102 protein-coding genes and 2 riboswitches (2 of these 104 running past the window's edge) are annotated in these 115,343 nt (G+C 41.6%); of the genes, 41 read left to right on the plus strand and 61 right to left on the minus strand.

The genetic code is table 11. From position 1 onward, the window contains the following. The 4 genes from hutU to LX64_RS17170 form a co-directional block, all read right to left on the minus strand. Nucleotides 1–915: the 5' portion of a urocanate hydratase gene (gene hutU, locus LX64_RS17155; RefSeq protein ID WP_111598907.1), read on the minus strand. Its footprint begins 756 nt before the window's first position; the window shows 915 of its 1,671 coding nt (coding positions 1–915); it begins with the start codon at nt 913–915; its stop codon lies off the left edge, out of view. After that, nucleotides 893–2,461 (minus strand): histidine ammonia-lyase, encoded by a 1,569-nt coding sequence (gene hutH, locus LX64_RS17160; RefSeq protein WP_111598908.1) that lies wholly within the window; start codon nt 2,459–2,461, stop codon nt 893–895. The genes hutU and hutH overlap by 23 nt, the downstream gene beginning before the upstream one ends. A 43-nt stretch (nt 2,462–2,504) precedes the next feature. Next, a complete protein-coding gene (locus LX64_RS17165) occupies nt 2,505–2,999 on the minus strand; it encodes a MarR family winged helix-turn-helix transcriptional regulator (protein ID WP_111598909.1) in 495 nt (164 codons plus the stop codon). A 128-nt stretch (nt 3,000–3,127) separates the two neighbouring features. After that, nucleotides 3,128–3,526: an SET domain-containing protein gene (locus tag LX64_RS17170; protein WP_111598910.1), complete on the minus strand. Its 399-nt coding sequence runs from the start codon at nt 3,524–3,526 to the stop codon at nt 3,128–3,130. A gap of 127 nt (nt 3,527–3,653) precedes the next feature. Here LX64_RS17170 and LX64_RS17175 point away from each other — a divergent pair, with 127 nt between their 5' ends. The 3 genes from LX64_RS17175 (at nt 3,654) to LX64_RS26070 (ending at nt 6,477) form a co-directional block, all read left to right on the plus strand. Then, the gene (locus LX64_RS17175) at nt 3,654–4,532 is read left to right on the plus strand and encodes a bestrophin family protein (RefSeq protein WP_111598911.1); all 879 of its coding nucleotides are present in this window, start codon (nt 3,654–3,656) and stop codon (nt 4,530–4,532) included. 126 nt (nt 4,533–4,658) lie between these two features. Continuing rightward, the gene (gene mgtE / locus LX64_RS17180) at nt 4,659–6,035 is read left to right on the plus strand and encodes a magnesium transporter (RefSeq protein ID WP_111598912.1); all 1,377 of its coding nucleotides are present in this window, start codon (nt 4,659–4,661) and stop codon (nt 6,033–6,035) included. A 298-nt stretch (nt 6,036–6,333) separates the two neighbouring features. Then, nucleotides 6,334–6,477 carry a hypothetical protein gene (locus LX64_RS26070; RefSeq protein WP_158538659.1) on the plus strand — a complete coding sequence of 48 codons (144 nt, stop codon included), beginning with the start codon at nt 6,334–6,336 and terminating at the stop codon, nt 6,475–6,477. A 142-nt stretch (nt 6,478–6,619) separates the two neighbouring features. Here LX64_RS26070 and LX64_RS17185 read toward each other — a convergent pair whose 3' ends face one another. Beyond that, on the minus strand, nt 6,620–7,159 hold the full coding sequence (locus tag LX64_RS17185) for a histidine phosphatase family protein (RefSeq protein WP_111598913.1): 540 nt from the start codon (nt 7,157–7,159) through the stop codon (nt 6,620–6,622). Nucleotides 7,160–7,282: 123 nt separating this feature from the next. Here LX64_RS17185 and LX64_RS17190 point away from each other — a divergent pair, with 123 nt between their 5' ends. From LX64_RS17190 to LX64_RS17210, 5 genes are all read left to right on the plus strand, one after another. After that, nucleotides 7,283–9,655: a S9 family peptidase gene (locus tag LX64_RS17190; RefSeq protein WP_111599100.1), complete on the plus strand. Its 2,373-nt coding sequence runs from the start codon at nt 7,283–7,285 to the stop codon at nt 9,653–9,655. A gap of 120 nt (nt 9,656–9,775) precedes the next feature. Beyond that, nucleotides 9,776–13,408, plus strand: a complete 3,633-nt coding sequence (locus LX64_RS17195; RefSeq protein WP_111598914.1) for a TraB/GumN family protein — start codon at nt 9,776–9,778, stop codon at nt 13,406–13,408. 180 nt (nt 13,409–13,588) lie between these two features. Beyond that, on the plus strand, nt 13,589–15,427 hold the full coding sequence (gene glmS / locus LX64_RS17200; protein ID WP_111598915.1) for a glutamine--fructose-6-phosphate transaminase (isomerizing): 1,839 nt from the start codon (nt 13,589–13,591) through the stop codon (nt 15,425–15,427). Nucleotides 15,428–15,448: 21 nt separating this feature from the next. Next, nucleotides 15,449–17,668, plus strand: a complete 2,220-nt coding sequence (locus tag LX64_RS17205) for a DUF4954 family protein (RefSeq protein ID WP_111598916.1) — start codon at nt 15,449–15,451, stop codon at nt 17,666–17,668. A gap of 116 nt (nt 17,669–17,784) precedes the next feature. Beyond that, nucleotides 17,785–18,363: a DNA-3-methyladenine glycosylase I gene (locus tag LX64_RS17210; RefSeq protein ID WP_111598917.1), complete on the plus strand. Its 579-nt coding sequence runs from the start codon at nt 17,785–17,787 to the stop codon at nt 18,361–18,363. 135 nt (nt 18,364–18,498) lie between these two features. Here the strand turns inward: LX64_RS17210 and LX64_RS17215 are convergent, their stop codons facing one another. The 3 genes from LX64_RS17215 to LX64_RS17225 form a co-directional block, all read right to left on the minus strand. Beyond that, on the minus strand, nt 18,499–18,933 hold the full coding sequence (locus LX64_RS17215; protein WP_111598918.1) for a septal ring lytic transglycosylase RlpA family protein: 435 nt from the start codon (nt 18,931–18,933) through the stop codon (nt 18,499–18,501). A 127-nt stretch (nt 18,934–19,060) separates the two neighbouring features. Continuing rightward, nucleotides 19,061–20,113, minus strand: a complete 1,053-nt coding sequence (locus tag LX64_RS17220; RefSeq protein ID WP_111598919.1) for a cytochrome-c peroxidase — start codon at nt 20,111–20,113, stop codon at nt 19,061–19,063. Next, complete coding sequence (locus tag LX64_RS17225; protein WP_111598920.1) at nt 20,113–20,865, minus strand: MbnP family protein; 753 nt, start codon at nt 20,863–20,865, stop codon at nt 20,113–20,115. Before LX64_RS17225 ends, LX64_RS17220 begins: the two co-directional genes overlap by 1 nt. Nucleotides 20,866–20,966: 101 nt before the next feature. Here LX64_RS17225 and LX64_RS17230 point away from each other — a divergent pair, with 101 nt between their 5' ends. Further along, nucleotides 20,967–21,290 (plus strand): TfoX/Sxy family protein, encoded by a 324-nt coding sequence (locus tag LX64_RS17230; protein WP_111599101.1) that lies wholly within the window; start codon nt 20,967–20,969, stop codon nt 21,288–21,290. Between the two features lie 64 nt (nt 21,291–21,354). On the opposite strand, the gene LX64_RS17235 is transcribed toward LX64_RS17230, so the two are convergent. From LX64_RS17235 to LX64_RS17265, 7 genes are all read right to left on the minus strand, one after another. Further along, nucleotides 21,355–22,608, minus strand: coding sequence for a sugar MFS transporter (locus tag LX64_RS17235; RefSeq protein ID WP_111598921.1), 1,254 nt, complete (start codon nt 22,606–22,608; stop codon nt 21,355–21,357). A gap of 30 nt (nt 22,609–22,638) precedes the next feature. Further along, complete coding sequence (locus tag LX64_RS17240; RefSeq protein ID WP_111598922.1) at nt 22,639–23,424, minus strand: L-fucose dehydrogenase; 786 nt, start codon at nt 23,422–23,424, stop codon at nt 22,639–22,641. 21 nt (nt 23,425–23,445) lie between these two features. Next, nucleotides 23,446–24,279, minus strand: a complete 834-nt coding sequence (locus LX64_RS17245) for an amidohydrolase family protein (protein WP_245952716.1) — start codon at nt 24,277–24,279, stop codon at nt 23,446–23,448. Nucleotides 24,280–24,290: 11 nt separating this feature from the next. After that, nucleotides 24,291–24,629: an L-rhamnose mutarotase gene (locus tag LX64_RS17250; RefSeq protein WP_111598923.1), complete on the minus strand. Its 339-nt coding sequence runs from the start codon at nt 24,627–24,629 to the stop codon at nt 24,291–24,293. A gap of 86 nt (nt 24,630–24,715) precedes the next feature. Further along, complete coding sequence (locus tag LX64_RS17255; RefSeq protein ID WP_111598924.1) at nt 24,716–25,567, minus strand: fumarylacetoacetate hydrolase family protein; 852 nt, start codon at nt 25,565–25,567, stop codon at nt 24,716–24,718. Nucleotides 25,568–25,570: 3 nt separating this feature from the next. Then, complete coding sequence (locus LX64_RS17260) at nt 25,571–26,320, minus strand: hypothetical protein (protein ID WP_148707360.1); 750 nt, start codon at nt 26,318–26,320, stop codon at nt 25,571–25,573. A 28-nt stretch (nt 26,321–26,348) separates the two neighbouring features. Then, nucleotides 26,349–27,131 (minus strand): SDR family NAD(P)-dependent oxidoreductase, encoded by a 783-nt coding sequence (locus LX64_RS17265; protein ID WP_211324840.1) that lies wholly within the window; start codon nt 27,129–27,131, stop codon nt 26,349–26,351. A gap of 115 nt (nt 27,132–27,246) precedes the next feature. On the opposite strand from LX64_RS17265, the gene LX64_RS17270 reads away from it, so the two are divergent. From LX64_RS17270 to LX64_RS17280, 3 genes are all read left to right on the plus strand, one after another. Continuing rightward, entirely contained in the window at nt 27,247–27,933 is a 687-nt protein-coding gene (locus tag LX64_RS17270) for a M15 family metallopeptidase (protein ID WP_148707361.1), read from the plus strand. Between the two features lie 250 nt (nt 27,934–28,183). Continuing rightward, nucleotides 28,184–28,786: a TrmH family RNA methyltransferase gene (locus LX64_RS17275; RefSeq protein ID WP_111598927.1), complete on the plus strand. Its 603-nt coding sequence runs from the start codon at nt 28,184–28,186 to the stop codon at nt 28,784–28,786. 13 nt (nt 28,787–28,799) lie between these two features. After that, nucleotides 28,800–29,336: a TlpA family protein disulfide reductase gene (locus LX64_RS17280; RefSeq protein WP_111598928.1), complete on the plus strand. Its 537-nt coding sequence runs from the start codon at nt 28,800–28,802 to the stop codon at nt 29,334–29,336. Nucleotides 29,337–29,483: 147 nt separating this feature from the next. Here LX64_RS17280 and LX64_RS17285 read toward each other — a convergent pair whose 3' ends face one another. The 3 genes from LX64_RS17285 to LX64_RS17295 form a co-directional block, all read right to left on the minus strand. Continuing rightward, on the minus strand, nt 29,484–31,856 hold the full coding sequence (locus LX64_RS17285) for a ribonucleoside-diphosphate reductase subunit alpha (protein WP_111598929.1): 2,373 nt from the start codon (nt 31,854–31,856) through the stop codon (nt 29,484–29,486). A gap of 103 nt (nt 31,857–31,959) precedes the next feature. Then, nucleotides 31,960–32,934, minus strand: a complete 975-nt coding sequence (locus LX64_RS17290; RefSeq protein WP_111598930.1) for a ribonucleoside-diphosphate reductase small subunit — start codon at nt 32,932–32,934, stop codon at nt 31,960–31,962. Nucleotides 32,935–33,079: 145 nt separating this feature from the next. Further along, a riboswitch (cobalamin riboswitch) is annotated at nt 33,080–33,289 on the minus strand. A gap of 255 nt (nt 33,290–33,544) precedes the next feature. Beyond that, the gene (locus tag LX64_RS17295; protein ID WP_111598931.1) at nt 33,545–35,098 is read right to left on the minus strand and encodes a hypothetical protein; all 1,554 of its coding nucleotides are present in this window, start codon (nt 35,096–35,098) and stop codon (nt 33,545–33,547) included. 199 nt (nt 35,099–35,297) lie between these two features. Between LX64_RS17295 and leuC the strand changes: the two genes are divergently transcribed. The 5 genes from leuC to LX64_RS17320 are packed head-to-tail and all read left to right on the plus strand — an operon-like array spanning nt 35,298 to nt 40,781. Continuing rightward, complete coding sequence (gene leuC, locus LX64_RS17300) at nt 35,298–36,695, plus strand: 3-isopropylmalate dehydratase large subunit (RefSeq protein WP_111598932.1); 1,398 nt, start codon at nt 35,298–35,300, stop codon at nt 36,693–36,695. Between the two features lie 24 nt (nt 36,696–36,719). Next, complete coding sequence (locus LX64_RS17305) at nt 36,720–37,463, plus strand: class I SAM-dependent methyltransferase (RefSeq protein ID WP_111598933.1); 744 nt, start codon at nt 36,720–36,722, stop codon at nt 37,461–37,463. Between the two features lie 36 nt (nt 37,464–37,499). Then, nucleotides 37,500–38,099, plus strand: a complete 600-nt coding sequence (gene leuD / locus LX64_RS17310; RefSeq protein ID WP_111598934.1) for a 3-isopropylmalate dehydratase small subunit — start codon at nt 37,500–37,502, stop codon at nt 38,097–38,099. Next, nucleotides 38,071–39,219 (plus strand): 3-isopropylmalate dehydrogenase, encoded by a 1,149-nt coding sequence (leuB, locus tag LX64_RS17315; RefSeq protein ID WP_449384857.1) that lies wholly within the window; start codon nt 38,071–38,073, stop codon nt 39,217–39,219. The genes leuD and leuB overlap by 29 nt, the downstream gene beginning before the upstream one ends. Nucleotides 39,220–39,275: 56 nt before the next feature. After that, nucleotides 39,276–40,781: a 2-isopropylmalate synthase gene (locus LX64_RS17320; RefSeq protein WP_111598935.1), complete on the plus strand. Its 1,506-nt coding sequence runs from the start codon at nt 39,276–39,278 to the stop codon at nt 40,779–40,781. 616 nt (nt 40,782–41,397) lie between these two features. On the opposite strand, the gene LX64_RS17325 is transcribed toward LX64_RS17320, so the two are convergent. Further along, on the minus strand, nt 41,398–41,943 hold the full coding sequence (locus tag LX64_RS17325; RefSeq protein ID WP_111598936.1) for a hypothetical protein: 546 nt from the start codon (nt 41,941–41,943) through the stop codon (nt 41,398–41,400). A gap of 576 nt (nt 41,944–42,519) precedes the next feature. Between LX64_RS17325 and LX64_RS17335 the strand changes: the two genes are divergently transcribed. Then, on the plus strand, nt 42,520–45,231 hold the full coding sequence (locus LX64_RS17335; protein ID WP_111598938.1) for an AsmA family protein: 2,712 nt from the start codon (nt 42,520–42,522) through the stop codon (nt 45,229–45,231). 165 nt (nt 45,232–45,396) lie between these two features. Then, nucleotides 45,397–45,798: an SdpI family protein gene (locus tag LX64_RS17340; protein ID WP_111598939.1), complete on the plus strand. Its 402-nt coding sequence runs from the start codon at nt 45,397–45,399 to the stop codon at nt 45,796–45,798. 61 nt (nt 45,799–45,859) lie between these two features. Here LX64_RS17340 and lipA read toward each other — a convergent pair whose 3' ends face one another. Together lipA and LX64_RS17350 are read right to left on the minus strand one after the other, a co-directional pair. Beyond that, the gene (gene lipA / locus LX64_RS17345; RefSeq protein ID WP_111598940.1) at nt 45,860–46,759 is read right to left on the minus strand and encodes a lipoyl synthase; all 900 of its coding nucleotides are present in this window, start codon (nt 46,757–46,759) and stop codon (nt 45,860–45,862) included. Between the two features lie 30 nt (nt 46,760–46,789). After that, the gene (locus LX64_RS17350; RefSeq protein WP_148707362.1) at nt 46,790–47,617 is read right to left on the minus strand and encodes a hypothetical protein; all 828 of its coding nucleotides are present in this window, start codon (nt 47,615–47,617) and stop codon (nt 46,790–46,792) included. Nucleotides 47,618–47,802: 185 nt separating this feature from the next. Between LX64_RS17350 and LX64_RS17355 the strand changes: the two genes are divergently transcribed. Next, nucleotides 47,803–48,210 (plus strand): OsmC family protein, encoded by a 408-nt coding sequence (locus LX64_RS17355; RefSeq protein WP_111598942.1) that lies wholly within the window; start codon nt 47,803–47,805, stop codon nt 48,208–48,210. Nucleotides 48,211–48,247: 37 nt separating this feature from the next. Here LX64_RS17355 and LX64_RS17360 read toward each other — a convergent pair whose 3' ends face one another. Next, a complete protein-coding gene (locus LX64_RS17360; protein WP_111598943.1) occupies nt 48,248–49,531 on the minus strand; it encodes a DUF2851 family protein in 1,284 nt (427 codons plus the stop codon). 124 nt (nt 49,532–49,655) lie between these two features. Next, a riboswitch (SAM riboswitch) is annotated at nt 49,656–49,777 on the plus strand. Between the two features lie 152 nt (nt 49,778–49,929). On the opposite strand from LX64_RS17360, the gene LX64_RS17365 reads away from it, so the two are divergent. Both LX64_RS17365 and LX64_RS17370 read left to right on the plus strand, forming a co-directional pair. Further along, nucleotides 49,930–51,108, plus strand: a complete 1,179-nt coding sequence (locus LX64_RS17365) for a trans-sulfuration enzyme family protein (RefSeq protein ID WP_111598944.1) — start codon at nt 49,930–49,932, stop codon at nt 51,106–51,108. Between the two features lie 23 nt (nt 51,109–51,131). Next, entirely contained in the window at nt 51,132–52,313 is a 1,182-nt protein-coding gene (locus LX64_RS17370) for a homoserine dehydrogenase (protein WP_111598945.1), read from the plus strand. A 240-nt stretch (nt 52,314–52,553) separates the two neighbouring features. Here LX64_RS17370 and LX64_RS17375 read toward each other — a convergent pair whose 3' ends face one another. The 4 genes from LX64_RS17375 to LX64_RS17390 all read right to left on the minus strand — a co-directional run bounded on the left by LX64_RS17375 (nt 52,554) and on the right by LX64_RS17390 (nt 55,491). Continuing rightward, a complete protein-coding gene (locus tag LX64_RS17375; RefSeq protein ID WP_111598946.1) occupies nt 52,554–53,123 on the minus strand; it encodes a Maf family protein in 570 nt (189 codons plus the stop codon). Further along, nucleotides 53,123–54,064: a geranylgeranylglycerol-phosphate geranylgeranyltransferase gene (locus LX64_RS17380; protein ID WP_111598947.1), complete on the minus strand. Its 942-nt coding sequence runs from the start codon at nt 54,062–54,064 to the stop codon at nt 53,123–53,125. Before LX64_RS17380 ends, LX64_RS17375 begins: the two co-directional genes overlap by 1 nt. Before the next feature lie 14 nt (nt 54,065–54,078). Beyond that, nucleotides 54,079–54,600 carry a KdsC family phosphatase gene (locus LX64_RS17385; protein WP_111598948.1) on the minus strand — a complete coding sequence of 174 codons (522 nt, stop codon included), beginning with the start codon at nt 54,598–54,600 and terminating at the stop codon, nt 54,079–54,081. 114 nt (nt 54,601–54,714) lie between these two features. Continuing rightward, the gene (locus LX64_RS17390) at nt 54,715–55,491 is read right to left on the minus strand and encodes a Rossmann-like and DUF2520 domain-containing protein (protein ID WP_111598949.1); all 777 of its coding nucleotides are present in this window, start codon (nt 55,489–55,491) and stop codon (nt 54,715–54,717) included. A gap of 210 nt (nt 55,492–55,701) precedes the next feature. On the opposite strand from LX64_RS17390, the gene topA reads away from it, so the two are divergent. Then, the gene (topA, locus tag LX64_RS17395; protein WP_111598950.1) at nt 55,702–58,056 is read left to right on the plus strand and encodes a type I DNA topoisomerase; all 2,355 of its coding nucleotides are present in this window, start codon (nt 55,702–55,704) and stop codon (nt 58,054–58,056) included. Between the two features lie 57 nt (nt 58,057–58,113). Beyond that, entirely contained in the window at nt 58,114–58,983 is an 870-nt protein-coding gene (locus LX64_RS17400) for a transglutaminase-like domain-containing protein (protein ID WP_111598951.1), read from the plus strand. A gap of 315 nt (nt 58,984–59,298) precedes the next feature. On the opposite strand, the gene LX64_RS17405 is transcribed toward LX64_RS17400, so the two are convergent. From LX64_RS17405 to prmA, 3 genes are all read right to left on the minus strand, one after another. Beyond that, on the minus strand, nt 59,299–60,123 hold the full coding sequence (locus LX64_RS17405; protein WP_111598952.1) for a M48 family metallopeptidase: 825 nt from the start codon (nt 60,121–60,123) through the stop codon (nt 59,299–59,301). Nucleotides 60,124–60,254: 131 nt separating this feature from the next. Next, nucleotides 60,255–60,917, minus strand: a complete 663-nt coding sequence (gene plsY / locus LX64_RS17410; protein ID WP_111598953.1) for a glycerol-3-phosphate 1-O-acyltransferase PlsY — start codon at nt 60,915–60,917, stop codon at nt 60,255–60,257. A gap of 126 nt (nt 60,918–61,043) precedes the next feature. Then, nucleotides 61,044–61,856 (minus strand): 50S ribosomal protein L11 methyltransferase, encoded by an 813-nt coding sequence (prmA, locus tag LX64_RS17415; RefSeq protein ID WP_111598954.1) that lies wholly within the window; start codon nt 61,854–61,856, stop codon nt 61,044–61,046. 173 nt (nt 61,857–62,029) lie between these two features. Between prmA and LX64_RS17420 the strand changes: the two genes are divergently transcribed. Beyond that, nucleotides 62,030–62,605, plus strand: coding sequence for a hypothetical protein (locus LX64_RS17420; RefSeq protein WP_111598955.1), 576 nt, complete (start codon nt 62,030–62,032; stop codon nt 62,603–62,605). 228 nt (nt 62,606–62,833) lie between these two features. Here the strand turns inward: LX64_RS17420 and pnp are convergent, their stop codons facing one another. The 3 genes from pnp to LX64_RS17435 form a co-directional block, all read right to left on the minus strand. Further along, nucleotides 62,834–65,203 (minus strand): polyribonucleotide nucleotidyltransferase, encoded by a 2,370-nt coding sequence (gene pnp / locus LX64_RS17425; protein WP_111598956.1) that lies wholly within the window; start codon nt 65,201–65,203, stop codon nt 62,834–62,836. Nucleotides 65,204–65,289: 86 nt separating this feature from the next. Further along, nucleotides 65,290–65,562, minus strand: coding sequence for a 30S ribosomal protein S15 (rpsO, locus tag LX64_RS17430; RefSeq protein ID WP_111598957.1), 273 nt, complete (start codon nt 65,560–65,562; stop codon nt 65,290–65,292). A gap of 176 nt (nt 65,563–65,738) precedes the next feature. Next, a complete protein-coding gene (locus LX64_RS17435; RefSeq protein WP_111598958.1) occupies nt 65,739–66,434 on the minus strand; it encodes a cell division ATP-binding protein FtsE in 696 nt (231 codons plus the stop codon). Between the two features lie 224 nt (nt 66,435–66,658). Here LX64_RS17435 and LX64_RS17440 point away from each other — a divergent pair, with 224 nt between their 5' ends. The 4 genes from LX64_RS17440 to LX64_RS17455 all read left to right on the plus strand — a co-directional run bounded on the left by LX64_RS17440 (nt 66,659) and on the right by LX64_RS17455 (nt 70,017). Continuing rightward, the gene (locus LX64_RS17440; protein WP_111598959.1) at nt 66,659–67,030 is read left to right on the plus strand and encodes a BlaI/MecI/CopY family transcriptional regulator; all 372 of its coding nucleotides are present in this window, start codon (nt 66,659–66,661) and stop codon (nt 67,028–67,030) included. 10 nt (nt 67,031–67,040) lie between these two features. Continuing rightward, nucleotides 67,041–67,814, plus strand: a complete 774-nt coding sequence (locus LX64_RS17445; RefSeq protein WP_111598960.1) for an energy transducer TonB — start codon at nt 67,041–67,043, stop codon at nt 67,812–67,814. A 25-nt stretch (nt 67,815–67,839) separates the two neighbouring features. Then, on the plus strand, nt 67,840–69,117 hold the full coding sequence (locus LX64_RS17450; RefSeq protein ID WP_111598961.1) for a M56 family metallopeptidase: 1,278 nt from the start codon (nt 67,840–67,842) through the stop codon (nt 69,115–69,117). Nucleotides 69,118–69,507: 390 nt separating this feature from the next. Then, nucleotides 69,508–70,017, plus strand: coding sequence for an energy transducer TonB (locus LX64_RS17455; protein ID WP_111598962.1), 510 nt, complete (start codon nt 69,508–69,510; stop codon nt 70,015–70,017). Between the two features lie 477 nt (nt 70,018–70,494). Here the strand turns inward: LX64_RS17455 and LX64_RS17460 are convergent, their stop codons facing one another. After that, on the minus strand, nt 70,495–71,673 hold the full coding sequence (locus LX64_RS17460) for an AIR synthase related protein (protein WP_245952718.1): 1,179 nt from the start codon (nt 71,671–71,673) through the stop codon (nt 70,495–70,497). A 281-nt stretch (nt 71,674–71,954) separates the two neighbouring features. On the opposite strand from LX64_RS17460, the gene LX64_RS17465 reads away from it, so the two are divergent. Continuing rightward, on the plus strand, nt 71,955–72,893 hold the full coding sequence (locus LX64_RS17465) for a bifunctional riboflavin kinase/FAD synthetase (protein ID WP_111598963.1): 939 nt from the start codon (nt 71,955–71,957) through the stop codon (nt 72,891–72,893). A gap of 116 nt (nt 72,894–73,009) precedes the next feature. Here the strand turns inward: LX64_RS17465 and LX64_RS17470 are convergent, their stop codons facing one another. The 3 genes from LX64_RS17470 to LX64_RS17480 form a co-directional block, all read right to left on the minus strand. Continuing rightward, nucleotides 73,010–73,876, minus strand: a complete 867-nt coding sequence (locus tag LX64_RS17470; RefSeq protein ID WP_158538660.1) for an EamA family transporter — start codon at nt 73,874–73,876, stop codon at nt 73,010–73,012. 213 nt (nt 73,877–74,089) lie between these two features. Then, on the minus strand, nt 74,090–75,085 hold the full coding sequence (holA, locus tag LX64_RS17475; RefSeq protein WP_111598965.1) for a DNA polymerase III subunit delta: 996 nt from the start codon (nt 75,083–75,085) through the stop codon (nt 74,090–74,092). A gap of 53 nt (nt 75,086–75,138) precedes the next feature. Further along, nucleotides 75,139–75,867, minus strand: a complete 729-nt coding sequence (locus LX64_RS17480) for a ribonuclease H-like domain-containing protein (RefSeq protein WP_111598966.1) — start codon at nt 75,865–75,867, stop codon at nt 75,139–75,141. Nucleotides 75,868–75,970: 103 nt separating this feature from the next. Between LX64_RS17480 and LX64_RS17485 the strand changes: the two genes are divergently transcribed. Together LX64_RS17485 and LX64_RS17490 are read left to right on the plus strand one after the other, a co-directional pair. Further along, a complete protein-coding gene (locus LX64_RS17485; protein WP_111598967.1) occupies nt 75,971–76,942 on the plus strand; it encodes a hypothetical protein in 972 nt (323 codons plus the stop codon). Nucleotides 76,943–77,305: 363 nt separating this feature from the next. Further along, entirely contained in the window at nt 77,306–77,704 is a 399-nt protein-coding gene (locus tag LX64_RS17490; protein ID WP_111598968.1) for a response regulator, read from the plus strand. A 109-nt stretch (nt 77,705–77,813) separates the two neighbouring features. Here LX64_RS17490 and LX64_RS17495 read toward each other — a convergent pair whose 3' ends face one another. Continuing rightward, nucleotides 77,814–79,454 carry an ABC-F family ATP-binding cassette domain-containing protein gene (locus LX64_RS17495; RefSeq protein ID WP_111598969.1) on the minus strand — a complete coding sequence of 547 codons (1,641 nt, stop codon included), beginning with the start codon at nt 79,452–79,454 and terminating at the stop codon, nt 77,814–77,816. Between the two features lie 156 nt (nt 79,455–79,610). Between LX64_RS17495 and LX64_RS17500 the strand changes: the two genes are divergently transcribed. Next, nucleotides 79,611–80,165, plus strand: coding sequence for an HdeD family acid-resistance protein (locus LX64_RS17500; protein WP_111598970.1), 555 nt, complete (start codon nt 79,611–79,613; stop codon nt 80,163–80,165). A gap of 49 nt (nt 80,166–80,214) precedes the next feature. Here the strand turns inward: LX64_RS17500 and LX64_RS17505 are convergent, their stop codons facing one another. Beyond that, entirely contained in the window at nt 80,215–80,430 is a 216-nt protein-coding gene (locus tag LX64_RS17505; RefSeq protein ID WP_111598971.1) for a hypothetical protein, read from the minus strand. A gap of 289 nt (nt 80,431–80,719) precedes the next feature. Between LX64_RS17505 and LX64_RS17510 the strand changes: the two genes are divergently transcribed. Next, nucleotides 80,720–82,153 carry an amino acid permease gene (locus tag LX64_RS17510; protein WP_111598972.1) on the plus strand — a complete coding sequence of 478 codons (1,434 nt, stop codon included), beginning with the start codon at nt 80,720–80,722 and terminating at the stop codon, nt 82,151–82,153. 335 nt (nt 82,154–82,488) lie between these two features. Here LX64_RS17510 and LX64_RS17515 read toward each other — a convergent pair whose 3' ends face one another. The 9 genes from LX64_RS17515 to LX64_RS17555 form a co-directional block, all read right to left on the minus strand. After that, nucleotides 82,489–83,304, minus strand: coding sequence for a mechanosensitive ion channel family protein (locus tag LX64_RS17515; protein WP_111599106.1), 816 nt, complete (start codon nt 83,302–83,304; stop codon nt 82,489–82,491). A 118-nt stretch (nt 83,305–83,422) separates the two neighbouring features. After that, nucleotides 83,423–85,549, minus strand: a complete 2,127-nt coding sequence (locus LX64_RS17520; RefSeq protein ID WP_111598973.1) for a S9 family peptidase — start codon at nt 85,547–85,549, stop codon at nt 83,423–83,425. A 123-nt stretch (nt 85,550–85,672) separates the two neighbouring features. Continuing rightward, complete coding sequence (locus LX64_RS17525) at nt 85,673–87,061, minus strand: Gfo/Idh/MocA family protein (RefSeq protein WP_111598974.1); 1,389 nt, start codon at nt 87,059–87,061, stop codon at nt 85,673–85,675. 951 nt (nt 87,062–88,012) lie between these two features. Then, on the minus strand, nt 88,013–88,759 hold the full coding sequence (locus LX64_RS17530) for a succinate dehydrogenase/fumarate reductase iron-sulfur subunit (protein WP_170132821.1): 747 nt from the start codon (nt 88,757–88,759) through the stop codon (nt 88,013–88,015). Nucleotides 88,760–88,809: 50 nt separating this feature from the next. Further along, on the minus strand, nt 88,810–90,783 hold the full coding sequence (locus LX64_RS17535) for a fumarate reductase/succinate dehydrogenase flavoprotein subunit (protein ID WP_111598976.1): 1,974 nt from the start codon (nt 90,781–90,783) through the stop codon (nt 88,810–88,812). Nucleotides 90,784–90,814: 31 nt separating this feature from the next. Then, nucleotides 90,815–91,501, minus strand: a complete 687-nt coding sequence (locus LX64_RS17540) for a succinate dehydrogenase cytochrome b subunit (RefSeq protein ID WP_111598977.1) — start codon at nt 91,499–91,501, stop codon at nt 90,815–90,817. Between the two features lie 144 nt (nt 91,502–91,645). Beyond that, nucleotides 91,646–92,209, minus strand: coding sequence for a hypothetical protein (locus LX64_RS17545; protein ID WP_111598978.1), 564 nt, complete (start codon nt 92,207–92,209; stop codon nt 91,646–91,648). A gap of 126 nt (nt 92,210–92,335) precedes the next feature. Then, complete coding sequence (murQ, locus tag LX64_RS17550; protein WP_111598979.1) at nt 92,336–93,148, minus strand: N-acetylmuramic acid 6-phosphate etherase; 813 nt, start codon at nt 93,146–93,148, stop codon at nt 92,336–92,338. A gap of 27 nt (nt 93,149–93,175) precedes the next feature. After that, nucleotides 93,176–94,024, minus strand: coding sequence for an N-acetylglucosamine kinase (locus LX64_RS17555; RefSeq protein ID WP_111598980.1), 849 nt, complete (start codon nt 94,022–94,024; stop codon nt 93,176–93,178). Between the two features lie 153 nt (nt 94,025–94,177). Between LX64_RS17555 and LX64_RS17560 the strand changes: the two genes are divergently transcribed. Continuing rightward, nucleotides 94,178–95,785: a S41 family peptidase gene (locus tag LX64_RS17560; protein WP_170132822.1), complete on the plus strand. Its 1,608-nt coding sequence runs from the start codon at nt 94,178–94,180 to the stop codon at nt 95,783–95,785. Between the two features lie 60 nt (nt 95,786–95,845). Here LX64_RS17560 and LX64_RS17565 read toward each other — a convergent pair whose 3' ends face one another. From LX64_RS17565 to LX64_RS17625, 12 genes are all read right to left on the minus strand, one after another. Continuing rightward, nucleotides 95,846–96,256, minus strand: a complete 411-nt coding sequence (locus LX64_RS17565; protein WP_111598982.1) for a hypothetical protein — start codon at nt 96,254–96,256, stop codon at nt 95,846–95,848. A gap of 60 nt (nt 96,257–96,316) precedes the next feature. Then, entirely contained in the window at nt 96,317–96,727 is a 411-nt protein-coding gene (locus LX64_RS17570; RefSeq protein WP_111598983.1) for a hypothetical protein, read from the minus strand. Nucleotides 96,728–96,746: 19 nt separating this feature from the next. Further along, on the minus strand, nt 96,747–97,205 hold the full coding sequence (locus LX64_RS17575) for a hypothetical protein (protein ID WP_111598984.1): 459 nt from the start codon (nt 97,203–97,205) through the stop codon (nt 96,747–96,749). A 74-nt stretch (nt 97,206–97,279) separates the two neighbouring features. Then, the gene (locus LX64_RS17580) at nt 97,280–97,741 is read right to left on the minus strand and encodes a hypothetical protein (RefSeq protein WP_111598985.1); all 462 of its coding nucleotides are present in this window, start codon (nt 97,739–97,741) and stop codon (nt 97,280–97,282) included. 65 nt (nt 97,742–97,806) lie between these two features. Further along, the gene (locus LX64_RS17585; protein WP_148707363.1) at nt 97,807–98,256 is read right to left on the minus strand and encodes a hypothetical protein; all 450 of its coding nucleotides are present in this window, start codon (nt 98,254–98,256) and stop codon (nt 97,807–97,809) included. Between the two features lie 251 nt (nt 98,257–98,507). Then, nucleotides 98,508–98,957 carry a hypothetical protein gene (locus tag LX64_RS17590; RefSeq protein ID WP_148707364.1) on the minus strand — a complete coding sequence of 150 codons (450 nt, stop codon included), beginning with the start codon at nt 98,955–98,957 and terminating at the stop codon, nt 98,508–98,510. 732 nt (nt 98,958–99,689) lie between these two features. Then, nucleotides 99,690–99,863, minus strand: a complete 174-nt coding sequence (locus LX64_RS26075) for a hypothetical protein (RefSeq protein ID WP_158538661.1) — start codon at nt 99,861–99,863, stop codon at nt 99,690–99,692. Nucleotides 99,864–100,298: 435 nt separating this feature from the next. Further along, nucleotides 100,299–100,571: a hypothetical protein gene (locus LX64_RS17600; protein WP_111598989.1), complete on the minus strand. Its 273-nt coding sequence runs from the start codon at nt 100,569–100,571 to the stop codon at nt 100,299–100,301. Nucleotides 100,572–102,028: 1,457 nt separating this feature from the next. Next, nucleotides 102,029–102,493 carry a GNAT family N-acetyltransferase gene (locus LX64_RS17610; RefSeq protein ID WP_111598991.1) on the minus strand — a complete coding sequence of 155 codons (465 nt, stop codon included), beginning with the start codon at nt 102,491–102,493 and terminating at the stop codon, nt 102,029–102,031. 149 nt (nt 102,494–102,642) lie between these two features. Next, entirely contained in the window at nt 102,643–103,200 is a 558-nt protein-coding gene (locus tag LX64_RS17615) for a thioredoxin family protein (protein WP_111598992.1), read from the minus strand. An 88-nt stretch (nt 103,201–103,288) separates the two neighbouring features. Next, nucleotides 103,289–104,365: a phosphotransferase enzyme family protein gene (locus LX64_RS17620; RefSeq protein WP_111598993.1), complete on the minus strand. Its 1,077-nt coding sequence runs from the start codon at nt 104,363–104,365 to the stop codon at nt 103,289–103,291. After that, nucleotides 104,366–105,265, minus strand: coding sequence for a sugar phosphate nucleotidyltransferase (locus LX64_RS17625; protein ID WP_111598994.1), 900 nt, complete (start codon nt 105,263–105,265; stop codon nt 104,366–104,368). A 184-nt stretch (nt 105,266–105,449) separates the two neighbouring features. Between LX64_RS17625 and LX64_RS17630 the strand changes: the two genes are divergently transcribed. From LX64_RS17630 to LX64_RS17645, 4 genes are all read left to right on the plus strand, one after another. Next, nucleotides 105,450–106,784 (plus strand): alpha-L-fucosidase, encoded by a 1,335-nt coding sequence (locus LX64_RS17630; protein WP_111598995.1) that lies wholly within the window; start codon nt 105,450–105,452, stop codon nt 106,782–106,784. 114 nt (nt 106,785–106,898) lie between these two features. Beyond that, a complete protein-coding gene (locus LX64_RS17635) occupies nt 106,899–109,253 on the plus strand; it encodes a family 20 glycosylhydrolase (RefSeq protein WP_111598996.1) in 2,355 nt (784 codons plus the stop codon). A 13-nt stretch (nt 109,254–109,266) separates the two neighbouring features. Then, nucleotides 109,267–110,151: a 1-aminocyclopropane-1-carboxylate deaminase/D-cysteine desulfhydrase gene (locus tag LX64_RS17640; RefSeq protein ID WP_111598997.1), complete on the plus strand. Its 885-nt coding sequence runs from the start codon at nt 109,267–109,269 to the stop codon at nt 110,149–110,151. Nucleotides 110,152–110,222: 71 nt separating this feature from the next. Continuing rightward, nucleotides 110,223–111,002, plus strand: a complete 780-nt coding sequence (locus LX64_RS17645; protein WP_111598998.1) for a hypothetical protein — start codon at nt 110,223–110,225, stop codon at nt 111,000–111,002. A gap of 546 nt (nt 111,003–111,548) precedes the next feature. On the opposite strand, the gene lipB is transcribed toward LX64_RS17645, so the two are convergent. Next, entirely contained in the window at nt 111,549–112,280 is a 732-nt protein-coding gene (lipB, locus tag LX64_RS17650) for a lipoyl(octanoyl) transferase LipB (RefSeq protein WP_111598999.1), read from the minus strand. A gap of 91 nt (nt 112,281–112,371) precedes the next feature. Between lipB and LX64_RS17655 the strand changes: the two genes are divergently transcribed. Then, nucleotides 112,372–113,445 (plus strand): RluA family pseudouridine synthase, encoded by a 1,074-nt coding sequence (locus LX64_RS17655; RefSeq protein ID WP_111599000.1) that lies wholly within the window; start codon nt 112,372–112,374, stop codon nt 113,443–113,445. 151 nt (nt 113,446–113,596) lie between these two features. Beyond that, nucleotides 113,597–115,276: a T9SS type B sorting domain-containing protein gene (locus LX64_RS17660; RefSeq protein ID WP_111599001.1), complete on the plus strand. Its 1,680-nt coding sequence runs from the start codon at nt 113,597–113,599 to the stop codon at nt 115,274–115,276. Here the strand turns inward: LX64_RS17660 and LX64_RS17665 are convergent. Next, nucleotides 115,273–115,343 carry the 3' portion of a hypothetical protein gene (locus tag LX64_RS17665; RefSeq protein WP_111599002.1) on the minus strand. It continues 649 nt past the right edge of the window, so only the last 71 of its 720 coding nucleotides appear in the window; the start codon falls outside the window, past its right edge — the gene reads right to left on this strand; it ends in the stop codon at nt 115,273–115,275. The two genes, LX64_RS17660 and LX64_RS17665, sit on opposite strands and share 4 nt — an antisense overlap.

Consider the following 115,343-nt stretch of genomic DNA (forward strand, 5'->3'; position numbering starts at 1 on the left):
TTTTAATGATAATGCTTTGTATTGTGCAGGATCACTAACGCGTAATGCAGCAGCTTCTTCCAACGATAAACCATTCGGTACATAACCATTGATAGGATCGTGTGCAGACGTTTGATCGGTTAAGATATCTGGGGTAATACCATCGCGGATTAGTTTTTCCAACATATCGCCAGCATCACTTACTAAACCAACAGATAAAGCTTCGCCTTTGGCTTGTGCTTCTTTTACCCATTGGATCGCTTCTTCATAAGAGTGAGTCATGCGATCGATGTACTTAGAATCGATGCGTTTTTGGATACGGCTTGCATCTACATCGGCACCTAAGAAAGTAGCACCGGCCATAGCAGCAGCTAAAGGTTGTGCACCACCCATACCACCAATACCGGCAGTTACGAGTAATTTACCTGTTAAGTCGCCATTGAAATGTTGGCGACCACATTCTACAAACGTTTCGTAAGTACCTTGTAGAATTCCTTGTGTACCAATGTAAATCCAGCTACCGGCCGTCATTTGACCGTACATCATAAGGCCTTTTGCGCGGAGTTCGTTGAAGTGTTCCCATGTAGCCCATTTAGGTACGAGGTTACTATTGGCAATAAGTACGCGTGGCGCTTGCGGGTGCGTACGAACCACCCCTACAGGCTTGCCTGATTGTACAAGTAGCGAATGATTTTCATCGAGCGTTAATAACGTTTCGATGATTTTTTGTAAAGCTTCGCGGTTGCGGGCAGCTTGACCGATACCACCGTAAACAACGAGGTCGTCGGGATTTTCGGCTACTTGTGCATCGAGGTTATTGAGCAACATGCGCAAAGGCGCTTCTGTTTGCCAAGATTGTGCGTTTAATTCTGCACCTCTTGGCGCTGTATAATGCGGGTGTGCCGCGTATTTATTAAGAAAGTTTGAACTGTTCATCGAAAATTCCATTTAAGTTAACACCAAAAGAAGCAGCAGCTTCATTACCAACACGTACGAAAGATTGATCGGCAATGATCGCGTGCAACGCTTCGATATCGTAAGCGAAAATGCGGTCTTTATCAGCGAAAGCCACTTTTTCACGTGTATAATTATGTAAGGCTTCCAGCACCGGCGTTGTTTTCAACGGGCGACGGAAATCTACCGCTTGTGCAGCGTATAGTAATTCAATGGCAAGAATGTATTCCAAATTGCCAATTACCTGGTTCAATTTTCTACCACTAATCGAGCCCATCGATACGTGATCTTCTTGGCCCAGTGAAGTAGGAACAGAATCGGCGCTCGCAGGGAAACACAAGGTTTTATTCTCTGTTACCAAAGCGGCCGTTGTGTATTGTGGAATCATGAAACCAGAATTCAAGCCGGCATCATCCATCAATAACTTCGGTAAGCCGAAGCGACCTTCAATCATCATATAAGAACGACGATCGGAGATGTTACCCAACTCTGCCGCGGCAATTGTTGCATAATCTAAAGGAATGGCCATAGGTTGACCGTGGAAGTTACCGCCGCTGATAGTATCTTCTGCTGAGAAGATAATCGGGTTATCCGTTACCGCGTTCAACTCTATAGTGGTAAGTTCATTCAAATGCGCCCAAGCAGTGCGGGAAGCACCATGTACTTGTGGCATACAACGTAATGAATATGGATCTTGTACACGACCACAATCTACATGCGAATACATGATTTGTGAATCTTGCAGCAACGCATTCAAACGGTGTGCTACTAAACGGTTACCCGGGAAAGGACGAATTGCGTGTAAACGCGGATCGAATGGCTTGTTAGTACCCATTAAACCTTCTAAGGAAAGCGCGCCAATGTAATCGGCTGCTTCTAAAGCATTGTGTAAACGTTCAACACCTTTCACAGCAAATGCAAGAATGAATTGCGTACCGTTAATGAGTGCTAAACCTTCTTTAGGACCGAGCGCAATTGGCGCTAAACCTTCGGCTTGTAAAGCTTTTGCTGCGGGTACTTTTTCACCTTTATAGTAAACAAAACCCAATCCAATTAAAGGCAAAAACAAATGCGATAAAGGCGCTAAATCACCGGAAGCACCTACGGAACCTTTCTCAGGCACAAGTGGTGTAACGTTATGATCGATATGCCAGATAATGCGTTCTAATGTTTTCGGGTTAATCCCTGAATAACCTTGTGCAAGCGCTTGCACTTTCGTAATCAACATCAAGCGCGCTACATCTTCCGGGATGGGATTGCCCACGCCAACGCTATGACTTTGTAAGATGTTGTATTGTAACTTCTGCGTGTCTTCTTCCGAAATACTGGTATCGCATAGTGGTCCGAAGCCCGTGTTAATGCCGTATACGGTAGTATGATTTTTTACAATGGCTTGCACATGCGCGTAGCTCGCTGCCACACGGGCATGCGCATCCGCCACTAACTCGCCTTTCACCTCGCCGTTTGCAATCGCGATAGCTTTTGCAACCGTTAGGTGATCGATGCCGTATTTAAAAATCTTGTTCATTATGGTTGTTTTGAGATGTATATAGAAGATTGTTTTGGTGTTACTATTTACGAGTATGCATGGCAGTGAGTATACGTTCAGAAAGAGAAGTTTTTTCTACTGCCTGTTCAATCTCAGCCACAGCTTGCAGTACCAGCTTACTGTGTGCCCCTTCATCGCTTAAATTTTCCATCGCTTGGGCAATAGCATCCCAAATTGGCTGTACTGTAGCTAACATTTCTGTTCCTTTCTTAGTAAGTACAACCAATTGCCGGCGGCCATCATCTTTACACTTGCTTGTTTTCACCAAGCCCTTGCTTTTTAGATTGGTAACCAACTGGCTAACGGCCGAGTGCGACACTTCAAGTTGCGTGGCCATGTCCATTAATGTAGGTGGTTCGGGGTGATTTGCTACGAGGTAGAAGACCGGGAACCAACTGGCATCAAACGCAATACCCTGCTGTTCATATACCTTGTTCACCTCTGCCAAAAAATACTCGCTCAGGCGTCGTAAACGCGTGCCGAACACTAGGTAACCGAGAGTAGGATAAAAGCTCATGTTCAAAATTATATAAGTACTTATATATTTTACAATATTAGGGATTTTTCCGGAATAACAAGGGCACATAAAAAAAGCAAGCAGCCGGTACCGGCTGCTTGCTTTTAACTATTTTATAAGGGGGGAGATTATTTCTCCTCGCGCTTTTTCACATCAAACCAAACGGGCGAAGTATCGGTTACATCGCCATTATAGTTGATACACAACTCTTCCCCTTTCTTAATTTCTTTGCGGGTGATGATGCTCATCGTTTCCTGGTCGAAATCCATTTCGTATTCGCAATTTGGATCATAATCGTGGTTATAGATCGAACAGAATCCTAAGGCTATGCACGAACGTGTTTCGCGGGCACCCCAAAGAAAGATGTAGTTGTGCAACTTGGTAGTGTCTACCGTTTGGGTATCGTCGTACGACAATACCAATACCGGCGACGTTTCAATCCGAGTGCCTGCGGGGATGCGTTCACGGGTGAATACACCTCTACCTTTGCCTTTTGTTTTGGCAATATACAAATATGGCTTTATCATAAATGATCCTTAAAAGAGCCGTAAAATAACACTAAAGCAACCAGTTATCAAAAATTTGATACAACAATGTTGTATTTGCGCGTGATAATTTTTCTATTAACGATTATTTTTGCGCAAAACTAAATGCATGGTCAATTATAACCCGAAAGATTGGTTTACGTTCATTTTTAGAGTACATAAGGCCGACACGGTACAAAAACTGTGGCGCTTAATGGTTTGCCTCGCGGTGTACGCAGCCGTGGTGGCTTATTTCGAATTGGAATATTGGAAGCTCTCCGGCACGAAGAACGGGCTGAGTAATATTTCCATGATGCATGGCCTTTTGGGTTTTGTGATTTCCTTGCTTTTGGTATTCAGAACCAACACGGCCTACGACCGCTGGTGGGAAGGCCGCAAGTTATGGGGCAGCTTGGTAAACGATAGCCGTAATTTAGCGCTGAAGATACAAGCCATTCTACCACCTGGGGTAGCCATCCGTGACTATTTCCGTATTATGATCCCCAATTATGCCTATGCCTTAAAGAACCACCTCCGCAACAATCAATCGATAGAAGAACTTCAACATACCCACAACTTCGACCCCGCTACCCTTAAAATAGACCAGCACATCCCTAATCAAATCGCCGGCCATATGCTCCAAGAAGTACAAGCCTTGTACCGCCAAGGGTTAATTTCGGGCGATCAGCTGATTACGATTAACCAGGAACTGAGTACGTTTACAAATGTTTGTGGTGCGTGTGAAAGAATTCGTAATACCCCTATCCCATTCTCGTACAGCGCGTTCATTAAGAAATTTATCTTCTTCTACGTAATGACTTTACCATTTGGGTACGTTTTTAGTGTAGGATACTTTATTATACCCATGTCGGTATTTATATTTTACGTGTTAGCTAGCTTGGAATTGATTGCTGAAGAGATTGAAGACCCATTCGGTAAAGACGCCAATGACTTACCGCTAGATACGATGAGTGCCAACATCCGGAAGCATGTAGCCGAAATTTTATAACGATTTAAACTATGAAGCCTTCAAACATGTTACAATAATTTATCACGCGAATTGCGTTTAGCCTAGTACACGTAAAGTGCACGCTTATTGGATTTGTTCTTATTTTCGCCTCACAGGAGCTGGTTTATGGAAAATGAAGTTTTATTAGAAAAGTACCAGGAATTATCGCACCAACAGGATCATAAGGAGCTACGTGCATACCTGGATGACCAGTTGATTACCGATATTGTTGAGCTCATTAGCGATGAGCCTGAAGAGGGTGCAAATATTATCAATTTATTGACAATCAGCCGCGCAGCCGCGGCCTTCAGAATATTAGAGTTCCCTGAACAGGAGGAAATCATTAAAGAATTACCCGCTACCAAGATTGCGGAATTACTGAATGAATTGCCCCCGGATGACCGTACCTCCTTCCTTGGAGAATTACCCAGCACGGCCGTAAAGGAACTCATCAAACTCCTCGACCCGGAAGAACGTCGTATTACCCTATCGCTTCTCGGTTACCCGGAAACAAGCGTAGGTCGTATTATGACGCCGGATTATTTAGCCGTTAAACAGAAATGGACGGTAAGGCGCGTACTCGACCATATTCGTCAGAACGGTAAAGACTCAGAAACGATTGATGTTATTTACGTGATCGACGATAAGGGGATTTTATTGGATGACTTCAGAATCCGTGAGTTCTTACTCGTAGATCCTGAAACGGAAGTTAGTACATTAATGGACGACCGTTTTGTTTCGTTGAATGCCAATGAAGACCAAGAGGAAGCCATCCAAATATTCCGGATGGAGAACCGTGTAGCCTTGCCTGTTGTAGATGACTCCGGCGTTATGCTGGGCATTGTGACGATTGATGATATGTTATGGATTGCGAATGAAGAGCACACGGAAGATATCCAAAAGATTGGTGGTACCGAGGCATTGGATGAGCCCTACTTAGACATTTCGCTCCTAAAACTATTAAAGAAACGTGTTGGCTGGCTGGTGATCTTGTTCTTTGGTGAAATGCTTACTGCCACTGCCATGGGTTTCTTTGAAGGCGAGTTAGAAAGAGCCGTTGTATTGGCACTTTTCATCCCCTTAATTATATCCAGTGGTGGTAATAGTGGTTCCCAAGCATCTACCCTTATTATTCAAGCCATGGCCTTGGGTGAGATCAAGTTAAGTGATTGGTGGCGAGTAATGCGCCGGGAATTGGCGAGTGGTTTCTTATTGGGTACAGTATTGGGGATTATAGGCTTCATTAGGATTATCATATGGAGTATGATTTTCCATTCATATGGCCCACATTACATTCTAATTGGCACAACAGTAGGTGTAACTTTATTAGGTGTGGTGATGTGGGGAACGATTACGGGCTCCATGTTACCCATCATCTTAAAACGTGCCGGCGCCGATCCTGCAACCTCCTCCGCTCCTTTTGTGGCAACCTTAGTAGATGTAACCGGTTTGATCATTTATTTCTCGGTAGCGTACAGCTTGCTGAACGGCATTTTACTATAACATATTCATATACAACTAATTGATGCGCCTCCACCTAGGTCGAGGCGCTTTTTTATTTGTTCAAACTATTGATTTATAAACAGATAGATTGTTGGAGGATAGGGTGGAGATAGGCTTGGGATAGGGTAAGGATAGGCTTGAGATAGGCTTGAGATAGGGTAAGGATAGGCAAATAATAGGGTCTGATAGGGTAACGTTAGGTAAAACGTAAGGTGAACATCGATAGAACACCGATGTAAATACGATGTAGTAACGCATTAATTAGCTTAGAAACACGATGTAATTACACGGTGGTTACATGGAATTTACTTGGAAACTACATGGAAACTACATGGAAAGTACATGGAGCTTACTTGCTCGTTATTTAGAAGTCAGCTTAGACGACAAAGTAAGTATTATGAAGAAGAATTGGGTATGCAGGAAAAGATTAGTAATGATATAATACTCCAGCTAGCAATATAAGAATCAATTACTTATTCAAGCAGTGGCCAGCTTGATGATAAAAACTGGCTACTGCTTTATATATCGTGTAACATATTGAATACTCGGTATTTATCTTATGTGCGAATACCTCTTACTTAGGGTTAGAAGCGTTTACGCTTCACCGTGGCATCTGCTTTATATTGTTTATCAACGATAAATAGGTTGCCATAGTCGTTATCCGGGATGGAGTCCATACCGGGTTTTCCTTTGAAGTTTTTAATGATAGGAATAATGGTATTGCTATGAGCGACGATGAGGATTTTCTTCCCCCAATCTTCGTGTTTCGACAGTTTATACAATAAATCCTCCCCCGTGGTATCGGCATTGTAAATAACGGTATCCAAACCCGCTTGTATTCTCAATGAATCGGCTGTTTCAATACTGCGCAAGAAGGGTGTGCAATAAATCTTCACAATACCGCTATCCTTTACCAAGCGGTACAACTCCCCTGCCCTTGCACGACCAGCTTCTGTAAGTACAGTATCGTAACCGGGAAACTTCTCGGCATGTCGCACAATGAAGAACCTTCCCGTTAAAAACGTACTATCCTCAGCAACTGGGATCTGCGGCCGCTCCTTCGGTTGTTCTTGGCAAGCCAATAGGCTTATTAGGCAACCGACCATCAATAAGACGTATTTCATGGATGCTAAGTTATTATATTGCAAAACAAATTATACTTTTTTTATCTATTGGGTTACAACCAAACATTTTATCAACTACCGGTGAAGGCCAACTACACCGAGCTTTTACACAACATTTTTGCTATGAAATTTTCGAAAATTCTACTAACCCTAACCGCGCTCTGGCCAGCTAGTGCTGCCTTTGCCCAGTTAGCTCCTTTGTCTGTAGAGAAAATTATGCGCGACCAAAAATGGGTCGGCACATCGCCCGACGAAGTATTTTGGAGTTTAGACAGTAAGACCTTGTATTTCAATTGGAATCCTACCAAGCAATTATCCGACTCCATGTACTTCGTTTCCCTTGGCCAACTTACTCCCCGCAAAACCCAGGCCGCAGATCGTGCAGGGATTTACGTGAACAACAACGTTAACTATAACAACAATAAATCGGCTTATACTTTTGTTGAAAAGGGCGATATCTTCTTTCTGGATGTAAAAACCGGCAAAAAGAAACGTGTTACTCAAACACAAGCTTATGAAAATAGTCCGCAATTTGGCTTCAACGAACAAAAAATAGTATACCGTAGTGGCTCGGATTTCTTTGCATGGGACATTATTTCCGGCGAAACTATCCAGCTGACGAACTTCTCTGAAGAAAGTAAACCACAAGGCGGCGGTGCTGCCCCTGTTACGGCACAAGAAAAATGGTTGAAGAACCAACAACAACAGTTATTCGAGGTACTGCGCGCAGAAAAAGAGAAGAAAGATGCGGCAACAGCATATAACAACAGCCTACCGAAAGAGAAAGGTTTACGTACTCTATACTTAGAAGGAAAGCAATTATCCCGTGCGGGTATTAGTCCTGATGGTCGATTCATTACCTACACTTTAGTTAAAAATCCTAAGCCGGCCGGTACCATTGTTCCAGCATTTGTAACGGAAACAGGCTATACAACCGACATCCGTGCCGGTGCGAAAGTGGGCAACCCCCAAGCAACTTACGAAACTTATATATTCGATCGTGTAGCCGATACGGTGATCAGCATTCAAACGAATCAAATCCCCGGTATTAGTGATTTGCCCGATTATGTGAAGGATTATCCAGAAGATTCTACAAAGCCCAAACCCCGTGCAGTGGTTATTAACGGGCCTATTTATTCTACTAATGGTACCCATGCCATCGTGGATATCCGTTCACAGGATAATAAAGATCGTTGGATAATGTTGTTGCAATTAGCTACTGGCAAATTGGAATTATTGAACCGCCAACGTGATGAAGCATGGATTGCCGGGCCTGGTATTGGCTGGCGCTTTGGCGGCGGTGCTATTGGCTGGATAGATGATCATACTTGCTGGTACCAATCGGAGCAATCGGGGTATTCGCATTTGTACACGTACAATGTAGCGAACCGTAGTGAAACTGCTTTAACAAGTGGTAAATACGAAGTACAAACAGCGCAATTATCGAACGATAAAAAATCATTCTATATCACTACCAACGAAGTGCACCCGGGCGAAAAACAATTCTACCGTTTGAACATTGCTACCAAGCAAGCTACCCGTATTACTACGATGGAGGGTGCTAACGAGGTTACACTTTCGCCGGATGAAAAATGGATTGCTTTCCGTTATTCATATAGTACGAAGCCTTGGGAATTGTATTTGCAAGAAAACAAACCAGGTGCAAAAGCTACGCAAATCACGCACCTTGCACAATCTGAAGAGTTTAAGTCGTACAAATGGTATGATCCGAAAGTCATCACTTTCCAAGCGAAAGATGGTCAAACTGTTTATGCCCGCTTATATACACCTGGAGCCGGTAAGAAAAACGGCGCAGCCGTGATCTTCGTACATGGTGCCGGGTATTTACAAAATGCACACAAATGGTGGAGTTCTTACCAGCGTGAATATATGTTCCACAACCTGCTTGTAGAACGTGGTTTTACGGTAATGGACGTAGATTATAGAGGTAGCGCTGGTTACGGTAGGGATGTTAGAACAGGTATTTACCGCTTCATGGGTGGTAAAGATTTAGATGATCATGTAGATGCGGCCGATTACTTGATTGCCCAACAAGGCATCAATAAAGATAAAATAGGCATGTACGGTGGTAGCTATGGTGGATTCATGACCTTAATGGCTATGTTTACCAAGCCGGGCAAATTTGCTGCCGGGGCGGCCTTACGTTCTGTAACGGATTGGGCACATTACAACCATGGTTACACGTCAAACATCCTCAACGAACCTTATACCGATAGTATTGCGTTTTACCGCTCCTCGCCTATCAACTTTGCGAGTGGCCTACAAGGTACATTACTCATGTGCCACGGTATGGTGGATACGAACGTACATTTCCAAGATATCGTGCGTTTATCGCAACGCTTGATAGAATTAGGGAAAGATAACTGGGAACTGGCTGTTTACCCTGTAGAAGACCATGGGTTTACCACACCAAGCGGCTGGACAGATGAGTATAAGCGTATTCTCAAATTGTTTGAAACAACATTATTGAAATAGCTGCCAAGAAATTACAGCAACATGATGGCCCGGGTACACACCTGGGCCATTTGTTTTTCCTATATTTACTAAACAAAATATTATGCCGAAGAGAGCCTTACAATTTATTTAGACCCAATTATGAACAACGTCATTAAGTACCTACTATTACTGCTAGTTATCAACATCAACAGTGTCGAACTTTCTGCCCAAGGAAAGAAAGAAAAATACCAAGGCTTACTTTGGGAAATCAGTGGCAATGGCTTAAAGAAACCGAGTTATGTATTCGGTTCCATGCACGTAAGCGCCAAGCTGGCTTTTAACCTGAGTGATTCCTTTTACAATTGTATCAAGAATGTAGACGTGGTGGCCTTAGAGTCGAACCCGGAACAACTGCAAGAAGACTTTTCCAACTCCAAGATGCTAAAAATTACGGCCATGGGCGTAGATGTTAGCAATCCAAATTCTACCAAGCGGGGAGCCTTCACCATTAACAATTATAAAGACATTCTAAAAGCTGGGCTTGTATACCAACCGCAAATGATCAACCATTTGCTGTACCGTAGTTATGCTTCAAAAGAAGACTTTGAAGAGGATACTTTCCTCGATATGTATATTTACCAAGTAGGTAAAAAGCTAGGCAAACGCGCCACCGGCGTAGAAAACTTCTTTGAATCGGAGCAACTTATGCTCGATGCCTTTAAAGATGATGCCAATGAAAGAAAGAAGAATAAAAACCGAGAATATGCCAGCACAACGAACGTTGTGAACATGGAAGAACTAATGACTGATGCTTACCGAAAAGGCGATTTAGACATGTTAGACTCGTTACAAGCAAAACAATCGCGTTCTACCGCTTTCTTAGAAAAGTTCTTGTACAAGCGTAATGACAATATGTTCCATTCCATTGACTCGATCATCAAAACCAGCAGCTTGTTTGCCGGTGTGGGCGCTGCTCACTTACCTGGCGACAGGGGTTTGATTAAGTTATTACGCAAAGCGGGTTACACAGTTCGTCCTATTAAAATGACCAACCAATTAAGCAACGAGAAAGAGCGTTTGGAGAAAGTAAACGTACCGGTACATTACACCGATTACAACTCGGAAGATGGCTGGATTAGCATGCGTGTACCGGGCAAACTATTTAACTTCTCTTCCATAACAGTATTGAACCAATTACAGTATGCCGATTTAGCCAATGGCGCCTATTACTTGGTGAGCCGGGTAAAAACGAATGCTTTGGAATTGGGACAAAACGAGCAAGATGTGTATAAGCGAGTAGATAGTTTGTTGTATGAAAACATTGCCGGCAAAATATTAAGCAAGCAACAAATTACGAATAATGGCTACGTAGGATTTGATATCAAAAACAAAACACGCCGTGGCGATTTACAACGGCATCAAATCTTTATCACCCCGTTCGAGATCATTTTATTTAAAATGAGTGGTACAGGTGATTATTTGGATAGTGGTGCTGCGGATGAATTCTTTACCTCCATCAAACTAAAACCACTGGCCACCGGTGCATGGTCGACCTATACGCCCTTCTACAAAGATTATAGCATATCTATTCCGCCATCATATTTGCAGGGCAACTACAATAGTTTACGCAACATGGGTAAACGGATAGAGCTGAGCGCGGTAGATAAAAACACAAAAAATAGCTTCTTACTGGTTACTAAAACGTGGGAAACACCGAACCTCGATGAAGATAGCGTAGAATTAAGCTTTGCAGAAGAAGCCTTTTTAGAAAGTGAGTTTGTGAAGAACGTTACTAAGCGTAGCACCTTTAACTACAAAGGTTACCCATGCTTACAAGTACAAACAGCGAACCACGATCATTCTACTTCCATTACCCGTTTCATTTTGAAAGGTAATATGATGTACATGTTAAGTACACGTTTCACCGGTAATCCTCAACAAGCTAACAATTACTTGAATTCATTCGAATTTAAGAAGCCGCAATATGGAAAAGTGGAGAAATACGTGGATACAGCCTTGTATTACACCGTGCAAACTTCCGTTCAGCCTAATTCACTCGATGAAATCAACGAGTTAATTAATACCATGTATTCTCCGGATGAGGCACCCAATAATACTATAGCCAATGGTAAAAGCCGTGAATTCGCCAATGATAGTACCGGTGAAGCAGTGCATGTAGGCTTCTACCGCATAGGCGATTATACTAGTTATAAAGACAGCACCGCCTTTTGGAAGCAGGTTTTAGATGATTACAGTGGATATGTAATTATGCGCCAACAGAAATCAATGAAACCTTACGGCGAGGAATTGGTGGTGCATGTACGCGATACGAATAGCTTGCGCAACATAATGGCTAAAGTTATTATTCGTCAAGGTACACAGTACTATTTAACGAGCGTGTATGATAGTTTGAGTGGGCCATCGGAATTTGTGCAAACCTTCTTCAACACCTTTACACCGAAAGATACACTGATTGGTAAACCATTATATGCAAGTAAAAGCGCCCAGTTCTTCGAAGACTTTTATGCTACGGATAGCACTACGAAGGCGCGTGCACGTGCTTACGTGGGGAATTTTGTGTTTAGGGATGAAGATGCGCCTCAGATTATTAAAATGGTACAGGGTATGACAAGTTCGGAGAAGAATTACTTAGATGTAAAAACGAACTTAATGTACGGGCTAAAATCCATCAAGCATCCAGCCATACTCCCTTTCCTTGAAAAACAATACATTGATGCCAATGATACAACGCGTTTTCAATACGCGGTATTAAGCACATTGATTGCCCAACAAACGAAAGAATCGTTTGATATTACTAAGCGTTCCATGTTGAAAGAAACCCCGATTTTCAGCAACTTGGGTACGTTCGCGTATTTAACCGACGATATGAGCGATTCGCTACAGCTAGCGAAAACGCTTTTCCCGGAAATGTTGCAATTAACAACCATGAACGACTACAAAGTACCTATTTATACCTTGTTAGCGGAAATGGTAGATAGCAATATTGTTTCCACCGCCAGTTACCAGGACGATGTAAACCAAATTGCCTTCGATGCACGCATAGCCGTATTAAAAGCAGCAGCGCGGGAGCTGAATAACCAATCGAACGAAGAAGACGACCAAGATGATGAAGATGATGCCCCGGTAAGTGCGAGTAAATCGAAAGAAGAGGCAGATGAAGAATTGTCGACCTACGCCACCTTGTTATTCCCGTACAAGAACACGAATAAAAACGCGGCTAGGTTCTTTGAGAAATACGAGCAAATAAAAAACCCGGCGCAGCAAATTAGCTTGGCAGCCTTGTATTTAAAAAACAAGCAAACCTTCCCGGATAGTACATTACAAAAAATAGCCGATCAACCACTTTACCGCATGGAGTTATACCGTGCATTAAAAGGCATTGGCCGCGTGGATAAAATGCCTGCAAAATATACCAAGCAAGATGAAATTGCACTAGCAATATTATATGCAAATATTCGTTCGTATGACAATATTGATACAATTGTTTACCTCGGAAAGCAGCAAACAACGTACAAATTCAAACCGGCGATTGTCTATTTTTACAAGTACAAAAAGAACAAATTAGATGCCACTTGGTATTTGGCAACGAGCGGTATCCAACCTGTAAACACGAAAGAAATCAATGATAACGAGCAATTAACAAATTTCACAAACACGATGCTCGATGAGAAAAAACCGCTAGGAGAGCAGTTTTACAAGGCTTTACGCAAAGTAAAATACCGCTATAGATATATAGATAATGATAATGTGTTTTATTCATCCGTAGAATAAACGTAATTTAGTATAACCGAATAAGCGAACAGGCATCTCGTCATTGGGGTGCCTTTTTCGTTTTAACCCCATGCTTGCAATAGTAGTTTATTACCCCGATTCGGTGTTGAATTCGCATTTAAAGTGCATATTGCGGCATAACAGAGAATGTAAGTATTAATCAAAAGCCCTTAATATTTTATGTGTGGAATAGTAGCCTACATTGGAAAACGGGAGGCTTACCCCGTTGTATTGAAAGGATTGAAAAGACTAGAGTACCGTGGTTATGATAGCGCGGGTGTTGCCATTTGCAACGGCGAAGGTTTACAAGTTTATAAGAAAAAAGGTAAAGTATCGCAACTCGAAGAGTTTGTAACCGGTAAAAACATGCACAGCCATATTGCCATCGGCCATACCCGCTGGGCTACCCATGGAGAACCATCTGATCGTAACGCTCATCCCCATTATTCGAGCGATTCGAAACTAGCCCTTGTTCATAACGGTATTATCGAGAACTATGCGCAATTGAAACAAGAGCTGATCAAAAAGGGTCATGTTTTCAAGAGCGATACCGATACCGAAGTTTTGATTCATTTTATTGAAGATATTAAAAATAACAACCAATGCTCGCTTGAAGAAGCGGTACGTATTGCGTTGAAAAGAGTGATTGGTGCGTATGTAATTGTGATTGTGGATGAAGATCACCCCGACACACTTATTGCTGCAAGAAAAGGTAGCCCGCTCGTTATTGGCGTAGGTAAAGGTGAACATTTCTTAGCTTCTGATGCCTCTCCTATTGTAGAGTATACAAAAGAAGTTGTGTATGTAAACGATTACGAAATCGCGATCATCAAAGCAGATGAATTGATCTTGAAAAACATCTCGAACGAGATTCAAACACCATTTATTCAAAAGCTCGACATTGAATTGGCGGCGATTGAAAAAGGTGGTTATGATCATTTCATGTTGAAAGAGATCTTCGAACAACCGCAAACCATCTTCGATAGCTTGCGAGGTAGATTAGATGCAAAAAATGGTACTTTAACTTTAGGCGGTATTAGGGAATACGCAGAAGTGCTTTCGAATGCAAACCGCATTGTGATTGTAGCTTGTGGTACCTCTTGGCACGCCGGTTTGGTAGCGGAATATATTATTGAAGAAGTTTGCCGCATACCTGTTGAAGTGGAATACGCTTCTGAATTTAGGTATAGAAACCCCGTAATTGGTCAAGGCGATGTTATTATTGCCGTATCACAATCGGGCGAAACAGCCGATACATTGGTAGCTATTGAAGCTGCGAAGGAAAAAGGCGCCATTATTTTAGGTATTTGCAACGTTGTAGGTTCTTCTATTGCACGCGCTTCGCATGCCGGTGCATACACACACGCCGGTCCTGAAATTGGTGTAGCAAGTACTAAAGCTTTCACCGCGCAATTGGCAGTGTTGACTTTAGTGGCGCTGAAAGTGGCTACGGAAAAAGGCAGTATCAATGAACAACGTTTCCAATATTTATTGAACGAGTTGGAAGCAGTACCAGAGAAAGTAGCAACGGCATTACAACTGAACGATCAAATTAAAGCAATTGCTGAGAAGTATAAAGATGCACGCGACTTCTTATACCTTGGTCGTGGTTACAACTTCCCTGTTGCTTTAGAAGGTGCATTGAAATTGAAAGAGATTTCGTACATCCATGCCGAAGGCTATCCCGCAGCAGAAATGAAACATGGCCCTATTGCCTTGGTAGATGAAAATTTACCGGTAGTATTTGTAGCTACGAAAGATTCTTATTACGAGAAAATCGTTTCAAATATCCAAGAAATTAAGGCGAGAAAAGGTAAAGTCATTGCCATCGTAACAGAAGGTGATGAAACCATTCCAGCCATGGCCGACGACGTAATTGTAGTGCCAGAAGCTGATGAATTGGTAGCACCGATGATCTCCGTTATTCCATTACAATTACTTGCTTACTACATCGGTGTATTGAAAGGCTTCGACGTGGACAAACCGCGCAACCTGGCAAAATCCGTTACAGTAGAGTAATGAATCGTTAAAAGGAAGCGTATGAACCGTATTTTAAGAAAACCGTTGAAAGATTTAGGTTATCATTTTATTGATGACAAATATTTGCCAAGCGGTAAAAATGAGTATTACTTGCGCGATCAGCAACGTGGGAACGACAACGTGTATAGAAAGTTGACCGCCCAAGAAATTGAAGCCCTCGTTCGGAATGACAATACTTCCGACGATTGGAATAATATATTTGTAGCTAACGAGTTTAACCCGCAACTCGTGCAGCACTGTCACTTTTTCGGGATGGTGCGCATAGGCAAATTGGAACCTTACTTTTTGGAATTCCATAATTTACGTTTGCCTGTAGGTTTATATAATAGTACGATCTCATCTTGTGATTTTGGCGACAACATTGTTGTGCACAACGTCAATTTCCTATCACATTTCATCATAGGTAACGAAGTAATGATTGCCAATGTGAATGAAATGGCCACAACGGATTATGCAAAATTCGGGAATGGTATTACGAAAGAAGGGGAAGATGAATCGGTTAGAATTTGGATGGAATTGTGTAATGAAAATGGTGGTAGAAGCGTGATGCCATTCGACGGTATGTTACCGGGCGATGCATGGCTATGGACGCGCCACCGAGCCGATGATGTATTACAAAATCGATTCAAGCAATTCACCGAAAAACAATTCGATCGTAAGCGTGGCTATTATGGCATGGTAGGTGATCGTACGGTGATTAAACATTGTAACATCTTGAAGGATGTAATCATCGGAAGTGATGCTTACATTAAAGGTGCCAATAAAGTAAAAAATGTAACGGTTAATAGCAGTGCAGAAGCACCTTCGCAAATTGGGGAAGGCTGTGAAATTGTGAATGGTATTATCGGTTACGGTTGTAGGATTTTTTATGGTGTGAAAGCGGTACGTTTCGTAATGGCTTCACATTCGCAATTGAAATATGGTGCGCGTTTGATTAATTCTTACTTGGGTAACAACGCTACTATTTCTTGTTGCGAAGTATTGAATTCACTCATCTTTCCAGCGCACGAACAACACCACAATAACTCTTTCTTGTGCGCGGCAACGATTATGGGTCAGAGTAACATGGCGGCAGGTGCTACCATTGGCTCTAACCACAATTCGCGTGGCGCCGATGGTGAAATTGTAGCTGGTCGTGGTTTCTGGCCAGGGCTTTCTGTTACCTTGAAACACAATTCCCAATTTGCCTGCTTTACCTTGATCTCGAAAGGTAACTATATGCATGAACTGCGTATGCCTTTCCCATTCAGTTTGGTGTTGAATGATGATCATACGAATACATTGAAGATTATGCCAGGGTATTGGTTCATGTATAACATGTATGCATTAGCCCGCAATAGCTGGAAATATGTAGATCGTGATCGACGTACAGATAAAACCCAACACATCGAATACGACTACCTAGCACCAGATGCCATAGAAGAGTTACTACATGCTTTACCTGTGTATGAAACAGCCGTTGGTGAAGCTTACCAGTTACAGCATAATCTTTCATTAGAAGAAGATTTGCGCGCTATTGGTAAGAACTTATTGCTCACCAACCCGGCAGCAGTAGCAGGCTTGAAAGTATTTGTAAAAGGCATAGAGAATAGTAACCGACCTGTTGAATTGCTGAAACTGCACCGTTCGTATCCATTATTCCGCTCGTTGATTATACTGTACGGGGTACAAAATTTAGTGAATAATGCAGCTGCGTTTCAACTGAATGATCTACCCGCTTTACGTGCATGCTGTAAAGATGCGAAACGAGAAGACTGGAAGAATATTGGTGGACAGTTAATGCCGGCTTCGCATTTACAGCGTATTGTGAACGATATTAAATCGGGTGAGATTGCAAGTTGGAATGCTTTGCACGATCATTACCGAATCGAAAGCAATAACTACAAGAAGCATAAACTACAACACGCCCTTGCGAGCATGTTACAAATCGCCGGCCTTTCCGCCGACGAACTCGATGGCAACAACTTGCAAAGCCTATTCGACATTGCCATAGAAACACTTGAAACCATTACCCATAACATCCACCATTCCCGCGAAAAGGATTATAAAAACCCGTTCCGCCAAATGACGTATGAGAACATGGAAGAGATGGAAAAAGTATTAGGCAAATTTTCCAGCAACGGCTTCATTAACGAAACCAAGGAAATATTAGCCGGCTTTAAAGAAGCAGCAAAAAGTACCTTGCAAAATTTTCAACTTGTAATGGCTACTTCAAAATAAAAAATGCACACAAACACCAGCTAAAAGGTCGTTCCATTTTGGAGCGACCTTTTTGTTTACAAGCAAATACTTTTCGATAATTTTGTTATCCTAGGAACATTATAAAACAACAGCTTATGGAAAAGACACGATGCGCATGGTGTTTAAAAGATGATTTATATAAGGATTACCACGACCATGAGTGGGGAAAACCTCAACACAACGACACCCATTTATTTGAAATGATTAACCTCGAAGGTGCGCAGGCCGGTTTAAGTTGGTACACTGTTCTAACGAAACGAGAGAACTACCGTATAGCATTTGATTTTTGGGATGCAGCGAAAATCGCCCAATACGACACCCAAAAAATTGAAAGTTTGCTACTAAACCCCGGTATTATTCGTAATAAATTGAAAGTGAATGCTGTAGTATCGAATGCAAAAGCATTTTTAAAGGTAAAGGAAGAGTTTGGCAGCTTTGACAGGTATATCTGGTCGTTTGTGAACCACCAGCCTATTATGAATCATTTTACCTCGTTAAGCCAAGTACCTGCTAAAACTACGATTTCCGATGCCATGAGTAAAGATTTACTGAAGCGTGGGTTCAAATTCGTAGGCTCTACGATTTGTTATGCATTTATGCAGGCTACAGGCATGACAAATGATCATGTGACTACTTGTTTCACCCGCACCCAGAAAAGTGCTAAAAAGAAGTAAAAACGCATAAAAAAAGCATCGACTAGCTAGCTGGTCGATGCTTTTTTGTTTAAAGTTGAGAAATTCTTCGATTTGGAATGTGGACCTTTATCCCCTAAATAACAATTCTTTATAAATCCCGGTCCACGGTTGCCTTCAATTGATGGCCATTTGTTGCGAGTCTATTAGGCTGGTGGCATATTCTTTACTCACCACTTCTACCTTCACCCGGGCAAGGCCCCAATGAAAGAAACCCAATTTTTTTGCGGCCGCTTGGGTTAAATCGAGTACACGCTTATTAGCAGCATGTAAACGATCCGTGATCTTAACGATCGTCCATTTTTGGTTCCGCGTATTGGTCACTTTTACATAAGTGCCTAAAGGCAGCTTATTATGAGCAGCAGTGAAAGCCGAATTGTCGAACACTTCGCCGCTAGCTGTTTTACGACCATGAAATTTGTCGGCATAATAAGATGCCGTGCCCACTTCTTGTTTCACCTGGGCTTGTGTATGCATTACTGAAAAAGGCAACAACATCATTACCAACACACAACACTTTGTAAATAGCTTTAACACATTTCCTTTTTTCATAAGGCTAATAGTTTGCAAAAACCATGCTAGGTTGCTGGGTGAAGAATTATTGTAACAGCGCTTTCACATATACCCAAATAATGACCTATAAAGAAACAAAGATGTTTAAACAAGGGTTCAGCGAAGCTCAATCGGTGATCAATTCTTCTGCTAACGCTTTGTTATTAATGAAGTTAAGATCGGTGAGCGTGTTGAGGAATTGATATAAGTTTTGTTGATCTTGGGTTGACAATTGTAGGCCATTACGTACCAACGGATCTACTGTAGGCGATAATTCTATACCAGAATTGTAATGTTCGAACACCAAATAAATATTGTAGAAGCGCCCATCGTGCATATATGGCGGGCTTTTAATCACATTTCGAAGCGAGGGCACTTTAAACTTTAGATAGTCGTTGGTGCTATTTGTAATACGCATTCTTCCTACATCGTCTAAAAAAGTATTGTATGGCAACCCGTTATTCCTAAAAGTTTGGTCGGTAAAAAGCGGCTCTTTATGGCAGCTAGCGCATTTGGCCTTGAATATTGTGTACCCTGCTGCTTCACTCGTTGTAAACTGTACATTTCCAATCTTATTTACTACGCTGTCGTACTTAGTTTCAAAACTATTCATGGTGGCCATGAATTGTACTAAGGCTTTGAATAGTCGTTCTGTTGTAATTTCTTCCGTACCGAAGGCTGCTTTAAACATACCTCGGTACTTCGTATTATTACGCAGTTTGGAAAGCACATTCTCCAATGTTTCACCCATCTCGTTTTCGTCGGTAATAGGCGTTAAAGGTTGCACCTCTAAATGATTCACACCCCCATCCCACATAAAGCTAGTTTGCCAAATAAGGTTGAATAAGCTCGGTACGGTGCGAATACCAGTCCTGTTATCAATACCATGACTTAATGGATGATCAAAATGTGCAAATGCTGCGAATTGTTGGTGGCAGAACCCACAAGAAATAGTACCATCTCGTGAAAGGCGGGGATCGTAAAAAAGTCTTTTCCCTAAAGCAATGCCGTTTTTTGTTAATTTATTGTTGGCGAAGGAATAGGTAGGTGTTGGAAAATTAGGCGGTAATTTCAATACATAATCGCCTGTTACGGGTGCGACATCATCCTTTCCTGGTGAGCATTGGTAAAGCAACCAGCAAATGGCAAGAAAATAAATGATATAGATCTTTTTACCCATTAATTATGATTGATAAAACTGAACATTTTGGCATAGTGTTGCGCAATATTGTACGCTGGTTCGCCTGGCGTATGAATAGTAGCAATTGTTGTAAAACTGAGCGGAGTAGGCCCATCCATCCATTTGGCAACATCGGCATTTAAACGCAAGGAAGTAATTTTTCCGCCTTCTATATGAATATTGGAAGGAAAGCTAACTGTGATATACTGTTGTACTTTGAACGGCCCTTCATAGCCACCAATATGAAAAGTGAATGCTTTTGTGGGTTCTTTAGAAGCGGGGGACACACCTTCTAGTTTTGCCATAATATAACCGCTATTCCAGCTCCAGAACATACCATTTAAAGGATCTAAGGCACCACTTTGTATACCGCTATTATTCCGGGCAGAATCTACGCCCAGCATAAATTGAATAGCATTTACTTCGTATGACTTCGGAATAGTAAGTGTTATGTTTTTAGTAGCAGGGGCCGACTCATCTACAAGGAAATATTCAGCTGGTAAAGTAACGACGCCTAACGTGGTGATGAGTTTAAAATTGCTAAGATAATATTTGAAAGTTTTTACGGTGAAGTCTTCCCCGTAGGTGTTTTGATATGTAGTATTCTCCAAATTCAGCACTTTACTGCCTACGCTATGTTGCAGTTCGATTTGTACTTGAGCACTAGGCTGATCAACATCTGTTTTCTTGCTGGAACAAGCCACCAAGAAGAATAGAGCGTGTAATAGCGCGATTGGGTAACGTGTTTTCATAAAGGAACCGGGTGTATTTGAAGTTACAACAAATATTCGAGCTTTTAAGTTGTGCCATTGTGATGATTTTATGCGTTAAATTTAAGTTCAATTCCAACACTATGGCTTACAATATCGACTTAGCAACCCGCATGCGCAAAGCGCTTAGTAAACATGTTGATTTTGAAGAAAAGAAAATGTTTGGCAAACTGGCTTTTATGGTGAGAGATAAACTGTGTTTGTCTGTGGGGATGAATAAGATGATGTGCAGAGTTGATCCTGCGTTACACGATGAGTTGATTCAAGCACCGGGGTGCAAAACGGTGATCATGGGAGGAAAAGCTTACCCGGGGTATATTTACGTGGCTGTAGAGAATGTGCAATCGGCAAAGAGCTTGGATTATTACATTGGGCTAGCGTTACAATTTAATGCGCGCATTACGTAACTACTATATAAAAAGCGGGCAAACTGTAACAGTCTGCCCGCTCTAATTTTTATGCTAATAAACTTTACTTCACCGATTTCACCTTATACCCTGCAACACCAAAATATAGTACCACTACGAAACAAACCAAAGGCACAATAAAGCCCGTAGCCGTTGAAGTTGCAGCACCAATTTTTCCCATCACCAAAGGCAACAAAGCACCCCCTACAATCGACATTACCAAGTAAGAAGAACCTCTCTTCGTGTGCGAGCCAAGGTGCTTAATACCTAATGCAAAAATCGTTGGGAACATAATCGACATAAAGAAGAAAATACCCACTAGGGAATACACAGCAAATGCACCGTTATGCGCAAACATAACAATAGCAGAAAGTATAATATTGATTAACGCATACACACTTAATAATGTATGTGGCGCAATTGTTTTCATTAATGCAGCGCCTACGAATCGACCGATCATAAATAAGAACAAGCCAATCGACAAGTAGAAGGCAGCATCTTTATTACTTAATCCTTCCCAATATTCAGTGGCATAGTTAATAAACACAGCACCTACACAAACTTGTGCAGCTACGTAAAAGAATTGTGCTACTACGCTCCAAATGAAGTGTGTTTGTTTTGCTAATGGAATATCTTTTACTTCATGCGCTGCATTTTCTTCATTTGCTTCTTGGATTTCCGGGAGTTTAGTAAACATAAATAGTACAAGTAATGCTAATACTACGAAGCCCAATACTACGTACACCCATTGTACAGAGCTTAAATCGTTGTGCGCCGTTCCTTCTTCTGGGAAGAACACTTTTCCTCCTAAAATAATCGCACCAAATGAACCTAATCCATTGAAACATTGTGATAAATTCAAACGACGTTCGCTTGTAGCCGGATCCCCTAATACTGCTGCATACGGGTTCGCTCCTGTTTCGAGGAATGATAAGCCGGAAGCCAGTACAAATAAAGCGCCCAAAAACGCGTAGTAGTTCAATGATTGGGCCGCTGGATAAAACAAAAATGCGCCGATGGTAAATAGTAACAAGCCCAACAAAATGCCGCTCTTGTAACCAAATTTCTTCATGACGATACTAGCCGGGATGGCCCAAATAAAGTAGGCACCAAAATAGGCTAATTGTAAAAAGTAGCTTTCATCTTGTGGAATCTTCATGGCTTCTTGGAAGTGCTTGTTCAATATGTCTAATAAGCCATATGATGCGCCCCACATGAAGAATAAGCTGGTCACTAAAATAAATGCAAACCTGTAGTTGTTTGAACTGGTCTGCTTGCTTGTCGTGGAATAGGTGGAAGTAGTTGTGCCGCCAGCCATGTTGGTTGTTTTTAGGTTATGAAGAAAGGATTATTGCTTGATAGAACGATCGAGGTGCGTATAACCACCATCGACATACAAAATTTGTCCTGTTGTATGTGATGATCTTTCACTAAGTACAAACACGCTTGTATTCGCAATTTCTTCGCTGGTGGTCATTCTTTGTTCAAACGGGATATTGGCTGTAATACTTGCCAATTTCTCTGCTGGGTTTGGTAAAGAATTGATCCATGTTTCATATAATGGCGTCCACACTTCTGCAGGAATTACCGTGTTTACGCGGATACCATATTTCAACAACTCTACTGCCCATTCGCGGGTAAGTGCATTAATAGCACCTTTACTAGCCGCGTAACCGCTTGTGTTACCTTGGCCGGTGGTAGCTACCTTAGAACCAATATTTAAGATGCTGCCTTTTGTAATTTTTAAATAAGGTAAAGCATAGTGTGCCATGTTGTAGTAGTGTGATAAATTGTGTTGCAACGATTGCATAAATGCACCAGGCGCACCATTTTCTAAGCCAACACCATCATTAGCCCCGGCATTGTTCACAATACCATCTATTCTTCCGTAGGCTGTAACACATGCATCTACTACTTTCTTACAATCCTCTACCTTTCCCAATTCTGCTTGTACGGCCAATGCTTGGCCACCTTTCGCAATAATGCTTTGAACAGTGATATCGTTATCCTGTGCATTTCTACCAGCAATAACCACGATGCCCCCTTCTGCTGCGATTAATTGAGAAATGGCTTCGCCAATACCTTTAGCGCCGCCTGTTACGATGTAGACTTTATTTTTTAATCCTAAATCCATTTGGAATTATTTATACCCTGCTTACAAGTTGTAGAAACGACAGGCATTTTCGCCCATGATCTTAGCTTGTTCTGCTACGGGAAGATGTTGTATATATTGTTGAATGATATTTTTCACTTGTTTATAATCTGCCGCCAGTAATGATACCGGCCAATCGCTACCATATACTAAACGATCGGTACCGAAAGCATCGAATACCACGTCGAGGAATGGCACAAAGTGTGCTTGTTCCCAGTTTTGCCAATCTGCCTCCGTTACCATACCGCTCAATTTGCAATACACATTCGGGTGCTCGGCGATTGCGCGTATGTTTGTTTCCCATTCCCCTAACGACTGATCCACGATGTTAGGTTTTGCGAGGTGATCGATTATAAAAGGCTGCCGTGGAAACCTTTTTACAAATGCTGCTACTGCAGGTAATTGTGACGGGTACACCAAAATGTCGTATGTGAAATGATGTTTTGCTAAGGCAGCAATACCTCTACAAAAATCGTAACCCAGTAAAAAATCGGCATCCGGTTCGGCTTGTACAATATGCCTAAAACCTTTAATGACGGGGAACTGTGCGAAATGTTGTAATCTTTCTACGATGTTATCGGCGCGTAAATCTACCCAGCCAACAATGCCTTTTACAATATCGTGTTGCTCGGCGAGTTGGAGTAGAAAATTTGTTTCTTGTTCACTTTGATCGGCTTGTACGGCTACGCAACCATGTACTTCATTATCGGCCATGATAGGCGCAATATCTGCCGGTGTAAAATCGCGGCGAATAACTTCCATACTTGGCGTAATCCACGCATCTTTTACGGGGTGGTATTGCCAGAAATGTTGGTGCGCGTCTATACAAATTTGCATGTGCTTGTAGATTATGCCAGTTCGAAAATTTTATCCATCATCAACCATTTTTCACCTGGTTGTGCAGTAGGCAATGCTTGTTGGTATTTCCACATCAGCGTTTCCCACGCTTGTACGGTTGGATTAGCGGCATCCATTGCGCCTTTACGCTCGAATGAAAAAGTGTCGTTTACTTCTAAGATCATGAATAACCTGTTGGAAACCCTGTAAATTTCACATTTCTCTACCCCGCTGTTTTTAATGCTGGCTTGTATTTCGGGCCATACAGCCCTGTGGTGTGCTTCGTATTCCGCGATTAATGTTGGATCGTTCACTAAATCGAGTGCTAAACAATACCTGTTCGTAATCATCTGCGAGATTGTTTTGGAATGTACCGTAAAAAACTACAAACACGCTGCAATTTACCGCCGTAGCGGGTTGCAGCGTGTTGTAAATATTATTTGTGCGCTTTCGCTGTTTGTTTCGATGTACCTAAACCATCAATACCTAATTCGATCACATCACCAGGTTGAATGTATACTTGTGGATTCATACCCAAGCCTACACCTGCCGGCGTACCTGTAGAAATTACATCACCTGGTAATAAGGTCATGAATTCACTTAAGTAAGATACGATGAACGGTAGTTTGAAGATTAAGTTCGCGGTAGTACCATCTTGCATGGTTTTACCGTTTAATGTTAACCACAAACGCAATTTGTCTACGTCGGCGATTTCATCTTTCGTTACTAACCAAGGACCTAATGGAGCAAATGTATCGGCACTTTTACCTTTTACCCATTGGCCGCCTCTTTCTAACTGAAAAGCGCGTTCGCTATAATCATTGTGTAAGCAATAACCTGCCACATAATCCATCGCATCTTTTTCTTCTACATAGCTTGCTTTCTTACCGATTACGATCGCTAGTTCTACTTCCCAGTCGGTTTTAGTTGAGTTACGTGGAATGATTAAATCATCGTTTGGTCCTACTAAAGAAGACGTTGATTTAAAGAAAACGATAGGCTCAGCTGGGATTTGTGCGCCGGTTTCCTTGGCATGATCTGCATAGTTTAAACCAATGCAAATGATTTTAGATGGACGCTGAATAGGTGAACCTATTCTTGTATCTGCAGGCACTTTCGGGCAATTGCTTGCATTCAATGCCCACCATTTCGACAATCTTTCAATACCGTTCGTTTCAAAAAAACGTTCCCCGAAATCTTCACCGAATCCCGATACATCAAACGTTCCATTGCTTGTTACAATACCCGGTTTCTCTTCACCCGGTAATCCGAACCTCGTTAATTTCATATGTTATCTTTTAGTAAGTATGGCGATCTGTTTCGCGTGTAATTTTCCATTATCTACCCACACATCCATGATCTCACGGAAGTTTTCTCCATCCTTCACGCCAAACACCAAGTGGGTTTGACTATCGATGCGAATGACAGGTATATAATGACTACTTAATTGGAAGCCTTTAAATTGTTCAGCTCCTCCATATGAGTAAGCAAAAACAACAGAATCTGACTTCGCTGTTTTACGAATATCTGCAGTGAATTGGCTTATAATATTGCCCGACTTCAATTCTTTATCGTACGTATTTACAAAAGCTGCACGGGCATTCGATTTACCGAATCCTTTTTCTTCTTCCAAATAACGCCAAATAGGTTGTGGCGGTGAATTGTGATGAAGAATTTTCAAGTCACCCTTTTCTTCGTATACATGGTAATAGCGGGTATCGCGGTTCGCTTTTAATACGGCTACGTATGCGCTATTGGGTTGGTCCCACACCATGGAATACAATTCGTTTTCGGGTATACCGCCGGCTACTTTTAAATCGAATGATTTTTCTTTTGTTTGACCTTTATATGTGAAATTGATTCTCACAGTTTGCGTGTCAAATTCTAGCCCGGAAATCTTCACTTTTACCTCGCCTTCGCCTACTGCCGGCGTTAGCACGGAGTCTTTTTTATTGTCTTTTTTCCCTGTTGAATTACTGTTGTTACAAGCGATGAACAATGTTACCACTAGCAAGCAACATAGCGTTTGGATTAGTTTCATAGATATTTGTGCATTTTCTACGCACAAGTTAATTATTCAATCTAATAAAACCACCATCAATTGGGTAATCGCAACCGGTTACAAATCCTGCTTCATCGGAACACAAATAAAGCGCTTGGTAGGCCACTTCCACGGGTTTTGCCATGCGGCCGATCGGTTGTGTTTTAGATAATTTCTCGAACATTTCTTGCTCTTTGCCAGGATAGTTTTTCGCAATGAAACCGTCGACAAAAGGTGTGTGCACCCGTGCTGGCGACACGCAATTACAACGGATATTATGTGCGAGATAATCTTTGGCTACGGAGAGTGTCATGGTTAACACGGCACCTTTACTCATGCTGTAAGCGAAACGATCGGGAATACCCACGCTGCTAGCGATAGAGGCTACGTTTAAGATAACACCGCCGCCTTGGGTTTTCATTTGTTCAATTACACCGTACATACAGTTGTAAGTTCCTTTAACGTTTACATTGTAAATACGATCGAGATCTTCTACACCTGTATTTTCCAACTTACCCACATGTGCAATACCGGCACAATTCACCAAGATGTCGATTTTTTGGTGTTGTGCCACAATGGTTTGCATCACACGCACCACGGCAGCTTGGTCGGCAACGTTGCAAGCATGAACAACCGCTTCATGACCATCATCGATAATAGTCGTTAACGTGTTTTCCCCTGCTGCTTCCGTTAATTCAATGATATGAACAAAAGCACCTTGCGCTGCGAAGCAGGTAGCAATTGCTTGCCCGATACCACTTCCACCACCCGTTACTACCGCAACTTTTCCATCTAACCTAAACAAACTCATGTTGTGAAAATTTTAAGGGTTCTAAAATACCTAAAATGTTGTGTGATAAACTATTGTTTTTTACCCTTATATTGTACAATCTTGCCTAATTTAAGCGATTATTAAATAATTTGACGTGAAAAATCTACTCTTCCTATGCTTTTTATGCTGTGCCGGGGTGTTACGGGCACAGGAAATGCCTACCAACAAATACGGTTTAGCGGTGGTAGAAAAAGAGGCTGATTACATGCGCATGGTAAAAGCTGATACTAATATGTTGATGGTGAACCTTTCCCATTTCATACCTTCCATTGCCAAGGATATTCGGTATGCCACAAAACACAACTTCACGAAGCAGGTACTTTACCAACATACAGCCATTTACCTGAGGCTGCCTGCCGCTAAAGCACTACGTACTGTGCAACAGGAACTTGCCCAACACGGCTTAGGCTTATTGATATACGATGCTTACAGGCCCTATAGCGTTACAGAGAAAATGTGGGAGATTGTACCCGATGACCGTTATGCTGCCGACCCGAAGAAGGGTTCGGGGCACAACAGGGGTACTGCTGTAGACTTGACGTTGATTGATTTGAAGACGAAAAAACCTTTGCCTATGCCTACAGACTTTGATGATTTTTCGGAAAAAGCGCACCAAGACTACATTTTGCAGGATAGTACAATTGCAAAAAACAGGGCTTTATTGAGAAATGTGATGGAGAAAAACGGTTTCAAAGGCTTATCTACAGAATGGTGGCATTTTTATCTTCCCAACCAGGCTCAATTCCCCTTAATGAACATCGATTTCAGGCCTACAAAATAAAAGGGCCAGGGTGAGAACAACCCGGCCCACTAACTATATCATGAAGAAATAAAATAATGTTGAAGTGGGCATATAAAATAAAAGCCAAGACGTGAACATCTCGGCAAAATTTTGACCATTATGAAATACTCGAAAACTTACTAACAAGCCTACACGAAAATTGTTCATATCATTGTTGTATCAATGATTGATGCGCCAAACATTCACTCGCTCATATTTCCGTATTTTTGCAGAAATATAATAGCAAGGTATGACACCAGAACGTTCAGCAAGATTAATCGAAGCCCTTCGAAAGCGCCAGCCCGATTTAGCCGTGGTACTCGATAATGTATTCGACCCGCACAACGTGGCCGCCGTTTTACGTACAGCTGATGCCGTGGGGATACAAGAAGTGTACACCTTAACCAACACCGTACCTAAACATAAACGCTATGGCTTCAAAAGCAGCTCTAGCGCCCGCGATTGGATGACCGTGCATGATTTTACCGATCCCAATGAATTGGTACAAGTATTGCGCGGCAAATACCATAGGATTTTAACAACTCACCTGAGCACAGATGCTGTTTCGATGCATGATATTGACTTCACCAGTAGCAGTATTGCCCTCGTATTTGGGAATGAGCAATACGGTGTTAGCCAGGAGATATTGCATGCAGCAGACGGCAATTTCATTATTCCGCAGGTGGGTATTATTAAATCGTTGAACATTTCGGTGGCTTGTGCTGTAACTATTTACGAGGCTATGCGCCAGAAAGAGAAAGCGGGGCATTATGCTAATCGACGATTAGGAGATGAGCAGTATTATGCTTTACAGGCAGAATGGGGTTTTAAGCCCGGCGAAATTCAGGACTAAAAAATATTAATATATGAGACAGTGGTTAACCCGCTTAGCGAGTATCGGGGTATTTGTAGGGAGTTTACAGGAAGTTGCGCAAGCTCAGACTGTAACGGAGATTAAGCTGGATGGGTTAACAACTGTTCTTCAACCCCTGTCTGACAGTAGTTATATCATTAACTTCTGGGCCACCTGGTGTAAACCCTGTATCGAAGAAATCCCCCACTTCGAAACCCAATCCCAATTGCCCCAAAACCACAATATTCAATTCAAATACATCAGCGTCGATTTACCAGACGCATATCCGGATGACATCCTCGCCTTTGTAAAAAAGCTTGGCTTACAATCTCCTGTGTACTGGCTCAATGAATCCAATGCCAATAAGTTTGTTGGCCTAGTCGATAAATCGTGGAAAGGTGGTATTCCCTGTACCCTCTTCATCAACCCCAAAACCAAGTACCATAAATTCTTAGAAGGTAAGATTCCTCCAGAGAAACTCGCCCAAGAGATTACCCTTATGCAAACTTCCCAGGCAAACACAATACCCAGCAAATCCTCGCAGGAGTAATAACAGGCTTGTATATTCTCTTACATCAATCGATATGCTATTTCCATATAAAGTATTTTATACCAGGCTTTATATAAAAGCAAAACGGAACAACTTTCGTTGCTCCGTTTACACTACTATTATATTTTGCGATGGAATAGCCTATAATTAAGCGCTGCAAGTCACGCAACCTTCTTCCATGGTACAAACTGCACCTTCTGGAACTTCCAATACATCTCCACTTGCAACAGCCACCACAGGCTCCATATTCTGACCACCTTGTTTTTCAACTGTGAACTGAACAGCTTGCGCTGCCGCTTGTGTACGGAGATAATACATACCTGTTTTCAAACCTTGTTTCCAAGCGTAGAAGTGCATGGACGTCAATTTAGCAGCTGTTGGCGTATCAACGAAGAGGTTAAGTGATTGTGATTGGCAGATGTATGCACCACGATCAGCAGCCATATCGATGATAGTACGTTGCTTGATTTCCCAAACAGTTTTGTACAATTCTTTTACGTTACCAGGAATTTCTTGGATGTTTTGAATAGAACCGTTTGCAGCAATGATTTTGTTTTTCATATCATTATCCCACAAACCTAATTCTACTAAATCTTTCAACAAGTGTTTGTTCACCACCACGAATTCACCACTTAATACACGGCGTGTATAAATGTTAGAAGTATATGGTTCGAAACATTCGTTGTTACCCAAGATTTGAGAAGTAGAGGCTGTTGGCATTGGCGCTAACAACAAGCTGTTACGCACACCTACTTTTTTGATTTCACCTTTCAAAGCTTTCCAATCCCAACGTGCAGATGGTGTTACACCCCACATATCGAATTGCAAAATACCTTTTGATACCGGTGAACCTTGGTATGTTTCGTATGCACCGTCTTTTGCTGCTAAATCTTTAGAAGCAGTTAAGGCAGCGAAATAAATTGTTTCGAAGATTTCTTTGTTCAATTGTTTTGCTTCTGCACTTTCGAACGGCATACGCAATAAGATGAACGCATCTGCTAAACCTTGTACACCAAGTCCGATTGGGCGGTGACGCAAGTTACTGCGTTCAGCTTCTTCTACTGGGTAGTAGTTATTATCGATGATTTTGTTCAAGTTAAGAGCAGCTTGGTACGTTACTTCGTATAATTTTTGGTGATCGAATTGACCTTCATTAACGAAGCGAGGTAAAGCCAAAGAAGCTAAGTTACAAACAGCTACTTCATCAGCAGATGTGTACTCGATAATTTCTGTACACAAGTTTGAACTTTTGATGGTACCTAAGTTCTGTTGGTTTGATTTGCTGTTAGCAGCATCTTTATACAACAAGTAAGGTGTACCGGTTTCGATTTGTGCATCGAGGATGGCGAACCAGAGTTCTTGTGCTTTTATAGTTTTGCGAGCACGTCCTTCTTGTTCATATTGTGCATATAATTTCTCGAATTCAGGACCCCAAGTTTCGTGTAAACCTGGTGCTTCGTGCGGACAGAACAGGCTCCAATCACCGTTTTCTTCTACACGTTTCATGAATAAATCTGGCATCCACAAAGCGAAGAACAAATCACGCGCACGCATTTCTTCTTTACCGTGGTTTTTACGTAAGTCGAGGAACTCGAATACATCGGCATGCCATGGCTCTAAGTAGATAGCAAAAGCACCTTTACGTTTACCACCACCTTGATCTACGTAGCGAGCTGTATCGTTGAATACACGCAACATAGGGATGATACCATTAGAAGTACCATTGGTACCACTGATATAAGAACCCGTTGCGCGGATATTATGAATGCTTAAACCAATACCACCGGCACTTTGAGAAATCTTTGCTGTTTGTTTCAAAGTATCGTAGATACCTTCAATACTATCATCTTGCATGGTTAACAAGAAGCAAGAACTCATTTGCGGTTTCGGTGTACCGGCATTGAATAATGTAGGGGTTGCATGTGTGAACCAACGCTCACTCATCAAATTGTATGTAGCAATGGCGCTTTCGATATCTTCTTTGTGAATACCAACAGCAACACGCATGAACATATGTTGTGGACGTTCAGCCACTTTACCATCCACTTTCAGCAAATATGAACGTTCCAATGTTTTGAAACCGAAATAATCAAATGCGAAATCACGATCGTAGATAATAGTTGAATCTAAAATCTCTGCGTTTTTGCGGATGATTTCATATACCTCGTCGCTCAACAATGGTGCTGGCTTATCGGTTTTCGGATCAATGAATTCATACAGTTTCTTCATCGTTTTCGAGAACGATTTCACTGTATTTTTATGCAAGTTACTCACCGCGATACGAGATGCTAATAATGCATAATCGGGGTGTTTAGTAGTGAGGGAAGCTGCTGTTTCCGCGGCCAGGTTATCAAGTTCGGTAGTGGTTACACCATCGTACAAGCCCACAATTACTTTCTTAGATACATCAATAGCATCTACGTAATCAGGGTTTAAACCATAACACAGTTTTTCTACACGCGCTGTAATCTTGTCGAACTTTACAGACTCTTTTCGGCCATCTCTTTTAATAACAAACATATGCTTAAAATTTATGGGTGGTAGTAAGTAATATTGTAATCTAAAATATTCAAATCAAACGGTTCGCTTGTGTGCAACAATCGAACCGTTTTTTATTAATTCATTAAAAATCTTCGTCGAGGCTGAATGTTTGTGCTTCTTTGTTGCCACCCATCACACCGGCTTTTTGATAGTCGCCTACGCGTTTTTCGAAGAAGTTGGTTTTACCTTGCAAGGAAATCATTTCCATGAAGTCGAACGGATTTGCTGCATTGTATACTTTCTTGCAACCTAATTCACCTAACCAACGATCTGCAACGAATTCGATATATTGTTTCATCAAATCAGCATTCATACCAATCAATGCAACCGGTAATGCTTCTGTGATGAATTCTTTTTCAATTCTTACTGCATCGGTGATAATTTCTACGATTTGTTCTTCTTTCATTTTGCCTTGTAACATGCTGTACAATAAGCAAGCGAATTCACAGTGCATACCTTCATCGCGGCTGATCAACTCGTTAGAGAAGGTTAAACCTGGCATTAAACCACGTTTTTTCAACCAGAAGATAGAACAGAAAGAACCACTAAAGAAGATACCTTCTACAGCAGCAAATGCTACTAATCTTTCCGCGAACGTACCGTTTTCGATCCAACGTAAAGCCCATTCAGCTTTCTTTTTCACTGCAGGTACCGTTTCGATGGCGTGGAAAAGACGATCTTTTTCAATAGGGTCTTTTACGTATGTATCGATCAATAATGCATATGTTTCAGAGTGAATGTTTTCCATCATAATTTGGAACCCATAGAAGCAACGAGCTTCCGGGATTTGCACTTCACTCATAAAGTTTACAGCGAGATTTTCATTCACAATCCCATCACTCGCAGCAAAAAATGCTAATACGTGCGAAATGAAGTGACGTTCGCCATCATTCAAATTAGCCCAGTCTTTTAAATCACCACTTAAATCGATTTCTTCAGCCGTCCAAAAACTCGCTTCATGTCTTTTATACATTTCCCAAATAGCAGGGAAATTGATAGGTAATAACACGAAACGATCTTTGTTCTCTTTTAGCAAAATTTCATTCTCGTTGTTCATACTATAATATTTTTTTTGGCAACAATGTGTGAATATGTAATAAATATTAATCTAAAGCGCGGTAGGGTACTAACGGCGACAACAAACCTATTGTGAATACGTTTGGTTTCACTTACGCCAATACCTTGGAACGCGAAGGTTTCGACTAGTTGCATTGCCTATGGCAGGTCTCCTGGCTTTCCTAAAATGCCATTGCCTTCCCCGCATATCCTAAGCTGCGAGTGGCCCTGGGAGTAAAATGGCACTGATTAATAAAATTGCTAATCAAAGAATAACAGTAGCGCGTCTGCTCGTGATTTTCACACGATTCCCTTTTAATCTAATTCAGTTTAGCACCATAGCAACGAAGTCAAGAACTGATGCAAATGTAATAATCCAGGTCACCTTTAAGGGTATATAGTTACTAACAGATGTTGATAAACTTTTTAAACTTTTTGAGAAATGAGGCGGGGCTTAGGATTCGCAATTTCCACAGCTTTTTGGGAAATTTTTTGGCATGACAAATAAAAATAATCTATGTTTTTCGTTATAAAAAAGGTGATCATTTTCTATGTTGTTTTTCAAGACATTATAGAAATTGATCACCGTATTACAATAAATTGACATTTCCTTAAATCCGGGGAACTTTGTCTTTAAATTTCTGGGCAATGACCGTTTGTACAGGTATCCCGTCAATCTTACTTTCCAACCATGAGATAATATCTAAATATAAGAAAGACCTACGCTCGTAGGGGTTTTGGGAAAGTTCCACCAAGCGGTCCTTCAATTCTATGAAGGCAGCTCTTAAAGCCTTGGGATGTGCATAAATGTTCTTCCGCAAGAATTTCAATATTTCCTCCATTACCAAGCCCAAATCCTTGTTCTTTGCAATGAAGTGATATACACTTTTGATTAAATATTCTACCAAGCTGTAGTTCTCTAATTCATAGTGTGCAATTAGGTGTAAAATACGTGCGAAACACTGGATATCGGCCCGTAAATTCCCGATGCGCAAATGAATAATTTTATTTAAATATACAATGGCATTATTATTATCGCCACTACCGAAATACAAGCAAGCGATCTTGTAATAAAACACCAATACGCGGTGTTGATCAACCGTTAGCTGGTGGTCTACGATTTGTTGTTCCACTTCCGGCACCAGCTCCAAACCCTTGCTAAACGTACCTTCCATGAAATGTTGGTTGATCTTCGCCGTATAGATGTACACAAACGCAGAGGTTTGCGTATTCTCGTTGAAGTTCTCACGGTTACACGCTACGTAGCTCTCCATTTCCTCCAATACCCCTGCGAAACGCACACTATTCACATTATAAAAATGTGCTGTTAATAAGTTGTGCATCGCTTTGATATATAAATCTGGATCGTTCTTTTTGAGTGATGGGTAATCGTGGAAAAGGTCTACCCATTTTTGTGTATAACGGTAGTATAACAAGAAATCTTGCAAAATGTAATAATACCAACTGTAGGCTTGGTATAAATAAATCTTTTCATAAAAACTCAAGTTATGCGTTAGGGCTGCTTGTAAGCTAGAGTCGAAAAAGCTTTTCAACATTAATACGTCCTTTTCATCCCTCGCATGCCCCAATTTCAAATACAAACCGTACATCCGCAAACTAAGTGTGGATAACTTGCTTACGTTTGTCAAATGCACGTTCAAGGCCAAGGACTCTTCACTTAGCTCGTCGGCCCTGTTTTCTAAGCTGCGGGTAATATGCCTACTTTCAATCAATTTCTCGAACTCGATGATTTCGAAGATGAGCACTACTTCTTCCTGCTCCTTGGCACTGGCTTTTGCTTTGGCCAGTACTTTCAGGCTTTGGTTATATAATCCTTTGTTATATAATACACGGGCATAATCGATCTGCTCGCGGAGGTCGATCAATGGGTCTTTTTGTTTATATAGTAGGCGTAAACTTGTTAACAAATGTTTATACAAGTGGGCCTTTACATTCGATAATTGTTGCTTTTTAATGCCCGGGGTTTTCTTCAATAATTGCTCCTCATCATAGGTATTCATCCTATCAAGTACGTTGAAGAGCTGGATAAAAAGCACGTCCTCTTTCGTGTTATTCTTATTAAAAGCAAGCTGAAAATTGCGCTTCTCAGCTTTCGTTAAGGTTTTAATCAATATAAATAAAGCGTCGTTATGGCTGTTGGGCATCGTTGAAAGTCGTTTGTAAACTACTGTAAATTAACTACTTATATGCAATAAAGGGCGGTTGTATATCGTAATTCAATTGAAACTAACCATCAATCATAAGGTCAATGACCGTTAGATTTGAGAACGTAACCAATTTCTAGCAAGGTTACGAAAAAAGGAAACGGCTCAAAAAGCAAATAAAAGCAAATTACGATTACGAATGGGAAAAACATTATTCGACAAAATTTGGGAAAGCCACGTTGTAACCAGCCAACCTGGACACCCCGACGTTGTATACATTAACACGCATTTTATTCACGAAGTAACGAGCCCACAAGCTTTCGACGGTTTGCGCAAGCGCGGTATCCCGGTATTTCGTACAGATAAAACCCGTGCCACAGCCGATCATAACGTTCCAACTTTAGATCAACATTTACCGATTAAAGAAGCGTTGAGCCGTAAGCAAGTGGAGATGTTGACCCAAAACACGGCCGAATTTGGCGTAGAATTATACGGCCTCGGCCACCCTTACCAAGGTATTGTACACGTAATTGGTCCTGAATTAGGTATTACGTTGCCAGGTATGACCATCGTTTGTGGCGATAGCCATACAAGCACCCACGGTGCTTTCGGTGCGATTGCCTTCGGTATTGGTACCTCTGAAGTAGAGCAGGTATTGGCTACCCAATGCATTTTGCAATACAAGCCTAAACGCATGAAAATTGACATCAACGGCCAGTTAAAGCCGGGCGTTGTTTCTAAAGATATTATCCTATACATCATTGCGAAGATTTCTGCTTCCGGTGCAACGGGTTATTTCGTTGAGTATGCCGGTGAAGCGATTCGTAGCTTGAGTATGGAAGCGCGTATGACGATCTGTAACATGAGCATCGAAATGGGTGCACGTGGTGGTATGATCGCCCCAGACGACGTTACTTTCGATTACATTAAAGGCCGTGAGTTTGCACCGCAAGGCGCAGATTGGGATAAAGCCGTGGCTTACTGGAAAACGCTCTATAGCGATGCCGATGCCAACTTTGATACTGTCTTAACCTTCGATGCCAACGATATCGAGCCCCAAATTACCTACGGTACAAACCCGGGTATGGGTATGGGCGTAACAGAATCTATCCCAGCTTTAGAGTCATTAGAAGACAGTGAAAAACCATCTTTCTCTAAATCATTAGCCTACATGGATCTTCAGCCGGGCAGTCAATTGCTGGGTAAGAAGGTAGATTATGTATTTATCGGCTCCTGTACGAACTCACGCATCGAGGATTTACGCCAAGTAGCAGCTTTTGTACAAGGTAAGAAAAAGGCAGATGATGTGATCGTATGGATTGTACCTGGCTCTAAACAAGTAGAAGCACAGGCGATTGAAGAGGGAATTGATAAAGTATTTGAAGCAGCGGGCTTCCAACTTCGCCAACCGGGCTGTTCGGCTTGTTTGGGTATGAATGAAGATAAAATCCCAGCAGGCAAATACTGCATCTCTACTTCTAACCGCAACTTCGAAGGTCGCCAAGGTCCTAATGCCCGCACCTTCCTCGCCAGCCCATTAACAGCCGCCGCTGCTGCTATTACCGGCCGTGTAGCTGATGTACGCGAAATGTTATAATAAACTTCTAAAACGCACCTGGTTATGTGGGACGCAGCATTATATAAATCACAACACGCCTTCGTGTTCGAATATGGGAATGATCTTCTTTCGTGGTTAGCGCCGCAAGCAGGCGAGTCGATCCTCGACGTAGGGTGTGGCACCGGCGAGCTTACTGCTCAAATTGCCACTACCGGCGCAGCAGTAATCGGCATTGATAAATCGGCTGATATGATCGAGAGTGCACAAGCGCACTACCCCAACATTCAATTTGCTGTGGCCGATATCGTAACCGCCAATCTTCAGCAACAATTCGACGCCATTTTCTCCAATGCCACTTTGCATTGGGTGATGGAGAAAGAACAAGCCGCTGCGCAAATGCGTAGGCACTTAAAGCCGGGCGGACGCTTAGTATTGGAAATGGGAGGCTTGCATAATGTGAAAAGCATCACGGATACCTTGCAAAAAGTAATGGCCGAAAGAGGATTGAACTACCAGCCTTTTTGGTACTTCCCTTCAGCCGGCAGGTATGCTACGATTCTTGAACACCAAGGCTTCCGTGTGAACAGGGTACATTATTTCGACCGCGAAACACCGCTGGCCGATACTGAAAATGGTATTGTACAGTGGTTGGAAATGTTCGGTAAACAGTTCTTTGGAACCTTACCGGAAGCGGAAAAACTCAGCATCATGCACACCGTGCAAGATAGACTGCGTAATACCAACTTCAGAGATGGGAAATGGTACGCCGACTATAAAAGATTGCGCGTGAGTGCAGAAAGAATTTAATCGATTCCATTTACAAAATTTAGTATACACAATAACATGGATAAAACATTTAAAACACTGGTTTCATCAATCGTTCCAGTGCCCATTGAAAACATCGACACCGACCAAATTATTCCTGCTCGTTTCTTGAAAGCGACTACCCGTGATGGTTTTGGCGAGAATTTGTTTAGAGATTGGCGCTATAATGAAGATGGATCACCGAAGCAAGACTTTGTACTAAACAACCCTATTTATAGCGGTGAAGTGTTAGTAGCAGGTAAAAACTTCGGTTGTGGTTCTAGCCGCGAACACGCAGCTTGGGCCATTGGCGACGCAGGTTTTAAAGTAGTGGTGAGCAGTTTCTTTGCAGATATCTTCAAAAACAACGCGCTCAACAACTTCATCTTACCCGTTCAAGTATCTGAAAGCTTCTTACATAAGATTTTCGCGGCTGTAGAAAAAGACCCGAAAGCCACTGTAGAAGTGAACTTGGCCGATCAAAAAATTACCATCAGCAGCACCGGCGAACAAGAAGGATTCGACATCAACGCGTATAAAAAGACTTGCTTGTTGAATGGTTACGATGACATTGATTATTTATTGAGTTTACGCAGCGACATTGAAAAATATGAAGCTAGCCGACCTTTCAATTTCTAATATAACTACACACAAAACACACAACACGAATTATAGCACAATGGGTATCACGAAGAAAATATTGGTAATACCAGGAGACGGTATCGGGCAAGAAGTTACAACCTGGGGTAAAAAAGTTTTAGAAACCATCGCTGCCAACTACAAACACACGTTCACGTTTGATGAAGGCATGATGGGACACGTAGCTATTGAAGCAACAGGCAACCCACTACCGGATGAAACACTTGAAAAAGCTCGCAACTCCGACGCGATCTTATTCGGCGCGATTGGTCATGCTAAATATGATAACGATCCCACGCTAAAAGTTCGTCCTGAACAAGGCTTGTTGAAAATTCGTAAAGAATTGGGCTTATATGCCAACCTTCGCCCGATTAAATTATTCGACGATTTATTACAAGCATCTAGTATCAAACCTGAAATTTTACAAGGTGCTGATATCCTATTCTTCCGCGAGTTAACCGGTGATGTGTATTTCGGCGAGAAGAACAGGTCGGAAGACCGTAATACGGCGAGCGATTTAATGATCTACCACAAATACGAGGTAGAACGTATTGCCCGAAAAGCCTTCGAAGCAGCACGTACCCGTCGTAAAAAATTATGTTCTGTTGATAAAGCTAACGTACTGGAAGCATCTCGTTTGTGGAGAGAAGTGGTGCAAGAATTATCGAAAGAGTACCCGGATGTTGAAACAGAACATATGTTCATCGATAACGCTGCCATGCAGCTCATCAAAGATCCTAAGCGTTTTGATGTGGTAGTAACCGGTAACCTTTTCGGTGATATCTTAACCGACGAAGCATCGCAGATTGCAGGCTCTATGGGTATGCTCGCGAGTGCATCGGTTGGTGACAAGATTGGGTTCTACGAACCTATTCACGGATCGGCACACGACATTGCCGGTAAAGGTATTGCCAACCCATTAGCTTCTATTTTATCAGCTGCATTGCTTCTCGATATTTCATTTGGTTTACAAGACGAAGCACAACGTGTGATTAAAGCTGTAGACGCTACTTTACGTCAAGGTTTCCGCACGATGGATATTTCCAGCAAACACACTGAAAACAGGTTCTTACTCGGTACCGACGCCATGGGCGAAAAAGTATTAGAGAATTTGAACTAAATCAATCGACACAACAATCTTCTTAGCAGCTCTCAATCAACATAAAAAGCAGAACAATGGATAAAAACCGTGTATATATATTTGATACAACCTTGCGCGATGGCGAACAAGTGCCGGGTTGTCAATTAACTACCGTCGAAAAAATTATTATTGCCAAGGAATTAGAGGAACTGGGTGTAGATATTATCGAAGCGGGTTTCCCTATTTCGAGCCCGGGCGATTTCCAAAGTGTAGTAGAGATTTCTAAAGCGGTAACTGAGCCGGTAATTTGTGCCTTAACACGTGCCAACAATGCCGATATCGATGCAGCGGCTGAAGCACTTCGCTTTGCAAAGCGCGGCCGTATCCATACGGGTATTGGTGCTTCTGATATGCACATCAAGTATAAATTCAATAGCACCCGCGAAGCTATCTTGGAACGCGCCGTTGCTGCTGTTAAATATGCTCGCAAGTTTACTGATGATGTAGAATTCTATGCAGAAGATGCCGGTCGTGCCGATGTAGTGTACCTCGCGCAAATGATCGAAGCAGTTATTGCTGCCGGTGCTACCACTGTAAACATTCCAGATACAAATGGTTATTGCTTACCAGGTACATACGGCGAGAAAATCAAGTTCTTAGTAGATAACGTGAAGAACATTGATAAAGCTATTATTTCTGTACACTGTCATAACGACTTAGGTTTAGCCACCGCCAACTCTATTGCCGGTGTAATTAACGGTGCCCGCCAAGTAGAATGTACGATCAACGGTATTGGGGAACGTGCAGGTAATACTTCATTGGAAGAGGTAGCGATGATTTTGAAAACACACCATGGTTTAGGGTACAATACCAACATTAATTCTAAGCGTATTTCCAATATTTCGAGCTTGGTATCGAGCATGATGCGCATGCCTGTTCAACCTAACAAAGCAATTGTGGGTAGGAATGCATTTGCACATAGCTCTGGTATTCACCAAGATGGTGTATTGAAACACCGCGAGAACTACGAAATCATTGATCCTGAGGAAGTAGGTATCGAATCGAACTCTATCATTTTAACGGCACGCAGCGGTCGCCACGCTTTGAAGCACCACTTAGAGCGTTTGGGTTATAAAATCGATAAAATCAACCTCGATGAAGTGTACCAACGCTTCTTGGTGATGGCTGATAAAACGAAAGAAATTAACGACCACGATTTGCAAGTACTCATGGGCGATGGCGATTCTCATAACTATGACGATCAGGCCATTAAAGTATCCTTATTACAAGTAGTATGTGGTGATCCTTTACGCCCAATGGCCACAGTTAAATTGAGAATCAACGGGGAAGAGAAAGAAGCCAGCGCTACGGGTAATGGCCCAGTAAACGCTACAATTAACGCCATCCACGAAATCATCAAAGATGACATTGAATTGGACGAATTCAGTATCCAATCGATGCACGGTGGTAGCGACGACGTCAGCAAGGTAAACATGCACGTTCGTTGCCAAGGTAAATCGTACTACGGCTTCGGTTACTCAACCGACATTGTGAATGCCAGCGTAAATGCATACGTTGATGCATTGAATAAGATATACTAGTTTTAGTAGCAAAAGTTAGCTTTAAAAAGGTCGTCTCTTACGCATAGAGACGGCCTTTTTTGTGTTTATTTAGGTATATGTAGGCATACCCTTATATGGGTAGCTATTAAGTACCAATCGACTTAATACCGGGGTAATCCCGGCATGCAATAAAAGAAAGATGAGGTGAAAGCTAGGGAACTATAAGGAAACAATAAGGGAAAGTAAAGGAAGCATAAGGTGAATACCGATGTAAATACGATGTAGATACGATGAAACTACATGGAATTACATGGGAATTACATGGAATTTACATGAAAACCACATGGAAAGCACATGAAAGTCACATGTCCCGTACTTGGGAACTACTTTGTCACAATTATGAGGCTACTTAGTACGCAAAGGGAACGATATATAATACAACTACTTGATACACTGCAATATACAATTTCAAATGGGAAACAAAAGGGGAATTCGTACGTAAGAAGCTCAAAGTTAGCTGTATTACCATGGAATGAGAGGCTTTTATAGTGGAGCAACGCTAATCATCATTCCTTCGCCCCTTAATAATACGTATAAAAGATAACAAAAAAGGATGCCATGTACAGGCATCCTTTCAAACATATAGCATGACAAATTAGTCTTCTTTTCCTCCTTTCTCCCCTACAAACCAATGTTCTTTTTCCTTGAATAAAACGTTAAACGTTGTTAAAGAACCATATATGCGGGTAATGTATTGTTGGAGATTGATTTTATCTTCATCGTTGAGGCCTTTATGTGCATTCACTTGTTGTTCGAGTACGCGGAGGCGATCTCTTACCATAACGATTTTATGGAAAAATACTTCGATGGGCACTTCTTTGGGTTTCATACTGGCGTCTTTCGGCTTGAGAATCAAGGTACCACCTTCCCATTTATCGCCGAGGGGTACTACTTCCGAGAAACCATTCCAAAGGCGCAGAATCTTCAAGATAGAGGTTTCCACTTGTGATAAGGTTTCCACCTCTTTTGTTTGATTTTCAATGTTCAAGATCTCGAACTTTGGATCATCTTTATCCACTTCCAAAGTACCTTCATTCATGAATGTAACAATATACTGTGCATATTTTACACCAATAATTACACCCGGCCCGAAACGTGCATGTTGTACACGCGAACCGATACCTGCTGTTAATTCTTCCATAGAGCGATTACAAGTTTTGGTGCTGTAATATAAACTATTCTTTTGAAGGCAGTTATATACAAACGACTCAAAAAATTTCAACGATTAAAACCGCGCATAGAATCAATAATACCAAGTTACAGCATATGTGAAACACCACAAGTGCTGTACTATAAGAACGTAAAATAAAGTACAAAGCCACCGTTATGGCAATAAATAATACAGCGTACCAAAATGGGTGTACACTTGCATAAGTTAATACAAGTAAAATCATACTCAGCCCAATCCATTCCAACAGCAGTAATAACTTAGCCATCGACTTCACCGGGGTGAACGTCTTTTTGGGGGCATCTTCCATAAAAGCAATTTAAGGGTGTGTCTTTTTAAATACTGGTCATGTTAATATACGTAATAACCTTGCGTAGGGTTGACTGATTCTCGTCATAATTATTGTCGAAAATCCTACTTACTTGGTTATGAAACACCTGCTAGGAAAGTTTTCAATAATTTTCATTTTGCTGCGCCGCATCTTCACCGCGCTTTTATTATTTATTGGGTTTTACTTTCTATCTTACACCCAGTTTTATATTGAAACCTATGAAATTTAAAAAAATACTGAAGCGAACGCTTATTGTTTTCGTTGTATTGATTGCTATTTTGATTGCAATCCCGTTCTTATTTAAAGGCAAGATTATGTCGAAAGTAAAAGCGGAACTCAACAAGAGCTTGAATGCCAAGGTAGATTTCAAAGATGTTGATATCTCCTTGATTCGTCGCTTCCCCCGTCTTGCAGTAGCGATTGAAGATTTATCGATCGTTGGCGTTCAACCTTTTGAAGGCGACACGCTATTATCTGTTCACCGTATCGACTTGGCGTTGAACCTTATGAGCGCCATTAAAGGCGAGCAAATTGATGTGTATAACGTAACAATTAACCAGCCTCGTGTGCGTGCGATTGTACATAAAGATGGTCGCCCTAACTGGGACATTATGAAGCCCGATACTGTTGCTACACCGGAACAACCGGCAGATACAAGCAGCAGTACTTTCAAGATGAACTTACAAAAATACAGCATTGAAGATGCGTATGTATTGTATAGCGATCAACAAGGCGATATGAGCTTAATCATCAACGATTTAGATCATAGTGGTGCGGGTGATTTTACCTTGGATGAATTCATTTTGAAAACAAAAACCTCTGTTGGCGGTATTACTTTCAACATGGGCCTCATTCCCTACCTCGTGAATACGAAAGCTGTAATGGATGCGGATATCAAGATTGATAATAAAACATCAACTTACTCTTTCAAAACGGATAACATTGCGCTGAATAACTTGAAAATTAGCGCGGGAGGATTTGTACAAATATTAGAAGAATCTATGAAAATGGATCTTCAATTCAAATCAGCTTCTACCGATTTCAAAGACATTTTATCGATGGTACCGGCCGTTTTCATGCAGGATTTTTCAAACTTAAAAACAAGTGGTAGTGCTACTTTTGGCGGTTTTGTAAAAGGTACTTTCAGCGACACACAAATGCCTGCTTTTGGTATTGATTTGGGTGTGAAGGATGGTTTCTTCCAATACCCTAATTTGCCCAAACCGGTAAAAAATATCCAACTTGCTGTACATGTTAACAACCCCGATGGTGTACCTGATCACACGGTGATTGATATGCCACAAGCGCACTTGGAATTCGATAACTCGCCAGTAGATATTCGCTTGCTTGTGAAAACACCGATCTCCGATGCTTACATTGATGCGGCAGCTAAAACAAACCTCGATTTATCGAAAATCATGCAATTCGTACCCCTTGAAAAAGGCACGCAATTGAAAGGTTTCGTGAATGCCGACTTACAAGCAAAAGGTAATATGAGTGCCATTGAAAAGCAAGCCTATGATAAGTTCTATGCTGCGGGTGATGTGAAAGTGAACGACTTATTATACGCAAGCAAAGATTACCCCGATGGTGTGAAAGTGAATAATCTTCACATGATCTTCAACCCGAAAACGGTGAATGTTCCTGTATTTGACGGTGCATATTTAGGTACCAACTTTACAGCAAACGGTGAGGTAAATAACATGTTGGCTTATGTATTGAAAAACCAGCCATTGAATGGTAAGCTAAATGTGAAAGCCGATGCTATTAATTTAGATAAATTCATGGCAACCGGTAGCGAGCCGGCCGCGAATGCACCTGCTGAAGCAGCAGCTGAAGGACCGTTCGTAGTGCCGAATAATTTGGATTTCACCTTAAACGCGCAAGCGGGTAAAGTGCATTACGACAAAGTAGATCTCACGAACCTTAGTGGTACATTGTTATTGAAAGATGAAACGGTGTACATGACGAATATAAAAGGCAATGCTTTACAAGGCACCATGAATATCAACGGTTCTTATTCAACGAAAGAAAGTCATAAAAACCCTGCTATCCACTTAAAATACGATGTGCAGGATGTTGATATTCAACAGTCATTCCTGGCCTTCAATACCGTGCAAAAGTTGATGCCGATTGCACAATTCTTGTCTGGTAAAATCTCTTCTTCTTTAAACCTAGAAGGTAAGTTAGGAGAAGATATGTCGCCGGTTTTGAACACTTTAACGGGTGATGGTAACTTGTTATTGATTCAAGGTGTGTTGAAGAAGTTTGAGCCATTGGATCAATTAGCTAGCCAATTGAATATCGCGCAATTAAAAGATATTTCGGTGCGTGATATTAAGAACTACATCGCGTTCCAAAATGGTCGTGTTACAGTGAACCCATTCAAGATTAAAACCAATGGTTTAGACATCTTGGTAGGTGGTTCACATGGCTTCGACCAGTCGTTAGATTACACTTTGCAATTGAATGTACCTCGTAGCGTAATTGGTAAACAAGGTGATGCATTGATCAACAACTTGGTGAACCAAGCAACGAGCAAAGGCATCCCTGTAAAAGTGAGCGATAGTGTTCACTTACAAATTGCTTTAGGTGGTAACATCCTGAAACCATCCTTCAAAACAGATCTCCGCGAAACCAGCAATAAAATGGTGGATAACTTGAAAGATCAAGCAGCAAACTTGGTAAAAAACAAGGTAGATTCAGCAAAAGCAACTATCAAGGATTCTATAGCGCAAGTGAAGAAAGATGTGAGTAATGCTATTAAGGATGAAGTAACGAAGCAATTGTTAGGCGGTGGTAGCAAGGAAGGCGAAAGCGGTCAGCCTGCCCAAGATGCCGGGAAAAAAGTAACAAATACTTTAAATAATACTTTGAATGGTTTATTGAAGAAGAAGAAAGCTGCTCCAGCAGACTCTACGCATCAATAATCATTGAAAATCAGCTTTATACATTTTGGGAAATCCCGGCCAATGGCTGGGATTTTTCTTTTATACAGGTAAATCAAATGCGGTAGAAACACTGAACTTTACAATTCGTGCCTGTTCAATCAAACTGGCGCTGTTTTTGTTTGTTATAGATTCAAATGTACCGTTATGACTGCATTTTTCCATAGCCCCTTTTTCAATGCTAGTTTAATAGCCGGTCCCCTTATTTTCTTAATGGCTTGGGTATTCCAGAAATTCCCTCCCCGTACAATGAATGCTTGGTATGGATATAGATCGTACTTAAGTATGCATAGCCCAGAAATGTGGAAGGAAGCCAATCGTTACATCGCTGTGTTGGCGAAGTACTTATCTTGGATCTTAACGCCATGGGGATTATTAGCGGCCCTATTATTTTCTACGCAAACTGATCTATTTTATTATTTCACCATTGCCCCGGTAGTTATTGGCATATTATATATCTGCGGATCTACGGAGTACCATATTCACCAGATGTTAAAACCTGGTGAGGATGAGTTAAAAGGTGGTGCAAGTACCGATTTTCCTAACTAAAAGCACAAAGGCCCGGTTTCTATGAAGAACCGGGCCTTTGTTTTATAAGGTATAATTGATATTAACGGTTGTTTCTACCGCTGAAGATATGTTTTTCAGCATGGTAAGAAGAGCGTACCAACGGACCTGCCTCTACGTAATCTAAGCCCATATTGTATCCAATTTCGCGCAATTCTGCGAACTCGTCGGGATGTACGAAGCGTACTACCGGTAAGTGCTTTGGTGTTGGTTGAAGGTATTGACCTAAGGTTACAACATCACAGCCATTATCGCGTAGATCTTGCATAGCTTGGATAGTTTCTTCTTTCGTTTCACCTAAGCCGAGCATGATACCGCTTTTTGTGCGCATTCCGCCATCTTTCAAACGGCGAATTACTTCTAAGCTTCTGTGGTATTTAGCTTGGATACGTACTTGTTTGGTTAAACGTTCTACGGTTTCCAAGTTATGCGACACAACTTCTGGTGCTACATCGATAATACGTTGTAAGTTTTCCCATTGGCCTCTAAAATCTGGGATAAGGGTTTCCATTGTAGTTCCTGGGTTTAGGTTGCGCACCGCGTTTACGGTGTTAGCCCAGATAATGGAACCGCCATCTTTTAGTTCGTCGCGATCAACGGATGTGATAACGGCGTGTTTGGCTTTCATGAGGAAAATGGATTCTGCGACTCTTTGGGGTTCATCCCAATCAACCGGTAATGGTCTACCAGTTGCTACGGCACAGAAACCACAGCTACGCGTACAAATGTTACCGAGGATCATGAAGGTGGCTGTACCGGCCCCCCAACACTCACCCATATTCGGACAATTGCCGCTCTCGCAGATGGTGTGTAATTTATGTGTGTCTACTAAGCTTCGAACATGTCTATAATTCTCGCCGATAGGGAGCTTAACGCGCAACCAATCCGGCTTTTTAACTCTTTGAACAGCTGGTTCAGCTGCTATTACTGGTAGTTCTTGCATCGCAATTCCTTTCTTTAAAGTACAAAGTTACTACTTATTCCAGCGTTTACCGAACTGTAACCCAACGTAGGCATTTAACAAGAATTGCTTATTATCCTCTAACACCATGATGGGCACTTTTTTCGTATAAAACGCCCCGTTTACACCTACTTCTAAGGCACTTACCACGTGATTGAACCTTGCCCAATCGAAGCGAATACCCAATTTTCCATGCAAACCTGGGATCAAAGTTAATTCATCCCAACCTTTTCCGAAACCCGCGCCGCCAGAAATTAAAGATTCGTCGAGGAATTTATCTGCCGTTGCAGGCGTGTAGCGGATATCACCACGTTGACCATTCCCCATATCTCTTACCTCTATATAATAAGGTTTCAACAAGCCCAAAGAGATACCACCGTAGTAAATCCCTTGAACCTCAACACCTTGTTTATTAGCTTTACCACCAATAAGCTTACGATTACCATAACCTAAGTTCACAGGGTAAAAGTTATTTTGCTTACCATAAAAGAAAGGGCGCGTAGAATATAAGAAGTAACCATCGCTTTCGATGGTCGTCATCTTCTCTTGCTTCGCATGTTTTACCTCGGAAAATTCCAATTGGAAGTAACGCACATTATTGCGGTTCTTACGGTAGGCCATCTCTACAAAGCCGGTCCAACCGTTGGTATTCAACCTTCCTCCCATTGAAAATTCTCGCTGGTAGAGGTTCTCACCTTCTTCCAATTCCTTAAATAGAGAAATCCGCTGAAGCTTTTTCTTCTCTTTGTCGTCTTTCTTACTTTGACGGGTAGTAGATTGGGCATAAACAGACGTTCCGGTCAAAACGAGTAATAATAGGAGTAGATTTATTTTTCTCACGGTAATGTGTAATTATATTTATATAAACGTTGGATTACGTTTTATGTTTTATCACTATACAAACGTACACGAAATTAACCGTTTTTCCACTGCACTTCCCTCATTTTCAATAACAAATCATAGGCAAGGCAAAGGGCACGTATTTCCTAAAAATACGTTTATTTTACATTAAAATTATTATCACGATGAACACCGCCGAAATAGTATACAATGGTGAATTAAGAACCACCTCTACCCATGTTAGATCAGGTACCGTTATTGAAACAGATGCACCTGTAGACAACCAAGGTAAAGGCGAACGCTTCTCTCCTACCGACCTCGTTGCCAGCGCTTTAGGTTCTTGCATGATCTCCATTATGGGCATCAAAGCAAGAGATAACAATTGGAAAATTGAAGGCACCAAGGTAGCTATCGTTAAACACATGGGTACCGAACCTCGCAGGATTGTGCAGATTGATGTAACGATCGATTTCCCTGCCGGTCATGATTTAGACGATAAGGCAAAAACCATTCTCGAGCGTGCAGCTTTAACTTGCCCAGTGGCAAAAAGCTTGCATCCCGATTTAGTGCAAAATGTAACCTTTAACTGGTAATACATGAAAATGGTCTCTATGCATAGAGACCATTTTTTTACCCTTTCATGATTTTAGCCCCTACTTCACATTGCAGGCATTTCTTCTGCAAACAAAATCTTTCTCTTAATTCCAATAGCGCTTGTGAATCTAGCGCTGTTTGCGCTGCTTGTCCTATTTGCGCCCATTGTGCCATATAGCTGTTCTTTTCGGGTGGTAAAAGCAATGCAAACTGTAGTGCCCTCTCTTGTAACACTGCATCGGCATGGGTTTGGCCATACAAGAAAATGAGCGGCAATACCGTGTTGATCAAAACATTCTGCACCATGGTTTTACCTACGTGGTGATGTGGCTTCTTCGCCTTTATATTGAAGCGATAATGGGAGGTCCAATACTCGCTCACTTCCATTTCAAACAACGTTTCCAGCTCTCTAATATCTTGGATAGCGATGACTTGCGAAAATACCCGCGGGTGTTTATGCACAAACATGGCCAAGGCTGCAATACGTTGCGTGGGGAAGGAATGCGGGCGCATACGAAGCCACTTCCAAATGTGCACGGGCATGCTGTGTTGTAGCTGGTGTTTATGTTGTAAGTAACGAAAAGTAAGCTGTAAGCTACGGCCGTATTCATCTTCCATTGGGGCATGTAGCATACCAGCCTGCCCGAATAACAATGCTTCTACTTCATGTAGGTTATGACTGTAACGGTGCAAGAGCTTGTAATCGGCAAGTTGTGCCAGCTGCTCGAATGCTATGCTGTTAACGGGTACCCCGGCTGCTTGTGCGATAGCGCGGTAGCAAACAGCATCCCAGTCGTACTGTGATTGCTGTAACCAACGCTGCATGGTAGCTGTTTTCCTTTGCCAACGTTCCAGTAGCAATCGTTCTTTCCAATGTTGCCAAATAATACTGGGCACTTGCCGACACACCTTTTCACAGGGAATAAATACCTGTTCTTGTTGGAGCAATTGGTAACGTTGTAGTAATAAATTGGCGATGCGGCCATCTAGTTGTATACAAGGAACAGCCGGCATTACACTGGGATCGTCGTGTATTACCACAACATGCAGGATAATATTGTGATAACGAGGATCGCGCTGGTGCCGATGTTTATGCCAGTCGGAACTGCGCAAATGTATTTCAACATTCCCGGCCCAAAGGATACCGCCTATTTTTATCTTGGCAGCAGAAAAATCTGGGCCTGCATGCGGGTTTAATAGTCCCGGCGAAATAATCTCTAGGCTGTCGCCTGCTGTGGAAGCGAGATTGCGTTGATCGAACATGCCGTGTTGCCATATATATTGCAACAGGGCTTCGTTGAGTAATGGGTTAACTTTCATGGTAATATAGTATAACAATGGGTTAATAATTTACCATTAATTTCTCATTGAAATGAACTTTTTAAAAATAAGATTTGGAAATTTGGAGCGAGTGCTATTAAATTTGCACCCAGTTCTTAAACATTACTTATCCAGAAAGGCGGAGGGACTGGCCCTTTGATGCCTTAGCAACCATTTTGGTATTTCAGTGATACTAAAAAAAGGTGCTAATTCCGGCTCAGGTATACAACCTGGGATAGATAAGTTGGCAGACAAAAGTATTTTAGTTGCACCGCATCATAAATTATTAAAGCTCTTCCAACGTGGAAGAGCTTTTTTTTTGCTCTCCACTCCCCGTGCTTCATGGATAATTGGTTTAATAACCTATTTGAAACAAAAACAATTATCTAATCTAGAGCATGAAACCATCCACCCAATTGATTCATAGCATACCAGTAGATGAGTTGACAGGCGCCATTTCAGTGCCTATCTACCAAACGTCTACGTTTGTGCAAGAATCGCCCGGCATTAACAAAGGGTTCGAGTTTTCTCGTGCCAACAATCCCACCCGCAAGGTGTTGGAAGATATCATCTGCAACCTCGAAGAAGGCCACAGCGGCTTCGCGTTTGCAAGTGGTATGGCTGCGATCGACGCCGTGTTGAAGTTGTTGAAATCGGGTGATGAAATTATGGCTGTAGAAGATACTTACGGTGGTATTTTCCAGATTTTTAACCACATGTTCGAGCGCTTCGGGATTAAAGTGAATTTCGTAGATATGAGCGATACGGATAAGGTGTTGGAGAAAATTAATACCCGTACACGCATCATTTGGTTGGAATCGCCTACGAATCCTACCATGAAAATAGCCGATATTAAATCTATCGGGAAGATTGCAAAGCAACATAATATTTTGCTGGTGGTAGATAACACTTTCTCTACCCCGCTGCTCCAAAAACCTATTCCATTAGGCGCTGATATCGTTATTCATTCAGCTTCTAAATTCTTATCCGGTCATAGCGATGTATTGGCGGGTTTGGTAGTAGTGAATAGCAAAGCGCTTTCCGATCAACTCAAATTCAACCAGAATATTTCTGGCAGTATATTAAGTCCTTTCGAAGCCTGGTTAACCATCCGTGGCATCGAAACATTATCACTCCGTTTAGAAAAACAATGCGCGAATGCTTTGGCGATTGCGAATTGGTTATCGGAACATCCTGCGATTGATAAAGTATTTTACCCAGGCTTAGCTTCTCACAAAAACCACCACATCGCGCGTAAACAACAAAAGGGATATGGCGCTGTCATTAGCTTCAGCTTGAAAGCCGATCAAATTAAAAACGCGATCAGGATTGTCAATAGTACCAAGCTGTTCAAATTGGCAGAAAGCTTTGGCGGTGTAAAAAGTATGCTGAACCATCCTGTTACGATGACACACCGTAATATTCCGGAGGAGTTTAGGCGTAAAGCAGGTTTACAAGATTCTTGTATTCGTTTGTCGGTAGGTATTGAAGATGCGGAAGACTTGATCAACGATCTTAAACAAGCATTAGACAAACTCAACCAACCAATAGGAAAACAAATAACAGTTCTACAATAAATATTAGCGATCTATCAAAAACCATGGAAAAGAAGATTATTAACTTAGGTATTTTCGGTTTTGGCGTTGTAGGCCAAGGCTTATATGAAGTATTGAACAGGACAAAAGGTATCAACGCGCGTATCAAAAAAATCTGTATTAAAGATCCCAATAAAACGCGCCCGATCGACCAAAGCTATTTCACGACCGATCCCAATGATATTTTGAATGATCCTACTATTGATGTAGTTGTAGAATTAATCAACGACACGCAAGCAGCATTCGAAATCGTGAGCACTGCACTTAAAAACGGTAAAGCTGTAGTAAGTGCCAGCAAAAGAATGATCGCGGAAAACTTACCTGCTTTGTATCAATTGCAAGTAGAAAATAAAGTGCCTTTCTTATATGAAGCTTCTAGCTGTGCAAGTATTCCGATTATCCGTAACCTTGAAGAGTATTACGATAACGATTTGCTGAATGCAGTAGAAGGTATCTGTAACGGTTCTACCAACTATATTCTTACCAAAATTTTCGAAGAAAACCTCAGCTTCGACGTGGCTTTGCAACAAGCCCAGGATAAAGGTTTCGCAGAAACTGATCCTACCCTCGATATTGAAGGTTATGATCCGAAGTTTAAAGTAGTGATCCTATTATTACACGCGTTCGGTACGTTTGTTAAACCAGAGCAAGTGTACAATTTTGGTATCAGTCATTTGAACGATTTCGATATTCAATTCGCGAAACAGCGTAATTGTACGATTAAGTTAATTGGTCATATTCGTCGTTCTAATGGTAATGTGCATGCATTTGTATTGCCACATTTAGTAAAAGAACACAACTTGTTGTTCGATGTATACAACGAGTATAACGGTATTTTATTAGAAAGTGCTTTCACGGATAAACAATTCTTCGTGGGTAAAGGTGCTGGTGGTACGGCAACAGGTTCTGCTGTATTATCTGATATCTCGGCATTGTTATACAACTACCGTTACGAGTACAAGAAAATCAAGCAACAAAACCAACCTACATTCACCAATGATGTACAGTTGAAAGTATATGTACGTTATAAATCACCAGAGCATGTTGATTTAGCTTCGTTCTACAATATCACGGAGAAATACGAATCGCCGGAATGCCGTTATGTTGTAGGTACTATCAACTTGCAAAAGTTAGTCGATTCTGCGTGGTTGCAGAATAAAGACGTAAATCTTTTAGTGTTAGAATAAAATCAACTATTAAATAATGCAAGATGAACGCCGTGGGTTTCTATGCCTACGGCGTTGTTATTTTAATACTATTTGGTTGTTCTTCGATTATAATGATCCTATTCGCTCCTTTGGGAAGAAGCATATAAAGGGAGTATAGGAAGTGGATGGAAAATTGAGTTTCTATGGAATGCGCATACATGAAAAAAAAGCTCGCTATAAAGTGCGAGCTTAAGATATTATATGATGTATAAGATGTAATTATAGTGCTAATAGTAGCTTCGATACGTTGCTAATGGGTAGGCCCATCACATTGTAGAAGCAGCCATTTATTTTGTCGATGCCAATAGCTCCAATCCATTCTTGGATGGCGTAGGCACCGGCTTTGTCGTAGGGTTTATAATTGTCTACGTAGAATTCTATTTGTTCGTGCGTTAGGGGCATGAAGTGCACTTCTGTTGTTTTTTGGAAGGCAGTTTCTTGGCCGTTGGCGCGGATAATAACACCGGTGATAACGTGGTGTGTTTGACCGCTGAGGCGAGTGAGAATGTTGATAGCATCCTGGCGGTCTTTGGGTTTGCCAATAATGGTATTGTTTAGTACCACAACGGTATCGGCGGCCAGTACGATAGCATTTTCATCTACTTCGTTGGCTACGGCTAGGGCCTTGTTACGGGCGATGTGGATGGGAATTTCCGGGATGGGCATATCACGGGGAAATGACTCATCGGTTTCCACCACTTTTATATCGAAGCTAAACCCGGCTTGTTCCAATAACTGCTTTCTGCGCGGTGATTGGGAGGCTAGAATTAGTGGTTGTTTTAATTGCATTACAGGTAAAATTTAAAGAACAACATGGACAAGATACCGGTAAGCATAATTACTTTGATGAGTGAGCTTACTTTATGGTATTCGGCAGGTAGGTTGGCTTTGCGTAGTAAGAAGTATGCATACAGGCTTGGGATGTGTACGCACAAAACTAAGTATACGACAGAGAAATACCATCCCAAAGAGATCACTTTAAAGTCAATAGCTAATATCAACACCTGGAGTGTTAGCAAGAGAATATAGCATAATTGCTTGGCGGGTAATACACCCCAAACAATCGGAATTGTTCGGCAACCATCTTTACTATCACCAATTACATCCTCCAAATCTTTTATCACCTCGCGCACCATCGAAATAATAAAGGCAAACAATGCATATACGCCAATAATCTTAATCAACGATCTGCCTTCAGGCGACATAATCGCTTCAAAACTCTCGTAAATCTTCTTCTCATAAAAACCCACTACCACTACCGATAGTGCAGTTAATACCGAAATCACAACGTTGCCTATTAAAACCTGGCGCTTGAAAGAAGTACTATAAAACCACAACAAAAGCGAACAAATCACTTGGGTGAAGCCTAAATAGATTTTTCCAATTTGCCAAGCCACAATAAAACCGATGGATACACCGGCCATGTTTAATATGGTATGCCATGCCATGGCCCAACGGCGACTGATAATTTTCTCTACCACCATCTTATCCGGCTTATTTACCAAATCGATGTTGATATCGAAGTAATCATTAATTATATATCCTGCTGCAGCAATCAAGATAGTTGACAAGCAGAGTAATACAAATTGTGGTACGCCTAATGATGGCGACACTCCTTCCCTCGTTAATACAGGTGCAACCACGCAATATTGTAGTAAGAATTGCGTGAGAACGATATAAATGAGGTTAGGATAGCGAACTAATCGCAAGTATGCTCCTAGTAATTTCATTACTTTTTCAGCAGTTATTTTGAGGCGATGGTATCATCCATCATCCAATGACCATTTAATTTCAACACTTTTTCAATCACATCACGCACACATCCGGCACCGCCATTCAGTGGTGATATGTAACGGCTAATGCTCTTAATTTCAGGTACGGCATCGGCTGGGCAAGCTGCCAAACCTACCATTTGCATGGCCCAATAATCGGGAATATCATCGCCCATGAACAACATTTCGTCCCACTTCAAATCGTTCATCAGTGCGTAATCACCCAATTTTTCCTTCTTATCGTGTATACCTGTGTAAATATCTGTAATGCCTAAACCTTGTAAGCGAGAAACAACACTTTCCGATTTTCCACCGGAAATAATCACGATACGGTACCCCTTTTTTACAGCCAACTGTAAAGCATAACCGTCTTTGATGTTCATACGGCGACACATTTCGCCGTTAGGAAACAATTGCACGGTACCATCGGTTAACACGCCATCGACGTCAAATACAAAAGTTCGGATAGGTTTAAATAATTCGAGAACGTTCATAATGTTACTATATAAATAATGGTGTGCATTATTTACCCTTGTGATATATATAATATAACGCCTAAAAAGGCAGCAAGCAAAAGTACCTGGAAATTGCCATTATAAAAAGCCCGCTTAGTCCTTTTTATGCAACTGTTGAAATTGGTAAATACTCTCCGACAATACAGGGTAAATAATTTCCATAATAGGGTGCTTTGTTAATAAGTCCATATGCATGGCCATCGTTCTTTGATCGTTTCGTATAGCCGGGCCTGTTTGTACCTGTTCGGGCGAATATTTTTCTAGGCGGGTGAACGTTTCTTTAATGATAGGGTGAAGAACGTTGAAGTCTAGCCCTTCTGTTTCGCAATAATCTTTAGCTAAAGCCATAAGGTGATTCGTGAAATTGTTGCAAAACACCGCCGAAAGGTGGTATTTGAGTCTTTCTTCCGACGACACCAAATTTATATTGGAAGAAATACTTTGTCCAAGTGCCTGTAGCCTTTTGGTCACTTCATCATTATTACCTTCCAGCATCAGGGGTATATCGGGGTAGTTCTTAATTTCTTTCCGGATGGATTGAAGGGGGTACATGACCCCGGTATTGATCGACACCTTGTTGATGGCACTTAATGGCACAGCTCCGGCCGTGTGAGCCACCATGCGTCGGCCAAGGCGTAGTTCGTCGTTAAGTACAGGTATATAGCTGTCGCTCACGGCCAAGAGGTACACATCGGCTTCCAGGTCGATATCTAATAGGTCGGTCGTTGCCCTTGCGTGTAATAGTTCGGCTAGTTCCTCGGCATTTTGGGGGTTTCTGCTGATTACCTGCCTGATTTGATGACCGTGGAGCTTCATCAAGTGGCCAAAACAGTGAGCTACGTTACCCGCGCCGATAATAACAATGTCCATTTCTTTTTATTTTTAAATAATATTAAGCCTAACTTTAATCCCTTAAAATAAGGACTGTAGCTAAATTTCTACTGCACAAACAAAAAAATAAAAGGATATGTTAAATTCCTGCTATTTTTAATTTCACAGTAGATTCCATATAATTGCAAAAATCAAAATCGTAACTTTTTCAAAAATTTTGCGTATTTATAGTAAACAAAGCAGGCGTTCATGGCAAAAAATCTCGTAATAGTTGAGTCCCCAGCCAAGGCTAAGACCATCGGAAAAATACTAGGTAACGACTTTGAAGTTCAATCTTGCTACGGTCATATTCGTGACCTAGAGAAAGATGATATGGGTATTGATATCCAGGATAATTTCAAGCCTAAATATATAATACCGGAAGATAAAGAAAAGGTTGTAAAGGAGTTAAAAAAGATGGCGAAAGATACCGAGGAGGTATGGTTGGCAACGGATGAGGACCGTGAGGGGGAAGCGATTTCGTGGCACTTATGCGAGGTGTTGGGGTTAGATCCTGCCAGCACTAAACGCATCGTGTTCCATGAGATTACTAAGCCTGCCATCGAAAAAGCCGTGAAACATCCTAGGTTATTAGACATGAACCTAGTAAATGCGCAACAAGCCCGCCGAATCCTCGATCGTATCGTAGGTTTCGAGCTGTCGCCTGTGCTTTGGCGCAAAATGAGTATGCGCAATTCCCTTTCTGCGGGTCGTGTACAAAGCGTTGCTGTGCGTTTGATTGTAGAAAGAGAAAGGGAGATCAACCATTTTACTGCCACTAGCAGCTTTAAAGTAGAAGCATTTTTTACCGCGAAGGATATTAATAATAAGAGTATCAGCTTCAAGGCGGAAGGACCGAACAAGTTCAAAACCGTTGAAGATGCTGAGAAGTTCTTGCAAAATTGTGTAGGTGCTGCTTACACGGTGAAGGATATTACAGTGAAGCCGGGCAAAAAGTCGCCGGCTGCGCCGTTTACTACTTCAACGCTTCAGCAGGAGGCTTCAAGAAAATTGGGGTATAGCGTGTCCAAAACGATGTTGCTCGCCCAAAAGCTTTACGAAAGTGGTAAAATTACCTATATGCGTACCGACTCCGTAAACCTTTCGGAAACGGCGATGACAGATGCCCAAGCTGCGATTGTAAAGAATTACGGCGATAAGTACCACCAAGCCCGCAAGTTCAAAAACAAAAACGAATCGGCACAAGAAGCCCACGAAGCCATCCGTCCAACTTACATGGAGAACACCTCAGTAGACGATAGCGATACTAAACGCCTGTACGATTTGATCTGGAAACGCACTATTGCCTCTCAAATGGCTGATGCGGAACTAGAGAAAACAACAGCGAAAATCGATATTTCAACTAACCACGAAGAGTTAACAGCTTCAGGTGAAGTGCTGAAATTTGACGGCTTCCTAAAAGTGTACCTTGAAGGTAAGGATGAAGACGAAGAAGAAGATGGCGACGAAAAAGAAGGCACATTGCCAACTTTAGCCGTAAAGCAATCACTCGACTTGAAGGAAATGAAGGCAACGGAAAGGTTTACCCGTCCTGCGCCACGTTACACGGAAGCGAGCTTGGTGAAGAAATTGGAGGAATTGGGTATTGGCCGACCTTCAACTTACGCACCAACCATTACTACCATTCAAAAACGTAATTATGTTGAGAAGAGAGATAAAGAAGGCGTAAAACGCGACTTCCGCATCTTGACCCTTAAAAGCGATAAGATTTCAAAAGATACGGATGCAGAAAACACCGGGGCAGAAAAGGCAAAATTGTTCCCAACAGATTTGGGTATGATTGTAACCGACTTCCTTAACCAGTACTTCAACAACGTGATGGATTACGGTTTCACCGCTAAGATTGAAACTGAGTTCGATGAGATCGCCCACGGTAAGAAAGTGTGGAATAAGATGTTGAACGACTTCTACAACCCGTTCCACGAAAACATCCAGAACACGCTTGAAAACGCGGAACGCGTAAAAGGTGAACACTTCCTTGGCGACGACCCAGATTCTGGTAAACCAGTAGTAGCAAGAATGGGTAGATATGGCCCAATGGTGCAGATAGGCAAAGCAGAAGATGAGGAGAAACCACGCTTTGCAAAGTTGAAACAAACCCAAAGCATCGAAACAATTACGTTAGCGGAAGCACTCGAACTCTTTAAACTACCACGCGTATTGGGTATGTTCGAAGACTCCGAAGTGTCTGTGAACATTGGTCGATTCGGTCCTTATGCCCAACATGATAAGAAGTTCTATTCCCTCAAAAAAGAAATGGACCCTTATACGGTTGAGTTAGATGAAGTAGCGCCTCTTATTGTAGAGAAACGCACTGCAAAAGACGAAAGAACAATTAAAGTATTTGAAAAAGAAAAGATCCAGATTTTAAAAGGTCCTTACGGCCCATATATCAAACAAGGCTTAAGGAACTTCAAAATTCCGAAAGAAAAAATTGACAGCGCTGCCGACTTAACTGTGGAAGAAGCCAAAGCGATCATAGAAGACGTGAAAGCGAACCCGCCTAAGAAGAAAGCGCCGGCCAGGAAGAAAAAGGCAGAATAGCCCGGTAACTGCAATTACCAGGCTGTATTTGCAGTTAACCACCTGTAAATCATTCACATGCACGAAACTAAAGAAATAAACGCCTTGTTTCATTTGCTGGATGATCCAGACCAGGAAGTATTTGATACCGTTGCCAACAAGATCTTATTGTTCGGTAAAGAGATCATCCCTAACTTGGAACACCTCTGGGAAACAACGCTAGACGAACAGATCCAGGAGCGTATTGAGCTGTTGATTCACCGTGTTCATTATGCCGATTTACAAACGTCCATGCAAGACTGGGCTGCCGAAACTACGCCGGACCTGTTACAAGGCGCTATTATTGCCGCTAAGTACCAATACCCGGAAATGGCTACAGCACCCATCGCCGCTGAAATTGACCGGATTAAACGCAATATTTGGTTGGAGCTGAATAATTACCTTACGCCACTAGAGCAAGTAAATGTGCTCAACAGCATGGTGTATAATTACTTCGGCCTTAAAGGAGAAGAAATCTCTTACCAACGCAAAAACCAGTTCTTTATTAACCAAGTAGTAGAAGCCAAAAAAGGAAATCCCATCACCAATGGAATTCTCTATCAAAGCCTCTGTAATATGCTCGATTTGCCCGTGTATGCGGTCAATATACCACGACAATACATTTTGGCCTATTTTGACACCTTCTACGACTTCCAAGAGCCACCTGAACTAAACGATACACGCATCTTGTTCTTTATCGACCCTATCCAAGGCCAGATTTACTCCCAACAAGACGTAGAAGTTTACTTTAAACGCGTAAACGTAACACCCTTGGACGCTTATTTTCGACCACAATCCAATAAGCAAATTATCCAACTGTTACTCGAAGAACTAGCCAAATGCTACAAACAAGAAAAAGACGAAGTAAAGCAAGACGAAGTCCAAAACCTCTCCCGCTTACTCGACTAACCTCATTCCGATAAACAGAAAAGGCTATCTCCAACGAGTAGCCTTTTCTGTTTTATTATATTAAACCCATCAATTCGCTATTTCTGCATGTCTTGTATTTCTACTCTTTTAGCACCACCACTACCCCTAAAACATTCAGCATCAACACCAACCCCAATGACATTAGAGACACTGCCCCCATCTTCTTTCAAAAGCTAAGAACCTAACAAATAAGATGGATGCAAACCAAGGATTACCACCGCCAAACAGGAAAAATAAAAAAGGGTTTCCACCTTGCCGGTAGAAACCCTTTAATAAAAACTTATATCAATAAAACTACTTCTTCGTTGAAGTGGTCGTAGTTTGTGGCTTATAATACTTCATTGCTTCAGGCATTAAACCTTGCAATTGAGCAATACGACGTTCATCGCTTGGGTGCGTACTCATGAACTCTGGAGGTTTGTTACCGCCGGAAGCAGCCGCCATACGTTGCCAGAATGGAATCGCTTCTTGAGGGTTGTAACCCGCCATTGCCATGAAAATTACACCGAGGTGATCTGCTTCCAACTCGTTTTTACGAGAGTATGCATTCAAACCTAAAGGACCGCCGATGTTATATGCTTGTAAGAAGATGTTTTGTGCTTGGGTATTTTTGTTCAATGCTACAGCACCAGCTACTTGGATACCTTGTGCAATTAAGCCTTGGCTCATACGTTCGTTACCATGACGAGCAATAGCGTGGGCAATTTCGTGGCCCATTACTACCGCTAATGCTGTTTCATTCTGCGTAACTGGGAGTAAACCTGTATATACTACCACTTTACCACCTGGCATACACCATGCATTCACTTGGTTATCGGTAACCAGGTTGAATTCCCATTGGTAACCGGCGATTTGGTCGCCTGCACCGTTTTGATTCATGTAAGTGGTTACAGCCGCTGCAATGCGTTGACCCACTCTTTTAACCATTTCAGCGTCTTTATTGCCTGCCGCGGTAACGGTTTTGTTTGTTGATAAGAAAGATTTGTACTCCGTTAAAGCCATTTCTTGCATAGTGCTTTCAGGAATAAGATTGAGCTGGCTTCTACCGGTGATAGGAACCCGCGAACATGCCGCCAAGGTAACCGCGCCGGCAAACAGTAATAAGGACACTTTTTTCATTGTGAAGGAATTTTGAAGTCGAACAACAGGCAGAAATAAAAAAATTGCTCCAAACAGTGCTCGTTCCAACTATACTTGTTGTTTAAAAACTGTTAAAGCAATTGATATGCCAATTTGGTTGGAGATATGCGCTATTCGTCGTCATCCTTGCGGCGACGGAATACTCTTTTATTCTTAAATAAAGGCACTTTACTCTCGTTACCATTAATTAAACGAGCAATGTTCTTCTGGTGTGTTAATACCACCATCAAAGCCACTGCTATCGCGAATATACGGTAGTAAAGTTCTCTTTCATTGAAGATAAATAATACTAAAATAGGAAGTGCGATACTAGCTACAATCGAACTGAGGGAAACGTATCTCGTTAAAAATAAAATCATTAAGAAAACCCCCACGCAGCACAATGCTACAACCGGTTGGATGGCTAACACCATTCCAAAAACCGTAGCAATACCTTTACCACCTCTAAATCCAGCGAAAATAGGGAAAATGTGACCGATTACTGCCGCTAAACCAAGCCCAATTTGCAAGTTTACCAACTTAACAATATTCTCCGGATCTTGATAAAACGGAACTAAAAGCGCTAATCTCACTGCTAAAATACCTTTCACCATGTCGATCAACATTACGAAAGTTCCGGCTTTCGGTCCTAATACACGGAAGGTATTGGTAGCACCGGCATTGCCGCTACCATGTTCGCGTATATCGATCCCGAATACACCTTTACTTACCCAAACGGCAGTGGCGATGGAACCTATTAAATAGGCGCAGATTAATAGCAATATTTCTGTCATCACAATAAGTTAGATTGCTAAGATAATAAATACTTTGTTAAAAGTAATAGAAAATTAAGTTACCCAGATTCACAAGGAATAGAAAATCAATTCATTTCATATGAATAATGAATAAATATTGATTTGTTATGCTACAAACTGCATTGCTAACCAATTATCTTTCACTACTTTATTCTCGAACTGTAGACCTTGCTCCCCGGCTGCTGCTAAGATAATGGTTTCATCTTCAACCAAAATACCACTTAATAGTAATATTCCGCCTTTTTTTAATAATCGCTTCATTTCTGGCATAAACTGCACTAAAATGTGGCGGTTGATGTTGGCTAGTATAATATCGTAAGCTTGCTCAATGCCTGTTAAACTATCGGCCTGCCAAGCTTTTACGTTGTTGGCTTTGTTCTCTGATACATTCTCAATGGTGTTCTCGATCGACCATTCATCGATGTCAATCGCATCTACTTGTGCTGCCCCTAACTTGTCGGCTAGGATGGCCAAAATGCCTGTACCGGTGCCAAAATCGAAGACTTGCTTGCCTTCAAAAGCCAAATTACGCATCAACCTAATCATAGAACTGGTAGTGGCATGGTGACCTGTACCAAATGACATTTTCGGGGTAATGACAATCTCTTGTTCAACGCCGGTTAATGGTTCGTGAAAATGAGCACGGATACCACAAAAATCATCCACTATCACCGGGTCGAAGTTACTTTCCCACACAGCATTCCAGTTCGTAGGTTCTATAGTAGCTTTCTCATACAGGATGCCTGTTGGTGCAATAATCTCCTGTAAAGCTGCCTCGTCAAAATCCTTCTCCAAGATATAAGCCGTCATATCTGCCCCCTCTTCCCAAAAACCTTCATAACCAATTTGGTCTAACTGGGCAATTAGTAAATCGGCGGAATCGCCAACTGCTTTGAATTTTATTGAAATACTATTCATATCTGTACTTATATCGTATCTAGGTAATCTTTACTTTTAATTGGTTACTTAACGAATTGTAAAACTCGCAAGTTCAATGAAAGGGCCACAAATATAAAGAAACCATGGGCACCAGCTTGTTAGTCTTATCCACATCATTTATATTTGTTTTTTAAATAATATAACCTTATCCAATGAAAAAGCTCTATTTCTTAGCGCTCGCCCTATGCTGCACTTCGTTTTTAAAGGCGCAAGACATCGTGAAAATCCAGCCGCTCGAGATCCAAGACTCTATTATCTATCAAACGAAAAATGCCATTATCAGTATCGATAAAGTCGACCTGGATGCGTATCTCACTTCGCTTGATACGGTGTTAAAGCAGCGGAAATACGACCCGAAAACGTTTAAAAACATCCAGTTTCACAAATGCACGCCGCAAGACATCGAACTTCATTACAAGAAAACGATGGCAATCTGGCAAGATGTGAAAAACAACCCGCTCACCTATTCGAACGATGTGATGATGCTCTTCTGGATGGAAAATGAACGTATCGTGGTACCGTACTTAGACGAAATCTTGCCCGATCTTTTAGCCGAAGGCCGCGTACGTGTATGGGAAAAATTGCCGCGCTCCCAAGCTCCTTTTATTCAAATTGTTATCGAAGTAGTGCAAAACAAAGCCTACCGCGTATTTAAGTTGAAAAATGGGAAAGACATTCTCCGCGAAACCGACGTATTCATGGAACATTTTATGCACTCGAAATCGTAAATATTATACCGCATAGTTAACGGTCGCTACACATGTAGTGGCCGTTTTTTTATGCTCATAAGCGAGGTTGTGTATGGTGGAACGAACGGCTGTACTCATATTTTGCTGTAGTGGCGTCGCACATTTGAACGGTGGCAGCGTCAATCATCTTCTTCCCAATAACTATAAAAACAAAAACCGCCCTGGTTACCCAAGGCGGCTTTCTCTATAAAGAAAATCAATGTACAATTATTCTTCGTCGAACATTGGTGGTAATGGTTCCATTGGTTCGTCTTTTGGCTCGCGTGATTCACGGCTATCACGGTATCCACCGCGATCTCCACGATCACCACCACCACGACGGTCGTCGTAACGACCACCTCTGTCACCACCGCCACGACGGTCACGATCGCCACCGCCACGACGGTCGCCACGGTCACCACCGCGATCACCTCTATCGCCACGGCTTTCTCTGTCACCTTCAGGGCGTTCAACGTAACCTTCTGGTTTCGGCATTAACACCTTGCGGCTTAATTTGAACTTACCAGTTTTAGGATCAGTGCCTACTAATTTCACTTTCACTGTTTCACCTTCTGTTAATACGCCTTCCATTGTATCGAGGCGTTTCCAGGAGATTTCAGAGATGTGTAATAAGCCTTGTTTACCAGGTAAGAATTCAACGAAAGCACCGTATGGCATTACAGATTTAACTGTAGATTCGTATACTTCGCCTACTTCTGGAACAGCAACGATACCTTTTACCCATGCTAAAGCTTTTTCCAAGCTTTCTTTCTGAGAAGAGAAGATGCTAACCTCACCGGTTTGACCAACTTCTTCGATATTGATGGTAGTACCAGTTTCGCGTTGGATTTCTTGGATGATCTTACCGCCGGGTCCGATTACGGCACCGATAAATTCGCGGTCGATGATCAATTTCTCCATTCTTGGAGCGTGTGGTTTAGGTTCTGGGCGAGCTGCCGGCATTGTTTCATACATGGCATCCAAGATGTGCATACGACCACGGTTAGCTTGTGCTAACGCTTGGCGCATTACATCCATGCTCAAACCATCTACTTTAATATCCATTTGGATACCGCAGATACCATCACGCGTACCAGTTACTTTAAAGTCCATATCACCCAAGTGATCTTCATCACCCAAGATGTCGGTCAATACAGCCCATTTACCATCTGTAGAACGAGAGATTAAGCCCATTGCTACACCGGAAACGTGCTTAGGAACTGGAACACCCGCATCCATCAAAGCCAATGAACCTGCGCAAACAGTAGCCATGGAAGATGAACCGTTAGATTCCAAAATATCAGATACCACCCTTACAGTGTAAGCATAGTCGGAACCAGGCATCATTTGTTTCAAAGAACGCATTGCCAAGTTACCGTGACCAACCTCGCGACGGCCAGGGCCACGCATTGGTTTCACTTCACCTGTAGAGAATGGAGGGAAATTATAATGTAAAATGAACTTCACGTAGTTAGAAGTAGCAGCACTTTCGATCAACAATTCGTCGTCTGGCGTACCCAAAGTAACGGTTGTTAAAGATTGTGTTTCACCACGTGTGAAGAGAGCAGAACCGTGTGGAGAAGGTAACAAATCTACTTCCATTACTAATGGACGTACTTGATCCAATTGGCGACCGTCTAAACGAACGCTTTGGTCTAAGATCATGTTACGGATCACTTCTTTCTCGATGCTGTGTAAGTATTTACCGGCGATTTTTTTGTCTTCGTCGGGTAATTCTTCACCTAAGAAAGTGGTTAATTCTTCAGCAATTTTATCGAAAGCATCCGATCTATCGTGTTTAGACAAAGCAGATTTAGCAACCGCTAAGATTTTTTCGCTAGCGAAGTCAGCGATTTTCGCTTTCAATTCTTCGTTTGCGTAAGGCTTAGTGTAATCGCGTTTGCCGGTAACACCTACTAAAGCACGCAATTCTTCTTGTGCTTTAACTTGGATACGGATAGCGTTATGAGCAGTTTCAATAGCTTGGATCATATCCTCTTCGCTACACTCTTTACTTTCACCTTCCACCATCATAATGTTCTTTTCAGTAGCACCGATGATGAAATCCATATCAGCTTTTGCAAGCTCTGAGCGAGAAGGGTTGATTACATACTTTCCTTCGATACGTGCAACACGTACTTCGGAAATAATTTCTTGTACCGGAATATCAGAAACAGCCAAAGCAGCAGAGGCAGCTAAACAAGCCAATGCATCTGGAACAACTTCTGGATCGGAGGAGATGAGGGTAACTAAAACTTGAACATCGCACAAATAATCGTCGGGGAACAAGGGGCGTAATGCGCGGTCGATTAAGCGGGAAATCAAAACTTCATAATCGGATAGTTTGCCTTCACGTTTAAAGAAAGAGCCAGGAATGCGGCCAGCAGAAGCAAATTTCTCTTGATAGTCCACCGTAAGCGGGAAGAACGATTGACCTTCTTTAGGTTCTTTGTTGGCAACTACTGTAGCTAGTAGTATACAGTTGCCCAATCGAACTGTCACAGCGCCATCGGCTTGCCGGGCCATTTTACCCGTTTCGATGGTTACCTCGCGTCCATCGCCTATATCAAATTTAACCGAAGTAGGTGTCAGAGTCATAAATTAGTGAAGATTAAAAACGTATACATACAAAAAAACTATTCCCAACTGAAAAAGTTGGGAATAGCGCTATAAAAAATTCCAGGTTATTTTCTGAGACCTAACTTCTCGATTAAAGCACGGTAGCCAGTGAGGTTAGTTTTGGAAAGGTAAGAAAGAAGACGTTTTCTTTGACCTACCATTTTCATCAAACCACGGTGAGTTGAGAAATCCTTCTTGTTTGCTTTCAAATGAGCAGAAATGCTAGAAATACGCTCAGTTAAAAGAGCGATTTGAGCTTCAACTGAACCGGTATTTTTCTCGCTACCACCGAATTCTTTAAAAATATTAGCTTTCTTTTCTACTGTTAAGTAAGACATCTTGTAATTAAATAAATAAATTATTAGTCGCTATTTTTCCGCTGCAAAGGTAATGAAAACTTGGAAATACACAAATAAGTTCTAAAATAGTGACTTATTTATGTAAAACACCCGCTCCCATTGGCCTTTCCGGACAATAGCATTTCTTTCCATATTAATAAAAATCTTCAACCGACCTACGCAAAGTTAATGGCTGCATTGTCGATTACCTGCCCATTTTCCGTGCGGATCACGCGCGACGGGAATTTCTGCAGTGTAATGTAATCGTGGGTGGCCATCACTATCGCCGTACCGTCTTCCCTGCAAATCTGAAATAATAATTGCATAATACCATCCGATGTCTCGGGGTCTAAATTACCCGTTGGCTCATCTGCTAATATTAATTTGGGAGCATTGAGCAAAGCACGTGCAATGTCTACACGTTGTTGTTCACCACCACTCAACTCGTAGGGCATTTTAAAACCCTTGGTGCGTAAACCTACTTTGTCTAATACGTCGTTGATTTTATCCTCAATTTGTTTAGCGTCCTGCCAGCCGGTAGCTTTCAGGGCGAATTTTAAGTTTTCGTGTACGTTACGATCCGTTAATAACTGGAAATCCTGGAAAACAACCCCTAAATTCCTCCTTAAATAAGGAACTTTCTTCCAATCCATCTTCTTCAAATCAAATCCTACCACCTGGCCGGAACCCTCTCTTAATGACAAATCGCCGTACAAAGTTTTTAATAAACTCGACTTGCCCGAACCTGTTTTACCAATCAAATAAACAAACTCTCCTTTATTTACAGCAATATTTACGTCGGATAAAATTAGTGCGCTTCCTTGGTAAATATTGGCATTCGATAATTGTACAATGGGTTGTTCAGCGGTCATCTATTTGTTTTTAACAGCAACAAAAATAATTAATTATCCCATCCTGCCAGTATAAAATATAAAAACACGGAGGATTTTTCTTGGCTTTTACTACATTTTATATACAAAAACCGCTTTTAAAACGTTCATATGCAGGGATTTAATATAGTCACCCACTAAAACTATCAAAATAGTTCTCAAACTATGATTTTAGTTTACCTTTAGGTTAGAAAATGTCAAGTTGCATGAAAACACTTACCAAAGCAGAAGAGCAAATTATGCAAGCTTTGTGGAAGCTCGGTCCCTCTTTCGTGAAAGAAATTATCGAAGAGTTACCCGAACCGAAACCACACTACAATACCGTATCTACCCTCGTTAAAATCTTGATTGAAAAAGAATTCGTCGACTTTAAAGCCTACGGAAAATCGCACCAGTACTTCGCCCTTATTAGTAAAGACGAATATAGCCGCAAAACCATGAAGCAATTCGTGAAAGGCTATTTCGAAGGGTCGTACAGCAACTTGGTGTCGTTTTTCATGAAAGACAAAAACATCAGTGTAAACGAACTAGAAAATTTACTCGAACAAGTGAAAGAAGCCAAGCAAAAAGGCCTATAAACTACCTGCTATGAACCTGCGCATGTTCCTTACGGTGTGCTTATTAGGTTGCCTCCTAGAAGCAAACGCCCTACATCAAACTACTGCCGATACGTCGTTGATCAGTCAAAACGCTGCATACATCGGTGGCGATACGGCTATGAATAACTTTTTACTGAAAACGATTAACTGGCCGCTGTTGCAACAAAAAGTGCGCAACCGTGGTAAAGCCAGTTTTGCTTTTACCATAGAGAAAGATGGCTCGGTGGTGAATGTGCGCCCTGTAGGTTTATCCTCTAACCGTGCCATGGAATCACAACTTGCCAACACCCTCAAGAAAATGCCTAAATGGCAACCGGCTATGCTCAACGGGCAAGCCGTTCCCACCATGTGCTACTTACCCTTCGAGTTTGAAGTAACCGAAGATCATCAAATAGCCCTCACCCCCGGCGATCTACGCATGGAAGAACACAGGGCAGCCCAGTTTCCCGGTGGCGAACAAGCCTTCCAAGAAGTAATAGGCGCCTATTTACAAACCTATGTGCAGAATTTTCCCGGGAAAGACCTTAGTGGTAATGCCTATGTACAATTCGATGTAAGCGCTAGGGGAAAATTGAGTAATATTAATGGCACGAATAAAAGCACGAATAAAATATTGGAAAGCTGTATTGTAGAGGTACTCAAAAACAGCGATCGCTGGCAACCCGGTAAAGTAAACGGGCAGATTGTTGAATCGCACTGTGTTTTACCGGTACGCTGCGTACAAACAGGCAATGATGTTGCTGTGCGCGTGAATGAACGTTAACATTTAAAGGATTAAACCAGGAAATATGACACCCATTTTTGCTTATTTCTTACAGGTATCGATTTGCAGCGTTGTGTTATACGCTTATTACCATTTTGCCTTACGTAATCACCGTTTCCACCAATGGAACCGTTATTACTTGCTGTTTTCAGCCCTCGTATCGGTGGTGATTCCGTTCGTGAAAATTCCTTTGCCTTTAATACCCACCTTACAAGACAATACAATGTTGAGCTATACGGCCAGCTTTGTACAATTACGGGAACAAGTATTATACGCAGGCGAGCCAAAACATATTTTCGAGTTCAATCTTGCTAGTTGGAGTGTACTTCTGTACAGCCTCATTACTGTATTTGCGTTGTGTAGACTTACGAGGATGTTCTTTAAAATATACCGCTTATTAAAAGAAGGCGAACTGCAAGAAAAATCGCCTTATAAGGTGGTATTCGGCCAAGTCATTGAATCGCCCTTCTCTTTTATCAAGTATATTTTCTTGCCTAAAAATACAGACCTAGCCAGCACTGAAGGTCAACAAATATTGCAGCACGAAACGGCTCACTTGCGCGGCAAGCATAGTCTCGATAATATTTTCATGGAAGTATTAACGGCCGTATTTTGGTTCAACCCTGTATTTCATTTCATGAAGAAGGAGTTATCGATGGTACATGAATTTATTGCCGATGCCACTACGGCCAAGGGTAACGTGGCCGGTTATGCCGAAACCATTTTAACCCAAGCAATGCACGGTGTACATCCAGCCTTGGCGAGCCCATTATTGCAAGCGCCGATTAGTCGCCGTATACACATGTTATTACAACCGGCCAAAGGTTCACTTTTGGGTTTACGTAAATTCATGATGTTACCGGTAGTGTTGGTATGTTTCTGCGCGATGGGGTTTGCTATCCAAGCACCGCCACCACCGGCAGTTAAATTATCGTTGCCTAAGGTGACTGTAGAAAATATACATAAGGAAAGTGAAGCCAACGAAATATTCACTTTTGTAGAGCAGCCACCCTCCTACCCGGGTGGTGAAGAAGCCTTGAATAAATTCCTTCGCAGTAACGTTCGTTACCCAGAAGAGGCAAGTAATAAAGGGAAAGAAGGAACTATATTCGTAACGTTTGTTGTGGGTAAAGATGGGCAAGTGAAAGATGTGAAAACTGTGGGAAAAATTCGTGGCAATGGCTTGGAAGAAGAAGCGTTACGGGTTGTGCAGATGATGCCGAAATGGAACCCGGGTAAGCAAAACAACCGGCCGGTAAACGTACAGTTTAATTTGCCGATTCGTTTTACTATCCAAGAATAATTCATCGTATTCCTAACTATAAAGGAGTTAAACAATGCCTGGTTCTTATCGAGCCGGGCATTTTCATGTAGGTAAAATAAATTCTTTTCGTATTTTGCAGCAGCAACCGTAAACCAATACCATAAAGGGTTTCAACGGTCTTTATGGTGTCATATCCACACTTATAAAGGAGAAAAACAACCATCTTCCTCGAAAAACCACGCTAGTAAAGAATTCTCTTATTCGAATTCTTCCATTTATTATTTCATACACCAAGCAAGCAAAGTTATTTCGCTATGCGAAAGTAACATTGTTATGTATCCCCATTCTAACTACCAAAATAATAACCGGGTGTTATCGAATACCCGGTTTATTTTTCTACCTTAGCGCCCTTCTAATCAATTAAAAACCATGCGAATACCATTTTTAATCCCTGCCGCTTTGGGTATTGTCCTTGCTACATCCGCATTGCATGTGCAAGCAAAAGATGCCAGTTACGGTGTATTTGTTACGCAGGATACAACAGTTACGCCTGCACAGCCTTTTAAAGAAGATCCGGTTGTTTTAGATCAATATTTAAAATTACGCGCTGAAGATTCCGTTGCGCAAGCTTATACTACTTTAAAGAACTTGCCCCCTCGCTACCCAGCAGGCAAAGAAGCTTTGAATGCTTACCTAAAAGCACACGCTATTCGCACGAAAGAAGCCCGTAAAGCCGATATTAAAGGTAAAGTGGGTATCTTATTCGTTGTAAAAGCCGATGGCGAAATTCGCGATATACAGGTCTACGGTAAATCGTTAGGTTACGGCTTAGATGATGTAGCTATTGATATGGTTCGAAAAATGCCACGCTGGCTACCGGCTATAGAAGATGGAAAAGCGATTAACGTATTGACACACATTCCAATAGAATTCAAATAATTACAATAAGGGCTGCATGAGCAGCCTTTTTGCATGTATATAGCGCTGTTTAGGGAGAAAAACCCTTTTCCACATTTCATATATTAAGTGTGCTAACAACCATTCCTCTTCTCTCCATTGCCCCTAAACAAAGCATTTTAACCACCCTACCCCCTACCTGCGTGCCGAATTATGCCGGATTCCTTTGCAATCAAATGATTTACATAATGTTACAAGGAGTAGAACTAGCTCAAAAACAGTTAACGTATTGATTTACAGATGTATAAATAGGCCGGGGATAGGCTTAGGATAGGCTTGAGATAGGCTTGAGATAGGGTCGAGATAGGCAAAGGATAGGGTCGAGATAGGGTTAAGATAGGCAAAAGATAGGTTTACACTCCATCCATATCGAAGTATGCATAGTCACTGTATAATGTACAAAGGCCGTTTCTACAAGGTAGAAACGGCCTTTGCCTATGATTTTCTGTTAGTTAGCGCTTACGCGTATACGAATTCACCGAATTCGCTTCTAACAGTTACTTGTTTATGTTCGCTAGCTTCCACTCTACCTACAATTTGCGCAGGAATACCAAAGCTTTCTGAAATAGCGATGATTTCTTGGGCAATTTCTGCCGGTACATACAATTCCATTCTATGCCCCATGTTGAATACTTGGTACATTTCTTTCCAGCTGGTACCAGATTGTTCTTGGATGAGCTTGAATAATGGCGGAATTGGGAAGAGGTTATCTTTAATAACGTGTAAGTTCTCGATGAAATGGAGCACTTTGGTTTGTGCACCACCGCTACAATGTACCATACCGTTGATTTGTGAACGGTACAATTCCAATATCTTCTTAATCACAGGCGCATAGGTTCTTGTTGGTGACAATACCAATTTACCGGCATCTACGGTACCAAAGCCCGGTACTTCGATAGGATCGGTTAAATTTTTACTACCAGAGAACACGACTTCCTGCGGAATACCTGGATCAAAGCTTTCAGGGAATTTTGCAGCGATTTGCTTGTTAAATACATCATGGCGAGCAGAGGTTAAGCCATTGCTGCCCATACCGCCATTGTATTGGCTTTCGTAAGTAGCTTGGCCGTAGGAAGCCAACCCTACCACAACATCACCTGCTTTAATGCGATCGTTAGAAATCACATCGCTTCTTTTCATTCGGCAAGTTACCGTAGAATCCACGATGATGGTACGTACAAGGTCGCCCACATCGGCGGTTTCGCCACCTGTAGAGTAAATACCGATTCCATGTGAACGTAATTCTTCCAACACTTCCTCGGTGCCGTTGATGATAGCAGCGATTACTTCACCTGGTACGAGGTTTTTATTACGACCAATAGTAGACGATAACAAGATATTATCGGTAGCGCCTACGCAAAGGAGATCGTCGATGTTCATGATAATAGCATCTTGTGCAATACCACGCCAAACGCTAATATCACCGGTTTCTTTCCAATAAGTATATGCCAAAGATGATTTGGTACCTGCGCCATCGGCGTGCATAATGTTGCACATCTCGGCGTCGCCACCTAAAATATCTGGAATAATTTTACAGAAAGCCTTCGGGAATAATCCTTTATCGATGTTTTTGATGGCATTGTGCACATCTTCTTTGCCGGCCGACACACCGCGTTTTGCGTACAGGTTCTGGTCCACTTGTAGTATAATTGTATTAGTTAAGTACGAATTCAAAGTGCAAAAGTACATTTTTGCGGGTACAGTAGAAGAGAAAATGTACATTATAATGTACATTTTTATGTTTAGCATGTTCATACGATACTTACCTATAGGCTGATTGCAAGCGAAAAAGTTGGGAGCAAAAGCAGGGGGTATAGTAATAAAATACCGGCGAACACTTTAAACTATTGAGGAATATGCGTAAATCGATTAGATTTGCGTTTACCCTTCGGGGGAATTTGGGAATTTGAAGTTTTACCATGCAGGTTCATCGCGATTTACAACAACTACCGGCTTTTAGGAATGCAGTGATTACCATCGGCACATTTGATGGCGTGCATTACGGCCATAAGCATATTATACAACAGTTAAAGCAGGCAGCACAGGCATGTGGTGGCGAATCGGTGGTAGTTACCTTCGATCCGCATCCGCGGGAGGTATTAATGCCTGGCGATACCAGCGTGCGTTTGCTCACTACCTTGGAAGAGAAGATCGAGTTATTAAGTCAAGAACAGGTGGATCACCTGGTGGTGGTGCCATTTACGAAGGCTTTTTCCGAATTATCTGCACAGGCTTACTTAGAAAATTTCTTGATCCAGCGCTTTAACCCGCATACCATCATTATTGGGTACGATCACCGTTTTGGGCATAACCGGGAAGGTGGTTTGCATTTACTGGAAGCTGAGCAAAATAAATACGGTTTTTGCTTGATCGAGATTCCACAGCAAGTGGTGGATGATTTAACCGTTAGTTCTACCAAAATTCGTAATAGCTTGAAAGTAGGCGATATTACCTTGGCGAATGAATTGCTTGGGTATCCTTATTTCTTGGGTGGCACTGTTATACATGGTGATAAAATGGGTCGCCAATTGGGTTTTCCTACGGCGAACATTGGTTTGAACGACCCACGTAAACTGATTCCTGCGCAAGGTGTATATGCTGTTAAAGTATTTGTGGGGGAAGAAAGAAGGGAGTTGAATGGTGTATTGAACATTGGTACACGCCCTACTTTTAATGGTAAAGAATTGCGTATCGAAGTGCATATTTTTGATTTCAATGAAGACATTTACGACCAACCCATCCGGGTAGCCTTTATGGCTTACCAGCGAGAAGACCGTAAGTATGATAATATTGATGCCTTGGTATCACAAATACGTGAAGATGCCTATACTGCCCGCGAAATTCTAGGCATCGCGTAAGCACTACAGCTGAAGCGAGCGTGGCAACGAATGCTGCACAAAGCAACCAACGATCACTCACAAAATATATTTATCATAGTATAAAATACCCGGGCTATACACCCGGGTATTTTTATTTACCTCGTTTTCATATACACAATCGACGCTAGCAACAAACCTACGCCCCACCATTGCAAGCTTGCAATGGGTTCGTGCAGGATAACACAGGCACTGATAATTGCCACCGGTAATTCGGCCGTCATAATAACAGCACTTTTACCGGCACCAATCTTCGGAATGCCGCCGGCAAAGAGTAAAGGCGGTATAATGGTGCCGAAGAAAGCCAATAAAATTACCCACCGGAATAGCTGGAGATTCCAACACTGCGCAGCGATTAATCCTGGGAAGGTGATAATACTTAGTGTAATCACCGACCCTAGCATAGCGTACATGCTTCGCGTAATGGATGTACCTCCGGTTTGCGGTAAGCGGGCGTTGAGTACTACGTACCCAGCGTACATCAAAGCCGACAAAGTGGCCAGTGATAAGCCTTTCCAATGAATATTGGTACTATCTTGTAAACCACTGGCTAAATAAGTGGCTAATAAAATAATGGTAATAATGCCTAATTGTTGTTGGCTGGGCCGCTTTTTAAATAAGCACCATTCCAATAACACGCTCATCCAAGTAAATTGCATTAAGCAAATGATGGCTACCGATGCAGGAATGTATTTCACGCTTAAGTAATACACGTAAGAGGTTAGCCCAATACAGCCACCAGATACGATTACGAGCCATTTACTTTTCCCTTGCAGCGGTAATACCTTATTAGTAGTGGTTTTCGTAAACAAAGAGAAAATCCATAAGCAGCAAAACCCAATAAGTGCTTGCATAACAGCAATTACTTCAATGGCATAGCCATCCCAATAGGCCAATTTCACAATAGTAGATAATATCCCGTAGCTGCATGCACCTACGAATACCATCCAGGTATATTTCGACATGTTAAATATGCGGTTGTAATAAAATGAATAAAGAGAATTTTGATTTGCGTAGGCACGCAAGCAACCGCAGCATGAAAAACTCATGCGGAGAAGAGAATATTAATAATTCTATGAAACCTTTTGCAGTTGCGCGTTTTAGCGAACTACTACTGGCGGAGGTAAAACGTTTCTTAATACTTGCATATACTATATTATTACTACGAATGTAGGCAATTAATTCATCATTCTATACATCAACTCTTTCAGCAATTCGCCATCTTCTACACCGGCATCGTTCACGCCAATGCTGCGTAGGTTGTAGTTGTGCAGCAACAAAATGGCTTTTTCCGTGCCTTCTAAACCGTAATTATTGGCAGCACGCATGTAATCCTTTAAGAAGAATGGGTGAACACCTAGGGCTGAAGCCATTTCCTTTTCGCCGCCCTTCACGCTGAAGAGCATGTTCAGTTTGCTAAAGAAGTTGTACAAGGCGGGGATTGTCATTTGAATAGGTGCCGCTTTGGGATTGGCGGAAAAGTATTGCACGATGCGCATTACTTTTTGCATATCCTTGGCTCCTACCGCGTTCTGAAGTTCGAATACGTTGTATTCTTTACTGATACCTACATATTTTTCAATATCATTCTCGTCGATCTTTTTGCCTCCTGGTAAGTTCACGAGCAGCTTTTCCAATTCGTTGGCAATACGGCTAAGGTCGTTCCCAATGTGGTCGGCCAGTAAAATGCCTGCTTTTTGCGAAATGGCGCGGCCCAAGGTACCTACGTAGGCGTCGATCCAACTGGGGAGTTGATTGTCGTACATTTTTTTTGTCGACATCATCACGCCCTTTTCTTTGATCAATTTCGCTGTTTTACTGCGGCCGTCGATCTTGCCTTGTTTGTGCGCAACAACGAAGATGGTGGAGCTAAGCGGGTTATCGATATACGCTTCGAGCTTGAGTAAGTCGCGCATAGCTTGCGCTTCTTTGAGGATGACCACTTGAAATTCTGCGAACATGGGATAGCGGCGGCAAGCGTTAATAACGGTCGACCAGTCGGTATCTTTCCCGTACAACACGGTTAAGTTAAAACCTCTTTCACTTTCGGGCAGCAAATGATGTTCGGCGTAGTTTACTACCTGGTCGATAAAGAAATCTTCTTCACCTTCCAACCAGTACAATGGGCGGAACTTCTTTTGTTTCCAGTCTTTTATAATTTCTTGGTAATCCATGCGAGCGTAATGATGAATGCAAAACTATTGGTTTCCGGGGCGATTGCCAACGGTTAATTGCCGATGATCGTCACTTCATTGTCGTTTAGTAGCGGCATGTGTTTAAAACGCAGTAATAATTGGGCGACGGTGAGTACATCTTTTTGGCAATATTCGCTGATTCTTTTAAGGTCGTGCTTTTCCCAGTATACGGAGGCGACCATAGAACCGTCGATATCGTCTTTGGGAGACGGGATACCTAGAACGGCGGCTAGGAGTTTCAGCGAGGTGTAGTTTTTAAAATCGCCGAATCGCCAGATTTGCATGGTATCGAGCATGGGCATTTCCCATGGTTTGAGGCCATGTATTTGCAAAGCTGGGGGCAATATAAGGCCTTTGATAATGGCGCGGCGACAGATATAAGGAATATCGAAGTCTTTTATATTATGCCCGGCGAATTGGAAGCGTGGGTATTTGAGATGGAACTTTTGCACGAGTTCTAGGAATTCGGTGAGTACGATTTGTTCATCATCGTTAAAAAACGATTTGATACGAAAGTTGTATTTTCCGTTTTCCACATAAAAGAACCCCACTGAAATACAGACGATTTTGCCAAACTCGGCGTATATTCCTGCTTTTTCGAAGTAGCCTGGTTGCGGTTCTCCAGATTCTGGCGCAGTTTTTGTAAATTTCTCCAACCAGAGGTCTTGCATCTCTCCAGGCAGTTCTGAAAACGAGGGTACCAGCGGTGTGGTTTCGATGTCGAGCAATAATAATTGATCTAAGGCTACGTTATTTAGCACTGTATTAAGAATTTGCCTGCGTAATTTAACTAAAATGAAAACAACGTTGTATTTCAGTTAAAAATTTTACCCATACAAACAATCAATTTAAAATAGCAACACTATGGCGGAAAACACTTTCAATACCGGTACGCCCGGTCCAAGTTCGTCAGGTTCTGAAAAACCAAAAAGCAATAAGAACGGGATTATCTACGGTGTACTTATTGCAGCATTATTAGGTACTTGGGGTTATATGTTCTATGATAAGGACAAAACTCAACAAACTATCACTACTACAGAAAACCGTCTTGATAGCGTTTCCTCTGCGCGTGATGAACTGCAAAGCGAATACTCTGCTGCACAAGCGCGCTTGGACGAATTAATTACGCAAAACTCGCGTATGGATAGCCTAGTTAAAACGAAAGACAAGGAAATCCAGGACATGAAATCTCGTATCAGCAGCATCTTATCTAACAAGAATGCTACACAAGCTGAGTTAGCGGAAGCACGCAGATTGATTGAACAATTGAAATCTAACATCGAATCTTACACGGCAACTATTGAGCGTTTGGAAGGCGAGAAAATCGTTTTAACAGGCGAACGTGATGTGGCTCGTAAGGAAAGAGATTCTGTACAAGTTGTAAAAGAAGGCTTAGACAAGAAAGTAGATTTAGGTTCAGTTTTACATGCATCTAACATCAAATTAACGCCGTTATTATTAAAACGTAATGGTAAAGAAGTAGAAACTTCAAAAGCGAAAAAAGCCGACATGATGCGTGTTACATTCGATTTGGATGAAAACCGTATTGCTCAAACAGGTGATAAAGACATCTTTGTAGCTATTACAGCTCCAGATGGTACACCATTAGCTGTTGAGGCGTTAGGTTCTGGTAAATTCACTTTAGAAGACGGTACTGAAAAATTATATACTGTTAAACAAACCGTAGCTTACACACAAGGCGAGAAAACCGCTGTGAAAATGGATTGGAAACAAAATTCTGATTACAAAGTAGGCGATTACAGCGTAGAGATTTACCATAACGGTTACAAAATCGGTCAAGGTAAAGTAACGTTGAAAAAAGGCGGCTTGTTCTAGTAGATCAGCATTCGTTAAACCTCAACATAAAATCATGCTCAACGCACTCGTTTATACGGGTGCGTTTTTTTATTTTTGGGAGGAAGGAAGGATCGCTTACTAATGAAAATGTTGCTTCTTGGGGGACTTATTAAATTTGTTAAAGATTGGTTATTGCATTTATATTATATATAAAAATAAAATAAAATTAACTTTCTTTGCCACAGATTTCTAAAATAGGTTGATTGTGCCAGTTAAGCTAATAACATTATGAAACCATGACCCTTTTTACCCACGAATACGGAGAAAAAAGTTGCATGTTTTTGACATCCCAATTCAGCGAACACACCGGCAATAAAGGAAGCTACCCGAAATAAATCAGTCATGGCAAATACGAATAAAAAAATCTATGTTATAGATGACGACGAGATTTTTCATTTCATTATTAAAAAAATGTTTGGCCTCCAGGGTTGGGGGGATGTATCCATCTCTTCTTTCTTGTGTGCCGAAGAAGCCATCGAGGAATTGAATGCATACACCGAAACTACGTTGCCTTCACTTATCATTCTCGACATGAACATGCAACGCATGAACGGTTGGGATTTTATTGATGCGTTTAGAGAATTGAAATCGAAATTAAGCAAGGAAGTACCTATTATTATGTGTTCATCGAGTACGAACTTAGCCGATATGGAGAAAGTAAAGAAAACGCCGGAACTCATGGCCTACATTACTAAGCCTTTAGACAAAAGTAAGATGAGCATGATTGCGAAATACTTATAAAGGCTTACCATTACCAACTTTAAAAAAAATGCATTGGCTTCGGCCGAAAATGAAAAAGGATAAGAGAGAGCTCTTATCCTTTTTTTATTACCAAGAATGTAATTGCACATTAAGCAGTTACTTGCTCAGCGTACATTTCTTCACGCAAAGCTTTCACGCGATCATCCGCTAAGTATTCGTCGAACGTCATTAAACGATCGATGATACCTTTTGGTGTGATTTCGATAATACGGGTTGCTACCGACTGCATAAACGTATGGTCATGCGTAGTGAACAACACGATACCTTTAAAGTTGATCATGCTTTCGTTGAAAGATTGGATGGATTCCAAGTCCAAGTGGTTCGTAGGTTCATCTAAGATCACTACGTTTGGATCTTGCAACATCATGCGGGAAAGCATACAACGTACTTTTTCACCACCGCTCAATACTTTCGTTTTCTTCATGATTTCGTCGCCGCTGAACAACATTTTACCTAAGAAACCGCGTAAGAATGGTTCATCTACATCGGTAACGTGCGGAGGTACGTATTGACGTAACCAGTCCATCAAGTTATAATCTTCTGTAAAGAATTGGCTGTTTTCGTTCGGCAAGTAGGCTTTCGTTACCGTGGTACCCCATTCTAATTTACCGCCATCTGCTTCCATTTCACCGTTAATAACTTCGAAGAAAGTGGTTAAAGCTAAGTGGTCTTTACTGAGGAAAGCAACTTTATCGCCTTTATTGATAGAGAAAGAAACATCTGAGAATAGTTTACGACCGTCGACAGATTTTTCAAGTTTCTCAACATTCAAGATTTGGTTACCAACTTCGCGCAATTGTTTGAAGATGATACCTGGGTATTTACGGTTAGAAGGTTCGATATCTTCCACCACCAATTTTTCCAACGCTTTCTTACGAGAGGTGGCTTGTTTGGATTTAGAAGCGTTCGCAGAGAAGCGCGCGATGAAGTCGAGCAAATCTTTACGTTTTTCTTCGATCTTCTTGTTTTTATCGTTCATCTGGCGGGCCATCAATTGAGAAGACTCGTACCAGAATGAGTAGTTACCGGTGAAGATTTTGATTTTTGCACGGTCAACATCCGCTACGTGAGTACAAACGGCATCGAGGAAGTGACGATCGTGGGACACTACGATTACAATGTTTTCGTAACCACCGAGGAAGTTTTCTAACCATCCGATCGTTTCAACGTCCAAGTCGTTCGTAGGCTCATCGAGTAATAGGATATCTGGGTTACCAAATAAAGCTTGTGCTAAGAGCACACGCACTTTCAGGTTACCGCTGATATCTTTAAGGAGGGTGCTGTGTAATTCTTCTTTAACGCCGAGGTCGCCCAATAGAACGCCTGCATCGCTTTCAGCAGTATAACCGCCCATTTCACCGAACTCTGCTTCGAGTTCACCTGCACGCATACCATCTTCTTCGGTAAAATCTTCCTTCGCATAAATAGCGTCGCGCTCGGCAGCGATTTCTGCGAGTTTCTTATTACCCATCAACACTGTTTGAAGCACTGTCATTTCATCGAATTCGAAGTGGTTTTGCTTCAAAACGCTCATGCGTTCGCCTGGGGTGATCTCAACCGTACCTTTATTAGGTTCGATTTCTCCTGAAAGTATTTTCAAGAAAGTAGATTTACCTGCACCGTTGGCACCGATTACGCCGTAACAGTTGCCTTTGGTGAAATTCAGGTTTACTTCGTCGAACAATACACGCTTCCCAAAAGAGAGGGATACATTTTTAACGCTAATCATGCTTGGTAAAAAAAATTTTGAAGCCGCAAAGTTACAAAAAAATATCTGCCTTTTTTGTTAAAGAAATATTAGTTATATCGCTTTGATCCCGAACAATTTAGCGAAACGGGTTGTTAGCCCTGTGTACCCTTCTTTTCTAAACCCAAAATTTCGGATATGTTGCACGAACTAGCAAAAAACTGGTGGCTATTTGTTCTCCGGGGCGTTTTCGCGATTATTTTCGGACTAATCGCTTTCTTCTGGCCAGGCATTACCCTTACCATTTTAACGATTTTCTTAGGGGCTTACTTGTTGGTCGACGGTATTTTCACCTTTATTTATGCTTTCCAGGTGAAGAAACAGGAATCGCAATGGTGGGTATATTTACTGGAAGGCTTACTGGGCGTGGCCGCCGGTATCTTAATCCTCAGCTGGCCTGGGATTACGGCTTTATATATCGTATTCCTTGTAGCATTTTGGGCGATTGTAACCGGTATTTTGGAAATTATTGCCGCTATTCGCCTCCGGAAGGTTATTAACAACGAATGGATGTTGATCCTTGCAGGTATTCTCTCGATCATATTCGGGGTGTTGATCTTCTCCCAACCGATTACTGGCGCGGTGGTGATCGCTTGGTGGATCGGGATTTACGCTATTTTGTTCGGGGTAATGTTAATATCTGTGGGTGTTAAGCTGAATAAATACCATAAGAGCCATTCTCATTCACATTAGGTTATAATAGTAATTAAATAAAAAAGTGCAGGGTTAACCCTGCACTTTTTTATTTAATGGGAACATATATGTTCAGGGTGCCTGCTTTTACGGTAACGCCTTGATTACCTTGCTGATCTTGAAGTTTTATAGCTGTTTCTACTGTTACTCCTAATGCGTCGGCTAATAATTCGGAATTTAAGCCTTGTAATAAATTTGCCCTTAATTGTACGCCACCATTAATGGTCATCATTTCTGCTTGTGTAAGCGTTTGCATGGTATTCATATGATACTGTTTAGAATTAAAAAATACTGTATATCAGTTAGTTATAACTTTATTTCAACAAATTATAAATTTTCAAATCCCTAACTCGCACTTATTCGTAGATATATTTACCTTATTAGAAAATCATTTGTGATGAATTTCCGCTGGTGTTTTCACGCTGGCGGATTTTTTATATACTTATATAACTACTGTTACAGGAGAATTGGCCTAGAAATTCTTTCTTATAAATGATTAGTTTATTAATTTCCCATAATTATCACATATTGCAACCTTACCTAGAACTTCAACATTGAAAGCAACACTCGAAAAAAAGGACGACCAAAAACTACAGAGAGGTTTACAAAACAGGCATATCCAACTGATTGCACTCGGTGGCGCTATCGGCACCGGTTTGTTCCTCGGCATTGGTCCTGCCGCAGTATTGGCGGGCCCATCAGTTATTTTAGGCTATGCATTAGCCGGTATCATCGCGTTTTTTATTATGCGCCAATTGGGTGAAATGGTGGTAGAAGAACCTGTGAGCGGGAGCTTCAGTCATTTCGCTTACAGCTATTGGGGTAAATTCGCCGGCTTTTCGTCGGGCTGGAACTATTGGGTTTTGTACATATTAGTAAGTATGTCGGAACTAACAGCCGTTGGTATTTATGTGCAGTTTTGGTGGCCTGAGATTCCTTTATGGGCATCGAGTTTATTCTTTTTTGTGACGATCAATGCCTTGAACCTGGGTTCTGTGAAGGTGTATGGTGAAGCTGAATTTTGGTTTTCGATTATTAAAGTGGTAGCCATTATTGCTATGATTGTATTTGGGGTGTACTTGCTACTTAGTGGTACAGGCGGCCCGAATGCAACGCTGTCGAACTTATGGAACGACGGTGGTTTCTTCCCGAAAGGTTTATTACAACACGATGGGAATGGCAATTACCAAGGTTTATTTTCGGCTATTGCGTTAATCATGTTCTCGTTTGGGGGACTTGAATTAATTGGGATTACGGCAGCAGAAGCTGATCAACCTGAAAAAACGATCCCTAAAGCTACGAACCAAGTAATTTACCGTATCCTCATTTTCTATGTAGGTGCGTTAATTATCTTGTTTGCCCTTTCTCCATGGAAACAAATTACCAGCGATAGTAGTCCTTTCGTAATGGTGTTCGATAATTTAAAAGGGTTCCAATTCACGCTTTTCGGTAAAACTATTTACTTTACGAGTTTGATTGCAAACGCGTTAAACATTATTGTATTAACAGCAGCTTTATCGGTATATAATAGCTGTGTGTATAGTAACAGCCGCATGTTATACGGTTTGGCTCAACAAGGCAATGCGCCAGCATTCTTACGTAAGCTCAATAAAAACAGTGTACCCGTAAACGCGATTTTGATTTCGGGTTTATTTGCGGCTATTTGTATTGTGGTGAATAAATTAATGCCTGAAAAAGCATTGGAGATATTGATGTCGCTTGTAGTATCTTCTTTAATTATCAACTGGTTGATGATTAGCGTGGTGCATTTAAAGTTCAAGCAACAGAAAGGTTTACAGGGTATCAAAACAAAATTCCCCTCTTTCCTCTACCCTGTTTCCAACTATATCTGCCTCGTATTCTTGGTAGGTATATTGGTGATGATGTGGATTACGGGTATGAAACTACCGGTTGAATTGATCCCGGTATGGGTCGTATTCTTGTATGTTTGCTATTACCTGGTACAGCGCAAAAAGCAAACGAATTAACAGTTAATTATTCGCATAAAAATAGAACGGGGTGCGTGTTTCTTCAGAAACTGCACCCCGTTTTCACTTTGCATTCCTACTTATAATGATTGAAAACTTATGCGAACAAAATGCGTAGTATACCGGGTATACTACGCATGAAACCTATCAACCTATCCAGGATTTAATCAAAACCTGCAAGGCAATTAACCTTGGCCATTTGCGTTGCAGTACTAAGTAGATATACGTGCAATGCTTCTGCGCAGTTGTTAAATAGTTGTTATCCAGATTCTTACAATGCAATAAAAATGCGCAGTCGGAAACCCGGGCTGCGCATACTTGTATATAATATTTTACTAGGCCGAAACAGTTTTATTGACAGTTAGTGGGCCACGAACTTTATGCTCTACTAGCGCTCTTTGGATGTTTTGGTAAGCATCAAAATACACACCCCAATAATCATCGATCTTCGCTTGTGGGCGTACAATTAAAGTCATGTTGCCATCGGCATAATCCAGGATGCTAATTTGCGCAGGAGGATCTACTAGAATACGCTTGTCCTTATCTAACTCGTCGAGGATAATCTTCTTCACTTTCTCAAAATCTTCATCAAAAGCCACTTTCACCGTAAGATCGACCCGCAGCTTACCGGTTCTACTGGAATTGATAATATTCCCGTTCGATACAGCGCCATTGGGTAAAATGGCTATTTTGCCATCGCCCGTATGCAACACGGTGCTAAATATCTGTATTTCGGCTACTACGCCTGTAATTCCTTGTATGGTAACAATCTCTCCTACTTTAAAAGGTTTGAACATTAATATTAGCACCCCGCCGGCAAAATTGGCTAAACTACCTTGCAAAGCTAAACCTACGGCCAAACCAGCGGCACCTATTACGGCTACAAGGCTGGTAGATTGGAAACCTATCATGCCAGCTACCGAAATAATCAATAGTATTTTCAAGCCAATACTCACCAAGCTGCGCAGGAACGATTGTAGGGAAACATCGTGTCCTTTGTTGTGCATAATTTTGATGAGCAGCTGTTCTATCTTTTTAATCACCCACAAACCAATCACCAAAGTAAGTACTGCACCAATAAGCCTAGGCGTGAAGTCGGCCGCCCAGTTCACCATCCGGTTGATGTATAATTCGAGATTGGGTGTATCCATAAGCGTCATGTTTTTACAATAAGGAAATATGATATGGTATTGTTCAAATACAAACTTTGCACCATAAAAAAAAGCGCCCCTACTTGTAGAGACGCTTTTATATTGTAATACGGTTTGACTATTTAGAAATACCTTCCAAATCGAGCATGAACGCGTATTGGAGCGCTACTTCTTTCAAAGCGGTAAACCTTCCAGATGCACCGCCATGTCCTGCTTCCATGTTTGTTTTGAAGAGTAATACGTTGTTATCCGTTTTCATATCTCGGAGTTTGGCCACCCATTTTGCCGGTTCGAAGTATTGTACTTGGCTATCGTGCAAACCGGTGGTTACAAGCATATTCGGGTAGGCTTTCTTCTCTACGTTATCGTATGGTGAATATGACTTCATATAGTCGTAAGAATCTTTGTTCTTAGGATTGCCCCATTCGTCGAACTCGCCTGTTGTTAACGGGATGCTTTCATCGAGCATAGTTGTTACTACATCAACAAATGGTACAGCGGCAATTACACCGTGCCAAAGTTCTGGGCGCATATTAATAATGGCACCCATTAATAAACCACCGGCACTACCGCCAAGGGCATATAGGTGCTGAGAGGAAGTGTATTTTTCTTTCACCAAGTAATCGGCACAATCGATGAAATCGGTGAAGGTGTTTTTCTTCTTGAACATCTTTCCATCGTCGTACCATTGGCGACCCATTTCTTGTCCACCGCGAATGTGCGCAATGGCGTAAGCAAAGCCACGATCGAGCAAGCTGATACGGTTAGAGTTGAAACCGGCTTCTGTAGAGCTGCCGTAAGAGCCATAGCCATACATCAGCAATGGCCCGTTGCCATCTTTCTTGAAACCTTTCTTATAGACAATTGAAATAGGCACTTCTGTTCCATCTTTCGCTTTTGCTGAAACACGTTCGATGGTGTAGTTTTTAGGATCGTATCCACCGAGTACTTCTTGTTGTTTTTTCAACTCTTTCTCGCGTGTATCCATGTTGTAATCGAACGTACTATTTGGCGTTACCAACGACGCATAATTGTAGCGCAATACCTTTGTGTCGTATTCTGGATTTGCGCCTACACTTGCTACGTACGCGGCTTCACCGAAGTCGAGGTAATGTTCTTGTTTATTTGTAGGGTGCATGATACGCATTTGAGCCAAGCCACCTTTACGTTCTTTGATAACGATATAATCTTTGAACAATTCGATGCCTTCTAGTAATACATCGGCGCGGTGTGCTACAAACTCTTTCCAGTATTGTTTGCCGAATTGGGTTTCATTGGCCGTCATAATACGGCTGTTTTTCGCTTCCCAGTCGGTAATAATATAGAATTCATTTTCGCGGTGATCGATGTAATACAAATGATCTTTTTCACGAGGTTGGAACACGGTGAATTGTCCACCGGGTTTGTTAGCATCTAATATTCTTGCTTCTGTACTAACAGTGCTTTCGCTATTGATAACGATGTATTTTTTGGATTTTGTTTGATCCAACCACACCGTAAATGTTTCGTCTTTTTCGTGGTAAACGAGCTTGTCTTTAGCAGCGTCGTTCCCCAGTGTGTGTACGTAAATAGATTCTGAACGAAGTGTTACAGTATCTTTCTTTGCGTAGTAAATTGTTTTGTTATCGTTTGCCCACACCCAGTTACCTGTGAGTTTTGGGATTTGATCGGTGTAAGTTTCGCCGGTCGACAAATTTTTGACATGCATGGTATAATTTCTTCTTCCTACATCATCTACACCATACAACAACAAGTTATTATCGGGTGATACTCTTACCCCGGAAACGCTATAATAACCGTGCCCGGCAGCCATTACGTTTACATCAAGCATTACTTCTTCTTTTGCCTCTAAGCTGCCTTGTTTGCGGCAGAAGATAGGGTATTCTTTACCTTCTTCGTAACGGGTGTAGTAGAAATAGCCATTATCGAGTACCGGTACGCTTTCGTCGGTTTCTTTAATGCGGCCTTTCATTTCGTTGAAGAGTTTGTCTTGTAGTGTTTTGGTGTGAGCCATCATGGTGTCGAGGTATTTATTCTCGGCATCTAGGTAAGCGAGCACTTTAGGGTTTTCGCGTTCATTTAGCCAATAGTAGTTATCGACGCGCGTGTCGCCATGTTCTACAAGTTGTTTCGGGATCTTTTCCGCAACCGGAGGTTTTATGTCCATATTCATCTTTTTTTCTTTGGAAGGGGCATTGCATGCGCAGAGAGCCGCTAGTGCAATAATAGGTAATAGCTGTTTCATGATGATGGATTAGGCGTATAAATAAATGTAAGCATTTGCAGGCAAAAATGTTGCGATCGAATTATGCTATATAAAAAAGTGAAGCCTCGCAAGGGTTTGCGAGGCTTATAGATAATTTTTAGACTATCCTATAATGTCGATCTTTTTAGGATCCCATTGGATAATTTTCTTCTTGAAGTAGCTTTCATTCACGGCTAAAGCTGGGCCAGCGGCACGTAAACCAAATGAAGCATCTTCTACAACCGGTTTCCCAGAGCGAATTGCTTCGAAGAAATTCACGAAGTGATCGTAACGATCGTCGTATCCAGCAGGAGCATTATAACTATTGGTAGCAGCTTTTAATGGAGCAGCGGCTGCGCTGTATTTTTTGTTATAATCTTCGATGAATGCTTTTTGTTGTTCTTCGGTGAAAGTGCCAAATGTATCCCAACCGCCATAACCTGGTGCTTCTGGCAATTTGTGTTGTTTTACTTTGAAGTCGTTCCAACCCAGTTCAATTACACCTTCTGTACCTATAAGGCGCGTATATTCACCGCCACCACCGCCATCAGCGAAATTCACACGCAAGTTCATTTGGAATGCAGGGTGAGTATCGGTAGCTGGGTAGTCGAAAATCGCCACCATTACATCAGGGATATCGCGACCATCTTTCCATTGTACGAGGTTACCAGTAGCATAAATACGTTCAGGACCATTAGAATCGATCATGAAGTGTAAACCGGAGATTAAGTGTACGAATAAATCGCCCGGCACCCCAGTACCATAGGCTTGGTAGTTTCTCCAACGGAAGAAGCGAACGGGATCGAATGGTGTTTTAGCCGTATCTTTTAAGAAAGTATTGTAATCAATCGTTTTAGGATTGGCATCAGTTGGAATAGAGTACTGCCAAGCACCGAGTGCAGAATGGCGATCGATTTTAGCCTCTACGAAATTGAGTTGCCCAATAGCGCCCGATTGGTATAATTTCTTCGCTTCTGCCAATGCCACGCTACTTACTCTTTGGCTACCCACTTGGAATACAGCCTTTGTTTGTTTTTGCGTAGCGATAACTTGGTGACCTTCAGAGATTTTTTGCACCATGGGTTTCTCGCAGTATACAGCTTTCCCTTTTTTCATAGCATCGATAGAAATTGTATCGTGCCAGTGGTCTGGCGTTGCAACAATCACAGCATCAATGTCTTTTCTCTCTAATAACTCGCGGTAATCGCGTGTCGTAATCAATTGGTTTCCCCAGGTGGCTTTGGCTTTATCGAGGTGGCCTGTGTACAAATCTGCCACGCCTACGAGTTCCACACCTGGCACACGCAATGCGCATTTCACATCACCAAACCCCATGATCCCCATACCAATACCGGCAATACGGATCTTATCATTTGAGCTAACTTTTTTCTCGCCTTTAAGGGTATGCTTGATTTCGTTTGAAGCAGCCATGGCAGTGAGAGAACCTGCGCCAATGGCAGCGGCAGTAGCGCCGAGGTTTTGTAAGAATTTTCTACGGGAATTATTAGGCATATAAAAGCGTTTTTTTAGGAAGTATTAAGATAATAAGGAGGGATAAGTTTTGCAATTTTTTTATAAAGGTGGTATTTGAGAAGGTTTAGTGGTAGAAATGGTTGTTGCCGAAGGCGGAATTGCCGTAGGCGAGTGTTGCCGAAGGCGAGTGATGCCGTAGGCTGTTGTAAAAACTATTTCCTTAGGGTATTAGATAACCCATATTGATTTCTACTCAATTCTCTCTCCAATTTGTATAAGTATTTATTATCCCTTGCCGCTCCAGGGCCGCGGCGGTGGCCCCGTAATGTATTTCGGAATATGGTTCTGCGGGCCTTTAGCTACTATTAAGATTTTTGCGTCGTATTAGGCTATTGTAAATGATTAGGGTTCGGTAGGTCGGTTTTCCGCACAACCAAGTTTCCTCAACACATTACTGATAGGGGAAAATGCGGGTTATTCGTCTTGGTATACCTATTTCTTCTGATTTGTACATTAGAATTGGGCAAGCTCTATCTAAGTAGTAATGAATAGATTAATACCTATTTGATAAGCAAGTAATGAAGTGGATTTCTAATAAATGAAGTGTTCCAATCAAAAAAGCCCGCATTTTCCCCTATCAGTAATGTGTTGAGGAAACTTGGTTGTGCGGAACATGCGACAACCCAAAGCTCAGTAAAGCCACTTTCACTCATACGCCCTGCAATGCTTAATAGTAGCTAAAGGCCCGCAGAACCATATTCCGAAATACATTACGGGGCCACCGCCGCGGCCCTGGAGCGGCAAGGGATAAACAAGCGTAAGAATGAATAGAAAAGAATTGTAAGGAAAACAGAATGGGGAATAACCTAAATTTTTAAATACCTTTTATACTCGCCTACGGCATTGTTGGCCTGCGGCATCATTCGCCTGCGGCAAAAAAGAAAGGGGAAACGCTTTCGCATTTCCCCTCTAAAACAACTGTGATAATCTTTATTCTTGTGTGAACCCAGCGCGGATATACTCGCGGTTGAGTCTAGCGATATTTGAGATAGAGATACCTTTAGGGCATTCTGCTTCGCAGGCGCCGGTGTTTGTACAGCTACCGAATCCTTCTTTATCCATTTGAGCGAGCATGTTTAATGCGCGGTCTTTTCTTTCTGGATCACCTTGTGGTAACAAGGATAATTGGGACACTTTTGCAGATACAAACAACATAGCAGATGAGTTTTTACATGCTGCTACGCAGGCACCGCAACCGATACATGCTGCTGCTGCGAAAGCGGCGTCGGCACTTGTTTTATCTACGGGGATGCAGTTAGCATCTTGTGCGTTACCAGTATTTACTGAAATGTAACCACCAGCTTCAATAATACGATCGAAGGCAGTTCTGTCTACCATCAAATCTTTTAATACTGGGAATGCACCGGCGCGCCAAGGTTCTACCGTAATGGTATCGCCATCATTGTAAGCACGCATGTGTAGTTGACAAGTTGTCGTTTCATTCCATGGACCGTGCGCACGGCCATTGATATACATAGAACACATACCGCAAATACCTTCGCGGCAGTCGTGATCGAAAGCAATTGGTTCTTTCCCCTCGTTAATCAAGCGCTCATTCAACACATCAAACATTTCTAAGAAAGACATATCCTTAGAAACATCTGAAACCTGGAATGATTCAAAATGGCCCTGGTCTTGAGCGTTATTCTGTTTCCAAACTTTGAGTGTTAAATTCATATATAAAAGTTGAATGTTAAATGTTGCCGTTTTGTACGGATGATTAAGCCTTATTTGTAACTACGTTGACTTGGGTGTACGATTTCGAAGTTTAAGGCTTCTTTGTGCAATTCGAATTGGCTTTGGCCTTTGTATTCCCATGCAGCAACGTACGAGTAGTTATCGTCGTCACGTTTTGCTTCACCGTCTTCTGTTTGTGACTCTTCACGGAAGTGACCGCCACAAGACTCGTTACGGTTTAATGCATCCATACACATCAATTCACCTAGCTCTAAGAAATCTGCTACGCGGGCAGCTTTCTCTAATTCGGTATTGATACCTTCTGCTGTACCAGGAATGCGAACATCTTTCCAGAATTCAGCACGTAATGCTTGAATTTCTTTGATCGCTTCTTGCAAACCTTGTGCATTACGGGCCATACCACATTTATCCCACATGATTTTACCAAGGGCTTTGTGGAAATGGTCAACTGATTTCGTACCGTTGATCGTCATCAATTTCGTGATGATATCTTGTACACCTTTTTCTGCTTCTACGAAAGCTGGGTGATCGGTAGGAATTGGTTTAGTATGAATTTCGTCGGCTAAGTAGTTACCAATTGTGTAAGGAATTACGAAGTAACCATCTGCCAAACCTTGCATCAAAGCAGAAGCACCTAAGCGGTTTGCACCGTGATCAGAGAAGTTAGCTTCACCCAAAGCATACAAGCCAGGCACCGTTGTCATCAATTCATAATCAACCCATAAGCCACCCATTGTGTAGTGAACGGCAGGATAAATACGCATCGGAGTTTCGTAAGGGTTTTCACCGGTAATTTTCGCATACATGTCGAATAAGTTACCATATTTTTCCTTCACTACTTCTTTACCCATTACGATGATCTCTTCTTTCGAAGCGTGATCTTTACCGTGTTTATTGGCTTCAATTTTACCATAACGTTCGATCGCATCAGCGTAATCTAAGTATACGGCCATTTTAGATGTACCTACACCATAACCGGCGTCACATCTTTCTTTTGCAGCACGGCTCGCTACGTCACGAGGAACGAGGTTACCGAATGCTGGGTATCTTCTTTCCAAGTAATAATCCCTTTCTTCTTCAGGAATATCGCTTGGTTTACGGTTGTCGTCTTTTTTCTTAGGTACCCAAATACGGCCATCATTACGTAATGATTCCGACATCAAGGTTAATTTCGACTGGTGATCACCAGAAACTGGGATACAAGTTGGGTGAATTTGCGTGAAACATGGGTTACCGAAGTAAGCACCACGTTTGTGCGCTTTCCAAGCTGCAGTTACGTTAGAACCCATCGCGTTGGTAGACAAGAAGAACACGTTACCATAACCACCTGTACATAATAATACAGCGTGACCGAAGTGACGTTCTAATTTACCGGTAACTAAGTCGCGGGCAATAATACCACGTGCTTTACCATCTACCGTTACCACGTCTAACATTTCATGGCGACGGTACATTTTTACGTTACCAAGTGCAACTTGTCTTTCGATAGCTGAGTAAGCACCGAGTAACAATTGTTGACCTGTTTGACCGGCAGCGTAGAAAGTACGTTGTACTTGCGTACCACCGAATGAACGGTTACTTAACAACCCGCCATATTCGCGAGCGAAAGGAACACCTTGTGCCACGCATTGGTCGATAATGCTACCAGATACTTCAGACAAACGGTAAACGTTTGCTTCACGAGCGCGGTAGTCACCACCTTTAACGGTATCGTAGAAAAGACGGAAAACAGAGTCACCGTCGTTTTGGTAGTTTTTCGCAGCGTTAATACCACCTTGAGCGGCGATAGAGTGAGCGCGGCGAGGGCTATCTTGGAAACAGAATGCTTTTACTTTGTAGCCGAGTTCTGCGAGAGAAGCAGCGGCAGATGCACCAGCCAAACCGGTACCCACTACGATTACTTCGATTTTACGTTTATTCGCAGGGTTTACAAGTTTAACAGTGCTTTTATATTTACTCCACTTAGTTTCGAGCGGTCCGGCAGGAATTTTTGAATTCAACATAGAATCTTACTTTAACAGTAAAAAGTTAATCTTACATACAGAAATAGATGTACAATGGAATGGCAGCAAAGCCCACTGGGATTGCGATACCGAATAACCATACACCAACGAAGTTGATGATGCCATTGTATTTCTTGTGATTCAAACCAAATGTTTGGAATGCACTTTTAAAGCCATGGATCAAGTGGAATGATAAACCGATCATACCAATCACATAGATCACCACGATCCAAAGTTCCTTGAATGCAACGTGAACAGATTTGTACAGGTTAGCGTACTCTTTACCGTTTACATCATAAGTGATTTTGTCTAAATCACCATAGTGCATTGCATACCAGAAATCTTTCAAGTGGATAATGATGAAGATTAAAAGGATGCTTCCCATGATAGCCATTTGGCGGCTGTACCAAGAAGAAGTAGCATTTCCGGGCTGTACAGCATACTTCACCGGCCTAGCAGCACGGTTCTTAAAAGTAAGTTGTAATGCGAGGATGGCATGGAGGAGAATGACGATTTTCAAGCCCCAAGCAATGAATTGAATCAACCCATTGTGGCCCATAAAATCGGCATAAGCGTTGAAACCGCGGCCTTCGTCAGTCGACAACAAAGCGAAGTTACCCGCTAAGTGCACGATTACGAAGCTACATAAGAAAAAGCCGGTAGCGCCTACTAGCAACTTTTTACCAATCGAGGTACTAAAGAATTGTGACCATTTCATAAGATATGTTCTAAGCTTCCTTTTGTAATTTGATAAATTGAAATGACGGGCAAATTTATGACATGATTAATGAAATCCAAATGATATTTATCAGAAAAAACTGAAAGTTCTGAAAGTAATCCCAAGAATCCTCTTGTTTCTCGCCTAATCTAGGCGTTTCATCATCCAGTTATCTACCAAATTAAACAGGTGTTGGGGTTGAAAAGTTCGCCATTTAGGCTCTTCTAATACAGCTACATAGTTCTGTAAGCGGGCAGTTAAGAATTCTTGCTTGGTCTGTTCAGGCATATTCAGTGCCACTATCCAGCCTCCTTCGTCCTTAATATCGTCCCACCATTCCTCGTAATACGAGTCGTCTGAACTGAAAAAATTTAATACATTCTCGCAGATTAAGATATACTTGTAGATGCCATGGGCCTCTAAATCGTCGATAATTTCTCGTTTTAGGGTTTCGATGTTGTTCTCCACTGCATCATTCCACTCTCCTATCAATTCTATGATAGCATAGTTGAAATCGTAGTCAACAAACAAAATCTTGAGGTATAAGTTCGGAGCGCCAAAGTAATCCCATTGCGGGTGAATATAGTAGTTATACACCGTGTTACTATATTCAAATTCGCTATACTCGCGCCCAAAGAATGGCGACTGCTCGTCTTCTTCGGCCGTATACAAATGTCTCCAATTATAAAATGGTTCTATCTCGTGCATGCGGGCAAATTAATTATTTTGCCGATGATTTGCTTGTTGGAAGAATGGGATTTTTTTCTTAGAATAGGAAAGAAAAACCCCGTTCCGCAAGCAGAACAGGGCATTATATGAATTTTCTATTAAGCCTTATTTCAAGCTTTCCACTGCCTGCTTCACACTTCCGTGCTGCAATAACAGTGCTTTCGCTTTCTCATAATCGGTTTCCCCTATCTGCTCCATTAACATTTTCACCCCGCGGTCAACCAATTTATCGTTGCTCAGTTGCATATTCACCATCTTATTGTCTTCCACCCTACCTAACTGGATCATTACGGCTGTAGAAATCATGTTCAGCACAAGCTTTTGTGCCGTACCCGATTTCATGCGGGTACTACCCGTTACGAATTCTGGGCCCACTACCACTTCCACGGGGAAGTCGGCAGCTTTGGAAACAGGGGAATTAGGGTTACAAGAGATGCTGCCCGTTACGATACCATGTTCGCGGCATTTATCCAAGGCTGCAATTACGTACGGCGTGGTACCACTAGCTGCAATACCCACTACTACGTCTTTATTACTGATGTTATGTGCTTGTAAATCATCCCAACCTTGGTTGCGAGAATCTTCCGCAAATTCAACTGCCTTACGGATGGCGGTATCGCCACCGGCAATCAATCCTACGACTAAGCCATGGGGCACACCGAATGTAGGCGGGCATTCAGAAGCATCTACAATGCCTAGCCTGCCGCTTGTACCGGCGCCCATGTAAAACAATCTGCCACCTGCCAACATTTTATCGGCGATGGCTTTTACCAATGGCTCTATTTGCGGGATAGCTTTCTCCACGGCCATTGGTACGGTTTGGTCTTCTTTATTGATATTGGTAAGTATCTCGTTCACGCTCATTTGCTCTAAATGGCGGTAATGCGAGGTTTGTTCTGTCACTCTTACGAATTCCATAATATGTTGCGTCTTTTGCTATGCTGGTTATTTGTGATAGGCGATTAACCCGTCCATCGGGCTTTTCTGGATACTGCCGAGTTGTAATTCGTACAGGTCGCACAATTCTTGCAATATATCTTTGAAATGCCATGCTACGCTGCCGGTAAAGTATAGCGGTACCGTCCAGCTTTCGCGGTATTTATAAATATGGTTGAAGAAAAACTCGTTCAGGCAGTCTTCCAAGATATTTTCCACCATGAAATGGCCACGGTTTTCCGATAAAAACGGGGCGAAGGTAGATAAATAGCGGTTGGCCAAGGGTTTACGGTATACGTTGTCGAGTATATCGTCTTTTGATACTTTGAATTTATCATCAAAGCGGAAGCGAAGTTCCTCGTCGAAGGTGTTATAGAGGTAGTATTGAATAACTTTTTTGCCTAGGTAAGCCCCGCTGCCCTCGTCGCCAAGGATGTAACCCAAACCGGGATTATTCTTGATAATTTCCTTCCCATCATAATAGCACGAGTTGGAGCCCGTACCTAAAATACTGGCAATTCCTTTCTCATGGCCACATAAGCCGCGTGCAGCAGCCATAAGGTCGTGATTTACTTCCACATGAGCTTGATTCCATACACTTTTCAGGCTATCTTGTACTAGGCTGGCGTTTTTAGGCGACGCGCATCCTGTACCATAATAATGAACAGCATTAATGTCGAGCTTATGGGGTAATTGCGGTAGCAATTCCTGCTCTATGATATTAATGATTTGTTCGCCCGTTTGGAAATATGGGCTGATTCCTTGTGTGAAGAAGGATGCATGGGTATCCCCGTTCATTAAGCACCATTCCGTTTTTGTTGAGCCACTGTCTGCGACCAGTGCAACTTTTGTAGGCATACCTCGTTTAATTTAGGAAATTAAAAGATAGGTGGATGAAGAATTGATATTGAATATCCTATTTTTGCCACAAGTTAAGGAAATCGGTTTCACATTAGCAAATTATAACAAACCAAGTTCCGGGATAAAATTAAAGCGATTAATATTCGAATTATGTCGAACAACAGGAAACTGAAAGTATTCTTACCCTTCTTATTCGCCGTGGTATTAGCATTGGGGATGTTTTTAGGTCATAAAATGCCAGCAGCTCGTAATAGCAGCTCGGTTGTATTCTTAAAGCCCAATAACCGCAATGCTTTACAAGAAGTAATGGGTTTATTACAATATAAATATGTAGATAGCCTCCAGATGGACGATTTGCAAACCGATGCCATCGAAGCTTTATTGGGAAGACTAGATCCACACTCGGTATACATTGCTCCAACCCAATTGAAAGGTGTAAATGAGAACTTGAACGGAAATTTTGAAGGTATTGGGATTGAATTCTCACTTTTCAATGATACGGTGAATGTTGTAAACGTAATTACAGGTGGCCCTTCTGAGAAATCTGGCCTGCAAATGGGTGATAAATTGATTAAAGTGGGCGACTCTACCATTGCCGGTGTAAACATCTCCTTCGATCGTATCCGTAAGTTCTTACGAGGCCCACGTGGCTCGGAAATCGACGTTACCTTCCTCCGTAATAATAAACTACAAACGGCTAAGATTCAAAGAGGCGTTATTCCTATTTACAGTGTCGACGCTAGCTATATGATTAACCCTGAAGTGGGCTATATCAAAATCAACCGCTTTAGCGAAGCTACAGTCGACGAGTTCATGGAAGCTGCACGTACCCTTACCAAAGCCGGTATGAAAAAGCTTATTATCGACGTTCGCCAAAACCCAGGTGGTATCTTAGAATCGGCTTACCGTATTGCCGACCAGTTATTGGAAGGTAGCAAAGTGGTGGTATATACTGAAGGTGTACACTCCGCGAAAAAAGAATATAAAACCAATCAACCTGGCTTATTCGAAAAAGGAGCTTTAGCTATTTTGGTAGATGAACAATCGGCCTCTGCGAGCGAAGTATTAGCAGGTGCTATTCAAGATTGGGACAGGGGTACTATCATCGGTAGAAGAACTTTTGGTAAAGGCTTAGTACAAGATCAATATGACCTTAGCAACGGTGGTGCATTACGCTTAACTATTGCGCGTTACTATTTACCAACCGGCCGTTCTATTCAAAAATCGTATAAAGATGGTCGTGATGTGTACGCAGAAGATTTGGCGAACCGTATTAAAGATGGTGAGCTGATCAACAAAGACAGTATTCACTTAGCCGATACAGTGAAATATAGAACCCATAAAGGCAGAATTGTGTATGGTGGCGGCGGTATTATCCCGGATGTATTTACCCCGGTAGATACAACACACTATTCGCACATCCAATTACTGTTGTACAATAAAAACCTTTACAACGAGTTCTGCTACGAATATTACATGGCGCATAAATCGGCCTTCGAAGCGTATAAAGATGTAAAAGCTTTTAACCAAGAATTTGACATTACACCACAAATTCTCCAAGCATTTTACACTTACGTAAATAAAGCCGGCGTAAATACAGCCTTAAAAACAAGCCGTGATGATAAAGATATCAGCCTGCGTTTGAAATCCATTTTTGCTCGTCAACGTTGGAGATTGAATGGTTATTATGAAGTAATTAACCAAGAGGATGAAATGGTGCAAAAAGCATTAGAAACGATTAAAGCACAAGCTGAATAATAGCGTGCTATAAGCATAAAAAAAAGCGATCTCTATAGTATGGAGATCGCTTTTTTGTTTTTATATGGCATTCGTTTTAAGTTGAAAGAAAGGAATGGTGACCACCAGTGGTAATAAAGCGGCCGTCATGGTGCGAACAAGAATGACCCAATCGGTGTGTAACTGTTTCGGGGGAAAGAAGGTACACAGGTGGAATACGAGGGCAATAATACATGCTGCACCTAGGATGTAGAGTTTTGTTTGGAATATTTGCGGCTTGGATTTCCGCCAAGCTACGATAGTACCTATGGAACTTGTATACAATGCAAACATCAATACAATCCAAGTACCCATAATTTTCATTACTTCAGGCGTTGGCAACATATTTATCATCAAAGAGCCAAATAGGTTATACACCAAGCCTGCTAATGCAGCAATAGAAAGAATAGTAGCTGTAAACGCTACCATTAAGGTAAATTTTAGTGGTTTCATTTGTTCGTGTTAAGGATCAGCAATTCAGTTGATCTAAAACACGTTCAACCGCTAAATGAACTATTGCAATTCCATTTTTTTAGCTACAGTTGGCCTAATAGGAACCGCCCACGAAAATATGATAGCGGGGATGAGGTAGGAAGTAACCACACCTAACATTGGATCCATCCAGATGGAACCGTCTTGGATAGTCATATAAATGATCTTACCCATGATAAATGCCGGTATGATAGAGAATAAGATGCGCATGGCTGTGAATTGTGCTCTTTGTGCTAAGAACGAGCCTACGGTAAAATAGCAAAGCCATGTAATAAGTAACCCGGCTCCAATATAGTTGGCAAAACCTGCGAGGTTATATAAAAAAGTCGGGGTGCTTGCCTTTCCTACTATTTGAATGAGTACCCATGTTGCAAAGGCAGCTGATAGTACAGGTGCGCAACAAACGAAGAAAATGAACTTTTGGGGTTTCATGATTTTTATATTTAGTGTATTAGATATTCAAATCGTTACCAATGTTTAATAATTCATCATCTACTATTTCTTTCTGAAACGGTTCTAACCTAAAAATAAACAAAATTCCTGCTAAAAGCAAGGCCATAACGATAGTCAACATCCCAAAACCAATAAACATGTACATGGTTTCTGCCCTATCTACAGCCAGCCCTCCTACGATTGCTATAAGAATCCCCAACACTATAAATGCAAGCGGTGATGACCATTTGATCATTTGCACAGAGGTACGACGGTAAGTTAGGTGGATGCATAATAATGTAAGGAAGAAGACTACGATATAATCAAAAATACCGTACACCAATACCAAGGCAAGGAATGTAAGCGCTTTACTTTCGAAGATATCTTCGGCATGAGGAAGGGCTATAAAGGTAAATCCCACACTAACAATTATAGCATGTACGAGTGTAGTTAGTGCAGTAAATCTAAGTGGTTTCATAAGTAGAAATGAAATTTAATTGAATGCTTCGTTGTTACATCAATCATATATCTCGGTAGATGCCTACAGGTATATTATGATAAGTGCTGGCCTATCGACATCAATTGTATATCGTGGATTTCTTCTTGATAAGGTGCCAATTTAATGAATGCACAAATCGGGGCATACAGTAAAGCGGAATAAAAGGTAAGGAAAATAAAGATATAAGTTACTTCTGCAGCTCTTGTACTAAAGTCGATCCAATGTGCTATTCCTAAAGTAAGCATCCCTATAAACATAAGTAGTATGGCTCCCAGCATTTTTACCAGGTTACGATGCCATTGTTTGTAGCATAAATTAAATAAACCGCGCACCATTGCGTACATCAATACAAAATCAATAACATAATATACAGCAAGAAAAAGTAAGAAACGAAATATACCTTCTGGCATCACAACGTTGGCTTCTACGCTTGCATTTGCGAAGATGGCAAATATTAGAGAAGTGATGAATGCATGTAAGCCAACTGTAACTAAGCTATATTGTTTAGGTTTCATGGTAAAAAATATCCTGCCACGCTTTTCATGTAGCGTGACAGGATAAATATAATATAAATCGTTTATTACTTCCCGATTTTCTTTAATTCTTCTTCATATCCTTCTTCATCGAAAGGCTTCAATTTAAAGAACCCAATACTGCAGATAATCAATAATGGGAAAAAGGCCACTATCGATTCACGTGTTACAAATATATTCCCCGGTTCACGCTTTGCAGCAAAAGCCATTAAAGCACAAATGCTTAAAATAGGCACTAAGCTTAAAGCCCATTTAACGGTTTGCGTAGTAAGGAAGGCATGGAAGCTACGTAGAATCCAATAAAATACGCCCCATAATACAGCGCTGGATAGTAGAAGGTATAAACCAACTTTCGTCCATAATTGCAAAATGGTGCTATATAACAATTCCTCGCCCAATGTTTTCCCAAATAGTGCAACGTACACTAAGGCTGTTAAAAATGGAGCGACGATCAGTGGTAAAAATATAACTAGGGATATAAACTTTGTTGGCTTCATGGTTAAATGACGGTTTTGAATGCGACAATGAATACTTGCTATGCGCTAAATGGAATTTCCTGTTTGAATGCTTCTGACATCTAAATGCTAACAATTACTTGTCAAATGTACGTAAGTAGTTGGAACAAAGTATAATATAATTTTCTATGGTTCTTTTGCAGGAATAATACCTATTGTCTCGATTTTATCGGTAATAGTGATCGCTTTCCCAGGCAGAGATGGATTTAAGAAAATCGGCTTTAAATGTGTTATTAATATTCAGTTTTGGTTGAATCGGCACTCGTCTTCATCCCACTCCTCAAAGGCAACAAAAAAATTAATGCAATACTCACTATATAACAGCCCAACAAAACACCTGAAAATTGCAACGTACTATTGTTAATACCCGCACGTGTAAGCACTATTCCACCTACAATAAATGTAAATGCCGATGGTACAATGGCGAGGTATTGCTTTATAAATTTCACGGGTTTTATTTCATACAATCGGTTTATTATAAAAGCATACACAGAAATCAATAACCCAAATAAAATCAAATGAAAAATAGTAAACGAAATCGACACTTCTCGCACATAATATACAAGGCTTTCGTTATTACGCCAGTTGGGGTCTAAAGCTTGGTATACTGAATTTAACAGGTAAGCCAATACGAGCAGCACCGGGATCAAGCTAATCAGCAATAAATATGGAAATTTGCGCATGTTGTAATGTTTATCGGAACGAACTTTCACTTTCATTACCTATTCAAAGGTAAACTATGCTGCTGATTTGCCAATCGATTGAATATCATTTCAAGATCGGCAACATTACGGGGTTTTAGATTAAAAATGAATATCGCAATACAACCAATCACTGGATAAAATTCTATTTGGAAGTTGATGCTGTAGATTGCCCTATTTGTTGAATTTCATTTGCTGTAACAGCTTGAAGGTTGCCTGGCTTTAATTTGAAAATGAAGATTGTAGCCCCACTCATAACATAACTTGGTAAAATAAGAAAACTAATATAAAGACCATCTGCTAATGAATTATTGAACATGGTAAATACGACCAGTATCGATAACGTCATTATCCAATAACAACACAAATACCATTTTACTTTTAGTACTGAAAAGCGACGATACGTAAAATACGTGATCAGCGTATATATCATCAATGTAAAAAGAAAATCTTCTACCCTACTCCATAATTGACTCCCACTAAATCGATCTGATAAATTTCCAACTTGATCTAAAGGATTGTTTCCCAACCAAGCATCACTGTAATATTCAACAACAGTATAGGTAATCCTTGATACAAAACTGGTGCATAGTAAGTATAGAAATCTGGACATATAAAAGCCTGGCACTGTTCGCGCTATTAAATAAATTTATTTGTTAGTAGAAAAGAGGTATAGTAAAGTGACATATTGGAATAACCTTAACTGTATTTAAATTACAACGATTGCCCAATCTCTTTAATTTCGTCCTCCTCCTTGTTCACATAACCCGGTTTCAAGTTGAAAAAGAAGATGGCACCACCATGTATAATTAAACCAAGATTTGCGTAAACCGCCTTTGCTAAGGAAACTTCCGTATCAAATTCACTCGAGGTAAGTAGATAATACAATCTAATAGCTATTAGGGGAGCAATTAAACAGGTTTTTACAAGGGCTACGGTATACTTTAAATAGGTAAAAAACATGATTACACTATACATGAGAAAAATAAAGGCCGTCGTAAGTATACTTTCTGCTAAATTCCACCCGAGCCCATACCATGCTTCGCTCCATTCAATGGGTGGACTATTAACAATAACATGCAGAAATAATGTATTGAGAATTGCATAGGTAATACTACCAAAGAAAGAAACACACAATAAATATTTGTAACGTGGCATAAGGATTATAAATAGTTAGGTTGCGCACAAGATATAAAATAAACCTTTCATACAAAGAAAAAAAATCTTCACCCTCGCAAAAACAACGCTCTGCGAGAATAAAGACAGTAAAGCCTTATACCGTATTTCCACGGTAAAACTTACTTACATATTGTGCGTAATAAATTAACGGTATCTGAACGCGTAATGACGGTGCGTAACCATCTTGCGTTTACGACTATCGTCCATTTTTGAATACACACCTAACGATGCTAAAACAGCCACGATAAAGGCTAAGAAGAAAGCCAATAACATATGACTAACGGGCATGTGGCCGCGGAATCCCGATGCAATGGTCGTTGGAGGCCATGTAGCCATAGAGATATAAAAAGTGATGAAAAACATCACGATGCCTGTTACAATGAACAGCGCCGCCGATACTAATAATCTGCGAAACATGAGGCACAGGTATTTAACCAGGTTTAAGGATGTAGTTTGGGGGATAGTCTCTTTTAATGGCAATGGACAAAAAAACTTTACACGCGCTTCTTACTCTTCTTCTTTGCGATGTTGTAACTAATCTTCTTCGGTTTTCAATTTACTTCACGATACAGCCGGATACTTGCAGCGTATAAATGTTGGCATTTCATTAACTCTTTCAAATAGGTAAATAGGGCTTGCTCAAAGGCTTTCTTTTGCTTTTTGAAAGTGATTATAAATATAGATAATAATTATTATAATATAAACAAATTATGTAAAAAAATATTGAATTCTTAACCTCTTAGTACCGTTACCACTGCTTTTGAACCATTGTCACACTAAAATCATACTAGAATCTACCTTCTTTTATCGAAAATATTCATGAGTCTTATCAATTATTTCCATGATGATAATCAATGCTTTTTAGCATGTAGATCAGGTTTGAGCAACCCAAGTAGTCGGACCTTTGTGATGTAATGAACAGCGAAACAAATCGCTGGAAATGGTCACAAAAAGCAAAACGTTTAAGCAAGCCTCCTGCTGGAAGTTCCAGCAACAGCTTCCTTACTTATACAATAGCATACGAACATTTTCATACATACGAACAACCGGCGCCCGCCGTGGTTAAGGGCGGGCATTACCGGTACGTACAAAAAGATATTATATGAACTAACAACTACAAAATTTCAGTTAAGCAGTAAAGCAATTGCTTTTAGTGCCTAGCTGTAACACAACGGGGCAGTAAAGAATCAGTGTAGGTAGTGTGTAGACGATACTGCCCCAACCACATGAAAGAGACGGCGGTAATGCAGTGGATATGCGAACACCGTTTCGTAAAAGGTGGGATGTGTTGTTGAATCGTGTTGTTGCTCCCACCTTTTTTATCAAGAACAGTCGCCTTTGATACACGCTAAAGATGTTCTGTTTTTGAACAAACCCAAAGAAGGTGGGTCGTGGAACCTGATCCGGTAATGCAGAGATGAACCTGCCTTTCTTTTAAAAAATGTGCATATCAATGGTTGATAGGTTAAAGTAATTAGGTTAACTAAAGACGAACCAGGAGGCGGGTTTCCGAGGTAGAAATCGTGTGAGAGATAATCCTGCCTCCTTTTTAAAGAGATGTGATGTTGGGGTTCAAGGATAGAAAATGGGTCTCCATTTTCTTGTTATTCGAAAGGCGGCCTGTGAATTGGATACTTCTTTGCTTGCTAAAGCCGCCTTTCATTTTTATCCCAATTCTTCATAGAATAATTGGATGAAAGGTTGTACCACAGTCCATTTTAAAAACCATGAAAGGTGGATAGGCTTCGTGGGGGAGGATTATTAGTGATGCCACCTTTCTTAAAAAAACGATTTTCATTTTCCAGTTATAGCATGTATCTAATAAAAAAAGCCTTGCAGTCTTGCAAGGCTTTTCGCTTCTTGTATATGTTCAATTATTTCATGCTTCTGCGCATTTTGTAGTTGTTCAACGTAGTACCCTTCAAGTCTACCACTTGCTCTGCTACCACTTCAAACCCCAATTTCTCGAAAAACGGCTTCGCCGTTATACTAACGTTGCTTGTTAGCTCTTTCAGCATTAGTTTCCTTGCTATGTCGTGCAGCTTCGTATACAATGCCTTGCCTATTCCTTGGGTTTGATGTGCCGCACTTACGTACAACAGGTCAATCTCCCCGTTACTATCTATACTTCCTAATCCCGCCATCTCCTGCTCTACTTCTGCTACGAAGAAAAATTGCTTCCCAATTCGCTTTTCCATCTTATCTAGTACCGATATCGATTTCGTCCATGCTTGCCGTTGTGCTTCATTATAATCCTTCGCATTCACCTGGTCGATTGTGCTAACGCATAAAGCGATGATGGCATTTGTGTCTTTTAATGTGGCCTTACGTATATACATAATGTACAATATATGAAGGTTTCTTCACGCGTACAAGTAGCCAATAAAAAAAGCACCCGCTAGGCGAGTGCTTTTCCAAATAATTATTTCTTGAATATTGGTTTCTACTCGAAAAATACAACGTTTTCCCGAGATTTCCAATTTTCATACTAACTTCTTTTAGGGCTTGCAGCGCGAAATGCTGCCGAAATTTGGGCGATCTGCTTTTCATCCAGTTTAGTCGACTTCTTCAATACGGCTTCAAATGCTGCCACTTCCTCGTCGGTAGCAGGGCAACCAATGTTGTCGCCTGCCGAATTAAGATCTGCTCCTGCCGGACGCATGAATGAATCGGCTATTAATTTGCCAGTAGGGTCGAACACTAACCAAAACGGGATGCCCGATTTGTCGCCATTGTATTTAGCCATTAATGCTTCTGCACCTGGGTTTTCTAAGTGCTTATTTTGTGGACTTTCTTTCACTGTTAAGTGTTCTACTACATAACTCTTGCCTATCAATTCTTTTACACCCGGTTTAGCGAATACTGTATCCATTTTATGACACCATCCGCACCAAGAGGCATGGAAAAGGACAAACACGTTCTTTTTCTCTTTTGCTGCTTTTGCGCTGGCGGTTTTCAGTACTTCGTCGGCAGTAGGTACTGTTTGTGCGTTGGCTTTTACAAAAGGCAATGCGATGACGAGTAATAGGAAAAATAACTTTTTCATGTGTCTTAACTAAGAGGTTTAGAAGGGAAATACTTTCACTCTAATGTACAAAAAAACGCTCCTGTTTCGAGGAGCGTTTTTTATTATTTTATGCCTTTTGTGCTAAGCATTGATCGATAATGGCTTGCAGTTCTGGTTCTTTTTTAATTAACTGTTGTAATAACGTCAATTGGTTTTTAGCACGATCGAAGTTATGTGTAGGGTACTTAATGGGATAATACACATCACCATTTAAGTAATCCGTCAAAAATCGAATGCCTTGCATGTAAATCATGAACTTACCTGCATAGAATAAATGCTTGCGTTCTACTTCGGTTAAAGTAGCGCCTACTTCTTCCAAGTACCCTTTCATCAATGCCTCGAAGTATTCGTTACGAACATGGATTAATGTGAGATCCCGCTCTTCTTCCGATACTGGGCAAACGTAGGTACGTACCATGTCGCCTAAATCTGAAATCAGCTTACCGGGCATCAGCGTATCTAAATCACACACGCACAAGCCTTCAAAGGTAGTTTTGTGCAGCAATACGTTGTTAATTTTAGTGTCGTGATGCATAAGCCTGTCTTTAAAGGCAGGATCGGTTTTTAATTGTTCGTACGTAATGGCAATGTTGCTGTGTCGTAAAAATTCTTCTATTGTGTCTTGCGCGGCGGCTTTCCTATCTTCTTTTGCTTGCGGAATAGCTTCTTGGAAAGCACTATAACGCAAGGTCAGGTTATGAAAATTAGGGATTGTTGGCTTGAACGGTCGCATGTCGATACCATCCAAGTAACGGGCCATTTTACCAAATTGCTTGGCTGCCTCGTAAGCTTGCTTGGTGTTATCGGCTTGGTCGACGGAAGTAGAATCGTTGATAAACGGGATTAAACGCCAATAATCACCTTCCCATACAAAAAGATCTTCCCTGTTCACCGTTTGAATGGGTGTAATGAAAAGATACCCTGGGTGATGTACTGCCAAATACTCAGCGGCTAAGCGCTGATTCGTAGCAATCACAGCCGGTTCCTTAAATACGTTGGTGTTTATTTTTTGCAGGACATATTTCTTATCGTCGCCGATGGCGCTTAATAAGAAAGTATTGTTGATATGTCCTGATCCGAATCGTTTAATCTCGAAGTTGGCAGCATCTAATCCAAATGCGGCAATAATCGCGTTATTCACCATCTATTTCCAAAGATTGTCGGGATATTCACCTTTATTTACCAAAGCCGACAAGCTAGCTTGTACACCCGGCGCATCTTCTTTATACGTTACACCAAACCACTGGGAACTTGTAGGAATTACATTCACTACACCCAAATTACCGGCGATAAACTGATCTACCACGATTGGAATAAAGAATTCCGATTTAGGATTGCTGATATTGTCGGTTAAGAATTGGTCGAACATTTTCTCACTGATAGGGAATACGCTTGGCGCAAAGCCCCAGAAGTTCATAGAAACATTCGTTTTCGGCGACAATTCTACTTTAGCATCACCATCTTCGTATACGATTTTACCATCTTCTACGAAGATTTTAGTACGTTCTACAATGGAAGCTAAGTTGCCTTGTGCATCTACTTGGCAAACACCACGAGATACAGAACCGTACTCGCTTACTGTATTACCAAGTTCATAACCCACAACGCTGTATGTATTTTCATTACATTTTGAAGTAAGGAATTGGGCCATTTTTTCAAATGCTTCCCTGCCGTAGAAATCGTCGGCATTGATTACGGCAAATGGTTCGTTGATGGCATCTTTTGCACATAATACGGCGTGTGCAGTACCCCAAGGCTTCGTTCTATCCGCAGGAATCGCATGTGCGCCTGTGAATGAGTCCATGTCTTGGAAAACATACGCTGTTTCAACTTTACCTTTCAATTTCGGTTCGAAGATCTCTTTGAAGTCGTCTGCGAAATTCTCACGGATAATAAATACTATCTTGCCAAAACCAGCCCTGATAGCGTCGTAAATGGAGTAATCAATGATGGTTTCACCGCTGGGGCCAAACTGCTGAATCTGCTTCAAACTACCGTAACGGCTTGCCATCCCGGCAGCCAAAATCAATAATGTTGGTTGCATTTGTTGATATTAGTTTTTATTTTTCACTCGAATTTTACCTAATGGGGTTTAAATAAATACATTACTTCGTAGCAACATATTATAAATACACCAAATATCGGGGGCTAAATTTAATCATTAATATTTTTTCCCTTCCGTCTTTTTTTTAACAAGCAGTTAAATTTTAATTCCATAATATCGCAAGATGAAAAGACTTTTTGTGGCCGGAGCCTTGATGATGCAGCTTTTTAGTACAGCCAACGCCCAACAAAAAACCAACCCAGCAGAGATTTCTGACAAAATGCAATGGTTCGCCGACGCCAAGCTCGGAATTTTTATCCATTACGGGATATACGCAGTGAACGGAATTGATGAATCTTGGAGTTTTCACAACAAGAAAATCAGTCATGCCGACTATATGCAACAGCTTAAAGGACTGACAGCGAAACAATTCGACGCCGAAGCCTGGGCCGATCTTATAGCCGCCTCCGGTGCTCAATACGCCGTACTCACCACCAAACACCACGATGGTGTGGCCCTTTGGGATACGAAGTTTTCAAAACTTAGCACCGTAAAAAGCACTCCTGCAAAGAAAGACATCGTTACACCGTTTTTCAATGCCCTGCGCAAACGTAATATCAAAACCGGCGCTTATTTCTCTTTACTCGACTGGACTTACAACGATTACCCAGGTTTCTTAAAAGACAGTAGTCGCTACCAAATAAAAGACCAACCGGCACGTTGGAAGAAGTTCCAATCGTTCTTAAATGGCCAATTAACCGAGTTATCCACACAATTCAACCCCGATTTATGGTGGTTCGATGGTGACTGGGAACACAGTGCCGACGAATGGGATGCCCAAGGAATCCGTAAATTATTAACCAGTCGTAACCCCAACACCATCATTAATGGTCGTTTACAAGGCTACGGCGATTACGATACGCCAGAACAAAACTTCCCAGTTGTACGCCCAGCATTCCATTGGTGGGAACTGTGTATGACGATTAACAATAATTGGGGTTACCAACCGCAAGACACGAACTGGAAAACACCGTACGAGGTAATTACCATATTCGCAGATGCTATTAGCAATGGCGGTAACATGTTACTTGATATTGGTCCGAAAGAAGATGGTACCATTCCAGCAGAGGAAGTGAACGTATTAAAAGAATTGGGTAAATGGAACAAAAAGCACAGTGAGGCGATTTTTGGTACCATTGGTGGTATCCCGCAAGGTCATTTCTACGGCCCAACTACTTTATCAAAAGACTCTAGCACTTTATACTTATTCATTGCGGGCAACACAACTGGCCGTGTAATGATCAAAGGATTAGACAATAAAATCAAAAACATCAGCGTCGTAGGAAAAGGTACGCCATTACAACACAAAGTAGTGGGCAAAATTTCTTGGAGCCCTGTTCCTGGCTTGGTGTATATTGATGTGCCAGCGAATGTGCAAGATGAATATATGACGGTTTTAAAAGTGGAGTTAGATAAACCAGTGAAACTTTACCGTGGTAAAGGCGGCCTCAACGGCTAATTTATCACGCTACCACATACTTTTAAATAGCGGGCCATCCATTTCGCCCGCTGTTTTATTACATGCCAACAGAATGCTAACATTTTAACACGATCGTAGATTGCTATTTTCCGTATGAAAAAAATCATCTTATGCTCACTCGCGCTATTAGTGGGAATCGCTTGCATGGCGCAGGCTAAAAAGAAGAAAAAACCAACTACGCACAAACGTACAAGCGTTAAAGCGAAACCAGCAGCAACAGCTCCTAGCGTGGCACTACAGCCAATTTTACCGGAGCCTGCCGACGCTAAAACACTCAGCGGTAGCTTTACAGTTACGCCCAAGGTGAAGGTTTTCACACAAGGCGCAGCAGCCGAGAAAACGTTGGATCTACTCAACACTTTCCTCGAAGAAAACTACGGCTTCAAATTAAATGCTACAGCAGCTTCTGCCAATGAAGATAATACCATCATTATTACAGAAGATGCTACTTATACACCTGTAGAAGGTTATAACCTAACCATCAGCGGCAACAAGGTGCAATTAAAAGGTCAAGGTGCAGGCTTATTCTATGGCTTGCAAACTTTCTTACAGTTACTACCCGTAGAACACACGCAAAAAATTGTTGTCAGCAACGTGATCATCAACGATGAACCACGCTTTGGTTACAGAGGTTTGATGTTGGATGTATGTAGGCACTTCTACCCTATCAAGTACGTGAAGAAATTCATCGACGTGATGGCACAGTACAAGATGAACCGCTTGCATTTCCACTTAACCGACGACCAAGGCTGGCGTATTGAAATTAAAAAATATCCACGCTTAACAGCTGTAGGTTCTACCCGTAAAGGCTCGTTAGTAGGGCACTTAGGACAAAGCAGCACTTTCGATAATGTACCACATGGCGGGTTTTACACGCAAGCTGAATTGCGCGACTTAGTAGCGTATGCAGCTGAACGCTATGTAACCATTATCCCTGAAATTGAAATGCCAGGCCATGCTTTAGCGGCTTTAGCTGCTTATCCGAATCTTGGTTGTACGGGTGGCCCTTACGAAGTAAGTGGTACTTGGGGAGTATTTAAAGATGTGTATTGCGCGGGAAATGAAGAAACCTTTACGTTCTTACAGAACGTGTTGGATGAAGTATTAACCATCTTCCCAAGTCCAATTATCCACATTGGTGGCGACGAATGCCCGAAAGATAGCTGGAAAAAATGCCCTAAATGTCAACAACGCATGAAACAAAATAACTTGAAAGATGAACATGCTTTACAAAGTTATTTCGTGCAGCGTATGGAGAAATACTTGAATGGAAAAGGTCGTAATATTATCGGTTGGGACGAGATTCTTGAAGGAGGATTAGCCCCTAATGCAGCCGTTATGAGCTGGCGTGGTGAAGAAGGTGGTATTGCTGCCGCGAAGTTGAAACACAACGTGGTCATGACACCGAATAATTACGTGTACCTCGACTATTACCAAGCTTCACCAAAGAACGAACCGATTTTAAACATCGGTGGTTATTTACCATTAAGCCGTGTATATAATTACGAACCGTTACCGGCAGAATTAACAGAAGAAGAAAAGAAATACATCATAGGCTTCCAAGGTAACTTATGGACAGAATACTTGAGTACAGAAGACCAAGTAGATTACATGGTATACCCAAGAGCGCTGGCTATAGCAGAAACCGGCTGGTCGCCTGCCAATAAAAAAGATTACGATGCTTTCTTGGGTAAGTTGAAGAACGTGTTGTTCAACTTAGATCAACAAGGCGTACACTACCGAATTCCAGAACCGGCAGGATTGGCGGATGTGGTAACAGCAGGTACATCGGTACGTGTTGACTTGAAACCACCTGTAACGGGCGCCGTTATTCGTTATACAATTGATGGTAGTGAACCTACTACCGCTAGTTCTTTATTTACGAAGCCATTTAACTTTCCATTGGCGAAAGGTCAAACCATTACACTGCGTTGTATCGTGGTATTACCATCGGGCAGGGTGAGCAATAAATTCTCGGCTACTTATATGAGCCAAGAATATAAAGCTGGCTTACCGGTGAACCCGGCACAGAAAGGCGTGAAATTCCAAGCAGCCTTCAAACCTGTGAAATCGTTAGCTAACTTAGCCTTCAGCAAAGTGGATACGAGTGGTTTCATGCAAAACATAAGCATCAACGCCTTCCAAGCTAAACCTGGCTTCACGGTACAATATGATGGTTATATTAAAATCGACGAAGATGGTGTGTATGAAATAAGCACTAAAAGCGACGATGGTTCCATGTTGTACCTCGATGATGAATTGGTAGTGAACAACGATGGCGAACATGGTGAGAAAGAAGAAATGAAGCAAGTGCCGTTACGTAAAGGGTTCCACAAAATCCGGGTGAGTTACTTTGATGCAGGTGGTGGTAAAACATTACAAGTGAATATCGGCATGAATGGTAAAGCGCCGGTGAGTTTGCGTAACAACTTGTTTTACGAAAACTAGTAAATTGCGTATCATGTTTATTGATACGGGCAAATTAACAATACAACCTATTCATACAACATGGCTGCCGAAAAATATATCGGCAGCCATGTTGCGTTTAGATACGATCCATCCTGTTATCCAGGGTAACAAGTGGTTTAAGCTAAAAGAGAATATTGCTGCCATGCAAGCCGCAGGGCAAACGTTGTTGCTTACCTTTGGAGGGCCTTATAGTAATCATATTGCCGCTACGGCAGCAGCTTGCCAAGCATTGGATATTCGGAGTATTGGGGTAATTAGGGGTGAAGCCCCCAACGAGTGGAGTAATACGTTAATCCAAGCGAAAGCGGCCGGTATGCAACTGGAATTTGTGAGTAGGCGTACTTACCGTGAAAAGGAAAATATCGATTGGGCCGCACAATTTCCCGGGGCCTATATCGTTCCTGAAGGTGGTAATAATGCGTTAGGTGTGAAAGGAAGCGAAGACATATTGCTACATAGTGATAGTACGGCTTTCACCCACATTTTAGCCGCCGTGGGCACCGGTACTACCTTAGCTGGCCTAGTGAACGCAGCGCAGGCTAACCAGTGCGTATGGGGCTATTCGGCTTTGAAAGGAAGCGAGGGAATGGAACAAGCAGTGGCAGCCTATATTCACAACCACGAAACGCCATGGAAAATTTGGCATGATGTAAGTGAAGGATACGGGAAAACGTCGCAAGCATTGTTTGATCAAATGAATGATTTTTACTGGCAAACCGGCATACCTACGGATATTGTTTATACAGGCAAATTACTGCTAGCATGGCAACGGCAACTGGCTGCCGGGGTATTCCCAGGTGGTAGCAACATTTTGGTGGTGCATACAGGTGGGTTGCAAGGAAATTTATCATTACCCCCAAACGTTTTAGACTTTTAAAAAACGGGTTTATTATATTTGGGCGCTAGTATGTATTTTTGCCAACTTTAAGTGTACTTGGTTTTTGAATTATGAAGCAGATTGCTCGTTATTGCATCGCAGCCTTTTTAATATTGTTGACAACAGGGAACTTGCACGCGCAGGAGGTAACTCCGCCGGTGTTGCCCGACTTTTCGGCAAAGATTAAAACAGGTAAGATTCAACTGGATTGGATTTCTGGTTTTAGGAATGTGTCGCAAATTGGCGTACAACGTTCGTTGGATAGTGTTATTAACTTTTACACGATCGGCTATGCCGTATCGCCGAATGAGATTCGTAACGCTTACATGGATAATAAGCCATTGCCCGGTAAGAATTACTACCGTTTGTTTATTCAATTTAACAACGGTAAGTATATGTATTCGAAAGTGATGGAGGCTATTCCTGATTCTACCATAAATGAATCGGCGAAGTTAACAGCGCAGGAAATACGTGAGATTGGTAAGCTGGACCCGAATAACCCGCCACCGGTAAAAACGACATCTTCGGAACCACCTCGCAAGGCGCAAGACCCACCGGAAAAGCCGAAAGAACCGGAGAGAATACCTTGGAAACCATCGAATTGTATATATACTACTGCCGATGGTAATGTGAATATTAGGTTGCCAGAAGCACCTAAAAAAAACTACAAAATAAAGTTCTTCGAAAGCACGGGCGAATTCCTCTTCGAAATCCCCCAAGTGCAAGAACCTTTCTTAATCATCGAAAAAGCCATTTTCATGCATGCTGGATGGTTTAACTTCGAGATCATAGAAGGTGATAAGTTGAAGGAGAAATGGAACTTCTATATTCCATTGAATTACAGGTCATAATCACTCATCTAAATAATTTACAAAGCGTTTCAATACCTAACCAAGCGGTTAATATTGAAACGCTTTTTTTATCCCTTATAATAAACGGCTGGTTACCAGGTATTCACCCAATACTGCACGAAGTTAACTTAAGGTAAAACAAGGTATTTGTCGAATGAAAGTCGAGTAATAGCCGGATGAGAGCCGAGTGAGAGCCGGGTGAACATCGATGAAACTACATGGATTTACATGGAAGTTACTTGGGATTTACATGGAAGTTACTTGGGAATTACATGGAAACTACATGGAAGTTACTTGAAAATAACTTGGAGGGAACATGAAAAGTACATGTAAAGTATATGATCAGTAGCTTATGGATATATTATACCTATACTAGAAAAGCCGCTTTTTACCTTGTTACATGACTTCAATTCATATATACACTAATTACCAAGCTAAATAGGCACCAAATAAAGCCAAGGAGAGTTAGCTACTTCCAAAGGCAAGTCAAAGGGTTGCCAAAGGGAATGATATAAATATCCACCTTAACTACCCTATTTGCGACAATTATTGTAATGGCGTTAAATCTGCTTGGAAAACCTCGCGAAAATGGGTTTTAATACGTTCTTTTACTTCTTCCATATCTACTTCACGGCCTAATTCTTGTTGTAAAGAGGTGACCTTCTTATCCACAATACCACAAGGTACGATATAGTTAAAGTACTGCATATCAGTGTTTACATTTAATGCAAAGCCATGCATAGTTACCCAGCGGGAACAGCGTACACCCATTGCGCAGATCTTACGGGCTTTACGTGGATCATGGGGGTCGAGCCATACACCAGTTTCACCTTTTGAGCGATCGGCCTCAATGCCATAGTCGGCTAAGGTTTTGATAATCACCTCTTCTAAGTAGCGGAGGTATTTACCTATGTCGGTGAAAAACTGTTCTAAATCCAAGATAGGATAACCTACTACTTGGCCGGGCCCATGGAAGGTAATGTCGCCACCACGGTTGGTTGGATAAAACTGGATGCCTTTCTCTTGTAACTGGGTATTATTAATGAGGAGGTTCTCCATATGCCCACTTTTGCCCAAGGTATATACCAAAGGATGCTCACAAAGCAATAAGAAGTTTTTAGTAGCAGGCGCAGAAATACCTTCTAAACCTTGCTGACGGTGGGATATTTTCATCTGTACGTTCTCCTGTAAGAGCTCCTCTTGCAGGTCGCGAGCCTTAGCGTATTCGATCGTACCTAAATCATTCACAAAAACTTGTGGCTCATCTATCCGTTTCATACTGCAAAAATATCAATGATTTGCCACAATTCGCGCAATAGGGTACTATGCGGCGGTGTTTTCGTACATTTGCAAAAATTTAAAGCAAATAATGAACGATCAATTGTTGGAGTTGGACGACGAGTTAGATAATGGCGAAGGCAGCGAGGAACTGTTTGAGCGTGTGAATATGACCGTGGACAAGGGCCAGGAACCTATTCGCATCGATAAATTCTTAATGGCTCGCATCGAAAATGCTACCCGCAACAAAATACAACAAGGCATAGAAGCTGGGCTCGTTTTAGTGAACGACAAACCGGCAAAATCAAATTACAAGATCAAACCACTTGATCGCATTGTCGTTTTTTCTAATAAAAACCCTGAGAACCACGAGGTATTAGCTGAAAATATCCCTTTAAAGGTGATATATGAAGATGATGACCTGATGGTAATCGACAAGCCCGCAGGCATGGTGGTTCACCCGGGCTGTGGTAATTATACCGGCACCCTTGTGAATGGCTTAGCCTATTATTTAGCGGAAGACAAAGAGAATATCACCGACCCGGTAATGCCCCGCATGGGTCTCGTTCACCGGATCGATAAAAATACCAGTGGCTTATTGGTGATTGGTAAAACCGACCAAGCCCTTAACCATCTTGCTAACCAATTCGCAGAACACACTACGCAACGTAGGTACATTGCCTTGGTTTGGGGTGACTTTGAAGAAGATGAAGGTACATATACAGGGCATGTTGGTCGCCACCAAAGGTTTAGAAAAATCATGGATGTATATCCAGATGGCGATTATGGGAAAGAAGCTATTACGCACTACAAAGTGCTGGAACGTTTCAACTATGTAACCTTGATCGAATGTAGGCTAGAAACAGGGCGTACACACCAAATTCGTGTGCATATGCAGCATAATGGTCACTCTTTATTCAATGATGATACCTATGGGGGTAACCGCATTGTAAAAGGCACCATTTTCGCGAAGTATAAGCAGTTCATCGACAACTGTTTCGAGATTATGCCACGCCACGCTTTGCATGCCCGCACTTTGGGGTTTGTTCATCCAAGAACAGGCGAGCAGATGCATTTCGAAAGCCCAGTGCCAGAAGATTTAGCTACCGTGGTAGAACGTTGGAGACGTTATATTGCCGGCAGCAAGCAAATCCAAGTACCTTAATTATTACAACTTAATATATTGAAGCATGGCCTTTAAAGCCATGCTTTTTTTGTTGGTTAACGATCCTAACCTTCTTTATAGCCACCAAATTTTATTAATAACTTTCCTTATATAAAATTTTCGATTAATTTAGAGGCTACCATAAGCACAAATGAAAAGCCTACGCCAACATACCTTATTGCTGGTTTTACTGTTCTTTTCAGCCGTCGCGATCATAAAAGCATCGCAATTGCCTTTTGAGAACAGCTATGCCCCTACCCCCTTCAGTTACAATACCACCTGTATTAATGATTCCGTGTTCTTCCATATTAATGCTGATACGACTTTAATCGATTCTGTATTGTGGACATTCGGCGATCCTGGTACTGGTCATTACGATACGTCGCGGAGTATGCGCAAACCATGGCATATTTACACGGTGGCAGGCACTTATACCGTTACTCTCACGGTTTTTGCGAATAATACCAGCGAGGCCAATGTGCAATTCATAAGATTCGTGGTACCTACAGCGTCTCCATTCGGCGAAGACACTACTTTGTGTGTGGATTCCACACTTACACTGCGCGGGCCGGTTATTCCCGGGGCAGCGTATTTATGGCAAGATAGTAGTACGTTAGATTCCTTCGTAGTAAGTCAAGAAGGTACTTATAAGCTGAGTATTGATGGTTGCGCTATTAAAGATTCTATCAACGTTTTCTATACCCCCATGCCTACCATTGCACTGGGCCGAGATGTAAACCTCTGCGTTGGCGAGATTATCCAATTGGATGCCACCGCTCAAAATACTACCTACCGTTGGAACACAGGCGAAACCACGCCTACAATTGATGTGACTACTACAGGAGATTATTGGGTAGAAGCCAATGCACAGGGCTGCGGTTTATTTTATGATACTATTCATGTTAACTTCACTGGTACTCCTTACGCCTTCAATGCAGGAACCGACTCGTTGCTTTGTGCTGGCGAAACTATTGTACTAGATGTGCAGCAACCTACAGCTACAGCTTACCGCTGGAGTACCGGGGCCACAACGCCTGCTATTAATGTGAATAGAAGTGGAGATTACTGGGTATTTGTAACAATTAATGGTATTTGCGATGTGCTTGATACAGTGCGGGTTCGTTATAACTCTTTGCGAGATGTGAATTTAGGAAATGATACAACCTTGTGTACAGGGAATTTCTTGGTATTAACGGCCGATTATGGTCAAGGTAGTTATCTATGGCAAGATGGTTCTAAGCAGGCTACTTTTTATGTTGACTCGCCCGGGATTTATTATGTGCATGCACAAATTGGTCGTTGTGAATCGACCGACAGTATACAAGTTAGCTATGAAGATACGCTACGTATAAACCTCGGTTTGGATACGATGATGTGTAGCAATGAAACGCTTATTCTCTACCCTAATGGCGCCGGTTCGTCGTATAAATGGCAAGATAGTACGAGTAGGCCTAGCTTTGTAGTTACGCAACCCGGCTATTACGCCTTGGTGGCAACGAATACTTGTGGTCGTGCTACGGATTCCATTTATGTAGACTTTAAGGAATGTGGTTGTAGAATGTACTTCCCTACGGCTTTTACACCTAATGGAGATGGTATAAACGATGCCTTCCGGCCACGGTTTAATTGCGCTTTGGGATATTACAGGTTAAGTATTTTTGATCGTTGGGGCAAACTGTTCTTTTATACAACTGATCCCGGTGTAGGATGGAATGGTAAATTTGGTACCGATCCTGCTCCTGTGGGTGCTTATACGTGGATGGTACAATATGGAGATGCTATTAATAACAAGGTGTATCAACAATCGGGCTCGATCACTTTAATTCGTTAGCGCTGCATATCGGGGGTGAATAGCTTATCATCTAAAGGGCGATTTAGTACAATGCCATGGATAATGA

The organism is Chitinophaga skermanii, from assembly GCF_003259335.1.
Lineage (GTDB): Bacteria > Bacteroidota > Bacteroidia > Chitinophagales > Chitinophagaceae > Chitinophaga > Chitinophaga skermanii.

Bases quoted from the DNA above. Each gene is read 5' to 3' on its own strand.
- hutH (WP_111598908.1), bottom strand. From the start codon at position 2,461: ATGAACAAGATTTTTAAATACGGCATCGATCACCTAACGGTTGCAAAA.
- LX64_RS17165 (WP_111598909.1), bottom strand. From the start codon at position 2,999: ATGAGCTTTTATCCTACTCTCGGTTACCTAGTGTTCGGCACGCGTTTA.
- LX64_RS17170 (WP_111598910.1), bottom strand. From the start codon at position 3,526: ATGATAAAGCCATATTTGTATATTGCCAAAACAAAAGGCAAAGGTAGA.
- LX64_RS17175 (WP_111598911.1), top strand. From the start codon at position 3,654: ATGGTCAATTATAACCCGAAAGATTGGTTTACGTTCATTTTTAGAGTA.
- mgtE (WP_111598912.1), top strand. From the start codon at position 4,659: ATGGAAAATGAAGTTTTATTAGAAAAGTACCAGGAATTATCGCACCAA.
- LX64_RS26070 (WP_158538659.1), top strand. From the start codon at position 6,334: ATGGAATTTACTTGGAAACTACATGGAAACTACATGGAAAGTACATGG.
- LX64_RS17185 (WP_111598913.1), bottom strand. From the start codon at position 7,159: ATGAAATACGTCTTATTGATGGTCGGTTGCCTAATAAGCCTATTGGCT.
- LX64_RS17190 (WP_111599100.1), top strand. From the start codon at position 7,283: ATGAAATTTTCGAAAATTCTACTAACCCTAACCGCGCTCTGGCCAGCT.
- LX64_RS17195 (WP_111598914.1), top strand. From the start codon at position 9,776: ATGAACAACGTCATTAAGTACCTACTATTACTGCTAGTTATCAACATC.
- glmS (WP_111598915.1), top strand. From the start codon at position 13,589: ATGTGTGGAATAGTAGCCTACATTGGAAAACGGGAGGCTTACCCCGTT.
- LX64_RS17205 (WP_111598916.1), top strand. From the start codon at position 15,449: ATGAACCGTATTTTAAGAAAACCGTTGAAAGATTTAGGTTATCATTTT.
- LX64_RS17210 (WP_111598917.1), top strand. From the start codon at position 17,785: ATGGAAAAGACACGATGCGCATGGTGTTTAAAAGATGATTTATATAAG.
- LX64_RS17215 (WP_111598918.1), bottom strand. From the start codon at position 18,933: ATGAAAAAAGGAAATGTGTTAAAGCTATTTACAAAGTGTTGTGTGTTG.
- LX64_RS17220 (WP_111598919.1), bottom strand. From the start codon at position 20,113: ATGGGTAAAAAGATCTATATCATTTATTTTCTTGCCATTTGCTGGTTG.
- LX64_RS17225 (WP_111598920.1), bottom strand. From the start codon at position 20,865: ATGAAAACACGTTACCCAATCGCGCTATTACACGCTCTATTCTTCTTG.
- LX64_RS17230 (WP_111599101.1), top strand. From the start codon at position 20,967: ATGGCTTACAATATCGACTTAGCAACCCGCATGCGCAAAGCGCTTAGT.
- LX64_RS17235 (WP_111598921.1), bottom strand. From the start codon at position 22,608: ATGGCTGGCGGCACAACTACTTCCACCTATTCCACGACAAGCAAGCAG.
- LX64_RS17240 (WP_111598922.1), bottom strand. From the start codon at position 23,424: ATGGATTTAGGATTAAAAAATAAAGTCTACATCGTAACAGGCGGCGCT.
- LX64_RS17245 (WP_245952716.1), bottom strand. From the start codon at position 24,279: ATGCAAATTTGTATAGACGCGCACCAACATTTCTGGCAATACCACCCC.
- LX64_RS17250 (WP_111598923.1), bottom strand. From the start codon at position 24,629: ATGATTACGAACAGGTATTGTTTAGCACTCGATTTAGTGAACGATCCA.
- LX64_RS17255 (WP_111598924.1), bottom strand. From the start codon at position 25,567: ATGAAATTAACGAGGTTCGGATTACCGGGTGAAGAGAAACCGGGTATT.
- LX64_RS17260 (WP_148707360.1), bottom strand. From the start codon at position 26,320: ATGAAACTAATCCAAACGCTATGTTGCTTGCTAGTGGTAACATTGTTC.
- LX64_RS17265 (WP_211324840.1), bottom strand. From the start codon at position 27,131: ATGAGTTTGTTTAGGTTAGATGGAAAAGTTGCGGTAGTAACGGGTGGT.
- LX64_RS17275 (WP_111598927.1), top strand. From the start codon at position 28,184: ATGACACCAGAACGTTCAGCAAGATTAATCGAAGCCCTTCGAAAGCGC.
- LX64_RS17280 (WP_111598928.1), top strand. From the start codon at position 28,800: ATGAGACAGTGGTTAACCCGCTTAGCGAGTATCGGGGTATTTGTAGGG.
- LX64_RS17285 (WP_111598929.1), bottom strand. From the start codon at position 31,856: ATGTTTGTTATTAAAAGAGATGGCCGAAAAGAGTCTGTAAAGTTCGAC.
- LX64_RS17290 (WP_111598930.1), bottom strand. From the start codon at position 32,934: ATGAACAACGAGAATGAAATTTTGCTAAAAGAGAACAAAGATCGTTTC.
- LX64_RS17295 (WP_111598931.1), bottom strand. From the start codon at position 35,098: ATGCCCAACAGCCATAACGACGCTTTATTTATATTGATTAAAACCTTA.
- leuC (WP_111598932.1), top strand. From the start codon at position 35,298: ATGGGAAAAACATTATTCGACAAAATTTGGGAAAGCCACGTTGTAACC.
- LX64_RS17305 (WP_111598933.1), top strand. From the start codon at position 36,720: ATGTGGGACGCAGCATTATATAAATCACAACACGCCTTCGTGTTCGAA.
- leuD (WP_111598934.1), top strand. From the start codon at position 37,500: ATGGATAAAACATTTAAAACACTGGTTTCATCAATCGTTCCAGTGCCC.
- leuB (WP_449384857.1), top strand. From the start codon at position 38,071: ATGAAGCTAGCCGACCTTTCAATTTCTAATATAACTACACACAAAACA.
- LX64_RS17320 (WP_111598935.1), top strand. From the start codon at position 39,276: ATGGATAAAAACCGTGTATATATATTTGATACAACCTTGCGCGATGGC.
- LX64_RS17325 (WP_111598936.1), bottom strand. From the start codon at position 41,943: ATGGAAGAATTAACAGCAGGTATCGGTTCGCGTGTACAACATGCACGT.
- LX64_RS17335 (WP_111598938.1), top strand. From the start codon at position 42,520: ATGAAATTTAAAAAAATACTGAAGCGAACGCTTATTGTTTTCGTTGTA.
- LX64_RS17340 (WP_111598939.1), top strand. From the start codon at position 45,397: ATGACTGCATTTTTCCATAGCCCCTTTTTCAATGCTAGTTTAATAGCC.
- lipA (WP_111598940.1), bottom strand. From the start codon at position 46,759: ATGCAAGAACTACCAGTAATAGCAGCTGAACCAGCTGTTCAAAGAGTT.
- LX64_RS17355 (WP_111598942.1), top strand. From the start codon at position 47,803: ATGAACACCGCCGAAATAGTATACAATGGTGAATTAAGAACCACCTCT.
- LX64_RS17360 (WP_111598943.1), bottom strand. From the start codon at position 49,531: ATGAAAGTTAACCCATTACTCAACGAAGCCCTGTTGCAATATATATGG.
- LX64_RS17365 (WP_111598944.1), top strand. From the start codon at position 49,930: ATGAAACCATCCACCCAATTGATTCATAGCATACCAGTAGATGAGTTG.
- LX64_RS17370 (WP_111598945.1), top strand. From the start codon at position 51,132: ATGGAAAAGAAGATTATTAACTTAGGTATTTTCGGTTTTGGCGTTGTA.
- LX64_RS17375 (WP_111598946.1), bottom strand. From the start codon at position 53,123: ATGCAATTAAAACAACCACTAATTCTAGCCTCCCAATCACCGCGCAGA.
- LX64_RS17380 (WP_111598947.1), bottom strand. From the start codon at position 54,064: ATGAAATTACTAGGAGCATACTTGCGATTAGTTCGCTATCCTAACCTC.
- LX64_RS17385 (WP_111598948.1), bottom strand. From the start codon at position 54,600: ATGAACGTTCTCGAATTATTTAAACCTATCCGAACTTTTGTATTTGAC.
- LX64_RS17390 (WP_111598949.1), bottom strand. From the start codon at position 55,491: ATGGACATTGTTATTATCGGCGCGGGTAACGTAGCTCACTGTTTTGGC.
- topA (WP_111598950.1), top strand. From the start codon at position 55,702: ATGGCAAAAAATCTCGTAATAGTTGAGTCCCCAGCCAAGGCTAAGACC.
- LX64_RS17400 (WP_111598951.1), top strand. From the start codon at position 58,114: ATGCACGAAACTAAAGAAATAAACGCCTTGTTTCATTTGCTGGATGAT.
- LX64_RS17405 (WP_111598952.1), bottom strand. From the start codon at position 60,123: ATGAAAAAAGTGTCCTTATTACTGTTTGCCGGCGCGGTTACCTTGGCG.
- plsY (WP_111598953.1), bottom strand. From the start codon at position 60,917: ATGACAGAAATATTGCTATTAATCTGCGCCTATTTAATAGGTTCCATC.
- prmA (WP_111598954.1), bottom strand. From the start codon at position 61,856: ATGAATAGTATTTCAATAAAATTCAAAGCAGTTGGCGATTCCGCCGAT.
- LX64_RS17420 (WP_111598955.1), top strand. From the start codon at position 62,030: ATGAAAAAGCTCTATTTCTTAGCGCTCGCCCTATGCTGCACTTCGTTT.
- pnp (WP_111598956.1), bottom strand. From the start codon at position 65,203: ATGACTCTGACACCTACTTCGGTTAAATTTGATATAGGCGATGGACGC.
- rpsO (WP_111598957.1), bottom strand. From the start codon at position 65,562: ATGTCTTACTTAACAGTAGAAAAGAAAGCTAATATTTTTAAAGAATTC.
- LX64_RS17435 (WP_111598958.1), bottom strand. From the start codon at position 66,434: ATGACCGCTGAACAACCCATTGTACAATTATCGAATGCCAATATTTAC.
- LX64_RS17440 (WP_111598959.1), top strand. From the start codon at position 66,659: ATGAAAACACTTACCAAAGCAGAAGAGCAAATTATGCAAGCTTTGTGG.
- LX64_RS17445 (WP_111598960.1), top strand. From the start codon at position 67,041: ATGAACCTGCGCATGTTCCTTACGGTGTGCTTATTAGGTTGCCTCCTA.
- LX64_RS17450 (WP_111598961.1), top strand. From the start codon at position 67,840: ATGACACCCATTTTTGCTTATTTCTTACAGGTATCGATTTGCAGCGTT.
- LX64_RS17455 (WP_111598962.1), top strand. From the start codon at position 69,508: ATGCGAATACCATTTTTAATCCCTGCCGCTTTGGGTATTGTCCTTGCT.
- LX64_RS17465 (WP_111598963.1), top strand. From the start codon at position 71,955: ATGCAGGTTCATCGCGATTTACAACAACTACCGGCTTTTAGGAATGCA.
- LX64_RS17470 (WP_158538660.1), bottom strand. From the start codon at position 73,876: ATGTCGAAATATACCTGGATGGTATTCGTAGGTGCATGCAGCTACGGG.
- holA (WP_111598965.1), bottom strand. From the start codon at position 75,085: ATGGATTACCAAGAAATTATAAAAGACTGGAAACAAAAGAAGTTCCGC.
- LX64_RS17485 (WP_111598967.1), top strand. From the start codon at position 75,971: ATGGCGGAAAACACTTTCAATACCGGTACGCCCGGTCCAAGTTCGTCA.
- LX64_RS17490 (WP_111598968.1), top strand. From the start codon at position 77,306: ATGGCAAATACGAATAAAAAAATCTATGTTATAGATGACGACGAGATT.
- LX64_RS17495 (WP_111598969.1), bottom strand. From the start codon at position 79,454: ATGATTAGCGTTAAAAATGTATCCCTCTCTTTTGGGAAGCGTGTATTG.
- LX64_RS17500 (WP_111598970.1), top strand. From the start codon at position 79,611: ATGTTGCACGAACTAGCAAAAAACTGGTGGCTATTTGTTCTCCGGGGC.
- LX64_RS17505 (WP_111598971.1), bottom strand. From the start codon at position 80,430: ATGAATACCATGCAAACGCTTACACAAGCAGAAATGATGACCATTAAT.
- LX64_RS17515 (WP_111599106.1), bottom strand. From the start codon at position 83,304: ATGGATACACCCAATCTCGAATTATACATCAACCGGATGGTGAACTGG.
- LX64_RS17520 (WP_111598973.1), bottom strand. From the start codon at position 85,549: ATGAAACAGCTATTACCTATTATTGCACTAGCGGCTCTCTGCGCATGC.
- LX64_RS17525 (WP_111598974.1), bottom strand. From the start codon at position 87,061: ATGCCTAATAATTCCCGTAGAAAATTCTTACAAAACCTCGGCGCTACT.
- LX64_RS17530 (WP_170132821.1), bottom strand. From the start codon at position 88,759: ATGAATTTAACACTCAAAGTTTGGAAACAGAATAACGCTCAAGACCAG.
- LX64_RS17535 (WP_111598976.1), bottom strand. From the start codon at position 90,783: ATGTTGAATTCAAAAATTCCTGCCGGACCGCTCGAAACTAAGTGGAGT.
- LX64_RS17540 (WP_111598977.1), bottom strand. From the start codon at position 91,501: ATGAAATGGTCACAATTCTTTAGTACCTCGATTGGTAAAAAGTTGCTA.
- LX64_RS17545 (WP_111598978.1), bottom strand. From the start codon at position 92,209: ATGCACGAGATAGAACCATTTTATAATTGGAGACATTTGTATACGGCC.
- murQ (WP_111598979.1), bottom strand. From the start codon at position 93,148: ATGGAATTCGTAAGAGTGACAGAACAAACCTCGCATTACCGCCATTTA.
- LX64_RS17555 (WP_111598980.1), bottom strand. From the start codon at position 94,024: ATGCCTACAAAAGTTGCACTGGTCGCAGACAGTGGCTCAACAAAAACG.
- LX64_RS17560 (WP_170132822.1), top strand. From the start codon at position 94,178: ATGTCGAACAACAGGAAACTGAAAGTATTCTTACCCTTCTTATTCGCC.
- LX64_RS17565 (WP_111598982.1), bottom strand. From the start codon at position 96,256: ATGAAACCACTAAAATTTACCTTAATGGTAGCGTTTACAGCTACTATT.
- LX64_RS17570 (WP_111598983.1), bottom strand. From the start codon at position 96,727: ATGAAACCCCAAAAGTTCATTTTCTTCGTTTGTTGCGCACCTGTACTA.
- LX64_RS17575 (WP_111598984.1), bottom strand. From the start codon at position 97,205: ATGAAACCACTTAGATTTACTGCACTAACTACACTCGTACATGCTATA.
- LX64_RS17580 (WP_111598985.1), bottom strand. From the start codon at position 97,741: ATGAAACCTAAACAATATAGCTTAGTTACAGTTGGCTTACATGCATTC.
- LX64_RS17585 (WP_148707363.1), bottom strand. From the start codon at position 98,256: ATGAAGCCAACAAAGTTTATATCCCTAGTTATATTTTTACCACTGATC.
- LX64_RS17590 (WP_148707364.1), bottom strand. From the start codon at position 98,957: ATGCGCAAATTTCCATATTTATTGCTGATTAGCTTGATCCCGGTGCTG.
- LX64_RS17600 (WP_111598989.1), bottom strand. From the start codon at position 100,571: ATGTTTCGCAGATTATTAGTATCGGCGGCGCTGTTCATTGTAACAGGC.
- LX64_RS17610 (WP_111598991.1), bottom strand. From the start codon at position 102,493: ATGTATATACGTAAGGCCACATTAAAAGACACAAATGCCATCATCGCT.
- LX64_RS17615 (WP_111598992.1), bottom strand. From the start codon at position 103,200: ATGAAAAAGTTATTTTTCCTATTACTCGTCATCGCATTGCCTTTTGTA.
- LX64_RS17620 (WP_111598993.1), bottom strand. From the start codon at position 104,365: ATGGTGAATAACGCGATTATTGCCGCATTTGGATTAGATGCTGCCAAC.
- LX64_RS17625 (WP_111598994.1), bottom strand. From the start codon at position 105,265: ATGCAACCAACATTATTGATTTTGGCTGCCGGGATGGCAAGCCGTTAC.
- LX64_RS17630 (WP_111598995.1), top strand. From the start codon at position 105,450: ATGAAAAGACTTTTTGTGGCCGGAGCCTTGATGATGCAGCTTTTTAGT.
- LX64_RS17635 (WP_111598996.1), top strand. From the start codon at position 106,899: ATGAAAAAAATCATCTTATGCTCACTCGCGCTATTAGTGGGAATCGCT.
- LX64_RS17640 (WP_111598997.1), top strand. From the start codon at position 109,267: ATGTTTATTGATACGGGCAAATTAACAATACAACCTATTCATACAACA.
- LX64_RS17645 (WP_111598998.1), top strand. From the start codon at position 110,223: ATGAAGCAGATTGCTCGTTATTGCATCGCAGCCTTTTTAATATTGTTG.
- lipB (WP_111598999.1), bottom strand. From the start codon at position 112,280: ATGAAACGGATAGATGAGCCACAAGTTTTTGTGAATGATTTAGGTACG.
- LX64_RS17655 (WP_111599000.1), top strand. From the start codon at position 112,372: ATGAACGATCAATTGTTGGAGTTGGACGACGAGTTAGATAATGGCGAA.
- LX64_RS17660 (WP_111599001.1), top strand. From the start codon at position 113,597: ATGAAAAGCCTACGCCAACATACCTTATTGCTGGTTTTACTGTTCTTT.